125 protein-coding genes, 2 tRNA genes and 4 pseudogenes (2 of these 131 only partly in view) are annotated in these 112,979 nt (G+C 51.4%); 39 read left to right on the top strand and 92 right to left on the bottom strand.

Translation table 11 applies throughout. From position 1 onward, the window contains the following. A protein-coding gene (kdgR, locus tag KGP26_RS13000) for a DNA-binding transcriptional regulator KdgR (RefSeq protein WP_021178210.1) crosses the window boundary here: on the bottom strand, positions 1-717 show its 5' portion. It extends 75 nt beyond the left edge of the window; 717 of the gene's 792 nt are visible here — the first part of the coding sequence; the start codon lies at positions 715-717; the stop codon falls past the left edge of the window. Positions 718-945: 228 nt separating this feature from the next. On the opposite strand from kdgR, the gene KGP26_RS12995 reads away from it, so the two are divergent. Then, complete coding sequence (locus tag KGP26_RS12995) at positions 946-2,337, top strand: MFS transporter (protein WP_223665551.1); 1,392 nt, start codon at positions 946-948, stop codon at positions 2,335-2,337. 87 nt (positions 2,338-2,424) lie between these two features. Here KGP26_RS12995 and htpX read toward each other — a convergent pair whose 3' ends face one another. From htpX to KGP26_RS12975, 4 genes are all read right to left on the bottom strand, one after another. Then, a complete protein-coding gene (gene htpX / locus KGP26_RS12990; RefSeq protein ID WP_021178212.1) occupies positions 2,425-3,303 on the bottom strand; it encodes a protease HtpX in 879 nt (292 codons plus the stop codon). Between the two features lie 267 nt (positions 3,304-3,570). Next, positions 3,571-5,619, bottom strand: coding sequence for a carboxy terminal-processing peptidase (gene prc / locus KGP26_RS12985; protein ID WP_094981816.1), 2,049 nt, complete (start codon positions 5,617-5,619; stop codon positions 3,571-3,573). A gap of 19 nt (positions 5,620-5,638) precedes the next feature. Beyond that, positions 5,639-6,352 carry an RNA chaperone ProQ gene (gene proQ / locus KGP26_RS12980; RefSeq protein ID WP_021804621.1) on the bottom strand — a complete coding sequence of 238 codons (714 nt, stop codon included), beginning with the start codon at positions 6,350-6,352 and terminating at the stop codon, positions 5,639-5,641. A gap of 95 nt (positions 6,353-6,447) precedes the next feature. Beyond that, positions 6,448-6,945 carry a GAF domain-containing protein gene (locus KGP26_RS12975; protein ID WP_021178215.1) on the bottom strand — a complete coding sequence of 166 codons (498 nt, stop codon included), beginning with the start codon at positions 6,943-6,945 and terminating at the stop codon, positions 6,448-6,450. A 241-nt stretch (positions 6,946-7,186) separates the two neighbouring features. On the opposite strand from KGP26_RS12975, the gene yebS reads away from it, so the two are divergent. The 3 genes from yebS (at position 7,187) to rsmF (ending at position 12,641) form a co-directional block, all read left to right on the top strand. Then, positions 7,187-8,434: a membrane integrity lipid transport subunit YebS gene (gene yebS / locus KGP26_RS12970; RefSeq protein WP_037374824.1), complete on the top strand. Its 1,248-nt coding sequence runs from the start codon at positions 7,187-7,189 to the stop codon at positions 8,432-8,434. After that, on the top strand, positions 8,403-11,036 hold the full coding sequence (locus KGP26_RS12965) for a PqiB family protein (protein ID WP_021804623.1): 2,634 nt from the start codon (positions 8,403-8,405) through the stop codon (positions 11,034-11,036). The genes yebS and KGP26_RS12965 overlap by 32 nt, the downstream gene beginning before the upstream one ends. Before the next feature lie 168 nt (positions 11,037-11,204). Continuing rightward, entirely contained in the window at positions 11,205-12,641 is a 1,437-nt protein-coding gene (rsmF, locus tag KGP26_RS12960; protein ID WP_223665550.1) for a 16S rRNA (cytosine(1407)-C(5))-methyltransferase RsmF, read from the top strand. A 3-nt stretch (positions 12,642-12,644) separates the two neighbouring features. Here rsmF and KGP26_RS12955 read toward each other — a convergent pair whose 3' ends face one another. The 6 genes from KGP26_RS12955 to KGP26_RS12930 form a co-directional block, all read right to left on the bottom strand. Then, entirely contained in the window at positions 12,645-13,616 is a 972-nt protein-coding gene (locus KGP26_RS12955) for a spore coat protein U domain-containing protein (protein ID WP_059200600.1), read from the bottom strand. Further along, the gene (locus tag KGP26_RS12950; RefSeq protein ID WP_223665549.1) at positions 13,613-16,135 is read right to left on the bottom strand and encodes a fimbria/pilus outer membrane usher protein; all 2,523 of its coding nucleotides are present in this window, start codon (positions 16,133-16,135) and stop codon (positions 13,613-13,615) included. The genes KGP26_RS12955 and KGP26_RS12950 overlap by 4 nt, the downstream gene beginning before the upstream one ends. 18 nt (positions 16,136-16,153) lie before the next feature. Next, on the bottom strand, positions 16,154-16,951 hold the full coding sequence (locus KGP26_RS12945) for a molecular chaperone (protein WP_021804627.1): 798 nt from the start codon (positions 16,949-16,951) through the stop codon (positions 16,154-16,156). Between the two features lie 18 nt (positions 16,952-16,969). Next, positions 16,970-17,494: a spore coat U domain-containing protein gene (locus KGP26_RS12940; protein ID WP_021804628.1), complete on the bottom strand. Its 525-nt coding sequence runs from the start codon at positions 17,492-17,494 to the stop codon at positions 16,970-16,972. A gap of 11 nt (positions 17,495-17,505) precedes the next feature. After that, positions 17,506-18,024: a spore coat U domain-containing protein gene (locus KGP26_RS12935; RefSeq protein ID WP_021804629.1), complete on the bottom strand. Its 519-nt coding sequence runs from the start codon at positions 18,022-18,024 to the stop codon at positions 17,506-17,508. Positions 18,025-18,087: 63 nt separating this feature from the next. Continuing rightward, a complete protein-coding gene (locus KGP26_RS12930) occupies positions 18,088-18,633 on the bottom strand; it encodes a spore coat U domain-containing protein (protein WP_021804630.1) in 546 nt (181 codons plus the stop codon). 507 nt (positions 18,634-19,140) lie between these two features. On the opposite strand from KGP26_RS12930, the gene KGP26_RS12925 reads away from it, so the two are divergent. Further along, on the top strand, positions 19,141-19,389 hold the full coding sequence (locus KGP26_RS12925; protein ID WP_223665548.1) for a DUF1480 family protein: 249 nt from the start codon (positions 19,141-19,143) through the stop codon (positions 19,387-19,389). 53 nt (positions 19,390-19,442) lie between these two features. Here the strand turns inward: KGP26_RS12925 and KGP26_RS12920 are convergent, their stop codons facing one another. Next, positions 19,443-20,048, bottom strand: coding sequence for a hypothetical protein (locus tag KGP26_RS12920; RefSeq protein ID WP_223665547.1), 606 nt, complete (start codon positions 20,046-20,048; stop codon positions 19,443-19,445). A gap of 3 nt (positions 20,049-20,051) precedes the next feature. Continuing rightward, positions 20,052-20,438 (bottom strand): ASCH domain-containing protein, encoded by a 387-nt coding sequence (locus tag KGP26_RS12915; protein WP_021804633.1) that lies wholly within the window; start codon positions 20,436-20,438, stop codon positions 20,052-20,054. A 338-nt stretch (positions 20,439-20,776) separates the two neighbouring features. Between KGP26_RS12915 and yniD the strand changes: the two genes are divergently transcribed. Continuing rightward, complete coding sequence (yniD, locus tag KGP26_RS12910; protein ID WP_223499378.1) at positions 20,777-20,884, top strand: small membrane protein YniD; 108 nt, start codon at positions 20,777-20,779, stop codon at positions 20,882-20,884. Here the strand turns inward: yniD and KGP26_RS12905 are convergent. Then, complete coding sequence (locus KGP26_RS12905; protein WP_059200596.1) at positions 20,881-21,069, bottom strand: hypothetical protein; 189 nt, start codon at positions 21,067-21,069, stop codon at positions 20,881-20,883. The two genes, yniD and KGP26_RS12905, sit on opposite strands and share 4 nt — an antisense overlap. A gap of 172 nt (positions 21,070-21,241) precedes the next feature. On the opposite strand from KGP26_RS12905, the gene KGP26_RS12900 reads away from it, so the two are divergent. Next, complete coding sequence (locus KGP26_RS12900; protein ID WP_223665546.1) at positions 21,242-21,451, top strand: hypothetical protein; 210 nt, start codon at positions 21,242-21,244, stop codon at positions 21,449-21,451. Positions 21,452-21,602: 151 nt separating this feature from the next. Here KGP26_RS12900 and KGP26_RS12895 read toward each other — a convergent pair whose 3' ends face one another. Both KGP26_RS12895 and KGP26_RS12890 read right to left on the bottom strand, forming a co-directional pair. Further along, entirely contained in the window at positions 21,603-22,175 is a 573-nt protein-coding gene (locus tag KGP26_RS12895; RefSeq protein WP_223665545.1) for a HutD family protein, read from the bottom strand. Further along, positions 22,175-23,545 (bottom strand): formimidoylglutamate deiminase, encoded by a 1,371-nt coding sequence (locus tag KGP26_RS12890; protein WP_223665544.1) that lies wholly within the window; start codon positions 23,543-23,545, stop codon positions 22,175-22,177. Before KGP26_RS12890 ends, KGP26_RS12895 begins: the two co-directional genes overlap by 1 nt. 183 nt (positions 23,546-23,728) lie before the next feature. On the opposite strand from KGP26_RS12890, the gene hutC reads away from it, so the two are divergent. The 5 genes from hutC to KGP26_RS12865 all read left to right on the top strand — a co-directional run bounded on the left by hutC (position 23,729) and on the right by KGP26_RS12865 (position 29,196). Beyond that, a complete protein-coding gene (hutC, locus tag KGP26_RS12885) occupies positions 23,729-24,484 on the top strand; it encodes a histidine utilization repressor (protein WP_021804639.1) in 756 nt (251 codons plus the stop codon). A 198-nt stretch (positions 24,485-24,682) separates the two neighbouring features. Beyond that, on the top strand, positions 24,683-25,900 hold the full coding sequence (gene hutI / locus KGP26_RS12880; RefSeq protein WP_223665543.1) for an imidazolonepropionase: 1,218 nt from the start codon (positions 24,683-24,685) through the stop codon (positions 25,898-25,900). Next, positions 25,900-26,697 (top strand): N-formylglutamate deformylase, encoded by a 798-nt coding sequence (hutG, locus tag KGP26_RS12875; protein ID WP_021804641.1) that lies wholly within the window; start codon positions 25,900-25,902, stop codon positions 26,695-26,697. The genes hutI and hutG overlap by 1 nt, the downstream gene beginning before the upstream one ends. A gap of 347 nt (positions 26,698-27,044) precedes the next feature. Continuing rightward, entirely contained in the window at positions 27,045-28,577 is a 1,533-nt protein-coding gene (locus KGP26_RS12870; RefSeq protein WP_223665542.1) for a serine hydrolase, read from the top strand. 445 nt (positions 28,578-29,022) lie between these two features. Then, positions 29,023-29,196: a hypothetical protein gene (locus KGP26_RS12865; RefSeq protein WP_021178238.1), complete on the top strand. Its 174-nt coding sequence runs from the start codon at positions 29,023-29,025 to the stop codon at positions 29,194-29,196. A gap of 61 nt (positions 29,197-29,257) precedes the next feature. On the opposite strand, the gene KGP26_RS12860 is transcribed toward KGP26_RS12865, so the two are convergent. From KGP26_RS12860 to KGP26_RS12840, 5 genes are all read right to left on the bottom strand, one after another. Further along, on the bottom strand, positions 29,258-30,136 hold the full coding sequence (locus KGP26_RS12860) for a nucleoside-specific channel-forming protein Tsx (RefSeq protein WP_223665541.1): 879 nt from the start codon (positions 30,134-30,136) through the stop codon (positions 29,258-29,260). A 393-nt stretch (positions 30,137-30,529) separates the two neighbouring features. After that, a complete protein-coding gene (locus KGP26_RS12855; protein ID WP_021804644.1) occupies positions 30,530-30,802 on the bottom strand; it encodes a hypothetical protein in 273 nt (90 codons plus the stop codon). A gap of 85 nt (positions 30,803-30,887) precedes the next feature. Continuing rightward, positions 30,888-31,781, bottom strand: coding sequence for an aromatic amino acid DMT transporter YddG (gene yddG, locus KGP26_RS12850; RefSeq protein ID WP_223665540.1), 894 nt, complete (start codon positions 31,779-31,781; stop codon positions 30,888-30,890). 92 nt (positions 31,782-31,873) lie between these two features. Continuing rightward, positions 31,874-33,244, bottom strand: coding sequence for an APC family permease (locus tag KGP26_RS12845; RefSeq protein WP_021804646.1), 1,371 nt, complete (start codon positions 33,242-33,244; stop codon positions 31,874-31,876). A 127-nt stretch (positions 33,245-33,371) separates the two neighbouring features. Then, on the bottom strand, positions 33,372-34,790 hold the full coding sequence (locus KGP26_RS12840) for a glutamine synthetase family protein (RefSeq protein ID WP_223665539.1): 1,419 nt from the start codon (positions 34,788-34,790) through the stop codon (positions 33,372-33,374). 236 nt (positions 34,791-35,026) lie between these two features. On the opposite strand from KGP26_RS12840, the gene puuD reads away from it, so the two are divergent. The 5 genes from puuD to KGP26_RS12815 all read left to right on the top strand — a co-directional run bounded on the left by puuD (position 35,027) and on the right by KGP26_RS12815 (position 40,132). Then, a complete protein-coding gene (puuD, locus tag KGP26_RS12835) occupies positions 35,027-35,788 on the top strand; it encodes a gamma-glutamyl-gamma-aminobutyrate hydrolase (RefSeq protein ID WP_021178244.1) in 762 nt (253 codons plus the stop codon). Beyond that, the gene (puuR, locus tag KGP26_RS12830; RefSeq protein ID WP_021804648.1) at positions 35,785-36,342 is read left to right on the top strand and encodes an HTH-type transcriptional regulator PuuR; all 558 of its coding nucleotides are present in this window, start codon (positions 35,785-35,787) and stop codon (positions 36,340-36,342) included. Before puuD ends, puuR begins: the two co-directional genes overlap by 4 nt. A gap of 15 nt (positions 36,343-36,357) precedes the next feature. Continuing rightward, positions 36,358-37,854, top strand: coding sequence for an aldehyde dehydrogenase PuuC (puuC, locus tag KGP26_RS12825; RefSeq protein WP_179251456.1), 1,497 nt, complete (start codon positions 36,358-36,360; stop codon positions 37,852-37,854). A gap of 10 nt (positions 37,855-37,864) precedes the next feature. Beyond that, complete coding sequence (locus KGP26_RS12820; RefSeq protein ID WP_223665652.1) at positions 37,865-39,145, top strand: FAD-binding oxidoreductase; 1,281 nt, start codon at positions 37,865-37,867, stop codon at positions 39,143-39,145. A 339-nt stretch (positions 39,146-39,484) separates the two neighbouring features. Then, entirely contained in the window at positions 39,485-40,132 is a 648-nt protein-coding gene (locus KGP26_RS12815) for a winged helix-turn-helix domain-containing protein (RefSeq protein WP_223665538.1), read from the top strand. A 57-nt stretch (positions 40,133-40,189) separates the two neighbouring features. Here the strand turns inward: KGP26_RS12815 and KGP26_RS12810 are convergent, their stop codons facing one another. Then, on the bottom strand, positions 40,190-40,819 hold the full coding sequence (locus KGP26_RS12810; protein WP_024487014.1) for a LysE family translocator: 630 nt from the start codon (positions 40,817-40,819) through the stop codon (positions 40,190-40,192). A gap of 537 nt (positions 40,820-41,356) precedes the next feature. Between KGP26_RS12810 and KGP26_RS12805 the strand changes: the two genes are divergently transcribed. Beyond that, entirely contained in the window at positions 41,357-41,518 is a 162-nt protein-coding gene (locus KGP26_RS12805; protein ID WP_223665537.1) for a YnfU family zinc-binding protein, read from the top strand. Between the two features lie 286 nt (positions 41,519-41,804). On the opposite strand, the gene KGP26_RS12800 is transcribed toward KGP26_RS12805, so the two are convergent. From KGP26_RS12800 to KGP26_RS12780, 5 genes are all read right to left on the bottom strand, one after another. Further along, complete coding sequence (locus KGP26_RS12800) at positions 41,805-42,392, bottom strand: AAA family ATPase (protein WP_223665536.1); 588 nt, start codon at positions 42,390-42,392, stop codon at positions 41,805-41,807. Positions 42,393-42,406: 14 nt separating this feature from the next. Next, on the bottom strand, positions 42,407-44,986 hold the full coding sequence (locus KGP26_RS12795; protein WP_223665535.1) for a fimbria/pilus outer membrane usher protein: 2,580 nt from the start codon (positions 44,984-44,986) through the stop codon (positions 42,407-42,409). 75 nt (positions 44,987-45,061) lie between these two features. Further along, positions 45,062-45,766 (bottom strand): fimbria/pilus periplasmic chaperone, encoded by a 705-nt coding sequence (locus KGP26_RS12790; RefSeq protein ID WP_223665534.1) that lies wholly within the window; start codon positions 45,764-45,766, stop codon positions 45,062-45,064. Positions 45,767-45,824: 58 nt separating this feature from the next. Then, complete coding sequence (locus KGP26_RS12785) at positions 45,825-46,370, bottom strand: fimbrial protein (protein ID WP_166734809.1); 546 nt, start codon at positions 46,368-46,370, stop codon at positions 45,825-45,827. A 637-nt stretch (positions 46,371-47,007) separates the two neighbouring features. Beyond that, positions 47,008-47,298, bottom strand: a complete 291-nt coding sequence (locus tag KGP26_RS12780; protein WP_223665533.1) for a fimbrial protein — start codon at positions 47,296-47,298, stop codon at positions 47,008-47,010. Between the two features lie 548 nt (positions 47,299-47,846). Here KGP26_RS12780 and KGP26_RS12775 point away from each other — a divergent pair. Together KGP26_RS12775 and KGP26_RS12770 are read left to right on the top strand one after the other, a co-directional pair. After that, a protein-coding gene (locus tag KGP26_RS12775; protein ID WP_223665532.1) for an IS3 family transposase occupies positions 47,847-48,967 on the top strand; the annotation gives its coding sequence in 2 pieces (ribosomal slippage) (positions 47,847-48,105 and positions 48,105-48,967; 1,122 coding nt in all). Positions 48,968-49,002: 35 nt separating this feature from the next. Then, positions 49,003-49,746, top strand: a pseudogene (locus tag KGP26_RS12770) (tyrosine-type recombinase/integrase); the annotation flags it as partial. A gap of 120 nt (positions 49,747-49,866) precedes the next feature. On the opposite strand, the gene KGP26_RS12765 reads toward KGP26_RS12770, so the two are convergent. The 4 genes and pseudogenes from KGP26_RS12765 to KGP26_RS12750 form a co-directional block, all read right to left on the bottom strand. Then, the gene (locus KGP26_RS12765; RefSeq protein ID WP_223665531.1) at positions 49,867-50,394 is read right to left on the bottom strand and encodes a hypothetical protein; all 528 of its coding nucleotides are present in this window, start codon (positions 50,392-50,394) and stop codon (positions 49,867-49,869) included. A 163-nt stretch (positions 50,395-50,557) separates the two neighbouring features. Beyond that, positions 50,558-51,115, bottom strand: a complete 558-nt coding sequence (locus KGP26_RS12760; protein WP_223665530.1) for a DUF4145 domain-containing protein — start codon at positions 51,113-51,115, stop codon at positions 50,558-50,560. A 17-nt stretch (positions 51,116-51,132) separates the two neighbouring features. Next, on the bottom strand, positions 51,133-52,032 hold the full coding sequence (locus KGP26_RS12755; protein ID WP_223665529.1) for an HNH endonuclease: 900 nt from the start codon (positions 52,030-52,032) through the stop codon (positions 51,133-51,135). A gap of 222 nt (positions 52,033-52,254) precedes the next feature. Continuing rightward, positions 52,255-52,434 (bottom strand): annotated as a pseudogene (locus KGP26_RS12750) (isocitrate/isopropylmalate family dehydrogenase); the annotation flags it as partial. A gap of 580 nt (positions 52,435-53,014) precedes the next feature. Between KGP26_RS12750 and KGP26_RS12740 the strand changes: the two are divergent. Then, positions 53,015-53,251 (top strand): DinI-like family protein, encoded by a 237-nt coding sequence (locus tag KGP26_RS12740; protein ID WP_223499638.1) that lies wholly within the window; start codon positions 53,015-53,017, stop codon positions 53,249-53,251. 298 nt (positions 53,252-53,549) lie between these two features. Here KGP26_RS12740 and KGP26_RS12735 read toward each other — a convergent pair whose 3' ends face one another. The 11 genes from KGP26_RS12735 to KGP26_RS12685 all read right to left on the bottom strand — a co-directional run bounded on the left by KGP26_RS12735 (position 53,550) and on the right by KGP26_RS12685 (position 66,701). After that, positions 53,550-53,813, bottom strand: a complete 264-nt coding sequence (locus tag KGP26_RS12735; protein ID WP_223499363.1) for a hypothetical protein — start codon at positions 53,811-53,813, stop codon at positions 53,550-53,552. 230 nt (positions 53,814-54,043) lie between these two features. Beyond that, positions 54,044-55,366: a phage tail protein gene (locus tag KGP26_RS12730; protein ID WP_223499361.1), complete on the bottom strand. Its 1,323-nt coding sequence runs from the start codon at positions 55,364-55,366 to the stop codon at positions 54,044-54,046. 14 nt (positions 55,367-55,380) lie between these two features. Next, positions 55,381-56,406 carry a DUF6453 family protein gene (locus KGP26_RS12725; protein WP_223499359.1) on the bottom strand — a complete coding sequence of 342 codons (1,026 nt, stop codon included), beginning with the start codon at positions 56,404-56,406 and terminating at the stop codon, positions 55,381-55,383. Further along, positions 56,403-59,606 carry a host specificity protein J gene (locus tag KGP26_RS12720; protein WP_223499358.1) on the bottom strand — a complete coding sequence of 1,068 codons (3,204 nt, stop codon included), beginning with the start codon at positions 59,604-59,606 and terminating at the stop codon, positions 56,403-56,405. The genes KGP26_RS12725 and KGP26_RS12720 overlap by 4 nt, the downstream gene beginning before the upstream one ends. A gap of 55 nt (positions 59,607-59,661) precedes the next feature. After that, positions 59,662-60,246: a tail assembly protein gene (locus tag KGP26_RS12715; protein ID WP_223499356.1), complete on the bottom strand. Its 585-nt coding sequence runs from the start codon at positions 60,244-60,246 to the stop codon at positions 59,662-59,664. Further along, complete coding sequence (locus KGP26_RS12710; RefSeq protein WP_223499354.1) at positions 60,243-60,956, bottom strand: C40 family peptidase; 714 nt, start codon at positions 60,954-60,956, stop codon at positions 60,243-60,245. The genes KGP26_RS12715 and KGP26_RS12710 overlap by 4 nt, the downstream gene beginning before the upstream one ends. A gap of 2 nt (positions 60,957-60,958) precedes the next feature. Beyond that, on the bottom strand, positions 60,959-61,714 hold the full coding sequence (locus KGP26_RS12705) for a phage minor tail protein L (protein WP_223499353.1): 756 nt from the start codon (positions 61,712-61,714) through the stop codon (positions 60,959-60,961). 9 nt (positions 61,715-61,723) lie between these two features. Beyond that, complete coding sequence (locus KGP26_RS12700) at positions 61,724-62,065, bottom strand: phage tail protein (protein ID WP_223499351.1); 342 nt, start codon at positions 62,063-62,065, stop codon at positions 61,724-61,726. 139 nt (positions 62,066-62,204) lie between these two features. After that, entirely contained in the window at positions 62,205-62,546 is a 342-nt protein-coding gene (locus KGP26_RS12695) for a hypothetical protein (protein ID WP_223499349.1), read from the bottom strand. A 46-nt stretch (positions 62,547-62,592) separates the two neighbouring features. Then, the gene (locus KGP26_RS12690) at positions 62,593-63,162 is read right to left on the bottom strand and encodes a zinc ribbon domain-containing protein (RefSeq protein ID WP_223499348.1); all 570 of its coding nucleotides are present in this window, start codon (positions 63,160-63,162) and stop codon (positions 62,593-62,595) included. A gap of 53 nt (positions 63,163-63,215) precedes the next feature. After that, positions 63,216-66,701, bottom strand: coding sequence for a phage tail tape measure protein (locus KGP26_RS12685; protein WP_223499347.1), 3,486 nt, complete (start codon positions 66,699-66,701; stop codon positions 63,216-63,218). A gap of 163 nt (positions 66,702-66,864) precedes the next feature. On the opposite strand from KGP26_RS12685, the gene KGP26_RS12680 reads away from it, so the two are divergent. Further along, on the top strand, positions 66,865-67,023 hold the full coding sequence (locus KGP26_RS12680) for a hypothetical protein (protein ID WP_223499346.1): 159 nt from the start codon (positions 66,865-66,867) through the stop codon (positions 67,021-67,023). Between the two features lie 76 nt (positions 67,024-67,099). On the opposite strand, the gene KGP26_RS12675 is transcribed toward KGP26_RS12680, so the two are convergent. The 17 genes and pseudogenes from KGP26_RS12675 to KGP26_RS12595 all read right to left on the bottom strand — a co-directional run. Continuing rightward, a complete protein-coding gene (locus KGP26_RS12675; protein ID WP_223499345.1) occupies positions 67,100-67,366 on the bottom strand; it encodes a hypothetical protein in 267 nt (88 codons plus the stop codon). Positions 67,367-67,388: 22 nt separating this feature from the next. Beyond that, a complete protein-coding gene (locus tag KGP26_RS12670) occupies positions 67,389-67,598 on the bottom strand; it encodes a DUF1799 domain-containing protein (RefSeq protein ID WP_371822694.1) in 210 nt (69 codons plus the stop codon). 92 nt (positions 67,599-67,690) lie between these two features. Then, positions 67,691-68,038 (bottom strand): phage tail assembly chaperone, encoded by a 348-nt coding sequence (locus tag KGP26_RS12665; RefSeq protein ID WP_223499344.1) that lies wholly within the window; start codon positions 68,036-68,038, stop codon positions 67,691-67,693. A gap of 44 nt (positions 68,039-68,082) precedes the next feature. After that, positions 68,083-68,739 carry a phage tail protein gene (locus KGP26_RS12660; protein ID WP_223497858.1) on the bottom strand — a complete coding sequence of 219 codons (657 nt, stop codon included), beginning with the start codon at positions 68,737-68,739 and terminating at the stop codon, positions 68,083-68,085. Between the two features lie 41 nt (positions 68,740-68,780). After that, positions 68,781-69,194 carry a DUF4128 domain-containing protein gene (locus tag KGP26_RS12655; RefSeq protein ID WP_223499343.1) on the bottom strand — a complete coding sequence of 138 codons (414 nt, stop codon included), beginning with the start codon at positions 69,192-69,194 and terminating at the stop codon, positions 68,781-68,783. Next, complete coding sequence (locus KGP26_RS12650) at positions 69,191-69,775, bottom strand: hypothetical protein (protein WP_223499342.1); 585 nt, start codon at positions 69,773-69,775, stop codon at positions 69,191-69,193. The genes KGP26_RS12655 and KGP26_RS12650 overlap by 4 nt, the downstream gene beginning before the upstream one ends. A 1-nt stretch (position 69,776) precedes the next feature. Then, entirely contained in the window at positions 69,777-70,127 is a 351-nt protein-coding gene (locus tag KGP26_RS12645) for a hypothetical protein (protein ID WP_223499341.1), read from the bottom strand. A 13-nt stretch (positions 70,128-70,140) separates the two neighbouring features. Further along, on the bottom strand, positions 70,141-70,623 hold the full coding sequence (locus KGP26_RS12640; RefSeq protein ID WP_223499340.1) for a DnaT-like ssDNA-binding protein: 483 nt from the start codon (positions 70,621-70,623) through the stop codon (positions 70,141-70,143). A 37-nt stretch (positions 70,624-70,660) separates the two neighbouring features. Then, complete coding sequence (locus tag KGP26_RS12635; protein ID WP_223499339.1) at positions 70,661-71,629, bottom strand: major capsid protein; 969 nt, start codon at positions 71,627-71,629, stop codon at positions 70,661-70,663. A gap of 12 nt (positions 71,630-71,641) precedes the next feature. Next, entirely contained in the window at positions 71,642-72,418 is a 777-nt protein-coding gene (locus KGP26_RS12630; protein ID WP_223499338.1) for a hypothetical protein, read from the bottom strand. Between the two features lie 79 nt (positions 72,419-72,497). Then, positions 72,498-73,610 carry a hypothetical protein gene (locus tag KGP26_RS12625; protein ID WP_223499337.1) on the bottom strand — a complete coding sequence of 371 codons (1,113 nt, stop codon included), beginning with the start codon at positions 73,608-73,610 and terminating at the stop codon, positions 72,498-72,500. Next, a complete protein-coding gene (locus KGP26_RS12620) occupies positions 73,585-75,012 on the bottom strand; it encodes a DUF4055 domain-containing protein (protein WP_223499336.1) in 1,428 nt (475 codons plus the stop codon). The genes KGP26_RS12625 and KGP26_RS12620 overlap by 26 nt, the downstream gene beginning before the upstream one ends. Beyond that, a complete protein-coding gene (locus tag KGP26_RS12615; RefSeq protein WP_223499335.1) occupies positions 75,009-76,334 on the bottom strand; it encodes a terminase large subunit domain-containing protein in 1,326 nt (441 codons plus the stop codon). The genes KGP26_RS12620 and KGP26_RS12615 overlap by 4 nt, the downstream gene beginning before the upstream one ends. Continuing rightward, complete coding sequence (locus tag KGP26_RS12610; RefSeq protein WP_223499334.1) at positions 76,303-77,355, bottom strand: terminase small subunit; 1,053 nt, start codon at positions 77,353-77,355, stop codon at positions 76,303-76,305. Before KGP26_RS12610 ends, KGP26_RS12615 begins: the two co-directional genes overlap by 32 nt. A 9-nt stretch (positions 77,356-77,364) precedes the next feature. After that, positions 77,365-77,619 carry a hypothetical protein gene (locus tag KGP26_RS12605; protein WP_179250216.1) on the bottom strand — a complete coding sequence of 85 codons (255 nt, stop codon included), beginning with the start codon at positions 77,617-77,619 and terminating at the stop codon, positions 77,365-77,367. A 2-nt stretch (positions 77,620-77,621) separates the two neighbouring features. Next, positions 77,622-78,236: a protein Mom gene (locus KGP26_RS12600; RefSeq protein ID WP_223499333.1), complete on the bottom strand. Its 615-nt coding sequence runs from the start codon at positions 78,234-78,236 to the stop codon at positions 77,622-77,624. Positions 78,237-78,289: 53 nt separating this feature from the next. Then, positions 78,290-78,742 (bottom strand): annotated as a pseudogene (locus tag KGP26_RS12595) (ParB/Srx family N-terminal domain-containing protein); the annotation flags it as partial. Between the two features lie 546 nt (positions 78,743-79,288). Between KGP26_RS12595 and KGP26_RS30405 the strand changes: the two are divergent. Further along, positions 79,289-79,579, top strand: coding sequence for a DUF1883 domain-containing protein (locus tag KGP26_RS30405; RefSeq protein WP_223499331.1), 291 nt, complete (start codon positions 79,289-79,291; stop codon positions 79,577-79,579). A gap of 154 nt (positions 79,580-79,733) precedes the next feature. Here the strand turns inward: KGP26_RS30405 and KGP26_RS12585 are convergent, their stop codons facing one another. From KGP26_RS12585 to KGP26_RS12570, 4 genes are all read right to left on the bottom strand, one after another. After that, the gene (locus KGP26_RS12585; RefSeq protein ID WP_223499330.1) at positions 79,734-80,030 is read right to left on the bottom strand and encodes a hypothetical protein; all 297 of its coding nucleotides are present in this window, start codon (positions 80,028-80,030) and stop codon (positions 79,734-79,736) included. A gap of 267 nt (positions 80,031-80,297) precedes the next feature. Continuing rightward, positions 80,298-80,648, bottom strand: a complete 351-nt coding sequence (locus KGP26_RS12580; protein WP_223499329.1) for a DUF2570 family protein — start codon at positions 80,646-80,648, stop codon at positions 80,298-80,300. After that, positions 80,645-81,010 carry a D-Ala-D-Ala carboxypeptidase family metallohydrolase gene (locus tag KGP26_RS12575; protein ID WP_223499328.1) on the bottom strand — a complete coding sequence of 122 codons (366 nt, stop codon included), beginning with the start codon at positions 81,008-81,010 and terminating at the stop codon, positions 80,645-80,647. The genes KGP26_RS12580 and KGP26_RS12575 overlap by 4 nt, the downstream gene beginning before the upstream one ends. Next, a complete protein-coding gene (locus KGP26_RS12570; protein WP_223499327.1) occupies positions 81,000-81,353 on the bottom strand; it encodes a phage holin family protein in 354 nt (117 codons plus the stop codon). The genes KGP26_RS12575 and KGP26_RS12570 overlap by 11 nt, the downstream gene beginning before the upstream one ends. Positions 81,354-81,478: 125 nt before the next feature. Here KGP26_RS12570 and KGP26_RS12565 point away from each other — a divergent pair, with 125 nt between their 5' ends. After that, positions 81,479-81,919: a hypothetical protein gene (locus KGP26_RS12565; RefSeq protein WP_223499326.1), complete on the top strand. Its 441-nt coding sequence runs from the start codon at positions 81,479-81,481 to the stop codon at positions 81,917-81,919. Between the two features lie 13 nt (positions 81,920-81,932). Here KGP26_RS12565 and KGP26_RS12560 read toward each other — a convergent pair whose 3' ends face one another. From KGP26_RS12560 to KGP26_RS12525, 8 genes are all read right to left on the bottom strand, one after another. Beyond that, positions 81,933-82,088 (bottom strand): hypothetical protein, encoded by a 156-nt coding sequence (locus KGP26_RS12560; protein WP_223499325.1) that lies wholly within the window; start codon positions 82,086-82,088, stop codon positions 81,933-81,935. Positions 82,089-82,804: 716 nt separating this feature from the next. After that, positions 82,805-82,879: transfer RNA gene (locus tag KGP26_RS12555), tRNA-Gly, on the bottom strand. Positions 82,880-82,881: 2 nt separating this feature from the next. Beyond that, a tRNA-Ile gene (locus KGP26_RS12550) sits at positions 82,882-82,958 on the bottom strand. 55 nt (positions 82,959-83,013) lie between these two features. Then, the gene (locus KGP26_RS12545; RefSeq protein ID WP_223499324.1) at positions 83,014-83,217 is read right to left on the bottom strand and encodes a hypothetical protein; all 204 of its coding nucleotides are present in this window, start codon (positions 83,215-83,217) and stop codon (positions 83,014-83,016) included. 201 nt (positions 83,218-83,418) lie between these two features. Continuing rightward, positions 83,419-84,255, bottom strand: coding sequence for an antitermination protein (locus KGP26_RS12540; RefSeq protein ID WP_223499323.1), 837 nt, complete (start codon positions 84,253-84,255; stop codon positions 83,419-83,421). Further along, positions 84,252-84,539 carry a DUF1364 domain-containing protein gene (locus tag KGP26_RS12535; RefSeq protein WP_223499322.1) on the bottom strand — a complete coding sequence of 96 codons (288 nt, stop codon included), beginning with the start codon at positions 84,537-84,539 and terminating at the stop codon, positions 84,252-84,254. The genes KGP26_RS12540 and KGP26_RS12535 overlap by 4 nt, the downstream gene beginning before the upstream one ends. Continuing rightward, entirely contained in the window at positions 84,539-85,135 is a 597-nt protein-coding gene (locus KGP26_RS12530; protein WP_223499321.1) for a DUF1367 family protein, read from the bottom strand. The genes KGP26_RS12535 and KGP26_RS12530 overlap by 1 nt, the downstream gene beginning before the upstream one ends. Before the next feature lie 60 nt (positions 85,136-85,195). Then, on the bottom strand, positions 85,196-85,378 hold the full coding sequence (locus KGP26_RS12525) for a hypothetical protein (protein WP_223499320.1): 183 nt from the start codon (positions 85,376-85,378) through the stop codon (positions 85,196-85,198). Between the two features lie 319 nt (positions 85,379-85,697). Here KGP26_RS12525 and KGP26_RS12520 point away from each other — a divergent pair, with 319 nt between their 5' ends. Then, positions 85,698-85,955 carry a hypothetical protein gene (locus KGP26_RS12520; RefSeq protein ID WP_074032435.1) on the top strand — a complete coding sequence of 86 codons (258 nt, stop codon included), beginning with the start codon at positions 85,698-85,700 and terminating at the stop codon, positions 85,953-85,955. A gap of 93 nt (positions 85,956-86,048) precedes the next feature. Here the strand turns inward: KGP26_RS12520 and KGP26_RS12515 are convergent. The 16 genes and pseudogenes from KGP26_RS12515 to KGP26_RS12440 all read right to left on the bottom strand — a co-directional run. Then, positions 86,049-86,321 (bottom strand): annotated as a pseudogene (locus KGP26_RS12515) (dATP/dGTP pyrophosphohydrolase domain-containing protein); the annotation flags it as partial. Positions 86,322-86,545: 224 nt separating this feature from the next. After that, positions 86,546-86,848, bottom strand: coding sequence for a hypothetical protein (locus tag KGP26_RS12510; protein ID WP_223499319.1), 303 nt, complete (start codon positions 86,846-86,848; stop codon positions 86,546-86,548). Next, positions 86,848-87,357, bottom strand: coding sequence for a hypothetical protein (locus KGP26_RS12505; RefSeq protein ID WP_223499318.1), 510 nt, complete (start codon positions 87,355-87,357; stop codon positions 86,848-86,850). The genes KGP26_RS12510 and KGP26_RS12505 overlap by 1 nt, the downstream gene beginning before the upstream one ends. Continuing rightward, positions 87,354-87,782 (bottom strand): hypothetical protein, encoded by a 429-nt coding sequence (locus tag KGP26_RS12500; protein WP_223499317.1) that lies wholly within the window; start codon positions 87,780-87,782, stop codon positions 87,354-87,356. The genes KGP26_RS12505 and KGP26_RS12500 overlap by 4 nt, the downstream gene beginning before the upstream one ends. After that, on the bottom strand, positions 87,779-89,956 hold the full coding sequence (locus tag KGP26_RS12495; protein ID WP_223499316.1) for a DNA cytosine methyltransferase: 2,178 nt from the start codon (positions 89,954-89,956) through the stop codon (positions 87,779-87,781). The genes KGP26_RS12500 and KGP26_RS12495 overlap by 4 nt, the downstream gene beginning before the upstream one ends. Next, positions 89,953-90,297 (bottom strand): hypothetical protein, encoded by a 345-nt coding sequence (locus KGP26_RS12490; RefSeq protein WP_371822139.1) that lies wholly within the window; start codon positions 90,295-90,297, stop codon positions 89,953-89,955. Before KGP26_RS12490 ends, KGP26_RS12495 begins: the two co-directional genes overlap by 4 nt. 9 nt (positions 90,298-90,306) lie before the next feature. After that, complete coding sequence (locus tag KGP26_RS12485) at positions 90,307-90,489, bottom strand: hypothetical protein (RefSeq protein ID WP_223499315.1); 183 nt, start codon at positions 90,487-90,489, stop codon at positions 90,307-90,309. Further along, positions 90,489-90,902, bottom strand: coding sequence for a hypothetical protein (locus KGP26_RS12480; protein WP_223499314.1), 414 nt, complete (start codon positions 90,900-90,902; stop codon positions 90,489-90,491). The genes KGP26_RS12485 and KGP26_RS12480 overlap by 1 nt, the downstream gene beginning before the upstream one ends. Further along, positions 90,899-91,588: a hypothetical protein gene (locus tag KGP26_RS12475; RefSeq protein ID WP_223499313.1), complete on the bottom strand. Its 690-nt coding sequence runs from the start codon at positions 91,586-91,588 to the stop codon at positions 90,899-90,901. The genes KGP26_RS12480 and KGP26_RS12475 overlap by 4 nt, the downstream gene beginning before the upstream one ends. Continuing rightward, on the bottom strand, positions 91,581-91,724 hold the full coding sequence (locus KGP26_RS12470; protein WP_223499312.1) for a hypothetical protein: 144 nt from the start codon (positions 91,722-91,724) through the stop codon (positions 91,581-91,583). Before KGP26_RS12470 ends, KGP26_RS12475 begins: the two co-directional genes overlap by 8 nt. Continuing rightward, a complete protein-coding gene (locus KGP26_RS12465; RefSeq protein ID WP_223499311.1) occupies positions 91,717-92,388 on the bottom strand; it encodes a DUF1627 domain-containing protein in 672 nt (223 codons plus the stop codon). Before KGP26_RS12465 ends, KGP26_RS12470 begins: the two co-directional genes overlap by 8 nt. Continuing rightward, a complete protein-coding gene (locus KGP26_RS12460; protein ID WP_223499310.1) occupies positions 92,385-92,771 on the bottom strand; it encodes a hypothetical protein in 387 nt (128 codons plus the stop codon). Before KGP26_RS12460 ends, KGP26_RS12465 begins: the two co-directional genes overlap by 4 nt. A gap of 16 nt (positions 92,772-92,787) precedes the next feature. Continuing rightward, entirely contained in the window at positions 92,788-93,291 is a 504-nt protein-coding gene (locus KGP26_RS12455; protein ID WP_223499309.1) for a replication protein P, read from the bottom strand. Beyond that, positions 93,269-94,168 (bottom strand): DnaT-like ssDNA-binding domain-containing protein, encoded by a 900-nt coding sequence (locus KGP26_RS12450; protein ID WP_223499308.1) that lies wholly within the window; start codon positions 94,166-94,168, stop codon positions 93,269-93,271. The genes KGP26_RS12455 and KGP26_RS12450 overlap by 23 nt, the downstream gene beginning before the upstream one ends. A gap of 301 nt (positions 94,169-94,469) precedes the next feature. Continuing rightward, on the bottom strand, positions 94,470-95,033 hold the full coding sequence (locus tag KGP26_RS12445; RefSeq protein ID WP_209527538.1) for a toxin YdaT family protein: 564 nt from the start codon (positions 95,031-95,033) through the stop codon (positions 94,470-94,472). 2 nt (positions 95,034-95,035) lie between these two features. Then, on the bottom strand, positions 95,036-95,278 hold the full coding sequence (locus KGP26_RS12440; protein ID WP_074032479.1) for a YdaS family helix-turn-helix protein: 243 nt from the start codon (positions 95,276-95,278) through the stop codon (positions 95,036-95,038). A gap of 103 nt (positions 95,279-95,381) precedes the next feature. Here KGP26_RS12440 and KGP26_RS12435 point away from each other — a divergent pair, with 103 nt between their 5' ends. The 9 genes from KGP26_RS12435 (at position 95,382) to KGP26_RS12395 (ending at position 103,432) form a co-directional block, all read left to right on the top strand. Next, entirely contained in the window at positions 95,382-95,762 is a 381-nt protein-coding gene (locus KGP26_RS12435; RefSeq protein WP_074032478.1) for a helix-turn-helix domain-containing protein, read from the top strand. A gap of 325 nt (positions 95,763-96,087) precedes the next feature. Further along, entirely contained in the window at positions 96,088-96,285 is a 198-nt protein-coding gene (locus KGP26_RS12430; RefSeq protein WP_081375925.1) for a hypothetical protein, read from the top strand. Between the two features lie 147 nt (positions 96,286-96,432). After that, positions 96,433-96,726 carry a hypothetical protein gene (locus KGP26_RS12425; protein ID WP_209527544.1) on the top strand — a complete coding sequence of 98 codons (294 nt, stop codon included), beginning with the start codon at positions 96,433-96,435 and terminating at the stop codon, positions 96,724-96,726. A 140-nt stretch (positions 96,727-96,866) separates the two neighbouring features. Beyond that, positions 96,867-97,100 (top strand): hypothetical protein, encoded by a 234-nt coding sequence (locus KGP26_RS12420; RefSeq protein WP_223499307.1) that lies wholly within the window; start codon positions 96,867-96,869, stop codon positions 97,098-97,100. A 371-nt stretch (positions 97,101-97,471) separates the two neighbouring features. Next, positions 97,472-100,699 (top strand): PD-(D/E)XK nuclease-like domain-containing protein, encoded by a 3,228-nt coding sequence (locus KGP26_RS12415; protein ID WP_223499306.1) that lies wholly within the window; start codon positions 97,472-97,474, stop codon positions 100,697-100,699. A gap of 11 nt (positions 100,700-100,710) precedes the next feature. Then, on the top strand, positions 100,711-101,829 hold the full coding sequence (locus KGP26_RS12410; protein WP_223499305.1) for a recombinase RecT: 1,119 nt from the start codon (positions 100,711-100,713) through the stop codon (positions 101,827-101,829). Then, positions 101,823-102,008, top strand: coding sequence for a hypothetical protein (locus tag KGP26_RS12405; protein ID WP_223499304.1), 186 nt, complete (start codon positions 101,823-101,825; stop codon positions 102,006-102,008). The genes KGP26_RS12410 and KGP26_RS12405 overlap by 7 nt, the downstream gene beginning before the upstream one ends. Positions 102,009-102,078: 70 nt before the next feature. Further along, positions 102,079-102,324 (top strand): excisionase, encoded by a 246-nt coding sequence (locus tag KGP26_RS12400; RefSeq protein WP_223499303.1) that lies wholly within the window; start codon positions 102,079-102,081, stop codon positions 102,322-102,324. Further along, entirely contained in the window at positions 102,305-103,432 is a 1,128-nt protein-coding gene (locus KGP26_RS12395) for a phage integrase Arm DNA-binding domain-containing protein (RefSeq protein ID WP_223499636.1), read from the top strand. Before KGP26_RS12400 ends, KGP26_RS12395 begins: the two co-directional genes overlap by 20 nt. A gap of 15 nt (positions 103,433-103,447) precedes the next feature. Here the strand turns inward: KGP26_RS12395 and KGP26_RS12390 are convergent, their stop codons facing one another. The 3 genes from KGP26_RS12390 to icd form a co-directional block, all read right to left on the bottom strand. Then, positions 103,448-104,911 carry a hypothetical protein gene (locus KGP26_RS12390; RefSeq protein WP_223499302.1) on the bottom strand — a complete coding sequence of 488 codons (1,464 nt, stop codon included), beginning with the start codon at positions 104,909-104,911 and terminating at the stop codon, positions 103,448-103,450. Position 104,912: 1 nt separating this feature from the next. Continuing rightward, a complete protein-coding gene (locus KGP26_RS12385; protein ID WP_223499301.1) occupies positions 104,913-105,983 on the bottom strand; it encodes a nucleoid-associated protein in 1,071 nt (356 codons plus the stop codon). Positions 105,984-106,206: 223 nt separating this feature from the next. Further along, positions 106,207-107,460: an NADP-dependent isocitrate dehydrogenase gene (gene icd, locus KGP26_RS12380; RefSeq protein WP_021804667.1), complete on the bottom strand. Its 1,254-nt coding sequence runs from the start codon at positions 107,458-107,460 to the stop codon at positions 106,207-106,209. Positions 107,461-107,600: 140 nt separating this feature from the next. On the opposite strand from icd, the gene rluE reads away from it, so the two are divergent. The 5 genes from rluE (at position 107,601) to purB (ending at position 111,903) form a co-directional block, all read left to right on the top strand. Further along, on the top strand, positions 107,601-108,227 hold the full coding sequence (gene rluE, locus KGP26_RS12375; protein ID WP_037374930.1) for a 23S rRNA pseudouridine(2457) synthase RluE: 627 nt from the start codon (positions 107,601-107,603) through the stop codon (positions 108,225-108,227). A 9-nt stretch (positions 108,228-108,236) separates the two neighbouring features. Beyond that, entirely contained in the window at positions 108,237-108,683 is a 447-nt protein-coding gene (locus KGP26_RS12370) for an NUDIX hydrolase (protein ID WP_115158390.1), read from the top strand. Between the two features lie 95 nt (positions 108,684-108,778). Beyond that, entirely contained in the window at positions 108,779-109,882 is a 1,104-nt protein-coding gene (gene mnmA / locus KGP26_RS12365; RefSeq protein ID WP_021178255.1) for a tRNA 2-thiouridine(34) synthase MnmA, read from the top strand. Between the two features lie 2 nt (positions 109,883-109,884). Next, positions 109,885-110,511, top strand: coding sequence for a high frequency lysogenization protein HflD (hflD, locus tag KGP26_RS12360; protein ID WP_071680474.1), 627 nt, complete (start codon positions 109,885-109,887; stop codon positions 110,509-110,511). A 21-nt stretch (positions 110,512-110,532) separates the two neighbouring features. Continuing rightward, on the top strand, positions 110,533-111,903 hold the full coding sequence (gene purB / locus KGP26_RS12355) for an adenylosuccinate lyase (RefSeq protein WP_021804671.1): 1,371 nt from the start codon (positions 110,533-110,535) through the stop codon (positions 111,901-111,903). Between the two features lie 105 nt (positions 111,904-112,008). Here purB and KGP26_RS12350 read toward each other — a convergent pair whose 3' ends face one another. Further along, positions 112,009-112,617: a maltose acetyltransferase domain-containing protein gene (locus tag KGP26_RS12350; RefSeq protein WP_223665651.1), complete on the bottom strand. Its 609-nt coding sequence runs from the start codon at positions 112,615-112,617 to the stop codon at positions 112,009-112,011. Positions 112,618-112,640: 23 nt separating this feature from the next. Beyond that, a protein-coding gene (locus KGP26_RS12345) for an MFS transporter (protein WP_223665528.1) crosses the window boundary here: on the bottom strand, positions 112,641-112,979 show its final stretch. 924 nt of this gene lie beyond the right edge of the window; 339 of the gene's 1,263 nt are visible here — the last part of the coding sequence; its start codon lies off the right edge, out of view; its stop codon occupies positions 112,641-112,643.

The raw sequence follows: 112,979 nt of genomic DNA, 5'->3' as shown, positions 1-112,979 counted from the left end.
CTCTTTGCCTTCTTCAGAGAAGCGGATGGTCGGGAAGGAGATGCTCAAGCCCGCGATCACCACGCCAAAACGGTCAAACACGGGCACCGCGATGCAGCGCAAGCCTTCTTCCTGTTCTTCGATATCTTCGCCAAACCCCTGCTCACGTACCTTATCCAATAGCGGCAGTAACTCAGCAGCGCTGGCGATGGTGTGCGGAGTGCTGCGGGTAAACTCGACATGGGACAGGATTTCTTCCACTTCGCCGCGATCGCGCCAGGCTAGCAAGACTTTACCAATCGCGGTGCTGTGCAGCGGGTTACGGCGACCGATGCGTGAATACATACGCAGGTTATACATGGAGTCGATTTTGTGGATATAGACGATGCTGTCTTCATCCAGCGCCCCCAGGTGGATGGTCTCACGCGTCTGGTTAGACAGTTCACGCATCTGGATGTCTGCACTGCGGATCAAATCGACGTTTTGCAGCGATTTGGCACCCAGTTCAAACAGCTTGAGGGTCAGCGAATATTTCTCCGACTCCCCTTCCTGTGAGACATAGCCCAGCGACTTCATGGTTTGCAGGAAACGGTAAACGGTACTTTTGGACATCATTACCCGCTGTGAAAGCTCGGTAATGCCGATCTCGCGCTCATCACCCAGTGCCTGCAGGATGCCAAACACTTTCAGCACTGATGAAACGGAATCCGGTTGTTTGTCTAGATCTGCGTTAGCCATGGTTAATACCTTAACTTAACTATTTTTGTTTTAGGAAATTTGAACAAGAGTTTCAGTATAATCGGAACATTTCACCCCATGCAATGGAAGTTGCGCAATATTCGCCATTATTGATGGGATTAGCGGCAGACATCCCACTACTTTTACATTTAGCACAGAAACGGCGGGTGCATTCGGCGGGAAATATGATTAGCATTGTAATATTCCCCCTGTTTAATAACTACCTCCATGACAACGCTTGCAAATTCCGACGGCTTACCTGTCCCGCAACGCTACGGAGCAATCCTGGCCATTGCGCTAGGCATTACCGTTTCAGTGCTTGACGGAGCGATCGCCAACGTGGCCTTGCCGACCATCGCCCGCGATCTTAACGCCAGCCCGGCCAGCTCGATCTGGGTGGTCAATGCCTATCAGTTGGCGATCACCATCTCGCTGCTATCGCTGGCTTCCTTGGGCGATCTGATTGGCTATCGCCGCATCTATCAGGCTGGTCTGCTGGTATTCAGCATTACCTCGTTATTCTGCGCCCTGTCCGATTCGCTATTCACCTTGACGATTGCCCGCGTGCTGCAGGGGTTTGGTGCCGCGGCGATTATGAGCGTCAATACCGCCCTGATCCGCATTATTTATCCGCAACGCTTTCTTGGCCGAGGCATCGGCATAAACTCGTTGATCGTAGCCTTCTCCTCCGCCGCCGGGCCTACGGTCGCCGCCGCCATTTTATCGGTGGCCTCCTGGCAGTGGCTCTTTGCCATCAACCTGCCGATCGGCATCGTCGCACTGATGCTAGGGATGAAATTTTTGCCGGCCAACAGCCAGAAAAGCAGCAATCAGCGCTTTGACCCTACCAGCGCGGTGATGAATGCCCTGACGTTTGGCCTGCTGATCACCGCCATCAGCGGTTTTGCCCAAGGCCAAAGCCTGCTGCTGATTGCCGCTGAAATCGCGGCGTTGCTGGTGATTGGTTACTTCTTTGTGCGCCGTCAGTTGCGGCAGACATCCCCTTTACTGCCGGTGGATCTGCTGCGCATCCCTATTTTTGCACTGTCGATGGGCACCTCGATTTGCTCTTTTGCCGCCCAGATGCTGGCCATGGTGTCGTTACCCTTCTTCCTGCAGGCCTCTCTGGGCCGTGACGAGGTGGCGACGGGTTTGCTGTTAACTCCCTGGCCGTTGGCCATTATCGTGATGGCGCCGATTGCAGGCCGCCTGGTGGAGCGTGTTCATGTGGGGTTACTGGGAGGGATTGGTTTGGCGACCTTCGCGCTCGGCTTGTTCCTGCTGGCACTGTTGCCACATAACCCGACGGATCTGGATATCATCTGGCGCATGGTGCTGTGCGGTGCGGGCTTTGGGTTATTCCAATCGCCCAACAACCACACCATTATTTCTGCCGCCCCACGCCACCGCAGCGGCGGAGCCAGTGGCATGCTGGGCACAGCGCGATTATTGGGGCAAACCTCTGGCGCGGCGCTGGTGGCTCTGATGTTCAACCTGTTCCCCACCAGCGGCACACACGCTTCGTTGGTGTTGGCGGGGATCTTCGCCAGCGTCGCTGCCGTAGTGAGTTGCCTGCGTATCACTCAACCCCGTGCGAATCTCGCTGAACCTGGCAAATAGCTTATCGGACGCAGCATGCGTGTTATCTGCGGCGCCCGCTTGAATAGCAAAAACCCCGGCGAGCCGGGGTTTTCGTTTGATACAACGTTATTTCAGATACTGGCCGGAACGCAGCGCTTCAATACGCTTGTCCAACGGCGGGTGTGACATAAACAGCTCGCTGAACGACTTGGATTTGCCGTTGATGCAGAAAGCCATCAGGGTGCCCGCTTCCTGCGGTTCATAGCTGGTTTTCAAACGTTGCAGCGCAGCGATCATCTTCTCGCGGCCGACCAGTTTGGCTGAACCCGCATCGGCGTGGAATTCACGATGACGTGAGAACCACATGGTGATAATGCTGGCCAGAATACCAAATACCAGCTCCAACACCATCGAAACACCGAAGTAAATCATCGGGTTGCCGTTACCTTCGCCTTCCCCATCACGGTTGCCTAGGAAACCGGCGGCCACCTGGGCAATCAGGCGCGACACGAAGATCACGAAGGTGTTCACCACCCCTTGGATCAGCGTCATGGTCACCATGTCGCCATTGGCAACGTGGCTGATTTCGTGGGCGATCACCGCTTCCGCCTCATCACGGCTCATGCTTTGCAACAGGCCGGTACTGACCGCCACCAGCGATGCATCGCGGCGAGCGCCGGTCGCAAAGGCGTTGATGTCCGGTGCCTGGTAGATGGCCACCTGCGGCATGGCGATACCCGCCTGCTGCGATTGGCGGCGCACCGTGTCCAACAGCCAGCGTTCGGTTTCGTTACGCGGCTGCTCAATCACTTCCCCACCGACGGAGCGTAGCGCCATCCATTTGGACATCAGCAGTGAAACAAACGCACCGCCAAAACCGAACAGACCGGCCATGATCATCAGGCCCTGAACGCTACTGGATTGGATCCCTGTCAGGCTAAGCACCAGCCCGAAAACCAACATCACCGCCAGGTTGGTGAGCAGGAACAAAGCTATACGCATCATAGAATGTTTACTTCCTCGTTATTTGTTAACAAAACGCGACCTCAGATACCCAGATCTTATGGGCATTGGTCACAATTTCAAGATTGGCAGGCCATTAAGCCACTAAAAATACGTAACTTTACAAAGTCACGAAGAAACAAGGGTTTTACAAAGTGTAAACGATTTCTGAGCCCAGAGTGGAGACCTCAACAGAAATTTTAGTGCGGGTATGGCAAAAAAAAAAGCGCACCCGAAGGTGCGCTCGATAGCGTTAAACCCGCAAATAACTTACTTGGCGGCGGCCGTCTGTTGCGATGGCTGCTGCTTTTCGTTATTGGCCAGATCCAGTGCGATCTTGACCGTTTCATCCAGATACGGATCCGGTTCCTTGTAGTCCTTTGGCAGGTCTTCCAGGGACTTCAGCGGTTTCTTACCCTCACGCTCCAGACGCTCATTAATACGCTTCAGGCGCGTAGCATCATCGTCATGGTTCTCTTTCTCACGGGTAGCCAGATTGAGAGAAACGATGTTGCGCTTGTCTTTCAACGCCTTGTAATGGGCAATATCCTGCGCGATGTATTGGAACTCGGGATCCTTGGCGATACGCTGCGCATGGTCTTTCAGCAGTTGCGGTTCAAACGGCTTCAAATCACCGGTTTTGGTGTAGGCAGCTGCATTAATGCTATCCCACGGCATGGCGTTATCTTCGAAGCTCTCGCCGGTTTCTGCCGGATCGATCCCCGTTGGCATCAGAATATCTGGCGTAACGCCTTTACGCTGGGTACTGCCACCGTCAACGCGATAGAACTTCTGGATGGTGTACTGGACAGAACCCAGTGCAGGCCATTCAGGACGCAGCATCTGATCGTAAATCCGGTTCAGTGAACGGTACTGCTGCACCGTGCCTTTACCAAAGGTAGGCTCGCCCACGATCAGCGCACGACCATAGTCTTGCATTGCCGCAGCAAAAATCTCGGAAGCGGAGGCGCTGAAGCGGTCAACCAGCACCACCAGCGGGCCTTTGTAGTAGACTACGCCGTCGTTATCCGCATCTTCGCGGATCTTGCCGTTGTTATCACGTACCTGAACAACCGGGCCACTTGGGATAAACAGACCAGAAAGCGATACCGCCTCGGTCAATGCCCCACCGCCGTTGCCACGCAGATCGATAATCAGACTGTCGACGTTCTGCTTGGCCATCTTTTGCAGCTGGACTTTGACGTCATCGGTCAGGCCGACGTAGAAGCCAGGGATGTCCATCACTGCGACCTTCTGCTTGCCGACGGTCTTGATAGTCATTTTAACTGCGCGATCTTCCAGGCGTATACGCTCACGAGTCAGCGTAACTATCCGGGTTTTGGTGCCTTTACCTGCCGGCAGGATCTCCAGGCGAACCTTGCTGCCCTTCGGCCCTTTGATCTGCGAGACGACGTCGTCAAGACGCCAGCCGATCACGTCCACCATCGGTTTGCCTGCCTGGCCAACGCCGACAATACGGTCGCCCACGGCGATCGCCTTGCTCTTGGCTGCCGGGCCGCCTGCCACCATGGAGTTGATCACGGTGTAATCATCATCCATCTGCAACACGGCACCAATCCCTTCAAGCGAGAGACTCATCTCGGTATTGAACTGTTCGGTATTGCGTGGAGACAGGTAGTTGGTGTGCGGATCGATTTCGTGGGCAAACGCGGTCATGATCAGCGAGAACACGTCTTCGCTGTTGCTTTGCGTCAGGCGTTTGATCGCAAACTGATAACGCTTGGTCAGTGTGTCACGGATCTCTTTATCCGTTTTGCCGGTCAGCTTCAGGTTCAACTGATCGTATTTGACCTTGGCATCCCACAGGCGGTCCAATTCTGCCTTGTCTTTCGGCCACGGCGCTTTGCTGCGATCGACGTCAATGGTGTCGTTGCCGGTGAAGTTCATCGGCTTGTCGAGCAACGATAGCGCATACTGATAGCGCTCAAAGCGGCGTTTTTGCGCCAGATTGAACAGCGCATAAGGCGTAACCAGTTTGCCGGATTTCAGCTCTTCACCCAGCGTGCTGCGTTTGTCGGCAAATTGCGCGACGTCAGAGGCCAGCAGCACATTGTGGCTGTAGTCCAGCATATTCAGGTAGCGATCGAAGATCTTGCCTGAAAAATCCGCATCCAGAGCAAACTGGCGATAATGAGAGCGAGTGAAGCGCGAGGTTACGCGCTCACTCACGGTTGCATGTTCAGCTTCCTGCTCAAGCTTGGGCAGTTGATCGATGCGGATGTTGGCTGTATCCGCTCCGTAACTGACACCCGCCCACAGCAAAGCCACAACTGCGGTTAATCTGACAAATTTGTTCATGCCTTGGTTGGCCTCCGTATCAGAACTGCAAGTGTTCTGCGCGCACAATCATCGCCAGACCGGAGGAGAGCTGTACACGAACGCCATCTTTGGCGATTTCGAGTACGGTTGCGTCCATCGCGCTCTGACCTGCTCTGACTTTGATTTCCTGGCCAATTTGCAGTTTTGAGATGTCTGTGACTGGCACATGACGCGGCTGGCTGGCCTCTTTGGCTACACGAGGTTCACGAGCTTGCTGTGGGCGTGCTTGTTGTGGGCGCGGCTTGCGATTCTCTGCTGCGGCTCCGCCTTCACGACGTACGGCTGGCTTTTTGCCGGCAGGACGCGGACGACGAGGCTCGGCAGTGGCAGACTCACCAGCAGCTTCACGTTTTTTGGCATTCTGTTCGGCACGCTGTGCCTGAACACGCGCTTTGGCTTCTTCAAGCTGCTGGCGAGCATGATCGACATGCTGCTGTTCCAGCTCTCCGCACGGGTTACCGTCCAGGTCTACACGCTGGGCGCCAACTTTGACACCGTACAGGTAACGCCAGCTTGAGGTATACAGGCGCAAAGCTGAACGCAGCTGCGTTTTGCTGAGGTTCTCTTCCCCTTGTACACGTTCTACCAGATCCTGAAAAATACCGATTTTCAGCGGGCGTGCTTCGCCTTCGGCGCTAAAGCAGAGCGGGAAACGCTCGGCAAGAAAAGCAATGACTTCTTTAACTGTGTTCAACTTGTGTTGATTTTCCATGAAATTTCCTGATTACAACGGGTTGCCAACAAGCCGCAGGCATGAACAGGCGTCATTATAATGACGCCATCGCTAAATGCCACGTTAACCGTAGATCAACTTGCCGCTACAGTGACATATTTCGCAAAATTGCTCTGTGCCAGCCGTGCGCAAAGCCCCGCCACCACTGCTTTCAGGCCGATTTCGTCCTGTTCATCGAAGCGTTGATAAACTGTGCTGTCGATATCCAGAACACCGATGACCTGACCACTGACGTCTAACGGCAACACAATTTCCGCGTTGCTGGCGGCATCGCAGGCGATATGTCCAGGAAATGCATGAACATCGCCAACGCGCTGCACCTGGTTCTGCGCCGCTGCCGTACCGCACACGCCCTTACCCAACGGGATCCGCACGCAGGCAATCTTGCCTTGGAACGGACCTAGCACCAGTTGATGGCCTTCCATCAGGTAAAAACCGACCCAGTTCACGTCATCAAGACGCTCATTGAGTAGCGCACTGGCGTTAGACAAGGCGGCAATAAAATTATCTTCCCCATCCAGCAATGCGCTCAAATCGCGTTTTAATTCCGCGTAGAATGATTCTTTAGTCATGATTAACCGTTCAAATACTCAAAATAGCTTCGACTTAACCCGTATAAAATAAGCATTAAATGCGTATAGCCACAAGGTTAATCATCTGTTGCTTCACAAAACACGGTACAACAGGGTATGTTTGCCGTCTAAAAATCATTTGTAACCTGCGATGCTAATCCCTTTTTACCGGTTGATAGCATTGACGGGTTGGTTTTCAAGCTACGCTAAGTAGACCTCAGGTCGCCAAACAGCATTCATGATGAAGATACTCGCCATTACCGGCCCGCTCTCCAAGGCTCGCCACCAACGCTGTTGTGAATGCGATTTGCTGTTCACGTTGCCGCCGTTAACCCGCAATCAGGCCGCCTACTGCCCACGTTGCAACGCCAAAGTGGTGAATGGCCGCGACTGGTCAATGACCCGCCTGACCGCGGTAGCCGTCACCATGCTGTTACTGATGCCCTTTGCCTTTAGCGAGCCGTTGATCAGCATCCGCCTGCTCGGCACGAAGATTAACGCTAGCCTGTTGGAAGGCATCTGGCAAATGAGCAGCCAGGGGGATCCGTTTACCGCCAGCATGGTCGCCTTCTGCACCATCGGCGCGCCGTTGACGCTATCTCTGTCATTGCTGTACCTGTGGTTTGGCCATGCGCTCGGCATGAACCTGCGGCCAGTGCTGCTGATGCTGGAACGCCTGAAAGAGTGGATCATGCTCGATATTTACCTGATCGGTATGGTGGTCGCGGCGATCAAGGTCAAGGAATATGCAGATATTGAACCCGGCAGCGCCCTGATTGCCTATCTGGCATTGACCCTGCTCAGCCTGCTGACGCTGATCCACATGAACCTGGAGCAGATGTGGGAACGCTACTATCCGCAGGAACAGCCAGAGGGCAAACCAGAGGCATTACACGTCTGCCTCGCCTGCCATTTTACCGGTTTTCAGGATGAGCGTGGCCGCTGCCCCCGCTGTCATGTGCCGATGTGTCATCGCCAACCTTACAGCCTGCAAAAAACCTGGGCCGCGCTGATTGCCGCCATCGTGCTGCTGATCCCCGCCAACCTGCTGCCGATCTCGGTGGTCTACGCCAACGGCGCGCGTATGGAAGATACCATTTTCAGCGGCGTCGTTTCGCTGGCCAACTCGGGCAACATGCCAATCGCCGCCATCGTATTTATCGCCAGCGTCCTGGTTCCCTTTACCAAGGTGATCGTACTGCTGGTGCTGCTGTTCAGCATTCATTTCAAAACGTCGCACAGCCTCAAAACCCGTATTCGGCTGCTCCGGCTGGTCACCTGGGTTGGCCGCTGGTCGATGCTCGATCTGTTCGTGATCTCGTTGATGATGTCGCTGATCAATCGCGACCAACTATTTTCTTTTACTATGGGGCCAGCAGCTTTTTACTTTGGGTCTGCGGTTATTTTAACTATCCTTGCCGTACAGTGGCTGGACAGCCGATTGATTTGGGATGCACATGCAACAGGAAACGCCGAATACGCCGACTGAGGCGCGGGTCAAAAACAAGCGCCGAATCTCGCCATTCTGGTTACTGCCGTTTATCGCCCTGCTGATTGCCGGGTGGCTGGTCTATACCAATTACCAGGAGAGCGGCAATAGTGTCACCATAGACTTCCAGTCTGCGGCGGGTATTGTCGCTGGCCGTACGCCGGTACGTTACCAGGGTGTGGACGTGGGCACCGTGCAAAGCATTTCGCTGAGCAAGGATCTGCGGAGTATCGTGGTTGAAGCCAGCATCAAGAGCGATCTGGAAGACTCACTGCGGGAAGGCACACAATTCTGGCTGGTCACGCCCAAAGCCTCGTTGGCTGGGGTGTCCGGCCTGGATGCACTGGTCGGTGGTAACTACATCGGCATGATGCCGGGCCGTGGCAAACCGCAAACCCACTTCACCGCGCTGGATACGCAGCCGAAATACCGCCTGAATACCGGCGAGCTGATGATCCACCTGCAAGCAGACGACCTCGGTTCCCTGAACACTGGCTCGCTGGTCTATTATCGCAAGATCCCGGTCGGTAAAGTGTATGACTACACTATTTCGCCGGGTAACAAGGGCGTGATCATCGACGTGCTGATCGACCGCCGCTTTGCCAATCTGGTGAAGGACAACACCCGTTTCTGGAACGTTTCCGGTTTTAAAGGCGATTTCAGCCTGTCCGGCGCCAGCGTGCAGATGGAGAGCCTGGCCGCGCTGGTAAACGGTGCGATAGCCTTTGACTCCCCGCTAGACGGCAAGCAGGCCAAGGCCGATCAAAACTATACGCTGTATCCGGATCTGGCCCGTAGCCAGCGTGGGGTTAACATCTCACTGGACCTGCCCGACGGCAATAGCCTGAGCGAGGGCCGTACGCCGCTGATGTATCAAGGATTGCAGGTTGGCACGCTGACTCGCCTGGCCCTGCAACAGGATAGCAAGGTCACCGGCGAACTCACCATCGATCCTTCGGTAGTCGATCTGATGCGCAGCGGCACGCGCATTGAGATGCGTAGCCCAAAAGTCAGCCTTAACGACGCCAAGCTGAGTCAGTTGTTAACCGGCAACACCCTGGAATTGGTGCCGGGTGAAGGCGAACCCCAGCAGCACTTTACCGTGTTGGACAGCAGTAAAACGCTGCTGCAACAGCCTGGCGTGGTGACGGTCACCTTGAATGCACCGCAAAGCTACGGCATCGACGTTGGGCAGCCATTAATCGTGCACGGTATCAAGGTCGGGCAAATCCTGACCCGTACCCTGACCGACGGCGGTGTGACCTTTACGGCAGCGATCGAAGCTCAGCACCGCAGCTTGCTGCATAAAGACAGTAAATTCGTGGTCAACAGCCGGGTGGATGTCAAATTCGGGCTGGACGGCGTGCAAGTGTTAGGTGCCAGCGCTCAGGAGTGGCTAGACGGTGGCGTACGCCTGATCCCCGGAGGTAAAGGCGAGCCGGACGCTCAGTATCCGCTGTACAGCAACGTGGAAAAAGCCGCCGAGGGCATCGTCGGCAACAGCCCACTGCCCACCTTGACGCTTACCGCCACCAGCCTGCCAGATGTGCAAGCCGGCTCGGTGGTGTTATACCGCAAGTTCCAGGTGGGGGAGATTGTCAACGTACGGCCCAAGGCCAACGAGTTTGACGTTGAGGTTTATATCAGCCCGGAATACCGCAAGCTGTTAACCAGCGAAAGCATTTTCTGGGCGGAAGGCGGTGCCAAGGTGCAATTGAACGGCAGCGGCCTGACAGTGCAGGCTTCCCCGCTCAACCGCGCGCTGAAAGGCGCTATCAGCTTTGATAACCTGCAGGGCGTAACGCTGGATAAAGGGGCCAAACGCGTGCTGTACGCCTCAGAAACCGCCGCTCGCGCCGTGGGTAGCCAGATCACGTTACGCACCTATGATGCCAGCAAACTATCCCCTGGCATGCCAATACGCTATCTGGGCATTGATATCGGCCAGCTTGAATCACTGAAACTGGCACCGGAGCGTAACGAGGTGTTGGCAAAAGCAGTATTGTACCCAGAGTATGTGAAAACCTTTGCCCGTCTCGGCAGCCGTTTCGCCATCGTTTCTCCGGAGATTTCTGCCGCTGGAGTCAATAATCTTGACTCCCTGTTGCAGCCCTATATCAACGTGGAACCCGGCCACGGCGGATCAATGCGCACTTTTGAACTGCAGGAAGCCAGCATTACCGACTCCCGCTACCTGGATGGCCTGAGCGTGATCCTGGACGCCGCCGAGACAGGTTCGCTGCAAATCGGCACGCCGATCCTGTTCCGTGGCATTGAAGTGGGTACCGTGACCGGTTTCTATCTGGGGGCGATGTCAGATCGCGTGCACGTCTCGCTGCGAGTCAGCAAGAAATACCAGCATCTGGTGCGTAACAACAGCGTCTTCTGGCTGGCCTCTGGCTATAACCTGCAGTTTGGCCTGACGGGCGGCGTGATCAAGAGCGGTACTTTCCAGCAGTTTATTCGCGGCGGTATTGCCTTTGCCACCCCACCTAGCATTCCGCTGGCCCCTAAAGCCACGCCGAACAAACACTTCCTGCTGAATGCAGAAGAGCCGAAAGATTGGCGCGAATGGGGCACCGCTATCCCTAGGGACAACTGATAGTTCTCGGCAGGGTTCAATGTTCTGAGCCCTGCCGCTCCCCCCAAGATAATCCATACCATTACTGCTTTGCCATCCATCCCATTGATCGAAACTTGTCGGTATTCTCAGGCAGGCAGTTTATGGTAAACTAGCCCCTTCGATTTTTTTCCGCCCTGAGAGCTCCCTGTGGCTAAACCTGCCCCTGCTTTTTTGCCTCCTGCTTTTCTCGACGCAACTCGCGCCATCATGCCTGACCATTTATCCATGGATGACTTCATCGCTATTTGCCAGCAACCCTTGCGGCGTAGCCTGCGGGTCAACACGCTGAAAATCAGCGTTGCGGACTTTCTGGTGCTGGTCAAAGACTACGACTGGCGGCTGGAACCCATCCCCTGGTGCCCCGAAGGCTTTTGGATCGAGCGCGATGACGATGCATTACGGCTGGGCAGCGCTGCGGAGCATCTAAGCGGCCTGTTCTACATTCAGGAAGCCAGTTCCATGCTGCCGGTGAGCGCCCTGTTTGCCGAGCGTGAAACCACGCGCCGAGTGCTGGATGTCGCCGCAGCGCCGGGTTCCAAAACCACCCAGATCGCCGCGTTGATGGGCAATCAGGGCGGCATTGTCGCCAATGAATATTCGGCCAGCCGAGTCAAGGTGTTGCATGCCAACATCAGCCGCTGCGGCGTCAAAAATACGGCGCTGACCCATTTTGACGGCCGGGTGTTTGGCGCAGCCTTACCGGAAAGCTTTGATGCCATCCTGCTGGATGCGCCCTGCTCTGGTGAGGGCGTGGTGCGTAAAGATCCGGATGCCATGAGCAACTGGTCGCCAGAAAGCGTAGCCAGCATCGCGCAAACCCAGTGGGAACTGATCGACAGCGCCTTCCACGCCCTGGCCCCCGGCGGCGTGATGGTTTACTCCACCTGCACGCTGAATGCCCAGGAAAATCAACAGGTGATACATCAACTGTTGGCAACCTATGGCGACGCCGTCAGCATTGAGCCGCTGGGTGACCTGTTCCCACAAGCGCAACTGGCCCTCACTCCAGAAGGCTTCCTGCACGTATTCCCACAGATTTATGACAGTGAAGGCTTCTTCGTCGCCCGGCTACGCAAAAATCACAGCGTTCCGGCATTGGCCAAACCGAGCTATAAGCTGGGCAAGTTCCCTTTCGCCCCACTTTCGGCCCAGGAGTCCGCACTGGTGGCGCAGGCTGCCGCAGCCTCGGGTTTGGTCTGGGATGAAACCAGTAAATTATGGGCGCGGGATAAAGAAATCTGGCTGTTTCCAGCCGCGCTGGAGCCTTTGGTCAGCAAAGTGCGTTTTTCCCGCATTGGCGTAAAGTTGGCGGAACGCTTCCCAAAAGGGTTCCGCTGGCAGCATGAGGCGGTGATCGCCTTGGCGGCCAGTGACAACCCACAGACTTTTGAGCTCGATGCAGCACTGGCACAGGAATGGTTCCATGGCCGCGATCTCTATCCCGCGCAACCCCCACAGAGCAATGAGTGTATCGTTACTTATCAGCATCAGCCGCTAGGGCTGGCCAAACTGATCGGCAGCCGGATTAAAAACAGCCTGCCCCGCGAACTGGTGCGCGACGGAGTACTGGATTTCCATCAATAACGTCTAATAGGCGACGGTAACCGTGACGGTGTCACTATAGCTCCCCGCTGGCTGGTTGTTTTGCGACAGGTTAACCGAGGCGGTATAGGGAAAGGATTGCGAGGTGCCCGTGCCCGTCGCGTTGCTATTGGTGGCGGCGGTCCAAACGGTGCTATCCCCCTTGAACAGCTGATACTGAATATAGCTGGTGGTGCCGTTTACCGTAGACGCCATTTGCCGATATTGCCCCGAACTGGCGACGCTGCTGGTCAGGTTGACCGAGTAGCTGGCGTTGAGGGTGCAACGTACGCTGATGGTATTGGACACGACCGTAGTGAGGCCAGACGGCAACGCCGCGCTACCGAACCCGACATTTGGCGCGCTGTCGATATAGCAAAAATTGGTGACAACCAGCGACAGGCTGATATTGGCGCCGGACGTTATACTCCCGGTGTCCGCGACACAAATGGGGCCAAGCGCAATCGAGCAGATGCTCCAGTCCCAAGCGATCGGAATGGTATCCGTATAAGTGCCAGCAGCCAGATTAGAGTTCATTTGTGGCCGGATAAAAATCGGCAGCGTGCTGTTTGGCCCGGTAAACAGGCCTAGTAAATCCAGTGCAGTAGTACTGGTCCAGGTAATGACGCTGCCCTGATTATACAGGGTGCTACAGCCACCATCCTTGCACAGACTGTATGGCAGATACTGGCCGGTTGCCGCACTGTATAAACGCGGCTGGTTGCCAACTGGATGTAAAGTCGCACCGATGGTGGCCTTAATGGTGTTAGTACCGCCAATATTAAGCAGCGAGCCGGTACATTTCAGCCCGCTACTGACAGAGGTGGTTAACGGAGTCGTGCTGACGTCAAAGGAATTTTGTGTGCCCAGGCTGCCCGCGGTTGCAGGGGCGGTGCAGCCCGCCCAACCGAATGGCATAACCCCCACTAACAGCAGCAATGCCAATCCGGCTCGCATCCATCGTAATAACATAATCATGATTTTTTCTCTTCGGCACTGCCTTGGCAGACCAGCGGCCCGACCTGTTCAATGCTGTGATAATTGGGGTTCAGGTCGAAATCCACACGGCACATTGAGCGGTCGTCCTGCTGAATACTTAACTGGCCGTGGGATTGTAAATGTGAGAAGTACACCAGCCCGTCATAGCCGACAACGGTGGTTTGTTGCGTGGTTTGTTCCGTGACCAACGTGCCCAATTTCAGCGGTTGCCCGGCGGTGTCATGCAACGTGATATTGGCGGAGAGGACTTTTTGTACCGGGAATTTCACCACCATCCCGCTGCCTTGCTTAACGGCAATGCGATTGTTGACCTGGTTAGCCACCACGTCCGCCGGTAACGGCAGCGTGTCGATCTCGACCTTGGCCGGATAGTACGAACTGATCGACGGGATCAACAGGTGCCCATTGCTGTCGGTGGTGCCCATCTTCTGATTCTCATACAGCACCGAAACCCCGGCATAATTATCGGTATCCACCACGATAAACGCGTCGTTGATCTTGTCCGACAGGAACCAGGAGTTAGCCATGAACACCACTGAGCCGCTCAGGTCTGCCCAGTGGGTATATTCTCCTTGTGGGCCGAGGATGCCGCCTTGCAGCGTGGCATAGCGGGTTTTCCAGGTGGCATCGGCCTGTTGATAGGCATCGCCACCACCGCTGTAAGCCAGGTTCCAGCCCATGCCGCCATCCGTGGGAGCCGCCTTGCTGGCCCCTACCTGATGCTGATAATGCCCATTATTGTTACGTGCTAACCCTGCATTGAGGCTGACATCACTACCCAGTGGAATAATGAATTGCAGCTGCGCACTGTAACCGTTATCCCCCAACGTTTTATTGAGTGAGACAAACATGCTGCTCTGGCCCCACAGGGCACGGCTGTAAGAGAAGTTCACCAGGCGGGTATGCGAGTTGTCATAGGCCTGCACGTCGTAATAGCCCAAGCCCAAGGTGCCATTACTCGAGCCAAACGGCGAAGCGCTGAAGGTGGCCTGATCGGATTGGCGGCTCAGGCGGGTATTGCTGGTGTAAGACGTGAGATCCTGATAACCCACGGTGCGCGAAGCACGTTGTGCCGAAAAGCTAAATAGCGTCGAATTATAGGAGTAGCCCAGTGTGTACTGGCTACCGTCTTTTTTGTCCGTCACGTTAGTGCCCAGCGGATTGTCTATATTCTGATTGGGGTCGGGCATACCTGGCGTATTCGGCCGGACAATCTGGTCGTTCACCACGTCACCGGTCGCCACCGGCGGATGATTAGCCTTGCTCTGGCTGGCAGACAGGCTGAGCGTACCCCATGTTCCCACCGCGATATCGGCCCCCAACCCGCCGAGTGCCAGCCCTTGCGTGGCCTCGCTGTGCCCGGAAAGCGTCAGATAATTACTCAGCCCGTAGCGGTAAATCCCGCTGAAAGCCGCGTCGGAATAATCGCCGTTGGAGATGCCATAATCCTGGCGCACCGCGCCGAGTGACACATCAAAGTCGCTCAGGTTTTTACGCAACAGGGTGTTGGAAACATAAAACGGCACCGTGGTCGATACCTGGCGCCCGACCGCATCGGTGGTGACGATCGTCGCTTCACCAGCCCCGTTGATGTAAGGCACATTGGTGAGGGTAAACGGCCCGGAGTTCAGATTATTGCTGCTGGCCTTAAAGCCGTTGAGAAATAAATCCACGGTGCTGGGGACAGCTGCGGTACCGCTGTATTGCAGCAGCGGATAGGTCACCAGATCCGGGCGCAGGGCAAAATTGCGGCTGATGCGTAATCCCCCCATGCGGGCCGAATTACTCCAGGTTAGCGAGTTGCTGACAAAATCCCCCAGCTGGTAGCTGATCAGATCTTGTTCATCGCTATAACGCCAGAACGTATCGTAGCGCAGATAGCGGTCTTGTACGGCACTGCCGCCCTCGCCCGATGCGGTGTCGATATTGTAGCGATAGGTCCCAGTGTTACTGATAAACCCCAGGTTGCTAAACAAACGCTGCTCCATCCAGGTGGCAACCGATCTGGAGCCTTCGTGGGGGTCGGTATAATAGGAGTCGTAGTTTAGCAACAGACCGGTGCTGCTTTGGGCCATCGTGTAATTCATCAGCTCGCCGCCGCCGACGTCCTGTTTTGGCAGCCAGGCATCCGGTACCTGAAAAATCAGCTGCTGGGCGGCAGAATCATATTTCACCTTCACCCCAGGCAACTCCTCGACCTTAATCAACCCTTGCTGACCCTTGGTCTGCACGTGGTTCTTTGCCAGCACGCCGGCCTCCACGTAATACGCATTGTCCCGATAGGTCACAGGAACCACCTGCCCGTCGCTCTGGCCATTGACGACCAGGGTCAGGTAGAACATCGCATTGGTGATCACCGGTGTCGCACGCGGGGCATCGGGCAATGATGAGTATTCCTGCGCCTGAACGCAGAAGGTACTCAGGCAAAGCAGGCACAGACCGCCCCGGCGATTCAGCGGATACTGATGACCGGAACGAGTAATGGCTCGGATCGGCATTAGTCGCGCTTCCTGCCGCTATTCGCCGCGTGGAATGACGATGGGTTTGGTGTTATCGGCAATTTGCGCATTGAGTTGCGCACCAGGGCTAACCCCGGCAGGAACCGGCCAGCGCATCGACTGCCCAGGCAAGACGTAGCCCATAAAACCCGCGATCATGGTTTTCACGCCCTGCTGTTGGTTGCCTTTCTCTGACCAGAACACATTACTCAGCCGCGCATGCACAATGCCGCTATTACGCACCTGCAAATAGGTTTTCCCGCCGTCATTGACCGTGTGCCATTGCAATACTGGGCGCGTCGCCGTGGCGGCATCACGTTTGATATCGCTACGTTCGTTGGTCCATAAGCCGCCACCATCCATAAACAGCGGCAGCAGATAGCGCATCTGTAACTGCAGCCCGACCACCGCCTTACTTTGCCCCCCGGCAGCGCCGTTGATCGGCGACGGGATTTCATCAACGATGATGCGGTAGGCCTGCTCAGTATTGGCCGGTACCGGCGTATTGCGGATCAGCCTGATCAGTTGGCGTTGCCCCGGTGGTACGGTGGCAAAAGGTGGGCTGGCGACCACGTTATTCTGATCGGCATAGCGCTCGTTAAAATTTTCCTGTTTCCACGCCAGCACCCGCACCTGTAGAGAAACGGGTTCTGCCCCGCGATTTTCCAGCCATAAGGCGGAACCGTTCTGATCGGACTCAATGATTTGATACACCGGCCAGACCAGCACCGAGCTGGCGGCTTGTGCCGTGATTGAAGCACACAGGGTGTAACTCAATACTACAGCGCTGATAATACGGGTAAACAAGGTAGACATGGCTCATATCCTGATGATTCAATAAGTTAATGTTACGGTGACCGTATCGGTATAAGTGCCTGCCGAAGGCAGTGTGGTCACGGCGTATAACCGGGCATAAACCGGGTAAGTTTGTGTGGTGCTGGGAAAACTGGGGATAGACATCACCAATGCGCCATTGCCCCAGACCTGACTACGGTTGGCATCGCGAAACAGCTGATAACCCAGCGTGTCGCTATTGGCGCTGTTTTGCATAAAACGCCGGGTAGCGCTGCCCCCGTGGATGCCGTAATCCATGGCTATGCTGACGGTCGCTCCCGGCGTACAGGTCACTACCACCGAACCGGCACCGGCGGTGCTCACGGTATCAACATTACTGGCAAGGGTCGTCATGGTGCCAAAATTGATGGTGCCGAGGTTGGATGTGGGGCTGGAAAACGAGCTGCCAAAAGCACAGCCGTTGGTCAGGGTTGCCGTCACGGTAAAGGTGGTGGTAGTTGGCGTGGCAGCACGTAGCGCACCGCACATCATCAACGGCAGCATGAGCAAGGAGACATTGCGCATCAATGCCCCCGCTACCAGGACACGGTGACATTCACCGTATCCAGATAAATACCGGCTGCCGGTGTGGTTTGCGCGGGAACACGGCCATAGACGGTGTGCCATTGATCGGCTCCGTTGCCAGTGTCACTCAACCCGGTGGTGTTATCCCAAATCGTTCCACCAGGTTGGTTGGTGTAAAGGTTGTACAACACGCTAGCCGAGCTATTGGTGGTATTTACCATTTTGCGATTCGTAACCACGCCGCTGCTGCCCCCATCCAGCAAGATTTTATAACTCAGACCACTGACGCATTTGACACGGATTGAGCCGGCCAACTGGGCGCTGGTCGCGTTGATCACAGTGTTCACAGCGGCAAAATTGCCGAAATTCATCGTGCCAAAGCTGGTATTGCCAGACGTCGTTGTTCCCGCTTCACAGGCGGGCAGCAACGTAGCCGCAATACCGATCGTCGCCGCCTGGCCTAAGGAAATGTTGAGCAGCAAAGACTGCGACAAGATCGCTGGCAACAGCAGCAATACCCTGATCCCCATGCTCATTCCTTCCCGTATAGAAAACCAGCCAGGGGCTGATTCGCCCCCGACGGAATAACAGCCTTACCAGGAAAGCGTGGCGACTACGGTATCGTTGTAAGTCCCTGCGGTTGGTGTGGTACTGAGTTGGTCGCCAGGTAATACGCGGCCATAAATCGGGATGTTTTGCGCCGTGGTGCCCGTCGTTAAAGCAATCGGTGTATTAATGGCGATTTCCGTGGTACGTGCACTATCAGAATAGAGGCGATAAGGAATGGTGTCGCCGCCGGAACTCATGGCGCGCAGCCCGCCCGTTGCCGCCAGACCGCCATTGAGCGACAGCGTCGGGCTAAGGCCGTTGCTGCAGGTGATGGTGACCGCGCTGGAGCCATTGGCACCAAACACCGTACCGTTGATTACGCTGGTCAGATCGGAGTAACTGCCAAAGTTCAAGGTCCCCCATTGGTTGGTGCCGCCAGTCGCGCCGCCATTACCCACGGTACAGCCGCTACCGATCGTCAACTGAATACCGACTTGCCCTGTCAAGGTCCCCGCCGCCTGCACACCAGAAGCCAACGTCAAGGTTGCAGCAGCCAACAAGGCCAGTAATAAACGTTTTTTTTCGCCCATGATAACTCCCAATAACAACTTACACCGATGTGTATTCATGCAACCAGGTTGCGTATGGAAATTCTCTGGTGGACTCACGCACTGCCAAAAACTGCCAAAGGACGACGCTCAAGCCGGGTTCTGTTTTTTTGCAAGGGAACCCTGACGGTAACAACCTGATGAAACAGGCTATCGTGGTTAAATATAGATTAATAAATTTAGCTTAAGCGGAATTTATCTGCTTTGAATGAAATAAGAATAAAAAACCATTTTCCATGTTATTAACAAACTTTATTCCAACAAGGCGCGCTATACCTCGACTTTAAAATGGTTAAGGAGTGCGATAGTGAGTAACGTTAATATTTATCGTGACTATTAAGTAAGCATTGATGGTTGGGTCTAGTGCCACGGCAGCGTCCCGCGGACCAATGGCTACTTTTTTTGTGACTTTTTCGCCTGTTTGTCTATGCTTATTGGGTGGTCACAACTGGTCACACCTCATACCACTAGTTTCAGCAAGGAGTTCCAATGGACAAAACCGTCGTGAAAATAGGCAGCTTCGAGGTTGATGACGCGCATTTAACGCCAGCATCTGAACACGCCGAAGGGAAAAGCACCCTGGCGATCCCCTGCAAATCGGACCCCGACCTGTGCATGCAGCTAGACGGTTGGGACGAGCACACCAGTATTCCGGCTATGCTGGATGGCCAACAGTCGCTGCTGTACAAACAGCATTACGATCGACATGCGGATGCCTGGGTGATGCGGCTGGAGTAGAGAGGTTCAGGAGAAAGGACACGCCGTGTTCCCATTGGGCACGGCACGTTGTTTTATACGATGGCGATACCGCGCCCGGCAAAGAAGCGGCCAAAATCTGCCAGTGACATTGTCACCTTCTGGCGACTGGCAAGGCTATCACCGGAAGGATTATGAAAGGTAACGCTATGCCGATCTGCAGCGAACACCAACACTAGATGCCCACCCCGCGCTGGCGGCTGTGCCGCTGGCTGCCGGATACTCGGATGCACCGAGGCGATAAAATAGCGGTGTTGCTCCAGCAACTGCGGCAACTGACGTTCATCGAGATTGACTCGCACCTCTGCCGTTAGCGCAAACTGTTCACGCACAAACACCACAAAGGGCGCATAAATCAGCCCCTTGATCCGTTCGCCGTCGCGCACATAGGCCCCGTAAGGCATGCTGCGGCGTGCCAGCTCCAGCAAGGGCGGCGCCGTGCCATCCCGGTGCGTCAGCACCATTTTCAGACAGGCCATGCCGCACACGTGGTTGGCCCACTCGACATATTCCGCCTGGCTGGCCGCCCCGCTCAGCACCCAGTTGGCATCATCCGCCAACGTGGCACGCCCGGCAATCAGATCGGCAGCCAGCTCTGGCGTCGCCCATTGGCACTCGTAGGGCACTTCAGGCTGAGACATCACTCAGAATTTTTCGATAACCTTGAAATGCATCAACACCAGCGTCATATCCGGTGAGAACAGTTCATACTCTTCGAAGAAGCGTTTGTGCTCTTTGCGCCAGTAATCCAGCGAGCGATCGCCTTCCCCCTCAGCCAGAGCATGAGCAGCATCCACTTGCTCATAGGTGCTCATATCCACCTTCGTCAGCTCAATGGCGCACACCGGCTCATTCTTGCCGTCCACCACCACAAAGACATCGCCAGGCTGCGGAATACCTTCGCCATCCAGATTGGAACAGGTGGCGGTTTTGACGCCATCCAGCACCAGCTTCACCAACTCATCCGCCTGCTGTTCGGTATCACCAAACGCCCAACGTTCTACATTTTCATACTTTTCAGGAATGGCCATTGCTTTACCTTTATTGATTGAGTCACAGGTGCTCAGGCAATATTACACCGTATTCCCTCACGTCTGCATCCATCACGTTGCCGCACCGGCTCGCAGCCCCTGCTTTTTACCTGACTTTACGGTAAAGTTCTGTGCGTATCGCAGTGCAGCATTCATACTGTGGATCAACATGTCCTCAATGGCAGCCAACCTGCCAGGGCAATAAAATGAACCAGGCAGAGCAAGATCCCGATGACACCTTCAGTGATTTACTGAAAATCATCACAGTTATAGCCATCATCCTCATCGCTCTGGGTAGTTGGTATCTCTGCGTCTAAAGAAAAATAAGGAACCCCGAATTGCCAACCAAGCGTATGCGTACCAAACACTGGAAAATGTTTGTGATCCTGGTGCTGATCTGTCTGGCCCTGCTGCTATTGCGCTGGGCAGCTATCGTCTTCGGCTAATCCTGCATTTTGTTAACCGCCTCTCCCGCTCGGGTAGGAGGCGCTTTGGCCACTGGCTCCAACAGCTCACGCAAATAGGCGATGCGGGCCTCCCCCTGTGGTAGCCACCAACGGCACCAGCGGTTTTTCACTTCGGCATCTCGGCTAAGTTGATAATAAGCCGCTAATTGTTCGACCAGTTTCATGGTTGCGCCCCTCTCGTTGATTTGACCAATCCAGTATTGAATATAAAAACCAGAAGAAACACTGATGGGATGATCTTTATACTTCCGGTTTTATTTTCTCTATGGCCTGACGGCTGGCGTAGCCGGTTGGCAACTGCTACATTGAGCAAAAATCACCCAGCCGAGGTTAGCGATGAAGTTCTCGGAACAGGAGATCAAACCAGTATGGGATGAGGTTGCCCGATTGATTGGCGACAGCGTGATTCAGTTGCGTCATCGAGGCGAGGAATTGTCGGTGGAGAGCCTGTCCAGGCAGTTGGCGCAGCATCTGGCGGAAAGCCACGATATCGAGCAGCGCATCCTGATCGGTGCAGCGATCAACATGCTGAAAGAGGGAAAGTGAATCGCCAACCGAAATGGTTGGCGATCCTGTAAGAGCCCAAGGTATGCAAGCCCGGCCTCTCTTGGTGTTATATTCTCACGTCAGCCCTGGCAGAGTAATCGGAATAGTCCAGATTGGTGACAAAGAATGCGCAGGCTCGGCCTACAGCTCCCTATAACAGCGTGGCAGGCACGATATCGGCCCATAAGGCCCGCGCATCATTGCCCTGAGCCACCAGCCTTAGCGGGCCATCCCCTGGTAGCCACCAGCAACCCTGTCGTGCGGCCAGCAACTTGCCGTCTGGCAACTGCCATTGCCCTCGCAGCACATACAACACACCGGCATGCTGTAGCGATAGCCCGATGGTTTCAGCAATGCGTTGCACCTGCGCCTGGTAGTGACCACGCCGCGTCATGATGTTGAAGTCCTGGCTGCTGCCGCCCAATAATCTGGCCTCTAGCGACACATCCCCAGAGAAAGCAAACGGCTCACCGATGCGCTGCAACCGGTGATCGATCAGGCCTTCGCTGAACAAATGTACGCCATCGCCTTCCAGCAAAGTGATGGACCGGTCAATGCCGTTAAAGGCCGAGAAAGGCCCATTCTGCGCGATGGTAGCAATGCTGGCACGCCAGCCGAATTCGGTGTTGCCCGGCGGTTGGCAGGTAATTTCGCGAGTTTCTCCGCCGCCATTAACCCAAGGGCTCACCGGCAGCTCGGCAAAATCGAAACGGTTCAGTTTCATCACGCCTCCTGTTGGAACGTTTTCAGCACCTGTAGGAACTCAGCGCTGCTTTGTTGTTGCAACGCGTGACGCCCCTGCTCAATCACCTGCCGGCCTGCAACAAATACGTCGCGGATCTGCTCTTTGCCCCCGGCAAACAACCAGCGGTTGAGGATAGAGGCATCAGGCGCAGATGCCAGATACGGGTCCTCACCATCCAGCACCAACCAGTCCGCACGATAGCCTACCGCCAGCTTGCCAATTGCCGTACCACAGGCCTGAGCACCGCCCCGTAATGCCTGTTGATAAAGCACGTCTGCCACAGCGGGTTGCTCTGGCGTGGTCAGGCGGTTACGGCGCTGATCGCGCAGCCGCTGCCCATACTCAAACCAGCGTAACTCTTCTACCACGTTTAGGGAAACATGGCTGTCCGAACCGATCCCCCAGCGCCCCTGGTGGTGCAAATAAATGTCGCCTGGGAAAATGCCGTCTCCTAGATTCGCCTCGGTGGTCGGACATAATCCGGCCACAGCTTTGCTGTGAGCCAGTTGCTCAAGCTCCACACGATCCAGATGAGTGGCATGCACCAGACACCAGCGGCTATCCACCGGCAAATGTTCATACAGCCAGGCCACCGGGCGTTGACCGCTCCAGGCCAGGCAGTCGTTGACCTCTTTTTGCTGCTCGGCGATATGAATATGTACCGGCAAGGCCTGGTCAGAGGCCGCCAGGATCTGCTGCATCTGCCCCAGTTCAACCGCCCTCAGCGAATGGAAACATAACCCCTGATTCTGCAATGGCTGGCCTGCCAGTTGGCGGGCTATCACCTGTTGCTGTTCGAGGTAGCTCTCCGCACTCTGAATAAAGCGCCGTTGCCCCGCTTGCGCAGGCTGAGCACCAAACCCGGCGTAGCTGTAAAGCACCGGCAATAGTGTCATGCCAATGCCTGCCTGAAGCGCTGCCTCACTGAGGCGACCTGTCATCTCGCCCCGGTCGGCGTAGGCTTTTCCTTCCGGTGTGTGATGCAGATAATGGAACTCGGCAACCTGGGTGTAGCCGCCCTTGAGCATTTCGATATACAGTTGACGGGCGATAACCCCAACCTGCTCCGGGGTTAAGCGCTGAACCAGGCGATACATCAGATCGCGCCAGGTCCAGAAGCTGTCTTGTGGGTTGCCCGCGACTTCCGCCAGCCCCGCCATCGCGCGCTGGAAGGCATGAGAGTGCAGGTTCGGCATGCCCGGCACCACGTCGCCGTGCAGACGCAGGCAGCCGTCTGAGTCAGTATTGGGGGTCACTTGGGCCAATTGGCCGTGAGCATCGACTTCAAGCCGTACGTTATGGGCCCAACCGGTCGGAAGCAGTGCGCGAGAGGCAAAATAAGCAGGCATAGCAGTATTCCAAAGTAGGTGTAACGGCTAAGAACGCACGACTGTCACGCCGCGCAGGTAAAAAATTTGTAAACCAGTTTCATTCATCTGGTGAACGGACGCTTACTTGTATATACATATACATATCTTCAACATCAACAGTAAACTGGTGTTATTATTTTTTTATTTGACGAGGTTAACGTCGTGGTAGATCAACAGACCGTGTTGCAGCTGGCTGCAGCAATGAGCGAAACCCCCGCCCCGATCTATCAACGGGTCAAACAGGCCATCGTAAGCCAAATCCGTGCGGGCCACTGGCAGCCGCACCAACGCGTTCCCTCGGAAAGTGAACTGGTCAGCGAGCTGGGCGTCAGCCGCATGACCATCAACCGGGCCTTGCGTGAATTGACCAGCGAGGGCTTTTTGATCCGCATGCAGGGCGTTGGCACCTTCGTGGCCGAGGCCAAGGCACACACCGCGTTGCTGGAAGTACATAATATCGCCGATGAGATCGCCGCCCGAGGGCACCGCCACAGCAGTAAAATTTTGCAGCTGACCGCCCGCCCGGCCAGCGCAGAGGAGGCGACGGCATTGGGGATCCCGCCGGGCCAGCAGCTGTTCTACTCGCAGATTGTGCATTATGAAAATGACGTGCCGGTGCAGGTGGAAGATCGCTGCGTCAACCCGCTGGCAGCCCCAGATTATATGAAGCAGGATTTTGATCGGGTCACGCCCTATATTTACCTGACCCAGTCCGCTCCGCTGACCGCAGGTGAACATATTGTCGAAGCCGTGGTGCCAACCAAGCAAGAGCGCGAACTGCTGCAATTGGAAGACCACGAGCCGGGCCTGCTGATCCATCGTCGCACCTGGTCTGGCAAAATGGTGGTGACCTCTGCCCGCCTGCTCTATCCAGGCAGCCGCTATCAGCTGTTTGGCCGTTTTATCAATCAGGTTTAAGTTGGACAGAGCGTGCTACCCAGGGGGCGCAGTTTATGTGCAGCGCCCCTAGTGCCGTTTCCGGTACCGCTAGACCCTGCCTTTTTCGCGTTTCATCACATCTCGGTAACAAATATTTATCCCCTCTCTTGTCGCAGCCCGGCGAATGCGCTAGGTTGTTTTTAATTGTATATACAACCATGTGGGAGCGGGAACACCATGACGTCTGAGATCCACTGCGACAGCCTGTGGCACGGGGCCGATATCGTCACCATGCGTGACGGCAAGTATCACATCATCAGCAACGGGGCGATCGCCGTACGCGCAGGCAAGATTGTCTGGATGGGTGAACAGGCCGCCATGCCAGCCTTGGCCGCGACCAAAACGGTGAAGCTTGACGGTGGCATCATCACCCCCGGCCTGGTGGATTGCCACACGCACCTGGTGTTTGGCGGCAACCGCAGTGGTGAGTTTGAACAACGTTTGAACGGGGTGAGCTACGCAGAGATTGCCGCTCAGGGCGGTGGGATTATCTCCACGGTCAAGGCCACGCGCGATGCACAAGAAGAGTTGTTGCTGGAACAAGCCTTGTTCCGCCTGCGGCCATTGCTGGCAGAGGGTGTCACCTGCGTAGAAATCAAATCCGGCTACGGCTTAACGCTGGCAAGCGAGTTGAAAATGCTACGTGTCGCACGTCGTCTGGCAGAAATATTACCTGTCGAAGTGAAAACCACCTGCCTGGCCGCTCATGCCCTGCCACCGGAATATGCCGGACGCAGCGACGACTATATCGATCTGGTGTGCAATACCATCATCCCTGAAGCCGCAGCAGCAGGTCTGGCAGATGCAGTAGACGCGTTTTGCGAACATCTGGCCTTCTCCCCTGAGCAGGTTGAGAGGGTTTTCGCAGCCGCAGAACAAGCTGGCCTGCCGGTGAAACTGCACGCGGAGCAGCTTTCGGCTCTGGGTGGCAGCACATTGGCGGCACGGCATCATGCCCTTTCCGCCGATCACCTGGAATATGCCACCGAACAAGATGCAATGGCGATGGCAGCGGCCGGAACCGTGGCGGTACTGTTACCGGGGGCCTACTACTTGTTACGAGAAACGCAGTGCCCACCGGTTGAGCTGTTCCGCAAACACGGCGTCAAGATGGCCATTGCCAGTGATGCCAACCCTGGCACCTCACCCGCACTATCGCTGCGTCTGATGATTAATATGGCCTGCACCCTGTTCCGCCTAACGCCGGAAGAAGCGCTGGCAGGCGTCACGCTGCATGCCGCCAAGGCTTTGGGCCTGCAGGAAACCCACGGCTCGCTGGAAGTGGGCAAAGTGGCCGATTTTGTTCACTGGCCGCTGGCACGCCCGGCAGAGCTGGCTTACTGGTTGGGCGGCCAACTGCCCTGCACGGTGATTTTCCGAGGAGAAGTCCGTTAATGATTTGCGATCCTTTCGAGTTCCAGAGCGGCCAACTGCCGCTGTTGATCAGTATTCCCCATGCTGGCACCCGCTTGACGCCAGCGGTTGAGAAAGGGCTCACCGATGAGGCCCGCCCCCTGCAAGACACCGACTGGCATATTCCACGGCTGTACGATTTTGCCCGTGCCATGGGTGCCAGCATCCTGGTGGGTAACTATTCGCGCCTGGTGATTGACCTCAACCGGCCGGCAGATGACAAACCGCTCTACACCACCGCCACCACCGGTCTGTTTCCGGATGTGTTGTTCGATGGCCGCCCCAGTTTTCTGCCGGACGCAGCCCCTTCGGACGAAGAACGGGCCGGATACCTGCAGAACATCTGGCAGCCCTACCATCAGCAACTACAGAATGAGCTGACACGGCTAAAAGCCCAACACGGTTACGCCTTACTGTTTGACGCCCACTCGATCGCCTCCGTGATACCGCGCCTGTTCGACGGCAAGCTACCCGATCTCAACCTGGGCACCAACGGGGGTGAAAGCTGCCCTTCCTCACTGAGTGACAGGCTGGTCACCTGTTGTCAGCAACAACAACAGTTCAGCCACGTGCTCAACGGGCGCTTTAAAGGGGGCTACATTACCCGTGCCTATGGTCAACCGCAGGAAAACCAGCACGCGGTGCAGCTGGAGCTGGCGCAGGTGAACTATATGTCCGAGCAGACATTTGAGTTTGATGCCGCCCGTGCCGCACCTTTACAACGCCTGTTGCAGCAGATGATAGAAAGCATGCTGGCCTGGGGCGAGCAACAACGCTAATCCGCCACAACTCCGGTGCCGCTATCGCGCCGGGGTCAACCTTGCCCTCACCGATATCCCCTCCTGTCTTTCATACCCTTCCATGACGATTTGAGCACTGCATCCCAATTTTGATGGAAAGGTGACCCACTGGTCTGAACAGCGCACAAAACAGCGGCCCGTGACTTTTGCCTTGCGCCACAATTGGGCCTCTTTCATCCCATGCCCACCCGTTGCAGGCCAGAGATCAGGGATTGAAAGACCACCCTTGCCTTACCCGCCATCCACGTCTCTATCGTGGCTGTGGTAGACACTCGTGTGTAGTCGGCCACGGTGATGTGTGGCGTTCGTTATCTCAGGAGGAAACTATGTCTGACACCCCGCACTGGCGCGCCGCACAGGCAACCGCCGCTCAACTGTTGGCAGGCTGGCAAACCGCAGGCCAACCCGGTGGGGCTATCACCCTGTTTGACACTGATAACACCCAGGCAGTGGTGTGTGCTGGGCTGGCCGATCTGGCACGCCGCGATCCTTTCACTGCTGATACCGTGGTGCGCTATGCCTCCATCACCAAACATATTTTTGCCGCGCTGGCGCTTAATGCCACCGATAACGCTCTGCAGCTTGACGATCGCCTTGGCAGTCTACTGCCCGAATTGCAGGGACAATTGGCGGAGGTGACGGTAGGCCAGGCTTTGGACATGACCAGCGGGCTACCCGATATTCGGCAAACGCTGGGGCTGCTTGGCGTCTCGGTCAACACCGTCAGTGAGGCCCAGCCAGTAATGGAGTTTATCCATGGTTTAACCCGGCTCAACTATCCGCTAGGCAGTGAGATCACCTACACCAATACCGGCTACCGCCTGGTAGAAGCGGCGCTGAAGACTAAAGGGTACGCTTTTGATGATCTGGTTCAGCAGCATCTGGCCCGCCCTCTGGACGTACAGCTACAAGCACCCGAAAGCTGGTTTGATGTGGTGTCTGGGCTAGCTCCCGGCTATTGGCATACGGCCAATGGTTGGCAACAGACCAGCGCCGGCTTGCATCTCTCCGCCTCTGGCAGCCTGACAGGGAGCGCCAACGCCCTCACCCGCTGGTTGCAATGCCTGCTGGCCAATAACGGCCCTGGCAAAGGGGTCCTGACGCAGCTAAGTGCCCCGCGTCGGCTCAGCCAGGGCCAAGTCAGCCGTTACGGACTAGGGCTGGCGCAAACGCCGCTTGGCAGCCAGATATTGCTCGGCCATGGCGGTTCTCATGCCGGTTATAAGACCTATTTTCTGCTAGCGCCTGACCGGCAAGCAGGTGCCCTGCTGGTCGCCAACCGTGAAGATTGTGACAGCTTTGCCATCATTTTACAGGTGATGGCGGCGCTGTTGAACGAACCGCTGCCCCAACGTAGCACGGCGATCCCAGATGGCATCTACGCCACCCGGGCGGAACCCTATTGGTTGGAAGTTAAAGGGGGCAACGTGGCCTATCTGGGCTCCAACGAACCGCTGTATCAAAGTGAAGACGGTTATGCAGTATCGCTCTCGGCCCATCAGCCAATGCACCTTAAGTGGACAGGTGAAGCCATAGAAGGTGAAGTTGGCCACGTTGCACGCCGCTTTCTGCCGGTCGCTAGCGAAACGGTTTGTCTCAAGCAGGTTCAAGGGCACTGGTATCATCCACAATACCGCACCGCGTTTGAAATTTGCGGCAACCAGATCCACATCGGGGTCGGCCCGGCGGTGCAAACCGGCACCCTAAGTTCGCTGGGGGATGGGAGGATATTGGTTGAAAGCAACGATGGGCCCAACCTGAATCGGTTTTGTCTGTATTTCCGCGGTTACCAGGTCGATCTGATCGCCAGCCGCAGCCGTGTACTCACGTTCAAAAAGAACATTTGCGCCCGAGCGTAAAGGTTCGCCGTGCCATGACGGGGCGCTGCATGCTGCGCCCGCCTATCAGCCCGACATATCATTCACACCAATTATTAAAAAACAGATCGTGGCTATCAGGCAAAAAATTGTTCACGCGCAAAACTACTCATGATATCCGAGCAAATGCCGTAGATTTTTCTTGCGACAAAATAAGCCATCCAGTAATTTTAGTCGGCCACAGAAATGAGTAAACCTGCTCTTTTTCGTTGCACCTCAAAACCCATCTTATGTCATCGATAAATGATACTACTCAATTTCCCGCCGTCCCGTGCGGGATTTCTTTTACTACTTTTCACTACTATAACGCCACTTTTTAGTCTTTTTTGTTGCTGTTTTGTTGCGAATAATTTACCTTTAGGTCTTGAAAAGCTCAACCACTCAGCGTGGCGAAACCGCTATTTCTGGGCGTTTAGGAGTTATAACCATGCACATGACGTTGATGGAGTACATCCAGCTGCACTTCAATGGTGATATTTATCGCTATGCGCAATTTGAAGGTGTCAGCCGTGAGCAAATCCTCAAGTGGATCGACAATGAGTGCTACGTTATCAAGGGTAAATTGGTTATGCCGGTTAAACATTTACCCGCGGAAAGTTAGCCATAATGATGAAAAAAAACCCCGCCAACGCGGGGTTTCCTGTTTCTGATACCACGCAAAATCAGAAGTTATAACCGGCAACCAGGTAGTAACCCCAGCCGGTAGACTTGATTGGCCCCTGCGGCGTACCGATGTCTACCCCATCATTCCATTGACCACCGTTATGGAAGTAACGTGCCACGAAGGAGTAATGCCAGTGATCGTAGTTTAGCGCCAAAATGTGGCTGGAGGCGATAGAGTTGCTGGTACGTGCCTGACGGCCATCCACCACGAAGTTGTCGCTGCCCAGATCGGAATCAAAGTCAAAGTTGGTGAAACCGATATAGCTCAGGTTACCGCCCCACATTTCGGTCAACGGCACAAAATATTTCACCTTGAAGCGATAGCCGTCCCAGCTGTTCTCGTTGGATGCACCATAGTTCTGCCATTGGTATTTGGCATAAATGTTCATCGACAGGCTCATCGGCAGACCGGTATCGATATCGGTGCCTAGCCCCATATACCAGGTGCTTTGACGGGAGGCGTTGTTACGCCCCATGTCGTAAATGTAGTTGTTGGCAAAATACCACTCTTTGAACGGCCCAAAGCCCAGGTTGGTGCCGGTCAGTTTGTCGATGGAGAAGCGCGGCTCGATCTCCATAAACAGCGGTGAGCCTTTATCCCAGATACCACGGTTTGGCGTGTTACCGGTGCCGAAGAACTTTGGCACGTCCACGTAGCCATAGAAATCCAGCCAGTCTTTCTTGGCAAAGGCTTCATACTCCAGATACACGTCATTGTTCAGCTGCGGCCCGAAGCGGGTATGGTAGCTGCCTACTACGTTGACACTCTGATGCCACCAGTCTGAAAGATACTGGCTGTCTTTGCTTTCTGCCGCCATGGAAACGGGGCTGAAAGACGCGGAAAGAAGCACACCTGCTGCGAGAGCTATTTTCTTCATTTTATTACCACATGCTGAGTGGGCCATTCCCTGCCCGTTGGAATGATATGTGTCTGGCGACGCCTGCTGTAAACGAACGGTTACCTATTGCCGTTAGCCGTGCGCATTATAGAAAGCTCTCACTGTAATAATCTGTGATCCAGTCAGGCATTTTACCATCGCGTAATCGATTGCGTTCTCATTTTTTAAAATAAATTGCAGTACAAAACATTTTTGATGTGATTTTCATCATGTCGATAAGTTTCAAATGACGATTTTTGGTGTCTTGCTGTACAACACCAAATTTTAACCTGGGGGTTAAAAAGCGCGTAAAAAAGCCGACGCTTATGTCGGCTTAGTGGCAGGCGGGCGCAGGATACGGCCCCCCTTTATAGGGCGAACAGGTTGGTTTTTTCAACGGGCTCCGGGTACGGCCTTGGCAATGTTCTCTTGCCGGAATACCACCTCATCCCCCGTGGCAATTTCCCATTGGCTGACCGGGATATCGACTTTCGGCGAGGCCACGACTACCGAGCCGTGGATCAGCTTATCGTCACGGCGCAGGATCATCACATCCAACTGGTATTCATGCGGTAGGTTAGCAGTGGTCAGGCGAACGATATCACCAGTGCTGAAACTGTGACCATTAAGCGCTGGCTGCTGAATAAATTGAATATCTTTTCTCATTTTCCCGTTCCTTCTGGCAGAACACTTACCTTGAGATTAGCTCGAAATTCATTATTCTGCCGCCTGCGCAGGTAAAAAATAGGCCTCAGTCGGCGCGGGTGGCCCGCCAGCAAATCAGCGATCCTAGCGTGACCATCATCACCCCTTGCCAGAAGTTGAGGGTCAGCGCGGTGCTGAGTACCACGGCGGCAAACACCGATGACAATACCGGGGTAAAGTAAGATACGGTCGCCAGCAGCGTCATATTGCCATGCAGGATCCCGACGTTCCAAGCAGCATAGCCAGCCCCCATCGCCGTCCCCACGCACAGCAACGCCACCACAACCGGCAGGCTAAAGTGCATGCCGTTTTCATTACTGAAAGGATAAATCAGCCACAGCGCCAGCGCGGTCAGCGAGATAAACAGCACTACCGCGTTTTTGCCCTGGGCAATCCTCTTGGTCACGTTGCAATAGATGGCCCAAATCACCGCACCGCTGAATGCCAGCCCGTAACTCAACGGATTACTGCGCACGTTGGCCAGCATTTGTGCCGGTGACCAACCGCCGCTGCCACTCATGATCCAGCCAATCCCGAACAGGGAAAGCAACAAACCAGGCACCACCCACCATTTGGCCTTTTGCCCATTGAACAGAATGGCCATCAACACGGTAAAACAGGGCCAAAGGTAGTTGATCATCCCCAGCTCAATGGCCTGCATACGGTTGTTGGCATAGCCCAGCGACAGCGAGAGGCAAATCTCATACAGCACAAACAGCAGACTGCCGAGGATCAGATAGGAACGGCGGAACTCGCGCAGCTTGGGAATGCCCATCACTCCCAGCAGAAACAGCGTGCCCACGCTATAGATCATCGCCGCCCCGCCGACCGCCCCCAACCCTTCGCTGACGCTGCGGATCAGGCCAACCACGCTGCTCCATAACACAATGGCCAGCAGGCCGAGCAAGGTAGCTTTATGGGAAGCAGACAACGGAGGCATTAGCGTAGGATCCAATTGGTTATTTTTATACGATTTTTTACTCTACTGCCCTACCAGGGAAAAAGAAAGGGCGCAACGCTGCGCCCATGCCTTTACTGCTGAGGTTGGCGCTCCAACTGCGGCGGCGGCTGGCGGAAACGACGGGTAAGATAGGCTAGATAGCCAAACCCGAGCGCCGCCCACAGCAGCCCCATGGTCAGGGAGCTTTTTTCCAGGTTCAGCCACAAGATCCCTACCGTCAACGCACCCACCAGCGGCAGGATCAGGTAATGGAAGCGGTCTTTCCAGCTCTTGTTGCGCCCTTGTCGAATATAGAAGTGGCTGATCACCGAAAGGTTGACGAAGGTAAAGGCCACCAGCGCGCCAAAGTTGATCAGGGCGGTCGCCGTCACCAAGTCGAAGGATAATGCCGATAATGCCACCAGACCAACCAGCAGCACGTTAAGCGCTGGCGTGCGCCATTTAGGATGCACGTAACCGAAGAATTTTTCCGGGAACACATTGTCGCGCCCCATCACATACAGCAGCCTGGACACGCTGGCATGGGAAGCCAGGCCAGAAGCCAGGGTGTTGATAAAGGTGATGCACAGGAAGATCGACTGGAACAGCTTGCCGCCCACATACAGCGCGATTTCCGGCAGTGCCGCATCAGGCTGTTTGAAACGCTCCAGCGTCGGGAAGAACAGCTGAATAAAGAACGACACGGTGATGAAGATCACCCCACCATAGAGTGCAGTAAGGAAGATAGCGCGCGGGATCACACGGGCGGCATCGGGCGTTTCTTCACACAGCGTAGTGACGGCGTCAAAACCCAGAAACGAAAAGCACAGGATGGTGGCGCCGGTAATAATCGGCAATAAATGGGCGTTTTCACTGATAAAGGGTTGCAGACTCCACACCTGGCCAACCCCTTCGCCATTGTGCAAACCTCGTACCACCAGGAAGATAAACACCACGATAATCGCCACCTGCGCCACCACAAACAGGGTGTTGAAGTTTGCCACCAGGCTGACGCTTTTCAGATTGATGGCGGTGATCAGGATCACAAACCCCACCACCCAGACCCATGGCGGAACCTCTGGGAACAGGGCCGTAAGATAAATTTTGGCCAATAGCGTATTGATCATCGGCAAAAACAGGTAATCCAGCAGCGATGACCAGCCAACTAGGAACCCCACGTGCGGGTTGATAGCCTTTTGCGCGTAGGTGTAAGCCGAGCCCGAAGTCGGGAACTGGCGCACCAGCTTGCCATAGCTGATGGCGGTAAACAGCACCCCGGCCAATGCCAACAGGTAGGACGCCGGAACGTGCCCGTCTGTCACGCCAGAAACGATACCGAAGGTGTCAAACACCGTCATTGGCGTCAGATAGGCCAGGCCCATCATCACCACTTGCCACAGTTTCAATGTCTTGCGCAGTTGCGGTTTGCCCGCGCCATTATCGTCGATGGCACTTATCGTCATTGGGTTATTCCTCACCGGCGTCCTGTACGCCAAGTTGGAAGAAGTCATCACCGTCGCGCACGGCTTCGCCAGGCCACAGGTAGCCCGCGGGAATGCGCCGGCGCGCGGTAGGATCGGGCTGAGGACGTCAGGCGTTTTTCAGCATCCACTCGATTTCGGTTTCGGTGATCAGCCGCTCAAACTGCTGCAGCTCATCGGTCTTACAGGCCAGATAGACGTGGCTGAAACGTTCGCCCAGCAGCGCATTGAGCACCGGCTGGTGTTCGAACTCATACAGCGCATCGCTCTGGCGGATCGGGAAAGGTAGCCCCTCTTGCTCCAGCCCGTTGCCGGTGACTGGCTCAAGCAGCGGTAACTGAGTGTCGAGGCCGTAGACAATCCCGGCCAGAATGGTTGCCATCACCAGATAAGGGTTGGCATCGGCACCCGCCACGCGATACTCCACACGGTGGCTGTCGCGATCGCCACAGGGAATACGTAGCGCTACGGTGCGGTTGTTATGGCCCCAGGATGCCTGGGTAGGAACGTACATCCCCGCCTGGAAGCGGCGGTAAGCATTAACGTTAGGAGCCAGCAGCGCCATAGAGGCAGGCATCAAGGCGATCATGCCAGCCAGCGCCTGCTTCAACAACGCGGAGTCTTCACCATCCGCATCGGCAAAAACGTTGTTACCTTGCTTGTCCAGCATGCTGATATGCACATGCATACCGCTGCCCGCATGTTCCTCGTAAGGCTTGGCCATAAAGGTTGCATGCATATGGTGCTTCTCTGCCACCATGCGTATCAGCCGCTTTAATGCCAGGGCATGGTCACAGGCCTGTAACACATCATTGGTGTGATGCAGGTTAACCTCAAACTGGCCCGGTGACGCTTCCGCTACCGCGCCGTCGGCCGGGAGCCCTTGCAGGCGGGCAAGTTCGTCGATCTCGCTCAGCACGTCGGCAAAGTGGTTGAGGTTGTCCACCGAATAAACCTGGCTCTGGGTGTTACGCTCCTGGGTGCCTGGGGCGCAAGGGGGTTGCAAATAACCTTCCGGATCGCGCTGGCGATCGATGAGATAGAACTCCAACTCTACCGCTACTACGGGGAATAACCCGCGCTGACGCAAACGCTGCCACACTCGGTTCAGCACATTGCGCGGTTCAACGTCAAAGGGAGTACCATCTTCATCCAGCATGGTGAGCAGTACCTGGCCCAGATATTGCGGATCGGCCGCCGATGGCGTCAGGGTTCCGGCTACCGGCACACAAATATGGTCCGGCTCACCCAATTCCTGCCCCAACCCCGCTTCTTCCACCACGTTGCCAAGAATATCCATCGCGAACACCGAGGCCGGGAAGTAACAGCCCTTCTCCAGTTTACCCAGCCCGCTTACCGGGATGCGCTTGCCACGGAAGCTGCCGTTGAGATCGGTCAGCAGCACGTCGATATGCTGGGTTAACGGATAACGTTCCAGATACTTCTTCACTTCGCGCTGGAACGTGCTACTTCGCCTTTCTTCATTGTGTTGCACAAAGTTTTCGACTTCTACGATGTTGGTTTGCATGTTTCACCCGCCGTTGTGTTTGGTCTGTGGTTCTCACACTTACTGGCTTCGATGTTTTGACCATCTTGCTCAATATAATGTCCACCAATGAAACATAGATGCAACAAAAATGTTTTGCAAGTGTTAATTTTGGTTTGAATATTGGCCATTCGACTGCTAGATTTAGTGAATATTGAACAAAAAAGGCGATTAAACGGCTTATCGGTCATAATTTCGAACAACCTGTAGGGGATAGCATGGGCAATATATTTAACAGACCAATCGTCGGCGTCGTGATGTGCAGGTATAGGTTAAACCAGCACCTCACCCAGACCTTGCAAGAAAAGTACCTAAATGCAGTGTTAGCTGCCGGAGGATTACCGATCGCCCTGCCGCACGCGCTGGCAGAGCCGGAAATGCTGGCAGAGTTGCTGCCCCACCTCGACGGCATCCTGCTGCCGGGTAGCCCCAGTAATGTGCAGCCGCACCTTTATGGTGAAAACGGCGATGAGCCTGACGCCGATCCTGGGCGCGATGAATTGAGCCTGGCGCTGATCGGCCAGGCACTGAGCAGGCGCATCCCCCTTTTCGCCATTTGCCGCGGTATGCAAGAGCTGGTGGTCGCGACGCAAGGTACGCTACACCGTCGTTTATATGAACAACCCGAGCTACTCGAGCACCGTGAAGATCACGATCTGCCGCTGGAGCAGCAATATGCCCCGGCTCATGAAGTTACCGTGCAAGACGGAGGATTGCTGGCGCAGCTGCTGCCGGATTGCCACCGATTCTGGGTGAATTCCCTGCACGGCCAAGGAGCCAAAACCCTCGGCCCAAGCGTGCGTGTTGAAGCCTATGCCGCCGACGGCCTGGTGGAAGCCCTCAGCATTCGCGATCAGCCCTTTGCCTTAGGGGTGCAGTGGCATCCTGAATGGAACAGCGATGAATACGCCCTGTCCCGTCTGCTGTTCGAAGGATTTATTAACGCCTGTCAGCACTATCAGAAGGAAAAACGCCTATGAGCGACGTCAGCTTGGCTCCGGGGAAACGCTTGTCGCAGATCCGCCAGCAGTTAGGGCTATCACAGCGCCGGGTAGCCGAACTGTCTGGCTTGACGCACAGCGCCATCAGCACCATTGAACAGGACAAGGTCAGCCCGGCCATCAGTACGCTGCAAAAGCTGCTGACTGTATATGGGCTGTCGCTATCAGCTTTCTTTACCGAACCGGAACAGCCGAATGAGCCGCAGATCGTGATCGACCATGACCATCTGATCGAAATCGGCAGCCAGGGGGTTTCGATGAAGCTGATCCACAACGGCGATCCCAACCGCACCCTGGCAATGATGATCGAAACCTACGATCCGGGCACCACCACCGGTGAACGGCTCAAACATCAGGGGGAAGAGATTGGCACCCTGCTGGAAGGCGAAGTGATGCTGCAGGTCAACGGGCAAAGCTTTCACCTACGGGCAGGCCAGAGCTACGCCATCAACACCGCGATCCCCCATAGTTTCAGCAACACCTCGGCGCGCATTTGCCGAATTATCAGCGCACATACGCCGACGACATTCTGATTAACGGAGCAAGGTATGGACTTCCACCACCTGGAATATTGGCAACAACGGGCACAGGCCCTGAAGATTGAAAACCGGCTGTTTATCAATGGCCGCTACCTCCCGGCGGCAGAAGGGGAAACCTTTAGCATTCAGGATCCTGCCGGGGCTCGTGAACTGGTACAGATGGCCCGTGGCAGCCACATTGATATCGATTTGGCCGTCAAGGCGGCTCGCGAGGTGTTTGAACGCGGCGACTGGTCGCAAGCCTCCCCTGCCAAACGCAAGGCAACGTTGTTCAAACTCGCCAGCTTGATGGAGCAACACAGCGAAGAACTGGCACTGCTGGAAACGCTGGATACCGGCAAGCCCATCCGCCACAGCCTGCGCGACGATATCCCAGGGGCGATCCGCTGTATCCGCTGGTATGCCGAAGCCATCGACAAGGTGTATGGCGAAATTGCCCCAACCGGCCATGATGCGCTCGCCCTCATCCAGCGGGAGCCCATCGGCGTGGTGGGTGCCATCGTGCCGTGGAACTTTCCGCTGCTGTTAGCCTGCTGGAAGTTAGGCCCGGCGCTGGCGGCTGGTAACAGCGTAGTGCTTAAACCCTCGGAAAAATCACCGCTCACCGCGGTTTATCTAGGCGCTTTGGCACAGCAGGCAGGATTACCCGATGGCGTCCTGAACATTATTCCTGGTTTCGGCCACGATGCGGGCAAGGCGTTGGCACTGCATAACGACGTTGACGCTCTCACCTTTACCGGCTCCACCCAGGTGGCCAAGCAGTTGATGAAGTACGCCGGTGAATCCAACATGAAGCGCGTGTGGCTGGAGGCCGGTGGCAAGAGCGCCAACATTATCTTCGCCGACTGCCCGGACCTGGATAAGGCGGCGCAAGGCGCGGCGGCCGGGATCTTTTATAACCAGGGCCAGGTGTGCATTGCCGGTACGCGCCTGCTGGTAGAGGAAAGTATTCAGCAGGCCTTTTTACAGGCATTGCAGCGGCATGCCGCGGCCTTCGCACCGGGCAATCCGCTCGATCCGCAAACGCTGATGGGTACGCTGATCGACCAACAGCACTGTGAAAAAGTCACCGGCTATATCGAACAGGGTTTGAGCCAGGGAGCCTCGCTGTTCCTTGATGGGCGAGCTCATCCGCAAGGCGATCATCACGGCTATCTCGGCCCTACTATTCTCACTCAAGTGGATAACGCGATGCACGTCGCGCGGGACGAGATTTTTGGCCCTGTCTTGGCCGTCACGACCTTCAACGGTGAGCAACAGGCACTCGCATTAGCCAACGATAGCGAATATGGGTTGGGTGCGGCCGTCTGGACCCGCGATCTGTCACGGGCACACCGCATGGCCCGCCAGTTGAAAGCGGGCACCGTGTTCGTCAACAACTACAACGACGGCGATATGACCGTACCGTTCGGCGGCTACAAGCAAAGCGGTAACGGCCGCGATAAATCGCTGCATGCGCTGGATAAATTTACCGAACTGAAAACCACCTGGATTTCACTGGAATAAGGAATTGATGATGACTGAACACGTAAAAAGCTACTATGCGGCAACGGCCAATGACCATCAGCCTTATCCGCAGTTGAATGAATCGATCGACTGTGACGTCTGTATCGTGGGGGGGGGCTACACTGGCCTGTCATCGGCGCTGTTTCTGGTCGAAGCCGGTTATAACGTGGTAGTGCTGGAGTCTGCCCGTATCGGCTTTGGTGCTAGCGGCCGCAACGGTGGCCAACTGGTCAACTCCTACAGCCGCGACATCGACGTGATCGAAAGCCGTTACGGTGCAGAAAGCGCCAAGCTGCTGGGTAGCATGATGTTTGAAGGTGCAGAGATTATCCGCAGCCGTATCAAGCGCTATGCCATTGACTGTGACTATCGCCCCGGCGGGATCTTCGCCGCGCTTAACAATAAGCAGTACCACGCGCTGATCGAACAAAAGCAGCACTGGGAGCGTTACGGCAATACGCAACTTGAACTGCTGGATGCCGACCGTATCCGCCGGGAGGTCAGCAGCGATCGCTATGTTGGCGCGTTACTCGATCACAGCGGCGGCCATATTCATCCACTCAACCTGGCATTGGGCGAGGCCGAGGCCATTCGCCTGCAAGGAGGACGGATATTCGAACAATCCGCAGTCACCAATATCCGTCACGGAGAGCCAGCAGTGGTCAGCACCGCCAACGGCCAAGTCACCGCTCGTTACGTGATCGTGGCCGGGAACGCCTATCTAGGCGATAAACTGGAGCCAAGGCTGGCCAAACGTAGTATGCCGTGCGGGACTCAAGTGGTCACCACCGAGCCCTTGGCTCCAGAAGTGGCAGCCTCACTGATCCCACAAAACTATTGCGTGGAAGATTGCAATTACCTACTGGATTATTACCGTTTAACCGGTGATAACCGGCTGCTGTACGGCGGTGGTGTGGTCTATGGCGCCCGGGATCCGGATGATATCGACAACCTGATCCGCCCCAAGCTGCTGAAAACTTTCCCGCAACTGAAAGGCGTACGCATTGATTACCGCTGGACCGGCAATTTCTTGCTGACGCTATCACGCATGCCGCAGTTTGGTCGGTTGGAAAACAATGTCTACTACATGCAAGGCTACAGCGGGCACGGCGTGACCTGCACCCATCTGGCGGGCAAGCTGATAGCAGAGCTGATGCGTGGCGATGCCGAACGTTTTGACGCCTTTGCCAAACTGCCGCACCTGCCGTTCTTTGGCGGCCGTAACCTGCAAATCCCTTTCACCGCCATTGGTGCTGCCTACTACACTCTGCGCGATCGAATTGGGGTTTAATTCATCGCTGCCTCCGCACAAATCTGTTACTTAAATTGATACATTTTTCTAACTAGGCTGATTCTTAGAGGTCGGACTAGTTAGAACCTTTGTTTAGCAAAATTATCAGTAAGTTAGCGATCTTAATTTTTATTAAATACCGGTTAATATTTTACAGGCCATTTACTTAATATTAATAACTGCTGTTACGAAATAGAGCGGATTTTAAACTGAAATTTGCTGGTTACACTATATTTTATATTGCTTCTTTGTTGCTCTACCGACAAAAAAACAATATTATAAGACTTAGGATTAACGTTAATTAAGTTAATTACACTGTCTGACATGGAGTGAATCAGCATGACAAAGCCTCAATATCTCATCGAAGGAGATGTCCTTTTCTGCCCGAATAGCGTCGGTTTTTATCATCAGGAACTTCAGGAAGAAATCGTCACTATTTCCTCGTCTGCAGCTCGACTTTTCTCCTTTCTTATTAAAAATAAAGGAGAAATTGTTGAGAGAGAAGTGCTTCTGCAAAAAGTGTGGGATGATTACGGTCTACAGGCCAGCAATAATAATCTCAACCAATGCCTTAGCACGCTACGGCGGATCATCAAGAGCATGGGTATTGATAAAAACATCATAGAAACCATACCAAAAGTAGGGTTAAGAATAGCCAGTGATGTCGCCATTGAAGAGATCGCAATTAATCAGGGCGAGCCTGAATTACCTCGTAAAGAGAAAAAGAATTTTCTGAGCAAAATTAAAATCACTTACGTTTTAATTGCGCTGGTGATTATATTAACGGTGACTACCGTGGTGCATATATTTCATATCTACCAGCACTACTACCAATCAGATGCGAACTATACCGCTATGACGTGGAGCAATCCGGGCTGCGAGTTAACTGCAGATCCGTCAGTAGGTCATATGCCTAAGCTGTCCTCTTTTGCTAACACAGGCAGTCACCTATTAAAAAGGGAGCTGGTAAGCTCCCTGAAACTCTAGACATTCTCGCCAAGTAGCGGCGCAGTATGCTGCGCCCGCTGATTTAACCGATAGGCTCTAGCTCACATCGCTACGCCGATAAAGCGCAACACCTACGGCCAATACGCCAAGCATGCCAGCACAGCTACGGTTTACCCAGCGCATCACGTTCGCCGAGAATTTACGCATCGCATGGCGGCCACCGTAGGCATAGATCGTCATCATCACGCAGTCGATCATCGCGCTGACCAATGCCAGGATCAGGTATTGCATGGCGATCGGCTTTTCTGGCTGAATAAACTGCGGCAGAAAGGCCGAGAAAAACAGCAGGCCCTTAGGGTTGGACAAACCGACCATCAGGGAACGCAGGAATGCCGTTTTCCCGGTCGCCGCGGCGGCGCTAGCGCTTACCGCCAAAGCTTTTACCGGCGCTCGCCACAGCACCCAGGCCAAGTAGACCAGATATAACGCACCACCCCATTTCACTACGGCAAACAACTGCTCAGAGGCCTGCAACAACGCCCCTAGTCCGCAACCGACAGCGCCGATCAGCAACAGATCGGCCAATACCGCCCCCAGAAAACCGTAACTGGCAATACGCATACCGTGGATTGCACCATTGTTTAGCGCCAACAGCATGGAAGGGCCAGGGGTTACCATCACCGCACTGACGGCAATCACGTAAAGCAAAAGCGTAGTTAACTCCATCAACAACTCCGGATAAATGTAAAACTCTCTGCGCCGCTGCATCGCAATACGACAACATCGCTATGGGTGGGGAATATAGGGGATCAGCCCAATGTGATTCAAGTCACATTCTGTTTGAGAGGGAGTAATGGAGCAAGAAATCACCCCAAAAGGCATCAATTCAACAAAAAATAACCAGCATGCGGACTTATTGCTCACAAATAACGAACAAATTCACAAAACGTATGAATAAAGCCAAATGCATACAAATTAATTAACTATAATGTTGCAATAATGCAGCAATTTATTGATGAACTCTCGTCTCAAAAAACATATAGTAATAGCAGATTAATCATCAATGATTTCCCTGGTGTTGTTGTGTTTGCCCCTCATTTTTTGCGGGGCTTTTTTCTTCCCCCTGACCCGTCATCCCACTTGTTACTCCCTTTTTAGCGTGCGGCTAGCTTCGTCTCTACCAGTGGTTTACCAATCTATGTGGAGCTATCACCGAGCGATAAAGGTACACTGAACTCCTCCTACCTCTACCCGGTGAAAAAGATGTCTTTCTTTGATGCTTTTAAGCTATTCGGTGACGCCCCCGTTGATGTCACCTGCCCTGAATGCGCAAAAAGTTCGCCGCAAAATCGCAGCAAGGTGAAAAAAAACGTCACGCTGATCTGCCCCCACTGTGGACATTATTTCCGTAAACGCGAAAATTGAGAGTGCCAGGAACGAACTGCGTCGGCTGAGATAGGCGGGAGTGGCTGCAAAAAAACCGCTATCAATGGGCTCGATAGCGGCAAAGACCACATGGGACTTCGGAACGTTGTTTGAATGGATATGGCAAACACGGCCATTATATCCATGTATAGTGAGTGGGTAATGCCCACCCTCTTCATTTAGGAATTTATCCCGAGATTTCCAGTGTGGCTTACACCGTGAGTATGAACTCCCAGCCTCTGACGCTCAACTCGGTTGGAATAAAAGCACTGCTTCTAAACTACCATCAGTTTCCCATCCGCATATGAGCCATAATGTCATTCACCGCATCGTCAACTGTTCTGTGGTTGATGACCATAACAATGGGGCAGTTTACTTTTTCCAGCCATTGCTGATGCCGGACAGCATTTCTACTGACGTCAATTGATGTCTCATACGCTGCAGCCCATTCAACAAACTCCCTGTAGCGCTCATATTGATCACCGCCGGGTAAAATGGCATCCCCGAATCTCATTGACTCTCTGTGGCGGATACGTTCAAGACGAGTTTCATTTTCTACGTATACGTAGACCACAAGCTCAAAGAATGGGATAAACATGTCGCCCCAGCCACATAGCGAGCCACTCAGTATCCACTGTCTGTGGGATGCCAATGCAGTTGACAGGCGCCGTTGTCTTTCTTGAGTTTCATACACCACGGTATAGGGCGACGATGTGTTGCGCCAATAGAAATCATCGGAATCAAAATGTTGGCAATCAATTCGTTCATCCAATCGTCTTGCGATCGATGTCGTCCCCACTCCAGAGGCACCCAAAATGTGTATTCTGTTTATTTTCGGCGTCACCGGGGGCTGATTTTTAAGTATTCTGGCCATTAAACTATTTAGCCCTATTGGCAAACTGAATCGAAGACCTGGATCGCCGAAACGGGACTGTTTTTTGCCTGCGGCATCAGCATATACCCCACAGTACATTGCATTTCACTACCGGCGCCCCATTTCACAATCAGCTCTCCTTTGTCTTCCGCTACACGAGCATACATTTGCCCACCTTGCCCCACTGAACCCACATTGTTGCCTTTACTATCAAAGATATCGGCGCCGAACGGTACCGGTTCCCCCTGATAGGTCGCATTCACCAGAATCGCCGTCCCTTGTTTAGTGTTGTATTTCAATTTCACCACCGCCCCGGAATACGGTGCAACTTTCTGGCTGGTGTTATCCAACTCAACATCCGCTGCGGTGCCTTTCGGATCAATACTGATTTCGTTCATCTGGTAGGGATTCAGGTAAGGCACCATCGCATAGCCGCGGGAGTTAACGTTCACCCCAGGATACGACGACACGCTGGCCCCTTCTGCTCCCTTGGCCTCTACCAGGGCAAAGGTGTCTGAGGTGTAGGGAGTAAAGGTGATCCCTCCTGCGTGGGCGATCACCGTCCCTGTCATACCGGCAGAGCCGCTCTGGTAGCCTTTCCCGGTGCTGTAGGTTCCACTCAGTGCGCTGACGCGGCTGCGGTAGTTGCCATTCACCGAACCGCTGGTCCCCATCCCCTGGTTGGCGTTCATCGCGGTTATGCCATAACTGAACTGATTCTCCACGCCGGAGGTACCAGATACCGTGGCCTGCTGGCCATAACGCCCACTGCTGTCATGAGACAAGTCCATTCTCAGCTGTGGCGTGTGGAGTTCGTCATTCCGGCCCAGTGGCAAGCTAAAGCTTAGCAGGTAGTTGGTTTGCATCTGCCCGATGCTTGAGTGACTGCGGTTGGCACTGATGCCGTATGACAGGCTCTTATAGCGGTTGTTATACCCCACCTGATACTGTATATCGCTGCCATCCTGATTCCAGTAATCCTGCACTGAGCCACTGACATACAGTTGCCCCCAGTTATCCGGCAAGCCTTGCCCGGCGGTTAGCGTCAGGCGGTTTTTGACTCGTGATATGGAGTCCAGAAAATTCCCCTGCTCTGCCGCATCACGGGTTTGCGCGGCGGTCAGAAAATCCAGGTAGTTTTGGGAAGAAGAGCGATGGAAGACCGCCGAAAGGTTGCTGTTGGTTTCGCTGATAAGCTTGCTGTAGCTCAGTTGGTAACGCTGCCCGCTTAGGGTGCCGCCTGGCTGGCTCCGCCCGTTCGCATCGGTGCTATCACCCAGTTTCGTGCCGGCCTGAGTGATGTCAAAGGCCAGAGCCCCTATCGGGATCCCCAATGCCGCCCCTACCTGCACCGCATAGTAATCCTGGCTGATTTGCAAGCCACCATAGCCGGTAATGGCATTGGTCAGGCCATATTGATAAGTACTCTGGAATAGAGTCGGTTCATCACGCAGGTTTTCGCTACGCAATTGACCCGCAGTGACGGAATAGCGCGATGACCCCGGGCGCAGCAGTTGTGCCACCGAAGCATAAGGCACACTGAAAGTCTGTTCGGTGCCATCGGACTCACGCACGGTAACCACAAGATCGCCACCGTAACCGGTCGGGTAAAGGTCATTAATCAGGAACTCCCCCGGCGTCACTGTGGTTTCATATAAAACCTGGCCCCCCTGAGTCACGGTCACCCGAGCATTGGTGCGGGCGATCCCCCGGATTTCCGGCGCATAGCCACGCAGGGATTCCGGTAACATCCGCTCGTCGCTGGCCAGTTGAGCCCCGGTAAAAGGCAAGGTATCAAACAATTGCCCGGTAGTATTCGATTCCCCCAGCAACATTCGCCCTTTCAGTAGCGGAATGTCGCGCTGTAAATAGGTATTAATACTGCTGTATTGGCTGGGCCCGTCACTCATCTGGCTATAAGAGCCGTTGTGACGCAAATACCAAGCCCCCACGTTCAGCCCGGCGTTCACCCCGGCGAACAGCGAGTTAAAGGTGTTGCCGTGCGATTCGCTGGTGTAACCATTAACGTTGTAACCAAGCAGGAACGCCGGGATACCGCTGTCCCATAATTCCGGGCTCACTGTGCCCCGGGCAATATTGAGCATATAAATATGAGGGATAATGATATCCAGGCGTTGTTCATTACTGTCGAAATTCACCTGGGCTTCAGGAAGCTTATTTTGCAGATCCATACATAGGGCGCCGCTAGACTGCTGTTTTAAAAAGTCGGCGGGCAGTTTTTCGTAGTTGAACGCAATATTTCTAATAATGTCGCTAGTCAGGCAGGGATAGACCGACTTATCGGCCCGAGACTTGAATTCAATATCGGTATTACTGATCAGTTGATCGTTAACATACAGCGCGGTTTTGTAAATTCCGGGCAACCCTGAGGCGCCTTCAGCGAAACGGCTGAGATCGACCGACTGTACGTCATCAACGTTCAAAAAAGACGAGTCGAACTCCAGGCTCTTGGCACTGGTTTGCGGTGCGTTTTCAGTTGCTGCGTTGACACTTCCCGCCACAAAAATCGATAACGCCGCTACCGCCAAAGAGGCGAACGGCTCACGAATAGCGTAGCGCAAAAATTTTGACATCCCGCCCCCTCAAGAGCTTGATACCGGGTCTATCATTAAGACTTAAATATAAAAATAGTGATAGATATTATTATGTTACTTTATTACAGCATCGAAGGGGTTGACCGCACCATAGTCATTAACAACACTCCCACTGATTTTGTTGCCCCCATTGCCAGCCAGATTCAACACCATGCTTGAGCGCGGTGCCACCATGGCGTTATCGAGTTTTTTGCCGTTGACTGACAGGTTCACAAAGTTGACATAAAACGGCGTGGGATTGGTTGCCTGTACTTTGCCGCCTTGCGTGTTCCAAGTTACCGCTTTAGAAGCATCATTGGCATTGCCTTGCAGGCCCGCCGGACGATAGAACAGCTTGATCCGGGTACGGAAAGCCATTTGCAGACGGTTTTCGTTCGTTTTGGCTTCGCTCTTGGCCGGAACTTCCAGCACATTCAGCCAGAACACCGATTCCTTATCCATTGGCAAGCTTCCGCCAGCATAGCTGATACGTAGTGTCTGGCCCTTACCCTGCTCAACCCGGTTCATCGGCGGAGTCAGTACAAAGGGAACTTTGATAGCCGCAGGTTTGGCATTGGCATCGCCATTATCTATCCAGCTCTGCAGCAGTACCGGCGAGGGACCGACATTATTGATTTTGACGCTGACTTCTTTAGCATCCGACGGATAAATCACACGTGTGCCGCTGAGTACCACACTGGCCAGGCTGCTGCTACTGAAAAGAGCAATCGCTGCAAAAGTGCCAACCTGACGCGCAGTATTTAGAGGAAAAAGTTTCATAAAAAACTCCTAACCCAACGGGAAATAAAGGGGGATGACTCCCCCCTTCTAAAACTGATTATTGATACTGAATAGAATAGACTACATTGCTGATCACCGTGCCAGCAGTAGTGGCTCCTTCAGCATAATAACGCACTGCATAAGGCAGAGTAGCGCTACCGCTGGCAACATCTTGATAAGTGGTGTTGGTCACCTGATTCGCGTTACCAGCCTCGATCACTGCCCGAGACGTGCTGGATGCGTCCAACAGTTGCAGACTGACGTTGGAAGCCGTGCCAGTCAGGTTTTTCAGGCGCCCGGTCACGGAATCTACCGAAGCCCCCGCTTCAAAGAAGGCTGAGGCAGTCTGCAGTGTGCCTGAACAGTTATTCAGTGCCATCACGAAACCCGTTTCACCGGCGGTTTGGGTCGCGCCGTTCAACTGGCTGGTGCCAACGGTTGGCAGTACGACGGTGGCGTCTGCCGTCTGACCATCGACTACGACATCACAGGTGTTGGCGGTCAGTTCACCGTTGAAGGTGATGGTACCGGTAGAAGCGGCCTGAGCCAGCCCCACAGAACCCAATACTGCAACCAGGGAAGCTACGATTGTTAAGTTTTTCATGTTTATTCCTAGTGACCTTACGTCATTAAACTAATAGGTTACCCACAAAATGTGGGTATATTTATGCAATACATAACTCTATAAATATGACGAGTACATATCGGCAATAACACAGCATTGAAAATGCAGGACAATAACTGGTGCAATAAAATCAAATGGAAATACATTCACAAGATATCAATGAATGGTAGTTCCGTGTTGAAAGCCTTTTCAGCGAACCTTTATCCCTTACCCCATCACGAATCATTCGTTCGGTGTTGCATACTGCCTTGCTGTTGGGATAAATATTATCGCCAAGAACAGAATATTCTTAGTGAAGTAGTATAAAATGCAGGGCAAAACATTTATTACCATTAAAATCAATAGATTAAACAACGTTCTTATATGAAAGACCGGATTTCTTTATTGTTCTAACAGCACTGCAATCCCATATAAGAAAACCATGCAACAAATTGATATATAACAAAAAACCAATAAAATGGATTTTGGAAGCGATACACGGATAGCTTCGCTTACCCGTAAGTTACTTACTGCTCTGCCGCAAAGTTAAACTTCATCGGCGTTTGGCTGCTGATCTGTTTTTGAGGGAAAACAAAAGGGAGCCATAGGCTCCCGATACTCAATAGTGAATTTTTAGTTATTGGAATTTCAGCATGAAACCAGCCATAGCCTGATAATCACCCGCTTGAATATTTTCCGGCACACCATCTCCCTGAAGGTAAACGGTAAAAGGAAGGGTGTTATTACCATTCTGGAGCGAAAAGTTTTTGCTGGGTTTTCCCAGCTCAAGCACATTTCCTGAACCATCGGTCAATGCAACACTGGCACCGCTAGCAGTACCTGTAATGCCAAGACGACCATCCTTTCCTTCCATTCCAACAAAAGTAACGGTTACGCTATTACCTGCAGAAGCTTCACAATTTTCCAATTTAATATTGAATCATTGTACAGTCGACTTACCAGAGCCATTGTTTTCAAGCAGTGCAGCATCGGCCACCTGCCCTAATGCGATTGTCTGGTCAAGAGACTCGGGAGCTAAAGAGCAGGATGTTTATGTCTTAATAATACTACCTGACACTGTCATTCTTCCATTACCTTTGGCCATCGTTGCCGAGCTAAAAGCAATAGTTGTTAAGAATAGTACAGCTAACAAGTTTTTAATTTCTATAATAGAACCCATTGTTGAAAATAATAGCACCAAATGTGCATGGCTATAATCGCATTTTACGTAATAATTGAAATTCGTTTGCGTTGTGCCAGTGACAGGCAAAATTATTTAATCTATTCATACCTCGTGTACTTCTTGGGGCGTATTTCACCGACTACGCTCGCAATAGTTAACATTTTTCAAGGGTGGATATAGCCGCTAGCGATCTGCAACCATTCATTATTGAAATAAGATTTATGACCTGCTCCCAGTTGATTAATACACGGCAATGTTAGTAATGTCTTCATAAACCACATGAGGACATGCCCATGAAGAAGCGTTTTTCCGACGAACAGATCATCAGTATCCTCCGCGAGGCTGAAGCCGGGGTTTCTGCCCGTGAGCTCTGCCGTAAGCACGCCATTTCCGACGCCACCTTTTACACCTGGCGTAAGAAGTATGGCGGTATGGAGGTGCCCGAGGTTAAGCGCCTGAAGTCGCTTGAGGAAGAGAACGCCAGGCTCAAGAAGCTGCTTGCCGAAGCCATGCTGGATAAGGAGGCGCTTCAGGTGGCTCTGGGGCGAAAGTACTGACGACAGACCAGAAGCGGGAAGCCGTGGTGTTGATGTGTGATGCGACCGGTCTGTCGCAACGTCGTACCTGCAGGCTTACAGGTTTGTCCTTGTCGACCTGCCGTTATGATGCTCAGCGTCCGGCTGCTGATGCACATTTATCAGGGCGTATTACTGAGCTGGCGCTTGAACGCAGACGTTTTGGTTATCGGCGCATCTGGCAGTTGCTGCGTAGGGAGGGCCTTCACGTCAATCACAAGCGGGTATACCGTATTTACCACCTTAATGGACTGAGCGTAAAACGCAGACGACGCCGTAAAGGGCTGGCGACCGAACGGTTTCCGCTTCTGCGCCCGGATGCGCCGAACCTTACATGGTCGATGGATTTCGTTATGGACGCACTGGCCAACGGTCGCAGGATAAAGTGCCTGACCTGTGTGGATGATTTCACGAAGGAGTGTCTGACGATCACCGCTGCTTTCGGTATTTCAGGCGTTCAGGTCACGCATATTCTGGACAGCATCGCGTTGTTTCGGGGCTATCCGACGACAATAAGAACCGATCAGGGCCCGGAATTTACCTGTCGCGCGCTCGATCAATGGGCCTTTGAGCATGGTGTGGAACTACGGCTTATCCAGCCAGGTAAGCCAACGCAGAACGGATTTATTGAGAGTTTTAACGGACGCTTTCGCGATGAGTGTCTGAATGAACACTGGTTCAGGGATATTATTCATGCCCGGAAAACGATTAATGACTGGCGGCAGGATTATAACGAGAGCCGTCCCCATTCATCGCTGGATTACCAGACACCAGCTGAATTCGCAACGGACTGGCGAAACAGGAAATATGAAGAAAAACCAACCGACATTACTAACTGAAGGTTGTATCTAATCCTGGGGGCAGGTCACCCCTACCTGCTGTTGATGCCCGGGATATTGCGGCGATCCTTGATGAGTACAAAGCTATTGGGCAGGCCCGTATGGCTCAGGTTGTTCGCTCTGTTTTGATCGACGTGTTCAAAGAAGCTCAACATGCAGGTGAGGTCCCACCAGGTTATAACCCTGCAGAAGCCACTAAGCAGCCACGGAGGAAAATTACACGCCAGCGCTTGAACTTAGAAGAGTGGCAGAAAATTTTCGATATTGCAGATCAGCAGCATCGATACATGGGCAATGCGATGCTATTGGCCATAGTCACAGGACAGCGCCTGGGTGATATCTCAGAAATGAAATTCAGTGATATTTGGGATGATCACTTGCATGTTTCGCAAGAGAAAACAGGCTCCAAGTTAGCAATACCGCTTTCTCTTCGATGCGATGCTTTGAACATATCCTTGCGTGAGGTTATCTCGCGCTGCCGAGATTATGCTGTAAGTCCATATCTAGTACATTACTTCCGTTCGACATCAATGGCCAAGCGTGGCGCCAAAGTTTCCGGTAATACGATGACAACCAACTTTAGCAAGGCCAGAGATAAAACTGATATTGACTGGGGTAACGGTACACCAGCTACATTTCATGAACAGCGTTCGCTCGCCGAAAGGCTGTATAAGTCCCAGGGCGTAAACACACAGATACTCCTGGGACACAAAACACAATCTCAGACGGACCGCTATCATGATGATAGGGGCAAGGATTGGATCAAAGTCAGCTGCTAGCTTTAGGTGTATTAACTCAGACCTGAACTGACAGTTTCCGTGGATAGAACGCTTATCTTATCTGACAGTCGGGTTTGAGCTGTGAGTTCAACGGGTCGAAGCAACACTATCCAATCACTATTAAACTGTGAAGTCAGGCCGGTGTGTTCCAATACACTCAGAGACTTTTTCAATTAGCTCTAGACAATTCTCAATAAAAGTATCATCGACCCTTACAAGCCCAAGAATACCGGATACATCACCTTCCTCAAAGGTCGGTGTGGTTGGAGTGTCCACCACGAAGGTAAGTGTACTAATTTTACTGACAAGACTCTTGTAACTCACTCCGTCCCCATGTTTTAGAGCATTGATTGCAAAGTAATAATTATGAAAATCTTCTTTTAACTCATGCTGACCTGCCTGTTCTAGTATCCGCTCAGCCTCTTTGAAACCATTTTGACAACCAAGCCCTCGTTGCAAGTGCGCTTCAAAAATTGAAAACATTCCTACTGCATGAATCATCCTTTGTAGATTTAGCGCCTGGAGATTTTTGACGGGGGGCGTTGAGCCAGTTTCCGACAGATCAATCATTGTTTTTTCATAAGCCTCGTTTATCATCCTTAACGAAAAATGAGTACATCTATATGCAAGCTCATGGAATTGGTGCATCTTTTTGAGTTCCTTTAAATGTGGCCAATGTCAGCATCCGGCGCCTCCCGGCCCTGCAGGACGCGCTAACAAGGTTGCTATGAGCGAAAATAGACTTAACAGATTTACCACTTAGGCAACTACCATTCGGATAGTTTCCATTACCACTTTTTAACACGACAGATCATTCTGGCTCGATAAAAAGTAGAGAGATTTGAACGGCTATTTTTAGATATCGTTCAGCTTCATCTTTTGTGAGTTCAAAATCTCCCAAGTGAGCCGCTTCATTTCGTAGCTTCCGCATCTTATCCACCAAAATAGCTGTGGACTTCTCAAGTTTTCCTTCTCTCACTAACCAGTCAATAAACAATCCAGGATTTATTAGCGGAACAGATGCGCCCTGGATAAATCCAGCCTTACCTGCCGCTTCTTCAATTAGTAACCATGACTCCATAATCGCAGCTCTGGGCGACACATCAGCAATTCGTTCCAATTGTGCCATCCGTTTAGAAAACTCAATATCTTCCTCTGTTAAAATTGTTGATGCTTCAACCAAGGGAGACTCATTCGCTAAGTCCTCAGCGGCTTTTAATCCCAAAGTAAATTCAGCTTCAGCATTTCCAAGTTTTACCTTAGATAATCTGAGAATTAACTCCTTAACATCATTACCATATTTATGTACAAACCATACAAAAACCAGTGGCCAAGCTAAAACTGATACTAACTCCACAATATTAGACATTTTTATCCCTCAAGCTTTTACTCTTTCTCAAACCCAAAAGTCACGCGATGCCGTTTTAAGTATTTTTTATTCTCCTCAAACAGCCCATCAATTTTTGAGTTCAACGGAATTTTTAAATCACGAAGCAGACCTGCAAATTCTTTCTTGTGCAATAAGTGCCCATTATCATCAAAGCTGATCATGCCCCGATCGAACAATCTGTCCAGGTTAGGAATAAGGGGGAATCCGTTGTAAGGGTCAACTTTCTCTTTGTCATTTGAGATAGACCACGAAACAATATGGGACGCGGTTAGCATTGACTCAAGCGCAATGCCTGTGACCGCGCATTTTCCGCCCCACTTCTTAAATAATTTATCTCGGTAGGGACCGTGACCAACACGAGCCTGAATGATGGTTTCTTTGGTGCTTCCGGTTGCTTCTTTTACCTTAGCTGTCTCTTTATTGAAGTCTATTGAGACATTTTCACTAATGAAGCTTGCTATCATTTTTGCTGCGACTTCGGGGATCTCGCACATATACGTTTGTGTGCACGAACCATTCTCGGCAAAGACTGATGGACGACTCGACTCATTATATGAACTCATAAATATCTCGCTAAACTGCGAAACATCGATCGAGTGCTCCAAAACGATCAACTCTACGTCTACTCGAGTGCCCTCACGTTCCCATTTATCAAAGGAACGACTAAGGGGGCGCGGTGCAGGTTTTGCATCGGCCGTGGCGGTGGCCACATAGACTATCTCTCTATCCTTATTACAGAAAATGACGTCTCCGGCTTTTACGCCCTTTACTGCTTCCCACGAAGCATTGCTGAACTTTTGCCCATTCTTGTTCATGCCATATTGCGGAGCCCAGAGGAAATTTTGATCTTTAACTTCTTTATAGCTACTACCAATGTTCACCCAGAAAAAGCTCATTAATACCCCTTGTAGGATTCTTTTCTCATGACGAAAAGTGCATTTGTAAGTAGTTTATCGTCAGTTTCGCAGGGAATTTTAGACTCAGCTCAACCTTTAAATATTAATTCTCGAAAGCACCAAAATGGCCGAGTTTTGATAACTTTTTGATAACCGTTGCATATTGAATAATAAAAAACGGGAACCATTAGGCTCCCGTTATCATCAAACGCTAAAACACGCTTACATGTGTTTAACGATAGCGTCGCCAAACTCTGAACATTTCAGCAGTTTAGCGCCTTCCATCAGGCGTTCGAAGTCGTAAGTCACGGTCTTGGCAGCAATTGCGCCTTCCATGCCCTTCACGATCAGGTCGGCAGCTTCGAACCAGCCCATATGACGCAGCAGCATATAGCTGGGTAATCATAACCCATTGATTATTATATCGTACATTCCAATTCACGTCGGTAAAAATCGGCCTTAGTGAGCCTTGATTGGTGCTGGTTTGAGTTGAGTTTTGCAGAAAGAAATTTATGCATTGATCGCATTTTATTATGACCGGTCACCGTTATTTCTAACAAGTGCCGCAGCATCTCGGCATACCCCTTTATGAAGTCTGTTCCCTACAGCCCTACGTTTCGATTCCAAAGCATTAACGATAGCCATTCTGTCGACAAGCTGTCCAGCATGGACCAGTTCAACAACCACCGCCCCGATTTCTGCGACTATCATCCCGCATCTTTCCTCATCCAGTTCCATAGATACCTCCGGTTATTTTTCACCCAGATTAGCATGGTGATATCTGGCTGGATAGTTTGCCGGAATTTTTCCCGGCGTTGTAAATCACTCCTTGATTTTTTCGATAGGTACAGGCGTTTCACCTGGAACCTATTCTTTAAAACCTTCCTACTCGAAAAATTTTCCGCTTTGCAAAAATCCATATTGAACAAAGAATAATTTAGCTGTACAAATAAACAGTTAAATCGTGGAGGGCTAAATCATGCTGCATATTGAAGTGACTATCGATAAGAAAAAGAAACTGCCAGCATGTGCTGCGTCTGCTCTGGCCATTGAACTGAACAAGCGCCTACAGCGTAAGTTTCCTGATGCTGTGGCCACCGTTCGGATGGCTGGCATGGATGGGCTATCAGTTGGCAGGGCGACACCGGCAGATAGAGAGGCGATCGAGGAAATACTGCAGGAGACGTGGGAAAGTGCTGATGACTGGTTTCAGTCGTGAAAATTGCAAATTAATGTGTAGCAGCTATATTTGCTAAATTAATCCTATCAAAGAGCTTTAGCGTGAAAAAAGGACTCGACAAAGATGCGTTATTCACAATTATCCTGCTCGTTTCAGCGGTATCCTTTTTTGTCTTAACGTTCCTAGTATGGCGTTGACAATTCATATTATGGCCGAACTACACATAACCGCTTGCGGAACTGACAGATAGCTATCGAGTACAGAATACTGCCCCAGTATCGTTATTGAAAATTCAGCACGCATTGCCAAAATGATACAGGGGCAGCACTATTAAAATTTACTTCTTGGCACTTTCTGCATCAGCAGCCATGGTTTTTTCATGAGCAACTTTAGAGCGTTCCATTGCTGAAGCTGATTCTTTCTTGGCTTCTTCGTGCTTTCCTTCTTTATGATGCTTAGCAGCCTTCTTGTGGTGCTTCGCGGCGGTTTTATGCTTAACCGCTGCGTCTTCATGTTCCATAGTTGTAGCATCGGCAGCAATCGAAGCGAAAGAAGGTAGACCCAGAGCAAACATGGAAATAATTAAGCCTTTATTAGTCATAACAATTCCTTTGATTTAAATCATAACCAGACTGCGCCAGTAAACCTAGTCGATAACTCAGAAATTGCAAACCGGTATTTACCCTAGCCTAGTTTTCACTTCCTGGGTTCTTAGATAGGGACTGGCGTTTCACCCTGTGAAAACTCCGAATACAGCTCATCTACGGCGGCATCTCGACACGCAGATCAATCCAGCGACAGCCTGGGATATCCATTGACTAGCCTGACTTTTTAGTCAGTTAGTGCTGACTCTGGTATGGGGATTGAATCATCCGGAACATATTCGGCGAATTGACTGTTTGGAACGTTTAGGCGAACCATTAAAAACTTACCTTCAGGGATGTCGATGCTGTCACCATTGGCGTAACCGTCAATGTTATTCTGCAACGCAGAAATGGGACAATCATTTGTCCTGTGGTACGTCTTGAATATAATTGAGCCGTCCTTTTTCACTTCATAGTCCACCCACAATAATGCACTGCCGTTTTCGTCCTTGGGTACTTCGAATTTCCAACCATTATCGTTATAAAAACCCAAACACCCATCAACGTGATAAATGCCTACATCAAGCCGCTTGCAGGTAACCCCTTCCGACTCCATATTGTTTTTGCAGGTGCCATCCCGATAAATACTCGTTATTGGCGAGGCTTTCTTAATAAATCCATTACCATCAACAACTGTATTAAAACTATGCCAAATGACTTTGTGCATTACCCAGCCTTCGCGAAGGTTGCCACATGATACTGATAGATGGTTTGCTGTTGATGCCATGTTAAACGCAGCATAAACGTCTTCTGTTCGGCACCATATCGACGGTCCCCAAGCAGGAGTATACCATCCGTCACCGTTGTCATTTATTGGCGCATTGTTTCTAAAGGCTGTAAGGCCACGCTCGCCAAGTTCATTAAGTAGGTAATTAACATTATTGCTATTAATGGTTTTAAATCCTTTATAGCTCCCCCCCAGCCCCCATGCGCCATTTAACATGATTTGATTACTATTGGCACCTACGTTAGCCGTTGCTGCTGTTCCCAGGCCAAGGCTAGTACGAGCGGCGACTTTATCGCTTAAGTCAGATAGATTTTTATCTTTTGCTAACTTACCTGCGGTTGTCTCCGCTACTGTATTAATATCATTTCTTAGAATAGATAATTGTCCTGCGTAACCTCGCCATGCTGGCCCGGTGAACGTGCTGCCATCGGGCAACTTGACCGTTACATTACCCGTGCCGCTGAATACCTGCTGCCAATTGTCCTTGTCATAGTTTAGCCCGCGTATCGCTCTTGATGCTTCAGCGACGAGCTGTGCGGTGATTGAGTTCTGTGTTTCACGCGGCACGGCTGACCATGCTGCTCCGGCTTGCGTAGGGCCATCGTAGACGCGGATTAGCGTCACCTGTATCGCGTTATCGACGGTTTTCACCGGCAGCGTATACGTAACACCACCGACAACCGCTACAACAAAATCGCCGGGCTTCAGTTCTGTTATGAACGCCGTACCCGCGCCTTTAACGATCGCCGAGTTGGTCGTGAGCGTGATAGTTCCTGCTGGCATAGCCTGCCCCTTATTTAAAGACTAAAATAATCTGCGGCGTCCAGTACGGGCAGATTGATTGTTGTCAGCCGATACTGAATATTGATTTTGCTATGGTCGTAACTGTTGATGTATCTCGTGCGCCAGGCAGTAACGCCACCGCCAGCCATTCGCATTCCAGCATGGCGATAATCAAGATAGTTATTCGATAGATTCATACCATCATGAATACCAAGGCGGCAGAGTGGGACCAGCGGCTTTGCTGTCGCCATGAGGGGGTATGCATAGTTACCCGGTATGCGCTGCGTGTTTAATGAATTACCGCGATAGAGCATGGGAGCATTATCAGAGGAGAATGTGCATTGCCCTGCGGCATTCCAGATTGCCAACCCGTAACGCGGAGGAACCGGATAAGAGCCGTTCGAAAAGATGCATATCCACATCTGGCAATCTGCACTGCCGTCGCTGATGATATCTCTACCTGCCTCTCTATAGACATTCACAGTCATGCTTTCACGGTCAAAATCCACAGCGCGATCACCACGATCCCAGTAAGCAAAAACAATCGCATTGGCACGATCAGGAATATCGGGGATTGCCCAGGCACCGCGCACGGTAACAACACCACGCCAGACGCATTTCCCCGCAACAGCCAGATCGTTAAATTCACTGTAGTCTGTCGCGTCGATAAGCTGGAGTCCATAGCGAGGTACACCTCCAGCGCCTGATACCTGAAAGGCATCAAACTCGATGGGTCGCCTGCCTTTGTCCTGCCTGGAATTAAATCCATCAAACCAGGCATGCACTGTACCTCCCGATATTTGTACACCACTGCATGATATTACTCTGGGAGCCGCGCCTGTTTGAATAATGGCAACCGTTCTTCTTGGGACAATAAATAATGAGGCTCCAGGCGAGAGGTCGGGGTATGACCATGTTTCTCCGTTTTGGTCAAACTCTGGGTTAAAAAAGCCACGATAGGCGCAGGCTTTAGAACCGTTGCTGATATCAACACCCGCACCACCGTCTTTGGGATAAACTACAAGTCCGTATCGGCTCAATATATCCTCCCGAGCTTTGTTCTTATTTGCCCTGCACCGTCGTAAACTGCCACACCATCGTTATTGACAACAGTCCTTCCAAGACCAGGCACTGAACCATTGATTTCAACATATCCATCCCTGAACCCCAGTTTCATACCAACGCCCCCCGGAGAGTAATTATCTGACTGGAGATAATCCGTAATTTGAGCGCCACCGATTGAGGCGTTTTTTATTTTTGCTGAGGTAATAGAACCATTCTGAATAAAGGCATCACTGATAAATACCTGCCCATTAACCACAGCAAAAGGCGAATATTGTTTATCCCCGCTACCGCTCATCAGTACGAACTGATTGGCGTTAAATCCGATGCGAGTTACTACTGGCTGGCCAGCTTGCGCCAATACCGCAATAGACATCCCGGCGCTGTAATACACGCCATTAATACGCACACCGGCTTTCAACGTATGCACCGCTGTTGCGCCAGTAGCATCAACAGTAGCTGTTAGCTTGTCTTCCAAAGCCGCGGTAACGTCACCGATCTGCGCCTGCACTTGCGTGGACATTTCAGCAAACGCTTTATCAACCTCGGCTATCGTGGTTTTTACAACCAGAATATCGGCTCGTACTTCGCCGTATTGCGCCCACTGATGGTCAACCGTCGCGTTATTGGCCAGGGCGTTCTGCAGGATGGCGTCGATGTTGGTATCGATCTGGCCAGAAAGCCGATCACCATCAGCAGACGACATAAAACCATCGCCAATCACATGAAGATAGTCATCAGCATCGCCGTTAGACTGCCCGCGCACCCAATCAATCCAGTCACCCTGATTGCCAGTGCGATCGACGAGCCGCGCACGATACCAGAACTCTTGCCCCGCCTGTAATCCGCTCTGCGTATAGCTACGTTGCGGGTAAGGCACATCTGAAAGCAACATGGCGTTATTGCCTGCGGCATTATCAGCATATTGAATTTCGGTTTTCAGTGTGTCCCCGGCTCCGGCAGGAAAATTCCATGAAAGCCCTATTCCCCACAATAAGGGCGTTGCTGCGAACCCTACTGGCTTAGGTGGTTTCCCTTCCTTGCCATTTAGCCGAGTTTCCTTTGATGTTCCCCAGATAGAGGAAACATCACTGGCATTTATGGCCCGGACCCGCACCAGATATCGCCCGGCAAAAATATTCTGCACTTCGAATCCCAGGGCCGATGTGCGCGCCATAGAAACCCAGTTGCTATCGTCTCGCCGCCATTCGGCTTCATACGCCACAGCATTATCAACAGCATCCCAGTTGGCTCGCATCGTAGTGATTGCAATCCCTTGGTTAATCTGCGTAAAACTGCTGACCTGTATATTGGTTGGAGGCGCTTGCACACCAGGCGGGATCACTGATATCGGCCGCTCATCCAGTCGGGCACCAGTATCGATCGCATCGTATTTGCCCGGACTATGCCAAACAGCAGAAATGGTAAACGTGCCGTCATCATTATCAGTAACGTTTGAAACCCGATACTGTTGGACTGCCAGATCGCCAGCATCGACAGACCACACGGCCTCCGGTTCTGGATTTGGGTTATAAGCAGTGCTGACCGTGACGTTGGTACCACTGACGACGGAAACAGTGCGTGCCTGGGAGCTGCCGTTCGGTAAATTGATAATCAGCCGATCACCCGGCGATACATCGGCAACCCGATCCAATTTAATCACCCGGCCATTAACTGCCGATATGCGGCCGCCTAATACACGCCCAGCCAACATCTGATCTGCAACGCCAATGATGCGCCCAGGCAATGGAATGTAACCATCCAGCCCAGTTGAGAACGATATTGTGCGGTCGTTGCTATTCGTGAGTAGCGCCCAGCGCCCGCGCCTGTTTGCCTCCGTTTGCCGCGTGCAACCTATGGCGGAAATTTCCGTCTGATTGATGCCGTAACGCTCAACCAGTGCATTTTCCATAACCGCTTCGACTTCATCTTGATAATGATTGTCAGGGTTTGACCAACTCACCATCGCGCTTGAATAGCGGTTTCGATAACTGCCGCCTTGGTAGTGAAATTTTCCATCAATGACGTTTGCTCGAGTGTATGTAAAATCCATATCCCTCGGCATATCAGCCAACACGCAAACTTGGTTATTGGCCCAATACGTCATGCCACGAAAAATCGAAGCCAGATCGCGCAGTACGGTAAAAGCTTCATTCTGAGCCTGAATATAAACGTCACACACAAATCGTGGTTCTGTACCGGAGCCGCCACGCCCATCGGGTACACGTTGATCACAGTATTGTGCTATACGATACAGTTCTACCTCATCAACTTGGGTTGCATCCAAGCGATCACCAAGGCCAAACCGCTTATTCAGCAAAATATCGTAGAATACCCATGCTGGATTGTTGGAGTAGGCCCATTTAAAACTGCCGTCCCATGTGCCGCTGTATGTCCGGCTTTCCGGGTCATATGTTGTCGGAACGCGAATAACCCGCCCTTTCGGCTTACAACTGATCTGCGGAATGTTTGGGAACTGTTTCGCATCGAACGAAACGAATAACAACGCCGTGTTGGGATAACGAAGCTTGGCATCGATCACTTCAGTGATCGCCATCACACGCGTAAGATCCACGACATTGCTGGATGTTGAGTCAGGGGTAATCCTGCGCAGGCGGATTTGCCAGCCTGTTGTTGCTGCCGGCAGATTCACACGGTGACTACGCTCAAAAAGTGACGTAGTTTTGTCGTTTATCACACTGTTTAAAACGGTCTGATATGCGCCGCCATCAGTAGAGAGATCGATCGCATAATCAACCCGAGTACCCACGCGATCCCCGTTATCCTCTTGCCTTACCAGCGTCTGCCAGCCAAGGCGAACTCTGACAGCAGATAACTGAGTATTATTTATCGCTCTCACCCAAGGCTGCGTAGCTTTCAGATCGACACCAACACTAGCTTCGTATTCAGCACCTGGCATTCCCTGAATATAATTCTGCATCTGGGTGCCCGGACGGAAATCCCACTCAAAGCCGGGATAGTTCAGGGTTCCATCTGGCGAAAAAACCGGGGTGCCATCGAGGAAAATATTTTGCCCATCCAACCCGCCAGCAAATTCCCCCTCACCCAGCGCCAGTAAAATCTTCGCCCTCGCTATCGACTGGATGCTGTCCGGGGACTCTGTCGGGGTATGGCTACTGCCACCGCCACCTTTGCGACCTTGGATCACGTCTGTCATAGTTTCGCCCATAAAAAAAGCTCGCCTGAGCGAGCCTGATTGAACACTGATATTTTTACTGCTGATCTTCTGCGTAGATCCCCGCCGATATCACTGCACCGCCGATTTCTCGACTGCCGTATAGGACACCAACTGGATTGCCCTGGGTCGTCGAGTTAACCGGGCCACCAAACGCGTATGAAGGTTTGTTCTCAGCGTTCTGACCGACCGACAAGCCACCTGGCTGCGGTGATAACATTTGCACTACTCCACCAAACATCATCGATGCACCGGCCATCCGAAGATAGGGAGATATCGGAGCCAAAAACGGGATAAAAGAAGCTGCGATAAGGGCGGCACCAAGGACAGTTTGAAAAACACCACCACGCTTACTACCAATAATGACCGGGATAATCCGTATATCGCCATTGCCCTTAGTCATGTCGATCTCTTCTTCACTGACATTCTTACGGCCGACAAAAACAGCAAAAGTCAGCCCCTGGATTTGAGCCTCGTTCATAAAACGTTCGAAACCGGGAAACTGCCCCTTAAGCGCCCTGATCGCGTGAGGTATATCTCTGGCACGATAAGTAAATTCCTTGACGAATTTCTTTCCGAGAATGCCGCCAAGCCTGATTGTTCTGATTGGAATGTCACTCATTTGAAAAAGTCCTTAAAGCGCAGGATTTTTATCATTCTTTCCTGAAAATAACCGCCGTATGGGATCCGCTGGCTCAGTTGCCCATAAGGATGGTGCAGTAGCATGTTGCCTTCCAACAGGATCCCCGCGTGATTGGGTACCGAAGCCGAGATCTGCATAATGACCATATCGCCCGGTTGTGGTGACCCGTAGAACTCCCGAAAGCCGCATTCATACCAGTTGTCCATATACAGGTTTTCACCTTCATCCCACCAGTGGCGCTCCACACTGTAATTAGGCAGAGTAATGCCGTGCTGTTGCCGGTAATAATCCATAATCAACGACCAGCAATCGGCATGCCCAAATACGAACTGACGACCTTCCAACGGGCGATCACCGCGTGGGTTAATCGTCCTGATATCACCCTCAGGCCACGAAGCGATCACCCACGGCAATTCCGTAACGTCACACTGCAGCATGTCCAGTTCGCTGGGCTGCGTCGTGGCCCCATCGCCAGTGTGGCTATGTACGATAGCTGCTACGGTTCCCCACTCTTCGGCTTCCGCATAGTCCAACGGGGCCAACTCAAAATGTTCTGTAGGCTTGGGGGAAAGATTGGCACAGGGAAAATAACGCTCTACGCGCCCTTTCTGGGCGATGACGCCGCAGCATTCAGCCGGGTGGCAACTCTCAGCATGAGCCAAGATTGCATCGATAGTTTTTTGTCGCATGGTTACCTCCGAACCAACGCAGAGCCTGGGAAGCCACCGAAATCAAGTTCGTTATTTTCGCCAAAGCGTTTTTTGCAATCCGTCAGCAGCCCCCCACACTCATCTTGCGAAGGATCTGCAGTAGGATTCCCTTTCTTATCAAACCAGCCGTTTTGCCCCGCATAGGCGCATCCGTCACCGGTTTTATAAAGCCCACGCATACACCAAGTGCAAAGTGCCGTAATTTGCCGCGTTGGGATCTGCCGCCCTTGCAATGACATTGGATCGGACAGCGTAAACTCAATAACCTCGTTGTCTTCCGCGCTTTTGCTGTCGATGTAGAAAACCTGCTTAAATTCTTGGGCTGGGTCTGCTTTGGGGTTTCCACCGGCAAAGTTTTTGGCATCGAGGTAATGTGCGAAAGTATCGTGGATGGTTACCTTGGCCTGAAGCATATCGTCAAAACGCAAACACAGCGCGGTGATCAGGCTGTCGATATTTGACACCGCCAATTTCGGTGTTGCACTGGCCCCATCGCTGGATGATTCTAGCCCCTTTAACTCATACGGAAATGCGCCGTATTCTTTCCCCTGCCACCAAACGCTTTTTGGCTTTAACTTGGCTTCATCGCCACCAGACGCGGCGATCTCCGTTGGAGTATGAGGTATGGTTTCGTTGTGAAAGCGCAGGATATCGGCACCGAACTTTGTACCGTCGACTTCGATTAACCGGATCCGGTTACCGGGTTCCAGTTTTTGCACGTCATTTGTGATTGCCACATGGTCTCCTTATGGCGCGAACGCTTGTTCAAATGTCGCAGATACCGTCATAACAGGGCCGCCAACCGGAGTCGCCTTGATGGAGTCAGCAACCACGCGATATAGGCCCTTTACCCCGTAGGGTGGTGTCCAGAAGAATGATTTAGTGGTGTGGGACCGGACGAACTCTAACAGCGGGAGCATCTGAGCTTTTTGGCCGGTGAATGACAGCGGCCAGGTCTGGGTTTCAATGTTGAGGCCATTACCGGCTACCTGCTTATAGCCATCACCGAACTGTGCCGTTCTCACCCGCTGGGCATAGCTGCCCTCTGGCTGCCCCTGAATGCGCCAGGTGAATGTGTCGATTGCCATGTTTTCTCCGTGCATAAAATCCGGTGCAATGCCCACAGAAATGTCGGGCATTAAAAACCCGCAGTTAAACGGGTTAGCTGACGTCCACAAATTAAAAAGCCACCCGAAATAGGTGGCTGAATAAAATCAATCCAGTTATCTATTTACAGTCAATGACAGCCCTTTCAATTTTATTGCTGGTCATAGATGGCATACGCTCAAATAAGACGTAATTAGTTTTTCCTGCATGCTCTCTTACATCAAGAACAGCATCAGCACCTGCACCACTGCTGCTCAGTATTTGGATGGAAAAACCATCAGCTAATGGAACTGATGTTGCATTATAATAAGTCTGGTTCCATTTCTCCGCAACGCACGCAGACATGACCTGTGCCGTTTTTTGTGACTGCCCAGTTGATACAGGTTCCCCTTCCAGTAATTCTTGTACAGTAGCACAACCTGCCAACGCAACCATTATCACGAAAAACCCCAGTGCTTTCATTTGATTATTCCTTTTAAAAAAAGTAGCAATATCCAATTATCACGCTTCATTGTTTTTTAAGGATTCGGAGCATTCCCTCAAGTTCTGCTTCAAAGTTTTTCCTGAGGTTTTCCGGGAGACTATCTCTAAGTCGGCGAATCACTGGCTCGTGTGTCACCATTACCGAAAGAGCTGAGTTTTTCGGCATTTCATTATGTAGTTGGTTCGCAAAAGCTTTAATGCCATCATAATTAAGAACAACATCACCGTCCTGGTCTTCAGTAACAAAATCACTGGCAACAAGCACTTTCGCACTTCCAACAACCCTGCCTGCGCTAAGAGCACTAACGTCACTCCCACAATGTTTACATTTGATTGCTTCAGCTCTAATTAACTCAGCACAAAGTGGACACCGTACCATCCCTTGGTTTAGTTGTATATTTTCAATATCCTGCTTGCTGCCACTAAGGCAAAGAGAGTGGATTAAAGCGACAATGAACAGCAAGAAACCATACAACCACCACGCCCCGAATGACCTACCCTTGCTTTGTGCAATAAAAGCAGGTATTAGACCAAGAAAGGCCGCAATTATCAGAATCTCCACACCGACTTCTCCGTAAATTACAAGTGGCAACATCCTATCACCACTTACAGTCATCAGGCATATCAAGACATCACATTTTCTGATGATTACCTTGAATTCTGTGCATACCAAATCTGTCCTCCCGGCCTCAACTCCCTCGCGATCCCCTCCCTAACGGATACGTCGATCACCTGCTGATAGGCCTTAGCCACGGCATCACCATTCCCTGATTGGCTTTGCTGCTGCCCTTGCTGATTGATGGTTACAGGAGCATTGATTGTTAGCTGAGAACCTTCGGAACTGCGTAGCCCATGCATCGGCGCAGAACCAGAAACCGTATTTCCGACCAACCCGCCGTTGGCATAACCGCGCATCATGGCATACAAATTATCAACACCAATGCGATCCGTGGCTTCTTTGGTCATGACAAACTCACCACGATGCACGACACCGGCTGGCTCGTACTTCCCACCATCACCGGTATAACCGCCCGTATCAAAGCTGAAAATTTTCCCTAAAGCTGAAGTAATCGAACCACCACCCTCGCTTTCTCCTAACATGCTCTTGACCGCGTATGCCACCAATAGCTTGTTGATGATATCAATGATCATCTTGAGGATTGACGTCGTGAAGTCGCGAAATGATGCTTTGCCGGTGGTGACCAAGTCAGTCATCATATTGGAGATGCCACTCAACGCACTCATAGCCACGTTTGACACCGAGCTATAAACATCAGTGGCTTTCTCCAGATACTCATTCAGCCCATTGAGCGCACCAGCTTTCCAGTCTTGTTCTAACCTATCCCGCTCCGCATAAGTTTCATCAAGGGATGACAATACCTGCTTTTGTGCACCCGGGTTATCCGCATATTCAGTGGTGAGCCGGTCCCTTTCGGATTGTCTTTGGGAATCCCTGGCTGTAGCCCCCGTTGCAAGAAAGGCGATCTCAGCACGTTTTGCCTGCTGCTGCCGATCAAACTTTTGAGCAGCATCCAGCAATTTGTTGAGCCGTTCCTGCTGTACGACTTCATCACCGAGAACCGCCAGTCTTTCCTTATGTGCCAGAATGCTGTCTTTACTATTGAGAAGTGATTTTTCTTGAACCTTTAATTTGCGATCTTTTGCCGCCTGCTCCAAAACAGTAAAATCGGCTTGGGCCTTCCAAAGATCCTTTCGCTGTTGGCTGATTTTATCGTTTAAGCCGGTATGCTGACGCAATACATCCAACTGGGATTGAAGCGCCAAGAGATCGGCTTGCGCTGACTCATCGGCACTATCTCCTGCTGGCGGTTGATACTTTGGTCCTTTAGGAATCACAGGGTCTTTGTGCTTCCTTAATATTTCTGCCCGATATTCTTTATATTGGGCATCCGTTAAAGCCCATCGATCTGCATCAAGTTTGGCTAATTCCTCTTTTCTTTGTGTAGCCTTACTAGCGTATTGCTGATTGTATTTTTCGCCAATTTTTATCCTGTTTTTGAGCCGCTCTTGCTCGTCTCGCTCCTGCTTTGCCCGCCCGGCAGCAAGCCCCTCATCAGTCAGCGACTTTTGAAGTTTCTCGTATTCTTTGGTCAGGTTGCCAACCAGAGTCCTTTGATTTACCAGCGCCTGGCTCTGTTCTCTAGACGAAAACGAATCATTTTGCCGACCGTAGCCATAGCCAGTAGTGTTTACAGCCGGTGTAGCCTCCAGGCGCTCAAGATTCTTACGTGCAACCTCAAGTTGTTTTCTTACCCCCTCAACCTTGCTGCTAAGACTCCTTTCTCTCCCAACATCAAGCATGGCATCCCATGCACCAGAGGCTGCATCCTTCACATACTCCCATGCTGTTTCCAGTGTGCCGAGATTATTTTTAACCCCGATAGACCGACTGCTCATTGAAGATGCGTAAGATTCCATCGCGATTTTTGCTAAATCGGCGGTGCGTCCCTGTTTTTCGAGGGAAATCATTTGCTCAAGTTGGGTGGCAGTAAGAAAATGGAGGGTTCGATCCAACTCCATTACGGCCTTTACTGGCTCGTCCTGTAGGCGCTTGAAATGCTGGATCGTTGTATCAATTGATTGCCCGGTAGCGTCTTCAATTTCTGCGGCAACCCGCGAGACCATGCTGATCGCACCAGAAGAGAATTCCCCGCTACCGACCACTTTCGCAATCGAACTCGCGAATGCACGTTGTGTCAGTCCATTTTGTGACAGTGAGCGAGCCAAATCCTGCAACTGAGAGGCTGTTTTTCCAGCATATCCGCCTGTCAGTATAAGCTGCTTGTTATACTCCACGGCTTCTTGCGAGCCTTTGTGCCATGCGGTGACAAGTAGGCCAGCCACACCAACCAGCCCTGTAATGGCAAGACTTGTTGGCGATAGTATTCCGGCAAGCCCCTTCGCATGTTCAGCATTTTCGGCCAACGCATTGGCATTTTCTGAAAGCGACCCTGATGATTCGTCAGTTGCCTCTTTCAAGCCAAGGATCTCCTCCTTTATGTAGCGTAAGATCCCACCCAGCCCACCGAACGAGTCACTGATCTGGCCGCCCTGTTGAAACAGAACCAGCCACAGCGGCATTCCACCTGCAATAGATGTGAAAATATCGGTGAATTGAGCAGGCAACATCCTCAACGCTTGTCTGTACCGAGTGGCGGAGATCGTGCCAATCTTCCACTGATTATCTTGCTCACGCAGTTTGGCAATAAGCGGTGCTGACTCAGCCGACACCCCCAGCTTTGCCGCTTTCAGCTCCAGCAACTGGGTACGCGTTTTACCAATAGCGTTTACCTGGTCCTGCAGCGAATCGATGAATGATTTACGTGTGGACTCAGCACGCTTGGTTTCCGCTGCGGCTGACCGCTCTGCGGCCTCCTGCTCTTTCAGGGCTTCCTTCAAGCCCCTGGAAGCGATCGCTGCGGCCCGTTTCTGATCGGCCTCGCGTCTTACCGCCTCCTCTTGCTGGCGCATTGCAGCAATCAGCGGTGCGGCCTCCTGGCTTATACCTAACTGCGCTGCTCTGTATGCAGCGGCATCAGAGGCCGATGCCTTATAAAGTGCGCTCTGTGCTTGGAGTTTTGATAAAAATGCCTCTTTGGCTGCGGTGGCGGCTCGTTCCTGTTGCGCAGCTGCGGCAGCGGCTTTTCCTTCCTCCGTTCGGGCTGTGGCCGCACGTTCCAATTGAATGCGGGTCTGCTGGATGGTACGGGAAGCCTCGGCAAATGACTCAGGATCAATAATCCCTTTTGCGTTGAATTTCGATAACTGGCTTTCCATGTTATCGAGTCGTTCGAACGCCGCTGTAACCGGGTTAATTTGCGTCAGTAAATCGCGCAATTCTTGCCGTTGCTGCGCTGTCGCCTGCGAATGGTTTTTTGCTTCCGTCTGCGACTTATTCAACGCTGCAGCATATTCAGCAACACGGCGATGGGTATCTTCAATCTCTTGCGCGATCTCCTTCGATACCTTCGCCGTATTCTTCCCGGAAGCATTGAAACCATCGGCGGCACCGGCCGCTCCGGTAGCTTTCTGCTGGAATTTATCCAGCTCTTGGTTACCCCGCTGCAAATCGCCGGTATCGACGCGCAGGGAAAGTGATGCAATGTCTGACATGCTGTATCTCCATGCAAAAAAGCCAGCACAAGGCCAGCATGATCAAATATCAGGGTGTTGTTGGCGAAAACTAAAGGTTATCTTGAGTGTTCAGCTCGCCCATGTAGGAGCATGGGCGTCTAAATCAGAGGGATAGCTGATTAACTCTGGATGAGGTAAAAATATGCAACGTATGGGACCTGGAATTCCTAGAGAATTACAGCCGCTTGATGATAAGGCTCAAGGTGGAGTGGATGCTGTAACTGCAATTATCGCATTCCTTATTGAAGAATCGGCAAATGCTGAGGAAACAAAGGAAAAATTAAACCGTTTTACTCAGTAAATATGGTTCATCATCAACGCTAGTGCACCTTGGGAAGCGCGTAGCCAATCTACTTAAGTAACAAACTGCGGCGTGCTTATTGTACGCCGCATTGCAATTGTTTAATGATTTTTTTCGAGTGTGCTATCGCCCGCTGCTCATACTCAGCAAACGTTGATGATTCGTCATAATCTTCAACGTAATTGATTGTTAAAATTACCTTACCCTCAACTAAAGCATATATATCACCTCCAATCTGAGATACAGCCTTGGCGCTGAGCTTCCTAATTGCAGATCCATTTTCATGCGCCACATCGCTAAATCTAAGCCCTTTAGCCTGAGGAAAATTTACATTGAATTCCATTTTTAACTCCTGCCTTTCGGCCTCATTTTTTGTGAATGATGGTCAGCGCAGACGCTTCCATCACCCTGATATCAGTTAATGCGGTTGCCTCATCCTCTACGCCGTGCAGCTTCATGACCCAGGGCAAGCAGTTGTAATCCAAACCAGTGACGCCACTCATGCCCGTGCGCCACTGTGTGGCCATAGCGCGGAACACTTCAAAAGACGGCCACACATCGGGCAGGATTTCCACTGGGTCAGAATCTATATCGTCCAGAGTCAACCCGAACGCGGCCAGTTCTTCCGGTGAGGGTTCAGGCGTATAGAATGCCGAGGCAACCGCTGTTAGTTTTTTTCACGCAACGCCATCAGTTCGCGGGTATATGCCAACGCGATCGAGTCAAAGGCCCGCGGGTAGTTTTCCAGCAGTACCATAACGTTTTCTTTCGTGAATTTTTCCGGCAACGCCCAGCCAATGGCAATTTCGCAGACAAAATCTACCATCGGTGCATTGGTGTGCTTGCCCGTTTCGCCAAGCTTCTCGGACTCTTCACGCAAGTTTTTTTCCAACGCTTCCAGATCGGCACGAGTTTTATGCTTGAACGTGAATGTCAGAACGCCATCCTCGGCCCCGGCACGGGGAATGGTCACATCAATTTTAAAAGTAGGGTTAGGGATAAGAGTAAATTTCATGTCGACACCTTTGATTAGTAGGGCGCAGCTGCCGCCCCAGTGAATTATTTGTCTTTGTAGAACGTCATGGTGCGGGATTGCACAGCGATAGATACCTGGACGGTTTCTACCTGGTTTACCGCTGTGGCCGGTTGCGGATCGAACGATGCCACACCAGACCAATAACGTTTCTCTTTGGCTTTAGGCACATACATGTAAAATGGCAACGTATCGCCGGAGCGATCACCAGCAAGTAGAACGTTATAAATCGCCAGCGATGAATCATGCGCAAAGGTAAATGTCTGGTTTTTTGCGGCACGGAACGTGGCAAGGTTACGCTGGCGATCATCCTCCAGAAATTGCACCTGAACATATTGCTGATCACCACCGGAGGCACCCACTTCAGTAATTTGCGGGATCTGCATCCAATCAGTGATTTTCATTAATGACCCTACGCCCGCACCAGCAGGGAAAAAGTTTGTATCTGACGTGTCGAGGGAACCAATCGTAATTGCCGTTGCGGTCGCAATGGTCACCTTAGCAACCAGATTATCAACCAATCCCCAGCCGGATTTGATTAAAACAATGTCGTCAACAGCCAGTGTGCTGCCAGTAACAGTAAACACAGCCCCCTTTGCGTTGCTGACTGCTGTTGCAGGCAACGCGGCGGCCATTTTGGACCCCACAAATACCGTGGCGCCGTTAGGCAATGCAAATCCCATAGGATTCTCCAATTCAGGACATAAAAAAACCGCCGAAGCGGTCAGTGAGTGATGATGTCAGCTCGGTAATTCATGCTGACGGGGATTGTGTAGCGCGTATCCGTTGTTATGCCGCGGTAAACCGTGGGCGGCGTGCTGATGTAGCAGGTTAAGCCACCTTCAGTCAGCATCATCCCCAAAGGGAACAATGCGGAGATCTGGTCGGCCAAGTCCCTTGCAGGGCCGATGCCATCACCAGCAGGCACAACAACGTTGATTTGCCAAACACCCGGCAAAACATGCAGCTTTTCCGCAAGGTCGATTGCTGTTGTGGTTGCGGGCATGGCGTAGGCTTGCAGATACAGGCCATCGGGCGGATCCATTGGGGTGTTTTCCCAGGCAACAGGAATATCATGCGCGTCAGCCCATTCGCCCAGACAGGACTCAAGCAACGCAGCTATGCGGGTGTGGCTCACGGTTCAATCTCCGATACGGCGGCGCTGAAATGCCGCTGGAAGTCTGCGGCAGTGATACGGACCATGCCGCCTGGCGCTTGGGTGGAATGTCCAAATTCCAGTGGATAGGCATAAGGGACGTTATTCACGAAATAAATGGCCTGCATGCCAATGCGGAATTGCTCTATCACCAGGTTTCCCGCAGCCAGCGTCGCACCGCCTGATTTATCGATCCGACCTGTTTCACCATCAGCCGGCGAATCAAAAGACACCTGCCAATTGCCGCGAAACCGGCCCCCGCTATAACCTGGTGGCGCCCGGATCCCCATACTGTCAGAAACCCGAGCGCGCTTTTTCAATTTCCCGGTGGGGGTGAGGTTGGCAGAGTCTTGTCGCAGGGCCTCATTGTGATCAAAAACAGCCTGGTTGTAAGCTACCGCCGTGTTATTCACTTCCCATAACTCAGGATTGCCAACAGGCGACATCTGCACAAGTTGCGCCAGTATCCGGATACTGGTCGCACGCACCACCTGCGCTTGATTGGCCTTTGCCTTATCGACAAACGCCGTTATCGTCTGCATAAAGGCATCATTTTCGGACATATTACGCCCTCAGTTGTGCCCGGTAACAAATCAGGATGGAACCAGGCTTTATCGGATGAGGATGCACTACCCGATATTTTTTACCGTCAACCTCGATCTGGTCATCTATACGGATTTCCGTTTCATGTGTGGCCACTAGTTGCACATCACCGCCCTGAATCAAAGTGCCGTCGATCTCGTTCGGTTTGTACTCGGTTTTTACACCGATTACCGTGCCGTTAACCTCCGGCTCCCTCACTTCCTTACCAGCTATGCGGCTGACTGTACCGCCGCGGGTATGCGGGTATTCAGATCCGTTCTCGGTCAATGTGTGAGTTGCCCTTTTCTGGGCGCCCAGATAATCGATAGCCATCCTTTCCCCCGAATCAAGATCTCGTTGCGATCGCGTTAATGGCAAACCCACCACCGACAACAAAGCCGTTTAATACCGCCATTACCGCCGGATAGGTCTGCTTGAAAGTTTCACCATCAGCAATAGCAAAAACAGTGGTGATCGCTCCTTCGACACGCTCAGACTTTATTGAAGCCGATCTGCCGGCAGCCAACAGATCCCCCTCTTGAGCCTCAATTGCCAGCATGCATTGCGCTGTAACGACCTGTGGAGGGATCACGTCATTCGGATAACTAAAGCCATCGAATATCACACCAGAACGCGGCCATGCCAACGGCTGAACGGCTTTAGCCCTTCGCCCCTGCCAATTTATGCCACTCAGAAAATCCATTGCCTTGATCAGCAACGGCTCGGGGCTTTCTGGGGGCGTAATGCCCCGACCAACAACAAATGCTTCAAGATCTGCCACCGATGCGTAGCTGTTGAATTCCGGCGCTTTCGGATTGGTAGACAACATAGTGCCTCCAAAAAATTAGGGGCCTAAGCCCCTTGGATTACTTAGCCTTGGCCGCCGGAGCGGAGTCGGTAAGCTTGATCATCACACCGGCCGTTACCTTGTTGCTGGTAGCGTGTTTTTTCCAGTTTGTCGGTGTCCCAATCTTGGTTAGATCCGGATTTGCGCCGCCCTTTGACTCATCCCAGCTATAGCCGAGCATATCAATATTTACCGTACCTTCAGCGCGGTAACCAATTGCAAGGTTTTCTTTATTGTTCACATCGAAAGAACGGAACCCCGGCGCTTGCGATTCAGTGATCGCAATAGCATTTGGCAGAAGCCCCAGAATAACGTCGATTGGCGCTGTATCCGTAACCAGCACAGGCTTACCCAATGTGCCAGGCAATCCGCCATACACCACCACGCCCGCTTCTTCATAAATTTTGTTGGCGATAGCTTCATCGACAATGTCGAAATAGCTGGCAGAGTGCATAACGAACAGGCTGATACGGCCAAACTTATCGCCATATTTGCGCATTCCTTTGGTGAGCGTCTTTTTGCCATCGGTCGCAATATTGGCACTGACAACCATTTCGTCATTGGCACCAATAGCCGCTGTGAGCGCCTTAATTGCATATTTTACAAAACCTTCCAAGGTGGCATCAGCAACATCAATACCCACGATTTCCGAAAACTCAGAAACGTCGCGGCCACGGCGTTTAAATGCTTCCTCAGTGGTTTCGTAAGGGCCATATTTCCATGGTGCCTTAACACCCACGGACTCTCCGGCACCAATTTTTTTGCTATCTACCGGGTCGTTAGAATTCACGTCACGATGTTCGATGCTGCCCGACAGGTTATAAAAAGCACGCTTCTTGAAGTCACCTTCGATCAGCGCGTTATCCAGAACGATCGCCCCATTTGATGAAGCATTGAATACATCCAAATTATCCTGACGGCGCTCCAGGTATGCAGTTTGAGCCAGATCGTTATAAATGATCAGGTCGGTGTTAACAGTTGCTGCCATGTTCGGTGATCCTTATTCTTTTGGAAGTCTTAAAAATGCCTGCTGGCCATGAGCGCGGATGTAATCCGATTTTTGCTTGGAAGACATCTGAGAGCGCTTCAGTGATCCGCCACCAGGCTTATGCCCACCCGCGCCCGAACCTTCGGCTGCTGGCCAAAGATGAGGGGCTGTGTCTTTGAGGGATTCGGCCCACTCGGCAGGTGATAGCGGCGTTTTACCGTCCTTCCCCATAACCGGGTTGCCGTCCTTGTCGATTGCAACGGCCTCGCCGTCTTCGTTAAGTGTGAAAACTCCCTGGGAGCGTAAAATGATGTCGTCCGCCGCAGTGGCCAGAACACCAGTTTTTAATGCCGCCGAACGGATCACATCACCCAGCACTCGCTTAGTGAATTTGTTCGCTAGCGCCTCGGCTTTTTCAGCGCGATCTACGGCAGCTTTGATTTTCTTATCCGAATCACCACGCATTCGTTCGGTACGCTTCTCCAGCACCTCATCAATTTTCCCTGCGGCGATCAGTTCTGCCTCTTCGCCATCGGAAAAACGCTTGAGAATGCCACGCACAGCGTCGGGATCGATGCCATCAAAACGCTTCAAGTTGTCGCCTTGCTCTTTGAGCTTGCCGAGCAACTCGCTGTTTTTGGTTTTCAGGCCCGAAACAGACTCGTTAATGCGGGAATCAATAATGGCTTGGATTTCCGGGGTGATCTCGACCCCAGCACTGCCGCCGCCACCTTCCCCGCCTTCACCTGCTGCCGCATAATATTTACGTGCAATATTTCGGAATAACATGCTTTCCCCTTGGGATTTATTGCCGGGCTTTGCCCAATAAAAAACCCGCGCTATGGCGGGCTCGTTGAAAATCTAATTTTTACATTCCGGCCTGGCTAAATGCCTGCCCGTCAATCTCTCGCAGTTGCGCGAGTGTGAGCCACTCCCCTTTATCGGTGAAGAATTCAGAAGTCTTCATGCCACCATCTCGCATCAGCCGTGCGCGGGCCTCGCCCAATACCTGCACTTGCCGCTGATAGGATTGTCTCTGGAGCCAATCGCGATAATTCGTGTCTGCCGGCACTTGCCCATCCATACTGGCCCGAGTGCCTTCCAGCATGTCATTGGCATCGATCCCTAGGTCTTGCCATGACTTGACCACCAACGTTTCGGTAGAACGGCAGCAAAAATGAATGCGGCCAGGTCCTGCCCCATAAGGCACCTTATGCCCGATAGGTTTGTTTTCCATCGTGTACCGCAGGCGATCACGAATAATGCAGGCAGGCGTGGTTTTGTTGTCCAACGTGCTTAGCCACTGCTTGCAATCAACTATGTCGGCGTTTGCCTGAGCAAATTCAGTGCGGGCTACTGCTGACATGTGATTGACCGCAGTCTTTATGACGCTTGTTGCGTTGGCTCGGCCTGTTTGCAAAACGCCATCCTGATAATTCCGCGCCTTCGTGCCACGTATGCGCCGGTATATCTGGTCTGTCGTTTCTCCCTGCAAATAGCCCTGGCTAACCGCATTGCTGATACGCTGCATACGGTCGCCTTCAAGCTTTCCGGCCCATTCACTCAACAACCGGCCCTGAAATGGCAGTGCGGTAGCTGCTGCATAGGCTTGCTGGGGTGTGATCGTCATGAGTGGCCAGCGCTGCTTAACCGCCCCAGGCAGCAGCGAATCGAATAGGCTCAACTGGTAGCCAACCTCATGCCCTATAAAATCGCTCAACTCGTCACTGAGTGAATGATAGAGCTGCTGATGAGCCTGCTGGTTGATATCGCGCACGCCGCCAAGCAGCGTTTCCAAGCGGCGAACGGTGAAACTGGTAGGATCCAAATCCTCCAGGGCAACAATCAACCGGGCGGATAAGTCAGCGTCAGCCTGGTTTAATACCGTCACCATTCTTTTTGCTGTGCCGGTCGAGTACCGGCTTACAAAAATTGTGTGCGCCACCGCCTCATCACTAAGCCGCTGATTGACCGTCGCCATTGGCTCCACCCACAAAGTTAGGCCCGGAAGTGCTCAGGACATCCAAAATAGTCGCCGGGTCTGCCGCTGGATCGATGATGTCCATTTTTTGCAGTGAGCGGATCATGTCGAGCGTCGGAACAGCTCCGCTTTGCCACGCTGCCACAATGGCATTAAGGACATTGGCGTCTGCCCCTTTCGGCAGGAACTCCTTGGTTACCGCATAACTGATAGCATCAAACTCGTTGATACCCAGATAACGTGCGCACCACATCACCGCCACGGTATATGCCTCGGAAACGTTACTGCAGCAGATGCCCAGAATGGAGGTGCCGGACGCCTGCTCGCCGCTTGCCTGCGTTGCCGTCTTGATTGCACCATTTTGCTCAATAAGCCGAGCGCCGAGTGCAATCATGTAGGCTTTTTTGTCGTCCATCGCCTCTTTGGCAATCATGTTTGGCTGGCCTTGCGCCATCCCCATCGCCCCATCAGCCGGTAACAGCATAGGGTTTCGGGATCCAAACTTAACGCCGTTTTTTTCCAGCCAGTCGCGCCAGTCTTCGGATAAACCACTAATCCACGGCTGGATCTGGCCACAAAAATGCACGCTATCCTCATAGTCTGCACTGTTGCGGTAATGGCCCAGGTTAATGGAGATCAGCGCCTCTAGCGGGGATTTGTCTATATCCGGGTTGTTATCCTGTGCGCCGAGGAAAATGAATGGTATTTCGTCCCAATGATCAGCTCCGAATGGCTTCGGATAATAAGGTTCACCCGCAACATATTTTTGCGACTTACCATCACCCGAAGGCCGCCATACACGCACCATGAACTTGTCCCCCTCCATCGCCAGTTCACGATATTGGATCACATCCTTGAAGCCGTAACCGTCCTCTTCTTCAACGCATTCACGCAATACCACGAGGATTAACTTGTTGCGTCCATTGATACGCTTTGTTCGCCAGTTGATTATATTTTCGGTCAGGTAACGCAAGATAATGGCTTGCTTCCCTTCCTCTGCGTAATCGACATAAAGCCCGTCACGGGCCACCTCAAGGACTGATTCAAGGCTTTGCTGCGACTGCTGGTAAATGCTGGTCCCGGCTCCGTCAGCATTCGTTTTCAGGTATTCCAATTTGTTACTTTCGGGAAGGGAAAGCGTCGGATCCCGGCGAAATGCCATCCCCTGTAATCCCTGCTTAGTATTTGCAGCGATTGCATAGAAAACCGCACGTGCCAGATAGCTGGCGTTGCGCTGCTCATTGGCTTCGGATATATCCAGCGGGTTTAACTTTGGCAGATGCTCATGGCCTGCGGCTTTAACTGCATCCGGGCCGCTACACACGTCCCGGTTTCGCTTCCACGTAGGTAAAGCCTCGTCGTACTCTGGCCGAGTAAACGTTATGTCATTATTTTTACTCATCCTAAAGTGGATCCCATGTTAGTGCTGAATGCTTCTTTAATTTTCAGGGCGAAGAGATAGAAGATCGGATAGCCACCAGCGTCGTTACCGTGGTCAAACCCACCTTTTTTATCTGGTTCACCGCTATCCGCATAAACCTGACGCTCTAGGCACTGAGTAAACTTAGGGCATTTTTTCGTATTCACTTTCATCCGACGATCGCCATATGTGTTGCACAGCATGGCATTCACGGAGTTAACACGATCTTTAACTGCCGGGTTTGAGTCCTTGGCCTTAACCGTGAATCCAGCGTCTTTTAGCAGCGATATATCGGACTCACTGGCATTACTTGAACCACGATTTTTGCCGGAGGCATCTGGATAAATGAGGATTTTGTGGCCGAGAAAATGTTTCGTTATTTCCTCAATCATTGCCCTCGTATCAAATTTATTCATTAACTCATCAACGGCGTGCGGCAAGCCCTCACGCATTACGTAAACCACTGCCGCCATTTTTCCGACGTTGAAGTCCATCCCTATATGCAACTCATCACCAGGCTGGATGGTGTCGTCAGTGTGGTTCTCCTTCCGGTCAAAGCAGTAATAAACAACGCCTTGGTAATTCTCGAACGATGCCAAATACTCTTGGCGAAATGTCCGGGGATCCATCGTGCGTCTAGCTGTCTCGATTTCTTCTGGCGGTACGTTGCCACCGTCAACCGACGTATAAAGCCAACTGCGATGATCCGGCTCTCTACCATCCTGCCCTGCGCAATACGTGTCGTAACAATGGTTAAACCCTTTCGGCGTTCCAATACGCAATGCATGCCCACCCACGTACTCCACACCATCAACCGTGTATTTGCATGTCGAGAGCATCGGGCGAATAACTTCTTCCCACGCTTCATACGGACAGTCGGCCCATTCGTCTATCAGCACGAAAAAAAGGCCGGAACCACGCAGGTCATCGTAATTATTCAATCCCACGCAGCGGATAATGTGACCGCTGTTGAGAGTGATCGATAATTCCGTTTCGTTTGGCTTTGATGCTCGCCAATGCGGCGGTATAGCCTGCTTTAATCTGCGCCAGAAAACGCGCTTGGCTTGCTTTAATGTCGGTGCGCAATACCAGATTTCATCCTCAACGCTGACGTTCCAACGATCGGCCAATCGGGCTGCTCGGCGCATTTCTGCCTTGCCAAGAAAGGTTTTACCAAATCGACGACCACAAACTGCATCACGAAAACGAGCCTTTGGTTGCCAGCCCCAAACATAAATATTTGCCTGCTTTGGCGTTAACTGTACGGGACCGTCAAAGGATTGGATTGTCCGGCGTAGGTTCATCAGGAGTTAATGCCTGTAGTTGATAATCGCCCTCAAGGCCTTCGCGTTTGCCGGCCTGATTCAGTTCCTTACGCAGTTGATCAATCTCCAACTGCCGTCTTTCAATTTCCAGTTGATGAAGTTTCTCTGTGCGTCGGAATGTCAGGAGTTGCAGCAGTTGCGCACGTGCCGCTTTTTTATCTTCTGTAAGGATCTCAATGCCGAATTTGCTTTCCTTTACCCCAGCAAAATACTGAAGCGCATGGCCTTGAAGATCCCGCACATCAGCAAAGAAAGTTTCCCCAACGCCCTCGCCGTTGCAGCGTGGGCAATCAGGGTTAGGATCCGCGTTCTCAACAAACCCCACACCGCCATATTGAGGTTTAGGTTTGTTTTCTGCCGTTGCCTTAGCATCAGCAGTGTCGTACTCATTAATATCGATCCATTGGTAAAAAAAGTTCTCTCCCCAACAGTGACGACAGTTAACTCGGCGGAAATGAGATAGCTCTCTTGGGTCGGCATTGATGATGGAAACCAGTTGATCAACCAGTTCATCGAGATCAGCCTGATACCGTTTCGAAGCTTTTGCCTCAAGGTCGCGAATTGCTTTGGCAACCTTAATATTTCTGTATACCTGCGATGCACCAAAGTAAGCGTTCTTTCCTTCGCATCGATACCCAGCACGTCTGTATGCTTCGACTCTGCTTTTGGTGATAACGAACCAGTGGGCAAACCATGCCTGTTGCAGCGTTATTCCATAATCATCAGGGTCTATCGATAAATCCGTGTCGCTATTTTCTTGATCCGACCTCATCCGCTTTTCCGACCGTGAAGCCTTTGGTTCGACCGTCCGACCATTTTTGTTTTGGTCGGTTTTTTTGGTCGGAGTTTTGGACGGTTTTTTTTTACGTTCCCATCCGTACTTCTTCGCCATGTCGATTAACGTGGTTTTCGCTATACCGTGCTTTTTTGCCACATCTTGAATTGAGAGCAGACCAGCACAATAATCACGTTTCAGTTCGCCCCCATCCAATTTGCTCATGCGGCTTACTCACTTCGGTTTTAAATGCTCCAACAAGAAAATCATGGCTCGCGTGTCGCCTTTCTTGGCCTTGATGTAAAGTGCGTTCGACAAGTCTGCAATCCCCTTGGCCTTCCCCCTGCGTATTGCCTGCCGGTAAGTGGCGATCGCCTTCATGTCTGTCCGCGTCTTTTCAATGTCGATATCCAATGCGTCGGCTATTTGCTGCTCCGACAATCCACGCCCGGCCAATGCCTCGATTTTGTCGAGCGTCGGCTTATCCATAGCTACACCCTCTTGGGATATGGCTTATGGCGAACGATGAGGATTTTTTTCATTTTCTTGTCGAGGGGCATCAGGTATTTGTGTTTCCCTGACGTCTTAAATTCTTGCGCGTTGTGATCCAGGTGCTGACGAACGGCATCAATACTCTGTTTCACGCCCTTTGCCGCCACGCTGCGCGGATGGACTTTTTTACCTTTGACGATGAATGCACCCAGCGTTCCTGCACCGACCAGACCTTCATAAATCCAGTTGGTCGCCTGGTAGATGCCACCGTGGTGATTTTGGTCTTTGTCCGCGTAGGAGACGATCAGCCGCAGGCCCGGACAAACCGCAGCCAGGAATTTAATCGCCTTTGCCAAAATCTGGCTTACTGGCGATTGGTGTTCCCTCAGGGCTACGCGTGTCAATTCGCATACTTGGTCTTGCTTCAGGCTGTAGGGTTGGCCGATGTGATTGTTGGCGCCGCGGCTAAATATCACCACACCAATAAACTGGCCATCTTCCCATGCGCCGACCTTTACCAACTTTCCGACCGGTACAGCTTTTGCGTAATGCCAATTCAGGCAAGCATGTGCAGCTGCTTTGTGGGTTGCCCAATCCACGATGAGAGCAGTCATAAGACACCCCCGCAGTGTGGACACAGCTTTTCTTCCAGTTGGTCGAGCTTTCCTTGGTCGCTTTCATCACCCGGTGAGAAATCGACGTTCAGCATGTTGTCGATCTCTTCTGCGCTGAATCCGGTCAGGGTAAGGTCGAATCCTTCCGTCAGCAGATCACTCAATTCCATAGTCAGCAGGTCGATATCCCAACCGGCATCAAGAGGTAATTTGTTATCCGCCAGGCGGTAAGCTTTTTTCTCTGCATCCGTCAGGCCAAATAGCGTGATCGTGGGTACCTGGTCAAAACCGATTTTTTCCGCAGCCAGTAATCTACCGTGGCCGGCGATCACCTCCCCATACTCATCGATCAAGATCGGATTAGTCCATCCGTACTTTTTAATGCTCCCGATTATTTTTTCTACCTGCTCCGTCGAGTGAGTTCTCGCGTTTCTCGCATAAGCCATCATCGAATTGAGTGATTTATAAACGATTGCAAGTTTTTGCTGATTTTTTACTGTGGTCATTTCAGAGGATCCAATAAGATGACCCTGCTCTCGAGAGCAAGTGGGTCTTGGTTCGTACTCATCATGACGATCTTGTGGGTATGAATGGCCGCCGGTAGCTCTAACTACCGGTGGCCGCCCACCTTCCTTTAGAATTTTCTGCTGACTTCTGGATTACCCACTCGGGAAATCCGCCAACAACCATCTACGAATACAGATCGTTTGTGCTAATTTTCTTTGTGGCCAACGCAAAAATTCAGAACAAAATAAAAACCACCAGCAGATAACGGTCAGGGTGACCAGGCAGGAGCTACCGGAGATTTTTCGTGCCTTAATCAGTGCCCGAGCAGACGCTTTTTAATACAAATAATCAATTTAAATTCACCATTATTGTTCATTTTTACACAAATATTTTTATTTACATGCAAAGCTAAATCCATATACTCAATCCGAGTTATAAGTTTGCGCTGTTTTCCCACTAGTACTTCATATCCCTATGTAACACTTGCCCCTTATCAGGAGGGGCTTTTTTTACTTCCAAAACGTAAAATATCGAGTTAACTTAAGATGCTATTAAATAATTCATCCCGTCATGATCGTTCATACCTTGCAGCGGGTAGTGTTGTAGTCGTACATTGTTCACACCCTTCAATCATTATGTTGATGTCTGATGACCAATATGGAAAATATCTCATGGGCACGGCAGTTTTCTTTTATGGGGGATATTATTCAGAATTTCCAGCTAACATAGCCGTACCGGACTCGTGTTACTGGAATGTCATTATCAAACCCGTACAAAATTGTAATGAGCACATAGAGCACTCTATTTTATTTACAGATCAGAAAAAAACGCCCTAGAATTTATAAGCAAATATATTATTTAAATTAACCGCGATGTTCAGTTGCTGCATAACATGCTCAACCTACAATTAGCTCATTAACAACCTGAAAATAAAAACCCCGGACTATGCCGAGGCTATTGGTTACATGAAAATAGCTAATGGCAACCTTATTAATCCAATTTATTTCTATGATCTTGGCATTTGATACGCAAATAACCATCAAATGTTGGTGGCATATTTACTTTTACAGACCTCATATCCCCAACTCCATACTCATGCATATATGTACTTCTATTTAATTCAAACTCATCGACCTGGATAATAACCTTAGGCTCAGCTATTCCTTTTTGCTGTTCATCAAACACTTTAACTAAGTATGCATCATCATGTTTTTTAATGACATCATAACGAACAAATCGCCCGTCTTTGTGATCTGATATGTAATGACTGTCAAAGTCGTAAATCATGTCGAATGCCTCTCTTTAGTATCGAATTCTTAATCTCCTCCAAATAGAAGAAAGATACAACTCATTTAAAGAGTCATAAAAAACTATCCACTACTGCCTACACTACTCCGGTGCCACTTAATCAATCCCCTAATCCTTGATGAGCACACATCAAGCTGAGTTTGGCTCACTTGCAACGCTATGACAGCATCACCAAACGTCGAGCCGGTGAACGGTGTCTGTTCGCATTGTTGTAATAGCACTTCTGGCGGGTACACGTAGATCAGCTTAGGGGCTGGTGCGGGTGGCATCCTTACCCCGCAAGATGTCGATAACATCATCAGGCAAAGGCTGATTGCCAAAGTCGCTATGTTCCAGAGCCTCGCGTAACGTTCTGTTTTCAGCATCGGCCTTGGCCCTCTTCTGCCGCTCAGTCTTAAGTTGTTCCTCGTTAGCGCGCCGGTCAGCGTCAGCGGCACCTTTTAGCGCCCTGATCGTTTCATCGCGACCTTCCACCATGGCTACCAGCGCTTTGTTGTCCTTTTCAGCTGCTTCCAAATCGTCTGATAACAAGGATGCATACCAGCCCAGACAGATAGCCAACAGCAACACACCTATCGTTCCGAACTTATCCATCATTGCTTCCAACGTGACGGGCTGGTGCGAACGTCAATATGGGTAAACGTGGCATAGCGCCCCACACCGTAGCGGCCCGGATACTTACCTTCAAAATACGCGGCCACTGCGGCTGGCTGAATGCCTTTTACCTGAATGTCGGCGGCGGTACCCAACAGATGCTGGCTGGACTTTGCCCCGCCAACTTTTGCATTATGTGCCGGGCAACGACGACCACTGACGATGGTGATGGGCACAGCAAAGTGTGTGCGGGCGTCTTCCAGAACCTTGATCAGTTCTGCCGATACCTGGTTCGCACCGCAGCCGCAACGGCATGCAAATTCGTTACTGCTGAAATGCTCTGACAATTTAGAGTTACTGGTCATTTTTCCTGTCCTTTTCATCCAGCGGTGTATTGGTCTTCATGCTGGCAAATATGCGGAGGATAGAGATGCATCTCTCTACCCCCATGCCACCAATGACCACACCGACGATCAGTGCGTTATCCTGACTCATACCAAACAGCTCGAGGGAATTGATAACGCCTAGCGTTATTAACAAACAGATAAGGCCAGCATAAAGCGCGTCAAGCCACGATTTACCATCGCGCAGCGTTAATAGCGTCGCCATGCCGAACGCGGCAAAAGAGCCGTATACCGCAGGGGCGTTAAGTTTTATCCACATAAGAAACGCCTCGATAAAGCCCGGCGGCAGGTTGTGATTGTCCATTACCAGTGCTCCGGCGTAAGAAATAAAAAAAGCCCACCTGAGTGAGCCTTGCGAGCCTGGTTATTTTTTATCTCAGGCAGTGGTGGTATCTTGGTAGTGCTTAAATCAACTAAAAGGGAAACTTAATGAGCTCGATTCACAATTTATGGCATGCCATCAAATCAAGGGTTTGTCATAACCATGGCGTTAGCCTTTTAGATTTTAACAATGGTAACCTTGAGGGCAATCGAGCCAGAAACCGAACTGCGCAACTGTTCGTATTAGAGATGATCCTCTACAAACACCGCCTGCAGTACGCAACGATATTTCAACCTCTAGATGGCAAGGATGCTCTACATCACCTTATTCTCACAAAAACAAAATGGAAACTCGCTGATATAAGATCACTTTCCCTTGAAGACTGCTTGTTTGTGATCCAGGATGAGTTGAGGCTCAGTAGAGTGCCAGAAGAAGCAAAGCATTTACTCAATGCAGCTAACCTTCCAGAAGCAGCCTTTATTTTTGAAGAGCTTCCAGAAGAGGATTGGGCTCCCAAGGAAAACTCAACTTTTCTGGCTTCAATGTAGGTGCGTATTGCCCTCAATCGTTGTCCACTTCCGTGAGTCGCTTGATCAAGGCGGCTCTTTCTGAAATCAAACGATTGTAATGGCTCAGGTGCAATTTTTGCTGACCGAGCCAATCTTCAAGCTGTTCCGGCGTCACGCCAAGATTGTAGAAATACGGTTCGTTCTGCATGTGCATTTCCTCAAGCAGTGATCCGGTCAAAGAAAAGGCCACGCATTAGCGCAGCCCTATGTTTTGTTGATTTTTACCTATTTAACCATGCGTAATATATTGCTTTTATTTATGAAATCATTAATTATACTTACCACTGCCATGATGAAACAGATACTCCATCTGACGTGGTGCCGATTCCCTAGTGTTGGTCATATTGACGCCCACCACCCTAGACGGAGGGTGGTGTTTTTTTGCATTCAAATCGGCAGCAGTGTAATTATAGATGCCCATCCTGAAGTTGGTGGCATGCCAACCAACAATAACAACATGCCTTTCTGAACGCCTAGCCCTGAACAACCCTAGTTGCTTAGGGCATTTTTTTATCTTTAACAATGTGATAGATAGCACTAGGAAAAATCATGCGTGAATGGCTCCCATTACTACTTTTAGTTTCCACTCTGGCGATTTTGTCAGCATTTTTGTTTTTCAATATGGTTTGGTTCAATTAGCAAAAAGCCCCAGCGGTTAGGCCAGGGCTTGAATGGGTGCCAGTCTTTCCCGGCTGTCACTTCACATCGAGGGGCACATTCACAAACCCGACAAAGGGATCGACTGTGCGTGTCAAAACATAAATGCGCCCCTCTGTTGCGCCAGAATAAGCGGTTGAGCACTCACCGCTAAGATGACCCGACATCATTCCTTTTACAAGCCAGCAAGTGCTCATTCGATTGTTCTGGAGCGGTCAGCGGGAGTCGAACCCGCGTCATCAGCTTGGAAGGCTGAGGTAATAGCCATTATACGATGACCGCTTTGGTGGCCCTTGCTGGACTTGAACCAGCGACCAATCAGTTATGAGCCGACTGCTCTAACCAACTGAGCTAAAGGGCCGAGGCCAGGATACTAATGCAGTCAGGATAATCACACAAGACCCATCAAAAAATCTTTACAATCTTCGGTGTTTCTCCGCTTCGAATTTCTCGCTCAACACAATGCTGTCTGGTAGTAAGGCCAAGGCGACGTAGAAATCATGCGGGACCATTTCATCCATCATGAAAGTGTAAATACCGACGTGATAAACCTCAGCGTCTTCCTCCCAAGCCCGAATATGCCCCTCATGCCAGCCATCACAGGGGTTGAGAATTAACACGTTCTCCCCGTCAAGGTCCTCGGTTGGTCTTTCGCTGGCGGGTCTAAATGTGAGTTGTTCGATATTGGCTGTCTCCATAAATGCAAAAACCCACACAGGGCGGGTTTCTCAACGTCAGGCAGAAAAAACCCATCGTTAGAGAGAAATTACCACACTTTCGGGAAATGTAAATAGCCCGCAATAAAATCACTCACTATTTTGTCAACCTGTCGTTGCCCTTAACGCCATATTGGCTCTCTCCTCTTCAATATCCAACTGGGTGATCATCTCGTCATAAAATGGCTTCACCGATTTTTTCCATGTATCTAACGAAATACTTTCAGTGATACAAGCGATCGCCCTATAAGCCTGAGTCGAAGGGATTCTTTCATAGCCGCGCCCTGAGCAGCGTTTGCAGGGTTTCTTCACCGGTACGCCTTGGCGCTCTGACTCATCTTTGTCGATGGCTACACCACGACCGCGGCAGTCATTGCAGCCGGATTTTATCACTGTTCTGCCGTTGCATTTTGGGCACACCTTGCGCGTGGTTTCATAGAAAGTATGCTTCACCCGCATTTCCCGACCTTCCAACTGCGTAATCGACGCTGGCAAATCTCCTCGCGCAAAGCTGTCGACAGTGTCGTGGGCCTTCGCCAGCTTGTTCATGACAAATTTCCGCTCTTCGATAAAGCCACTATCACATGCGTCGCATGGTACCTCGCTGGCAGCGCTCCGGGAGAAATCCAAGAATGCGAATGCCGCCAGGGTAAGGATCACTCGGGCTTTGGTTTCGCCCGGGAGTTTGCGAATTGCTGCAACGCTGTCAGAGCGCGCCATACTGTGCTTGGCAAGCAACACTACCGCCTTAACCTTGTCAGCATCACTAATGCCCACCTTACCCAAGAACGCCGACAAGCCCAATTCCGCCTGAGCCTGACACATTCCCAAAGCCCCCATTACGTCACTGATCGTCAAAGAATCCGAAGCCGTCGCAGGAACCGAGTACCCCAGCATTGGAGATTTCGGTGAGAAATATTTTACTACCGACTCGAGATTCATAATTTTCCTTCCTTTCTCAGAATTGCTTGCGTGCGAAATACGCCCTCGGCGTGGTACAGGCGCAGGGTTTCACGGTCATATTCGGTTTTAATGCGGCCATCGATCGCATCGTGACAGTTGCTACAGGCCCAGGCACCCTGCGCATCATCGGGTTTTATGCCGGTGCCGCAGCTTCCGGCCATGCGGTAATGTGCAAGCACGGTGGTGTAAGGATTAAAATTACAGACGCCAGGAATGCGGATCTGGCAGTCACGTCCTTTGGCCTCCTTTTTAAGATTGGCCATTATTCGAACTCCAGCAACTGCAAAGCCACGTTCTCAGCTTCTTGCCTACTGCGGAAACTCCGTGACAGGATGAAATTCCATAGAACGTTGAAAACGGACTTATACAGGCCTTGGAATGTGTCTTCATCCATTTTGGAAAACGAGATCGATTTAGGTACCCGTTGGCGTAGTCCATTGGGCAGGATCACCTCATCGTAATAGCCAGCTTCAACCGTGGCCCATGCTCGGTAGGGCTCAAAGGACTTGATCACCGCAATTTCTTTGGCGCGCAACTTTCCTACATTAAACAGGTAGTCATCAGCAACTGAGCTGATGATTGCTCCATGCTGGCCGGACATATCAATGAGATATTCGACAAACCCATCAATGAGTTGCCGTTCGGGCAGCGTCAATGTGCCGCCGGTTGGTGTCCAGTAATCAAATCCAAACTGCAGGAGTTTGAAAAAACGCTTGTGAAATTGATAGTTACGGACACGACGGAACTCGGCCTGGATCCATTCTCCAAGCTTTACACGTTGCAAAAAATCGCTGGCCTCGATCGTTGCCGGGGTCAGGATAGTTGGTGCGGATTTTACTAACTGTAGTAACTGCGCCATTGGTTGCTCTCCAGTAGCGCAGCAGGTGATCAGCTGTTCAGGCTGATGGGCTATTATACATTACTTTCGTTTGACGATGTAACCAGCCATCCTCAGTATCATTACCATCATATCCATATCAACGACAACCTGATCAGGTTGAAGTGGCATTACTGCCTTTATCTTCCCCTCTTCCGTATAAATAATTGATCGCCCTAAAAATGGTAGCTCAACTGGAAGTTCATATAAAAAATGACCATTCACGGGTTACATCTCCCTAAATTATGGGAGATTAGAAAAAATGCAACTTCCAATTTTTTTAACATACAAATCACCCAGAAATATTAATGGAGTATTGACTGTGCATTCCTATGCGGCGGCAATACATTAAAATCCCTGGTGAAAAAAATTTTAATCTTAACCGCTTTATTTTGTGTGGATATGTTGCGGCTTTAGATTAATTTGCACCAGTCAACTATTATTATCAATACCACTAAAAGTGGTGGGTCATTGAGTGACCCTGCGGGAAAGTAGCCGCAAATAACATGGATAATGCAGACCATTGATAATTAATGGTTATATTATGCAAGAGATTGAGCTGGAACTTAAGAACACCATCAGGAAATTACTTATAAAACAGAAGTATAGTAGAAAATGGTTGGCCGGAGCTACAGGTATAGATTATGAGCGTGTAAAGCGGTTACTCAATGACCGAAGCAATCAGAGGTTATCTGTGGCTGACGCTGATTTAATGCTAACTGCGCTCGGGAGTGACCTGCGCCGGGCACTAATAAGCCCACTATTGAAAAAACTTCGCGCTGAAATTGATGAGTATGAGTAATGAAAAGGGGGTTGCCCCCCTTTTTTTTATCTTGACTTTCGACTGATGCAGTCCTTGAACATTACTTCTCCCATAGCATCACTAACTCTCGATCTTGATATGAAATCGAGGTTCGCAGTCTTTCGGCTCCGGCCACTTCCGTGCTTTAAGGATTGGCAGCTTTCTCTCCATCGCTTCAATCATCTGCTCATCTGTGATACCGGCACGGCGTTGGGCATCCCACAGCAAGAATTGCATATCAGCCCAATCTAAGAGATCGTCAGGCGCAGCAGCTGCTTCGCATGCCTCTTTCGCAAGGTGCTTTAACGGACCGACAGGCCCAACATTCCCGAACGTGGCATTCGACCATTCAGCGTGTTGCTGACGTATGCCTTTCACCCCATCAACACGGGCTTCTATCGCTTTCCAAAGAGGCTCATATTCCGGCCAATCTGACTCAACAACTACGCATTCCAACGGCGCTTTTCCCTTAATTGATCGGCCGCGCTCTATGCTGTCAGCAATCGTATGCAGGAGCTTGTAGTTAAGAGGGCCAAGGATATTTTTTGCGTCAGCCTCTTTAATGACGATATAGCGGTTTTCTCTTTGCATTATTCCCCCTTGACCTTAGCTCCTGGCGATAACTTGCGTACTTTGATTAAGTGCGGATTCTTCATCTTGCAAAGCTGCGTCGTCGCCTCATCTATTGTGCTGAACGTATGAGCATTTTTGATATCTTTCGTCCAGTATTTAGCTTTGTATTCGCCAAGGTCGCACTCAAAATACAGACGTCCAACGCCAACCCATTTCGGTTTTCCGTTCATCATCACGATACCGCGTTCATCATAAAGAATATCATCACCCTCGAACGTCATTAAAACGAATGGGCCATCTGGTTTTATTGCGCTAATCATTACTCCCCCTTATGGTGACAATAATGTGCGCCGTCTGGTCTACTCGTTAAATCAAGCAGCCGATTGCAACGTGGGCATGGGGAACGCACTTCTACCCTTGCATCGACAAGAACCTTGACCACGTCATCAAGTGATAACCACTCCCCGCAGGGGTCACAAACCACGCCGCAATCGACGGAATAACGATCCGGCAACGTGATAGGTTTCTGTTGTCGCTGTTCTGCTGCATCGGCACGTTTGCTTTCAGATTCGGCCAAGCCGTGGAAATCCCACATGTGCCGCTCGTAGTATGCTGATTGCTCTTGCTCCAGCTTTAGCGCTGCCAACAGCTTCTTAATGAGTACCGCCGTTTCAGCGGCCACGTTGGTAATCACATACTCTTCCGTGACCTCCTGGCCGTTTTCGCTATTACTGACAACAGCGAAATAGTCAGAGTCAATATCGTTATCAGCTAGGCTTTCAAGTCGCCCGATTGCCTCTATTGCGCAATCCGTCAATTTATCACTCATGCTTTTTGCTCCCTGGCTAAAGGAACTGCCAGATCGACAGTCCATGAAATGATTGATGCCTCACTGTCTGTTTTGGGCTCACCGAAAACGTAATATTTGCTCCCCGGCCTGCCCATTACAGGATCGAGAAAAACGGGTTTATCCCCTTCAACCAAGATGGCGATAACCTGATGTAAGCCGCCAACAATATTCAGGGATGCGACAGAGAGAAAATAAACGAATCCATTGCGAAGTGTTCCTTGCTTAGGATGCCCGTAAAAATAAGGTATGCCGTAGTGATCCAATGCATCGTCAAGCCAGTCTGTTTTTGCATGGAATTTTTCATGCCAAAGCTCGACAACTTCATCCACCGGCCGTGACGCGACCATTGCAATGCAAGCTGACATGCATGTGTTGAAGGTTGGTTGCTGTTGATGTTCGATCATGCTGCCTGCTCCTCTATGGCAATACACATTTCCGGTAAGTTGGCCCGAACCAGCGCTTCGGCGAAAGGCGGCGGCACCGCGTTGCCGCACCTGGCCACTTGCGCCTCTTTCGAGTATTTTTTCCCACGATAATCGCGTTCGATGATGTACCAGTCAGGGAACCCCTGCGCTCGATACAATTCTCTCGGCGCCAGCATCCGCATGCAGATATCAACGATGATGTAATCGCCGACGCGTATGTAGTTGGGGCGTTCTGCGGGAAATAAGTGGCTTTCGTCTGGCTCGTCGCTGAATTTCTCCAGTAACCGGGCGCACCACCACGCCCCATAACGCTGTTCATCCGTCAGTGGTTCCTGGCCGCAGTGCGCTTCATTGATCGCCATACGGTCTTTTGTGGTGACCGAATGCACTGGTGCCGCAACGTCGACAGCTGTCGCTGTGCCATAGTATTTGGTCAGGAAAGCTTGGACGTGCCCGTTATGCTGGCCACTGGCGGTTATCGTCGGTACCGGATCTGTAATTTGCCTGCCGTCTTTGCACGTGCCGCGCAGGTGTACCAAATGCGATGTACAAAGCCCGTGGTGGTCAACTTGGGTAATCGTATGCAATGGTTCATCCACACCCAGGCCTGCGCCGGTATAGTTGCCGCCGTAGTGCTTCACTATGTTGGTAGCGACTAAAGCATGGTGCCCACCAGTGGTTACTGTACGCAGTGGTTCGTCAGCTTTTCCGCCCGGATGCCCTGTGGTGTTAACCATTAAATGAACAGATGCCAGCGCGGTATGTGCAGTTGCTGGGATGGTGATCGTCGGTACGTCAACAGCTCTCGGTTTGCCCGAGTATTTCGGTCCGCCAGCACCAACGAGAACAGCACTGACCATGTTCATGCGCGAAACTCTGGTGATCGTCTGGTATGGTTTTCTAACTGGCTTAGGCTGCATTTGCCCTTCGTTGCCACCGGTACCGACAAGAACAGCCGCAGCTATTTGGGTTTTCCCGCCACCACCAGGCATGACCGTTCCCACCGGAGTATCAACCGGTTGGCCGGTACTGTTTCCGAACTGGCGTACTACCACCGGGGCGGCAACCCCAAAGCCGTGGGTTTGCGTTATCGTCTGCAGCGGAAGCCTGCCAGATTGCCCCCGGAAGCAATGGTATTTGGTTTTGTTCGATGTGTGATTGCTTTTCACGACATACGGCTCGATCAAAAGGTGTTCTGCTTTGCTTGTGATCGTGGTCAGCGGTTGCCCTGCTGCGTACTGCCGCCCATCACCACCAAAACCGGTTTGCCCAATTTGAACAATGTAGGGATCTGGATTATTTATAACGAACCGTTGCAAGCCTTTAACGATGCGGCGCAGAGTGTTATCTGCCAGATCCTTCTTTCTGCCAAAAATGCTTTTGGTTGGAAGTGACCAATCGATAATTTCGGCAGCCGTACGCCAGGGTTTGAGTTTTCCGCTCTTAACCTCTTTAGATTTCGGATCCCCGTGGGTGGGTTCGGGCCAAACTATTGGATTACCATCACAGCGGGCCATCATGAAAAAGCGCTTACGGATAGTTGGAGCGCCATAGTCACAAGCTCTCAACTCACGGTACTCAACCGCATAGCCCAGTCCAGCTATCAGACGACGGTGATCGTCGCTGCCCTCAGCTATACCCAAAATTTCGCAGCACTCAGCTAACGCAGGGTGTTCTGCATCAATGCCGGTGGTTAGCATTGCTATAAACCCGAGAAAAGTTTCCCCAACACGATCTGGGCATGGGTAGTCATTGCCGTTCTGGTCTGTCACGAGCGGCCCCCACGTTTTAAATTCCTCCACGTTCTCCATTGCGGTAACCCGCGGGCGAACCTTCAAGATCCATCTGATTTTGATCCAGGCCAGCCCCCTGATTTCTTTTTTAACCGGTGCTCCGCCCTTCGCTTTCGAAAAATGCCTGCAGTCGGGGCTAAACCACGCCAAGCACACAGGCTTGCCAGCTGTGGCAACCACCGGATCGATATCGAACACGGATTCACAGTAATGCAACGTGTCCGGATGATTGGTTTCATGCATAGCGATCGCATGCGGGTCGTGATTAATCGCAATATCAACGCTGCGGCCGGTGGCCAACTCGATACCCGTTGACGCACCACCACCACCGGCAAAGTTATCAACAATAATTTCTCTCATTGGTATTGCCCCAAGGTATCGGCCAGCACTTTGGCAACGGAAGTAACAGTGGGCATAGGGATCCCTTCTAACCACATGCGATTGATATGGTGCCGTAGCCGTTTTTGATGGCACTCCGGCAAGTTTTCCGCGCTGTCGATTTGGGTGATCACCATCTCGACCTCTTTAGGCCAAACTGTATTTTCAACCGGGATCAGCAGCATGGTTTCAAGTTCGATGATCCGATTAATGGCGTTTTTCAGAATTATTTCGTCCATAGCACCGCCACCATTGTGATCAGCAATATCCAAAACGTGCCGCTGGCGATGCATATCATTTTCCAGGGATTTCGTAACATCCATTTTTTGATCTCACTCTTCATGATAGGCCTCGCTGAATACCGCGTGCGATGGCGACCAATCGCAATACGTGTCCGTTTCGACGTGGCCGAAAATCGCTTTGCAACGGCGTATGTGCGCACAGTCCCCACAAGTTTTGCCCACAGGAAGCTTCATTTTGTCCGGGTCGGATGGGTCAAAATTGAGTTCGCTCATCACCTGTACTCCCAAGACACGCCAGCTTTTACCAACTGTCGACAATGCCGAATGATGACAGAGCGGGTTATTTCCCCGCCCAGCCGCCACGGTGAGTAGAATGGAGATTCATCAACTTTCTCTCTTTCATCGCCCACCCAACCCGCCGCATCAAGTGCATTCCCCATCCCTGCCCAATCTGTGGTTTGGTCTATCAGTGAACGATGCAGCAAGTAAAACGCATCGTAGCTATCAGCCTCACCCCAATAATCCACGGTGGTCACTGTCCATTCGTCATTGCTATAGCCCCACTCCAATTCGAAAGCGTCAGCGGGGTATTGGCGAGGCATGAGAGCTATCAGCAGACGCATTGCCTCTGTGCTGAATTTCTTTTCAATGCGGGCTTTGCGATTGTCATAACGGCGCTTGCTCATATCCGGCCCTCCCTCAGCTCGACCAGATACCCGCGAACATATTTTGAAAACGCCTCTCTCCGCTCTATTTGGCCGTAGAAGAATGGCCCTTCCATGATTTTTGCTGTTTCGGCGTCCCAGGCATCGGCGAGCTTCTCAACGCCTATAGCCTCGATGCGGGTCAGTGCGGCATAGGTGGCGGGAAAGCTCAATTCCTCAGCACACGGGATTACCTCGCCGTAGATACGTTCCATTGCCTGCTCCCAGCCGTATTGCATGGCATCGTAGCGATCAGTGATACCGCGGTCTTCTAAGCCACACCCCATACTTTCAGGGTGATACTGGGGCTCGTTATCCAAGTTAGTAACGGAGTCGATGATGGCTTTCGTCGCCGCATTCTCTGCAGTTAGTGCCAGGTTATCGTCCATGAGGCTCTTTACCGTCGCCTCTACAGGATCGGTGTAACCTGATAGTGCATCGCTGGCCCATTGCTGCATACGTTCGCCTTCGGTCGCCGGGTCCATTTTTCTGATGCCTGCCAGCGTTTGAACGTGATTTGCGTTTATTGCAACAACAGCATCAAGTTGCCGCTTGAGCTGCTCGTAATCTTCAAACTTTATGTAGCTACCAGCCGTATTTACGTACATTTCTGGCGAGCCAGTAACGAAGCCGACATCAGGTTCAAAACGTGTTGGTGAATTAGTCATGACCTTGATCCTTTGTCTGGATATCGTCGCCTTCAAAGCAATCAAAAATGATGCATAAGACCCATGCGATAACGATGGCTGTGATAGCCCAAATAGCGCCGCCAGGTTCTTTTATCAGTTCCCAAAACTCAGCCATTGGTTACCTCCAACAAACGATGAACCCGGTTCAGGTGTTTGAGTAATTGCTCATCACGCCGTGCACCGGCTTTCTGTTGCTTAATGCGTTCGCGCAGATGGGTGATCGTTGGAATAACCAGCGTCTCGGTATTTGATTCAACTGCTGGCGTTCGGGGTGCAACTGGCGCTGCGCGGAAAACAGCTTTCAGCGTTGGAACATCCACCGTTTTAACCGCGGGCGCCGGTGCTGCAATTTTTTCAGGTTCAGCCCTTGCAGGCGTCACTTCAGCGCCGGGCATCATGTAACGGAATTTACCGCTGGCTGACTTGCGCACAACCTTCCCGCGACTGGTGGCCATTGCCAGGGAAGATGCAACGCGACGTGCCGTAACACCCGCAACGGCAGCGAGCTCCTCGGCCGTCATTGGTCCCTTTTCTGCGATGATATTGATCAGGTCCTCAGCTTTGATGCTTACTGGCTTAGTTTCGGTTTTCCCCACATGTCCTGAGGCATTTCCGGTCACCAGCTCCCAACAATTGCCATCTTTCTTTACCACCTCGGCCTCTTTGAGTTCCCAGAGCTGATCAATAACTTCCTGTCGTTCCATACCCAACCGCGCAGCGATTTCGATGGACGAGGCTTTACCCATCGCTTTCAGTGCATCAATGATCGTTTCCATCATGCGTTACCCCGCACAGCGGCCAGCGCCTGATCGAACATTTTGTGCAAATGGCAGAACCGCAGTTCAACTGGGTTGAAGTGCCAGAGCCTTTTATCACTGGTGGTGTTTTGAGAATTAGAACGATAATTTACCTCCCCTCGCGTAATAAAACTTTCGCTGGCACTGATCAGTGTGTAACGCGCCTTATTCCCCTGGCTTTTGACAACAATTTCAGCGTGGGGAGATCGAACCATATTCCTCAGTCGAGTGAGGATTGACATGCGAGTGAGGTCACCATCGGGATAAGCATGGTGTGCCAGCTCGTATATTTCGCTGGTACTCAGTTCCTTGCCCAAGATCAGATCGACGAATTGCCTAGTTGTAATTCTGGTTTTTTTGGTCATTGGTTTATGCTCCGGCTTATTTCTTGTCTTTGACGCTTGAACGTATCCTGGCCAACATTTCATCCCCGCGCTGACGGTATCGGCCATCGGGATCGGCCTGTTGGGAATAACCTGGGGGCGGTGGCCCTTTTATTTCAGCCCGGCGAACGGGGGGAATTGAATACCCCTGCTCAACTTTCTTGGCCCATTTTTCCAACTGGCGAACAGCCAAGTTTTTCAGCTCGACCTCAGAAAGTTTTCGGCCTACACCCTGGCGACGCATTTCAATGCAAATGTGGTACAACACGTCGCTTTTCCAATTGAAATCCTCGGAACTGTTGTACCGCCAAGCCCCGTTGCGCCATCGCCAGTATTCATCCACAACGTCAGCAGCACTGAAGCCCAAAATGCTTGGCGTTGTCTCACCGACGATTGCCACGAACTCGGCAAGGTCAGGCGGCCAATGGTGACCTGCGTTGCAACGCTCGATACAGCGCGCTGTTGCTGCACTTAGTTGGCTATTCGAGAGCTTTGAAATCATTTGGACCCAGGCCGTCGAGGGTGTGGTGCCGTTCTTCCGGAGCCACCGTTGGGAATAAATCTTCGCCATTGTCTCCCAAAGGCTCCAAGCCACATCTGGCACGTTCGGCATTCCGGGCGGCCCGGACTTGTTGTAATGGGTCGGTGGTTTGTACATTTGCATTTGAACCTCGTGATTGCTTGATGGTGTTTTGCTGCAAGAACTGAGCGAGAGAACGCTCAAATTTTTGCTCCCATTGCGATTGCTGCAGTTCGCTACGTTCGGCTTGCCAGAACACGACAAAGTCAGCCAAAGCAGCGGCGAAAATATCCGGTGGCACTTCCGGCCATTGGGTTATTGCCGGTCGCCAGTTTTGAAACATGGGGAACGGTCGATCATCAGGTAAAATCTCTCCCTCACACGCATGCGCGTTGTGTGGGGTTTTATCTTTTAGATCTTTATCTTTATCTTTATCTTTATCTGGTGTGACATTGCGTGACGCGTTGTGACGGGCTTCTTTCTCCTTGGCTAGTCGCTGCCGTTCACGCTGAGCATTTTTACGTTCTGCGGCAGACTTGGCGCCGGTTTCAGGGTTGCCAGAGTCTTCACGTTTAACCTGCCGTTTCTTCCAACCAGTGAGATCTTTCCCGTCCAAAACTCTGCCTTGCATAGCTTCTAAAATCTGCCCAATGTCACGCTCGGTCACGTCGAGCGCACTTGCTAAATCTTCGTGCGTGACATCTGCGTGACCTCGCGTGACACTCTGTGATGCGCTGACTAACAGGTGCAAATATGTCGCCTGTACTAGTGCCACAGGCTGCCCCGACAATCTGGCTATAGTTCGCCATTTGGGGTCATTCGGCATGTCGTGCCAGAGCCGCAACCATGAATTAGCCATCTGAACTACCTTTGTTTTTGCTGATGCTGCTGCACTGCTTTCACCGACGCCCCATGCGACGCCCTGGTACATGCGGACGGTCTGGCTTGCCCTTCACCCGCTTTAGCGGCTTTGCGTACGTCTTTGCGACCGCAAGGCTGCTAGCGATGGTCGCATTTGGGTATGCCAGGTAATGATTGGCGCCGTGGACTGCGGCAGAACGCGCGACTTCAACAGAAAATCCATTACTTACCAGTTGATCGCGGATCTGCGCTTCAACTTGTTCTCTTGAAAAATTAGCCATTGGTTTATGCTCCGATCGTTAAAAACAGCCGCTGAATACTGCGGCAGCGCTGGCCATAACTGCAGCCCACCGATCCGGCGGTGCCAGCCTTACCAGCGATTCAATGCCCTCGCGGATTTCTTTCTCCAGCTCACGCAACGGTGCGCCGAGTAATGCCGCTTGTTTGGCATCCGCGCATTCTTTGATGGCGTCGGCCACCAGTTCAAGCTTGGTTTTCCCCTGCTTCAATCCGTATTTTCTGGCTATCTCTATCGGCATCACGTCGGCAATTACCGGCGCCAGCTGCAGGACGTAACCGGCGTACTTCTCAGTACGGTGCGGGTTGTCCAACCAGCGGAAAATGTTCTGTCTGTTGTTACGGTCAGAATTCCCCAATTGGAGGCATTTACCGTCACGTCGAAACCATTCATCGGTGATCAACTTTGCGATAGTTTCCTGTGCCCGGCCCGGCAGCGTGCTCTGCCAATCCTCGACGGCCAGCCGCACCGCCTCGGGTTTGACGCTGGCACGGCGGCGCATGGAAGATTGATTTTCTGAACTCAGGCGCTGGCCACTCGCCCTGATAGCATTTGCAAATGACATGGTTAACCCTCAACAATCGGCCAGTCTTCCTGTGGTTGGACAGGTATTCCATCGGTTGGGTTTGGATAAAGATCCGGACGCAACTCATGGGGAGTTACGCCTGTTACTTGGAAAATGGAAAGCACCCTGTCGGAAGGCACACCATTTTTTTTCCACAGGCAAACAGCCATTCGGCTTACGCCTAATGCCTTGCCTAACGTATTTGCGTTTCCGTGTTTGCGGATTGCGTTGTTGATACCAGTCATTACGACCTCCGTATTAGTTACGGTGGAAGTAAAGCATTTATTTACCAAATGATCAAGCAAGTCAATCATTGCAGATGTAAAGCAATGATTTACAATAGAGCCTATGACTACGAACACAGAACAACCTGACCTGATAAGCAGACTCACTGAGATAAACCAAAAAGGCATATCCAAAGCTGATATGGCGCGCATTGCCGGGGTTAGTAAGCAAGCAGTAAGCGGTTGGTTTAGGACAGGTACAATTAGCAAAAAATCTGCTCTTGCTATTGCTGAAGCGGCAGGCGTTTCTGTTGCATGGTTATATGGTGAGAGTGTCGAAAAAAAGAGCGGACTCGGTGCTGATGAGATGGAGTTGCTTAGGCTCTATCGCCAGCTCCCAGAACCTGAACAAAGAAATATGATCGCCGTTTTTGGCGCTCGACTGAAAGAATTGGATGAGTATGTAGAAAAGTACGCTCGCAAAAGGATCAAGGGTGTTGAGTAGTATCGAGGCAGGCAAGAAAAGCCCCACAAATCCCCGATAAAATAATCTGAGACGTACCGAAGGCCAGAGGGCTGACATAAACCCTCTGGCCTTTAACATTTTCGGCCACACTCCAACCGCCCTCCCGAGGCGGTTTTTTTACAACCAAAAAACCTCACATAAAAATTTACTTGATCAAATAGTAAAGATATTGTTTACTTGTTCCATCAGGCAGCCGCTGCGGCGACTGTAGAAGTGAAATCAGCAGCAGGTGAAAACGTTCTGACAGCCAGGAAAGACTGGCGAGCATAAACCAATGTTCAACCAATCAGCAGAGGGGTAGCCAATGATCAGCACTACCGTTCCACACAGTGGTAAAGCAACCAACTACCGCAACAAGCGCACCGGCGCTGCATGGGTGGCACATTACGATATCCATTGCCAAGTGTATCGGTTCGAGCCTACCGGCAACCTTCGGGCGATCAAGTCGCCGTTTGAATCTCGCAGTATTCCGCCATATTTCGAACCGGCTGGCACCCACTGAAAGTGCAACACCAGGGAACGGTCGTATATTCCCGCGCGCAGATGTAGGTAATACGACGCCGGAAACGTAACCGGCAACCTAATTATTTTTAATTCAGCTTATTAATTAAGCCATGGATCCCCATTACCTAAAACCGGAGTATGACCAATGAGCAAGACTGTTATTTTTAAATTAGAGCAGGTCAGCAATAACATCGCCAAAGTAGTTTCAAACAGCGAAACTGCTGGTTACATCGCACTACCTGATAACGAACATCAAAACCAGCAACCTTTCGCCATCACCCACAATGGCAAAGATATTGGCTATGAGCATTGTGAGGTATGTGCGATCGAAGCCGTTATCCGCCGCTTTGAACGCATTCCCCTTTCGGTAGAAATCAACCTCATTACGCCTAAAGAGGTCGCCCGTTCTGTAAGCATCAACGTGGTATCCATTCACTGATTGCTGTGTGTGGTCTTCCCCCGCCGTCGTTGGCGGGGCTTTTTGAAGCTATTGAAATACGTCCTGCGTTTCCTATCTGGGGGCGTAAATTCGCAGGGCGTATTTCAATATCAACCTGATGATCAATGGAGAGTAGATATATGGCTATCGACATTACCATAAAAGTAGAAAGCATTGGCTCAATTGAAAAAACCGGATTTCGCTCAAATTTAGAAGTAGAACTTAACTCCGCTGAATTAACAGAGGCTGTTGATGCGAAAGCCATTGTCGGTGAATACGACAAAGACGAATTGCTTGAAGCAATTGGTGAAGAGTATATCCAGGAATGGTTAGAGGAACAGGGATTCACAGTTACCAATGGTGACCAATTATGATGTTTTCACCATCTGCTGCAATCGATGCACAAAAGAAGTATTGCGCTGAAAATCGCCTACCTTTATTTGCACCTCGTGACGGCATTTGCAATCGCTGCACAAATAATATTTACCGGCAAAAAGTTTCACATGGGTACAAAACGGGCATCTCAGTTGAAGCCGCTGGCACTACGCATGTTCTCGACTGCCCGCATTGCAGCCTCAGTTACTGCAATTAGAAGTAAAAGGCCCGCCAAGGCGGGCCAGTGCCGGTTTAACGTCCCGGCGACGGGTTACCGGGGAACCACCCCCAGCAACCGGAGCATAAACCAATGACCACTATCGCAGTCAATGATCGACTGCATTCTACCTAAATTCAGGAGAACTGCATAATGCAAAATGTTGCCGCCTATCTATACCGGGCAAAACAAAAGTCAGGTAAGCCTCATCTCTATGTTCATTTCGAAGCAAAGTCAGACGACCATGCCGAAACGAAGCGTGATTATCTTTTTATGGAAGCTGGGTATTCCAAAGCCGATTATTTTACCCCACTACGCATTAACTTCCCTGTTGTTGACGGTCTGCCAGTAGATGGCGCATTCAGTGAGTCATTCTGGTTATCTTGGGCACTTGAAGGAGATTCTGGGCGTACTTGTTTTCCGCGCGACAAAGTTGATCCTTCTGTCGCGATCCCTAAGCTTTACCCCTACATGCTCAAGGCCGACACGGATACACCGGCAAAAACACCTGAGCCGCCAGCCAAGGAAGAAACCACATTTTCCGCAATAGACCTCGACAAGCATACTGTGATTGCCGCCGCATGGCTGTTTGGCCGTGACTGCATGAAAATGACAGGGGAGCAGTTGAAAGCAGCAACCAGGCTTATGATGGATGACTCGCAGCGTTACCCGCAAAACGTCATCATGGCCCTCTCCAATCTTAAGGGGTTCGATTACGTTTACCCGGACATGCCGATAGTGGCCATTGCAGCCATAAAGACTATCTGGCCACCATTCGATAAAGCGCCAGAACTGGGTAAACTTAGTCAGTTCGCAACCGAATACCTGAATGCGAAAGTAGATGATCGCCAGTCTGTCATTTCCAAGTGGCAGACGTCGCCCAGCGCCGCAAATAACTCACAAGTAGAATTGCCGCGCACGTCGTCCGGCGCACTGGCCGGCACAGGCAAGAATCCAGTCTACGGCACGCCAATAGCGTCCTTTAGCGAACTTGAAACAGTCACCTACCTTGCGCACTACCCATCCGATTTTGATATCAGCAGGCCGCCAATCGGCATTGTTAATGCAGTAAAAGAGATGAAAACGCGCAAAGAAAAGTCCCCATTAGCATGGTATGGACAGTTGTCCGAAACCCCCGGCATTCTGGACTTTTCCCGTGAGGCCGTTGGTACGCTTATCCGCAATGCGCCGGAAACCCTCCACCTAACACCTGGCCCACTACGCGACTATATCAATGCGAACCTGATCGAGATTGACGCCAAAACAGCGAAGGTAAAAAACCATGCTCAAACCCAATCGCTGCCGCAGGGCGAGGCAGACTCACTGGTTGATGAACAGCTTGCGAATGAAACGCTGGCAGGCGCAGCAACAAGTGCTGGCAGCGCGTCGCTGGCGGGCGAACTGACAGCAAGTAATGCCTCAAATGATGGCGAAAAAGAAGAGGTGGACGCCGCTAAGGATCTTGACCCAACAACTCGCAGCGCGTGGCTGCGGCGTGAAATCATGACAGCCCTTGACGGCAAAACGTCAGTGATGAGCGTGGATGATGTCAAAGAGTTGATGGTAAACGTGGGCGATCTTAACCACGTATACCTTGCCAGGCTGTTAACAAAAGAAATAGAGCCCTGCGATCCTTTCAAGCAGTTGGCCAAGGACGATATTTATCACCTCACCTGCGATGTGCTTGAGGGTTGGGCCGACGATAAAGAAGAACGCTGCCAACTTATCGATGAACGCGTTGAGTTCTGTCTGAAAGAAGCGCGCCAAACGTTGGAACAGGCAGACGTCGCTGGTCAGCATAAAAACGCTGAACTGGCGCGCCATGATGCCTCAAATGGGGGAGAAAAAACGGAAGTCGCCCAGCAGCAGCCTGCTGGCGAATTGCACGCCATGGGCAGCGGCAAGTTTGATGTATCTGAATTGTTCGCGACATCACCACTGGCCAACGTTGATAACGCAGCATCAACCGATTTGCGGGAAAATGAGGATCTGACAACCAAGGATGTTCGGGAATTCCTGGATTCGTCAACCAAACCAGCAGATTTGTCAGGCGAATGCGCGCCAGCCGCACAGGAAGTACCTGTCGCCACGGCACCAGCATATTTCGAACCTGGCCGGTACCACGATATCCCGAACGACGTTTACCACGCTGCTAACGGTATCAGCAGCACTATGCTGAAAGATGCCCGCGTTTCATTGATGTATTTCAACGCTCGTCACGTCGCAAAAACCATCAAGAAAGTGCACTCAAAAGTTCTCGACTTGGGCAACCTGGTGCACACCATGGCGCTGGAGCCTGAAAAGCTGGAACAAGAATTCAGCATCGAACCAATTATCCCCAAAGGTGCGTTTACCACCACCGCATCGATGCGCGAATTTATCGATAAGCACAATGCCAGTCTGCCAAAAATGACAGATTCTGACACGCTGCGCTCGATCATTGATGCACATAACGCCACGCTGCAGACACCTTATGCCTTGGGCGGAAATGCTGACGAAATCGGGCAGTTCTATACCCTGCTACCGGCCGAGTTTCAGCGGATTGGGGAGGATCAAAAGCCAACTGCAACAGCGATGAAAGCTTGCATCAAGGAATACAACGCCACGCTGCGGACTCCACTGAAAACAAGCGGCGGCCGCGAAGCATTGCTTGAACAATTGGCAATCATCGATCCTGAATTCGTAAAACTTGAACTGGCCATTCCTTCCCCGCTAGCGGTCAGCGGCAGCAAAGAGGATATGGCCGCCCGCATTAAGACAATTTTACCGAACGCTGTTTTTGCCGACGAACTAATCGAGCAGTGGCGCAACACTGACGACGATCGCGTACTCGTGACCCAGCAGCAAATGCAGGAGGCCAAGGCCATTCAACACGCCTTATTCAACCATCCATCATCCGGGCCAATGCTGCAACACTCTCAGCGCACCGTTGAAGCCAGCTATTTCGGGTATGACGAGGATACCGGTATGGAGATCCGCGTGCGCCCTGACCTTGAAATTGACCTTGATGGCGTCCGCATTGGGTTTGACCTTAAGACTATCAGCATGTGGAGTGTCAAGCAGGGAGCCGTTAGAGCGAGGCTGCACAGAGAAATCATTGAACGCGACTACCACCTTAGCGCAGCGATGTATTCCGATGTCGCGGCTTTCGATCAGTTCTTTTGGATTTTCGTGAACAAGGACGAGGGCTACAACTGGGTGGCGATCGTTGAAGCATCACCCGACCTGCTAGAACTTGGCCGCCTTGAGTACAAAGAGGTGTTGCGCGACATCAAACAAGCGTACGACACCAACATATGGCCAGCGCCGATCACTGAAGAAATTGTGGACGACCTGAACGATTTTGACCGCCGCCGCCTTGAAGCGCTGCGCGTAGCTTAAGGAGCATGCCAATGACCAACCAACTCGCATTGATTCAGAAAGATTTAGCAGCAGAGCTAGCACCGGCCAAGGAAATTTTGCCGAGCCATGTCAGCTTTGAAAAATTCACCACCGCCGCGGCGGTGGCACTAGCCAACAATAGCGATTTATTGGGTGCCGACCGCCAAAGCGTTATTAATGCCCTTTCATCTTGTGCAAAAGACGGCTTGATCCCTGATAACCGTGAAGCCGCGCTAATCGTGTACAAGACGAAAAACGCTAACGGCCAATGGATACCTAAAGCGCAGTACCTGCCGATGATCGACGGCGTGATGAAACGGGCTCGCCAGTCCGGCGAAGTCTCAGTGATCGCCACACGAGCCTGGTACAAGAACGATCAATTCCGCGTCTGGATGGACGAAAACGGTGAGCACATTTTTTACGAGCCGAACCTACTGGATCGCGGCGAACTTGTCGGCGCGTTCGCCTATGCCAAGATGAAATCCGGCGAGCTGCAATTTGAAGTGATGAATTTGGATGATATTGAAAAGGTCCGCGCAGCCAGCAAAAACAGCGACAAAGGGCCATGGGTCGACTGGTATGAGTCAATGGCGCGAAAATCGGTGATGCACCGCCTCTGCCGCCGCCTGCCGAACAACTCCGAGATGATGGAAATGCTCGAACGCGGGCAAGAAATGGTTTGGCAGAAAGAAAAAGACGTCACTCCGGATACACGCGTAACCGCCGGACAGTTGATTGGGGCGGCAGATAAGGCACCAGAGCCTATTACTGAAAATTCAGCACCTGAAAAGATTGCTAATGACATTCGCGGCAGCATCGACAAGATAACTACCCCGGCACAGGCAACTGACCTTCGCGCATCGGTTGAAGAATTGAAAGCACAGTTGGGGATCACTCTCTACACCGAGCTGAAAAACAAAATCGTGAGGCAGCACCACCGTCTGAACGCGATTGCAGCCCTGGGTGCGTCGATCGATACGGCTGGCAAGAACGGCGGCACAACGAACCAGGAGCGCGCCGAACTGGGAGCACTGTTGCATCGCTCCGAGCGCTTTCTTAGCGCTGATGAGGTTCAGCGCTATCAACAGGCGATCGATGACCTGTCGCCGTCGCAGGAGGCGGCATGCTGACGCTCATTGGCTTTGTCCTGCTGGTCAGCCCATGCGGCCAGGATGCATGCGACGCGCTGCCAGTATCCGAGCGGGTGTACTCGATCAAAGCTGAATGCGAGCAGGTGAAAGAAGCAATCCAGTTTCGTCGGCCACACGCCGTATTGTTTTGCAGCGAAGTATATAGATCTGAAAATTGATTTTTGAAAATCAAAACACAACCCTGACCACGATTAATATCGTGGTCGGTTGTGTGTAGGAGCATAACCAATGGCACGCACTCAAATATTAATGGAGTGGGCAATAGATGAGTTTGGGAAAGAAAATTGCCCTAGTTATTCAACGCTTCTTTTGTATGCAAAAAATAAAATGATATACCCGCCTCCTCAAAAAGCTGGGCGCTATTGGCGCGTAGAGAAAGGGGCAAGATTTACCGGGTTAGTCTGCCAGCCAGAGATAAAAAAAAGCGACGACCCCCGCCTATTGAGGATTTTATCTGATGGCAAGACCACGTAAATACAACGTCGATGTTCCTGGTCTTTCCTGCTATACGGACGCCAGAACAAAAAAAGTGTACTGGCGTTACAAACACCCTATTACTAAAAAATTTCATGGGTTAGGTGATAACGAAGAAGAGGCAGCAGCAATAGCAAAAGACGCCAACACCAGGTTATCCGAGCAGTTGCTGCGTAACACACTCGCCGTTCGTGACAAGTTGAGCCGCGCCGTTGGCGGCAGTATAAGCGTTTCAACGTGGCTCGATCGTTACCTTAAAATCCAAGAAGAGAGGATGCAGGCAAACGAAATCACAAAAAATACCGTTAAGCAGAAGCTTGCCCCAGTCAAAGCAATGCGGGCAGCATTGGCAACAAAACCGATCCGGGAAGTTGATACACGAGATATTGCTGACATTCTGGACGATTACAAAAATCGGGGCCATTCAAGAATGGCTCAGGTAGTACGCACGACACTGATCGATGTATTCAAGGAGGCTCAGCACGCTGGCGAAGTCCCGCCAGGCTACAACCCTGCAGAAGCCACAAAGAACCCATATAACAGGATAGATCGGGAACGGATGATCCTAGAGGAGTTCAACGCAATGCTAGCAGTGATCGCGCCACCATTTGAGTACATGAAAAACGCAATGCTGCTGGCCCTCGTTACTGGGCAGCGTGAGGGTGACATCAGCAAGATGCAGTTTTCCGACATCTGGGATGATCATTTGCACGTTGAGCAGATAAAAACCGGCGCGAAGGTGGCGATCCCGCTATCTCTCCACTGCACCGCCATTGGCATGACGCTGGGGCAGGTGATCGCGCAATGCCGCGATAATATCGTCAGCCCGCATCTGGTTCACTACACACACAATACGGCGATGGCTCGCCGTGGTGGAATGGTCACGGCCAATACAATAAGTAGCAGCTTCAAAAAAATACGGGATCTGTCTGGCTTGGTTTGGGATAAGGGCACCCCACCCAGTTTTCACGAAATCCGCTCGCTTGCGGAACGTCTGTACAGGGAACAAAAAGTGAATACCAAGGATTTGTTGGGGCATAAATCCCAACGTCAAACCGACCGTTACAATGATGATCGAGGGAAGGAATGGAGGGTTGTGAATATTTAAGCTGTAGTCTAAAAATCAAAACAATAAAAATTTTGCCAGGGATGGCAGATTCCAAGTTGCAAAAAACAAAGCTGCATAAACTAATACCATGATACCAAATGAAATATAAAGAGTGGTTTTTCTGGTATTTATAGGTTTGAGAAAGTTAGCGCCATTCTCTTCCCTAGATGTGTAACGCTGAAGAACCTTAAGCCAACGCTCGCTCTCTCTTGAGCTTAAAACAGAATCCCTCCAATGCGCGGATATTTGAAGAACACAAGACAAGAGCAAATATCCCGCTAGAAACTTCACTAGAATGGCGAGTTCATGGCTATCAAGTAACTCCAGTAAATTTTTTTTATCAAACTTACTCAAAAATGAAAAACCAACAAAGGCAAGGATGCCTAGAATATCCCTCGTTATATTAGATATTAAATCTCTAACTTTTGAAGCATACATGTCAGCCTGAGAGCGCATATCTTTTAATAACTCTCTCATTTCTTTATGATATGCATCTTTTCTATCAAGGATTACAAATGCATAGCTATCCTGCGCTTGTTGCAATGCTTCATCAATGTTGACAAAAACCCCTTTAAAGACGGATTGCTCTATCTCAATATTTAATGAAAGCACATCCATAATTAATTGCAAGCGAGTTTCCGCTCGTTCTTTATAAGTCCAAACTACAGTCTTAACAAGTCTCTTTTGAAGCTCAACGCAGTCCACATCAATTAACTTATCTAAAACTTTAGTAACTAATTTTGTACCTTTGAATGAAACAGCATAGTAATCATCAAATTTCTTTAATTCGAATGCCATACATGCAATAAGGTTTCTTACACTCAATGCAATAAAAGCTTTTGCCAACGTGCTTTGTATGTCTCCCCAAGTCATCAGGTAGGTATTTGGTCTTATTTTCAAAAGAACATCAGAAGAAACCTTCACCAATTCAGAAACCTGAGTTGAGTTGGGTAGTGTAGGAGTATCCTCTTGGCCTTCTTCTTTTTTATAGTCTTTAACTGGAATTACACTTATACAATTCCCACCAAAAGGCTGATCAAGCCCAAATACCCAAATAAAAGTTTTTTCGTTGAAACGTGGTTCTAGATCACTAATTGGAGCTGCGAAGGGGTCTATTTCCTTAACCCATTCTAAAGCTCGTTGCTCAGACATAAATAAAATATTCTTTGAATCAAGCTCACCCTCAATTTTCAACTTTTCGGCAAGTAGGTTTTTACTAATCAATATTGACCAAGAACTATCCAATACACCGACGAAATCCAAAACTTCATCTGGATCTACAGATGAACCATTGACCGTCATAGTGGGACAGGACATTCCAAGCTCAGTACTAAGCCGCCCAAGCTCCTCACATAACTGAGCGATTTTGTCTGTAACGCTCTCCCCCTTCAAAGTTAAGCGATAGCTTTCTTCTGTTACAACATTGGAATGTTGAACTAGTTCGTTGATTTGTTTGATCATACCTACAATGCTATTCATGCTATTTCACCTTCGTTTCCACCCTATTAGTTTCAATGGTAATTATTTCCTTCCCATTGTCCAACTTCCGGCGCTGTATGCCGGCAGCTGCCGCATCACCTTCAAATGTAATTATTACACCTTCTGATGTCTCGTAGATTTGTTTTTTCTCTCTTCTACTTATTGACTCAGGTTTTGATGCGAACCGTTGGCCAGCAACGCCCGCGCTAGCCAACTTTTCATACAGCTCATTTGATAGAGTTTCATTAATTTTAGCATCATCATGTCTTACAACAGCAGCGATAAATGCTTCAGTATCAAAATGTTCATGCGCAGTGAAGAAACTAAAGGAGCGGCCAATCATAGTGTTGGCATCTTCACCTTCAGGGAGCAACTCAGCAGGCACTTGCCGAGCCCAAGCCCTAACTGCTCTATGGGCTTCCTTCGTAAGCACTGAAGCTGTTTGCCTCTCAGTAACGCCGAGGAAAGATCTAAAATAATCAGTTAACGTGGGGCTAACCCGATCATAGGCTAGCACATTCCATTTATGGGTACCTGACAGATCAATCAAGGCGCTTTTTTGCACTGACTGCTTACTCTCACTAAGAGCATTGGGAACCTCATTGATCACAGCAATTCTCTTTCCATCCTCCTCAACATACGAGTACGTTAGCGTCGCACTTTTATCGAGTTTAACGAGAAATAGAAGTTTTTTATAATCATTGGGGCTACTGAGATACGACACTACAGATACAACAAAGAGGCCATCTGAAGACGATCCCACATGTAACTTAGCAAAACTACGTGTTATATCACGTGAAATTTCTACAAACTTGGTAGCATCTTTCGTTAAATTATCACATTTGCTTGCCAAGCTATCAACATCATCAACAAATAAAAATTGGCTACCTTTTGCGCACTCTTTAAGTCTGCTTAGAAAAAATTCCTCTTGAGCTTTAGCAAGTTTTACTGAATCCAAAAAAATAGTTTTTTCATCATCTCCATCAGTCTGGATGATATGGAAGATAAAATCGTTAATTTTTAATGACTCAATTTGCGCTTTACTGAGCACTGATTCAATTGCTTTCGCCATCTTTATATTCCCTGTTCTAATGATTCCGTAAAACTATCACACTACTTATGTGTTTAGTATTAATGCAATCACGTTTTTACTAGAAATAATTGATAGCGAAAAGAGCTCACATTTCGTACAGTTTTGCAGAAGAGTTTTGCAGGGGTTTTGCAGAAGAATTTTTGGAGGGGGAAAAACAGACGGGAGCCATAAGCTCCCGTTATCATTTAACGCTAAATCACAATTACATGTGTTTAACGATGGCGTCGCCAAACTCTGAACATTTCAGCAGCTTAGCGCCTTCCATCAGACGTTCGAAATCGTAAGTCACGGTCTTGGCAGCGATAGCGCCTTCCATGCCCTTAACGATCAGGTCAGCAGCTTCGAACCAGCCCATATGACGCAGCATCATCTCAGCGGACAGGATGATGGAACCTGGGTTCACTTTGTCCTGGCCAGCATACTTAGGCGCAGTACCGTGGGTGGCTTCAAACAGCGCACAATCGGAACCGATGTTGGCACCAGGGGCGATACCGATACCACCAACCTGAGCGGCCAGGGCGTCGGAGATGTAGTCACCGTTCAGGTTCATACAGGCGATCACGTCGTATTCTGCCGGGCGCAGCAGGATTTGCTGCAGGAAGGCGTCGGCGATCACGTCTTTAACCACGATCTCTTTACCGGTGTTCGGGTTCTTGATTTTCAGCCATGGGCCGCCGTCGATCAATTCACCACCGAACTCTTCACGTGCCAGTTCGTAGCCCCAATCCTTGAAGGCACCTTCGGTGAACTTCATGATGTTGCCTTTGTGAACCAGCGTCACTGAATCACGATCGTTGGTGATAGCATATTCGATAGCCGCACGAACCAGGCGCTTGGTGCCTTCTTCGGAACAAGGCTTAACGCCAATACCGCACTGCTCTGGGAAACGGATCTTCTTCACGCCCATTTCATCGCGCAGGAATTTGATCACTTTGTCCGCTTCTGCAGAACCCGCTTTCCATTCAATACCGGCGTAGATGTCTTCGGCGTTTTCACGGAAGATCACCATATCGGTCAGCTCTGGCTGCTTAACCGGGCTTGGTGTGCCCTGGTAATAACGCACCGGGCGCAGACACACGTACAGATCGAGCTGCTGGCGTAGTGCCACGTTCAGAGAACGAATACCGCCACCCACTGGCGTAGTCAGTGGGCCTTTGATCGCTACGCGGTAGTCACGAATAAGTTCCAGTGTTTCTTCCGGCAGCCACACGTCTTTCCCGTAAACGTGGGTGGATTTTTCACCGGTATAGATTTCCATCCAGGAGATTTTACGTTCGCCGTGGTAGGCCTTTTTAACCGCTGCATCCACCACGTGGATCATGGCAGGAGTCACGTCAACGCCAATACCGTCACCTTCGATGAACGGGATGATAGGGTTATGCGGAACAACCAGTTTACCCTGGGCATCAACCGTAATCTTTTTACCTTCTGCCGGAACAACTACTTTGCTTTCCATCAACCTCTCCTTTCTGTCTTCAAGCGCAATTTTTGTTAATGCTTTGTAAGATGCGTGTCAATACTACTTGAATATTCAGCTCGCGCCAATCCGAAACGGATTAGGCTATAATGCGCTTATCATTCGAAATCTCAAAGACCATGACTAAATTCTCTGTTAAAAATCACCAAGTTAAACGATTCAGCCGCAGTAAACCAGCAGCACGCCAGAAATCCCAGGCGCCGCGGCGAGTGGTCATCTTCAACAAACCCTTTGATGTGTTACCACAGTTTACCGACGAAGCAGGCCGCGTCACTCTGAAAAAATTCATTCCTTTCAGCGATGTTTATGCCGCAGGAAGGCTCGATCGCGACAGCGAAGGCTTACTGGTGCTGACCAACGACGGCAAGCTACAGGCACAGCTAACCCAGCCCGGCAAACGCACCGGTAAGATTTATTATGTGCAGGTGGAAGGCGAACCCCAGGAGAGCGATCTGGCCGCATTGCGCCTTGGCGTGACGCTGAACGATGGGCCAACCCTGCCCGCCGGAGCGGAACGGGTTGAAGAGCCAGAATGGCTATGGCCGCGCAATCCACCGATCCGCGAACGCAAGACCATCCCCACCAGTTGGCTGAAAATCACGCTCTACGAGGGCCGAAACCGCCAGGTGCGTCGCATGACGGCACATATCGGCTTCCCTACCCTGCGCCTGATTCGTTACAGTATGGGCAATCTTTCTCTGGGGGGCTTGCAACCTGGGGAATGGCAGACCGTCGATTCACTATAAGGAACCGCCATGTTTAAGCCGCACGTCACCGTTGCCTGCGTGGTTCATGCCGCCGGTAAGTTTTTGGTGGTCGAAGAAACCATCAACGGTAAAGCCCTGTGGAATCAACCGGCAGGCCATCTCGAAGCGGATGAAACGCTGGTCCAGGCCGCCGAGCGCGAACTATGGGAAGAAACCGGCATCCGTGCCAAGCCGCAGTCTTTTCTGCGGATGCATCAGTGGATCGCGCCAGACCGCACGCCGTTTCTGCGCTTCTGCTTTGTGATTGAGCTGGAGCAGCCGCTGCCCACCGAGCCGCAAGACGATGATATAGACTGCTGCCTGTGGCTGACCGCCGAGCAGATCCTGGAGGCTGAAAACCTGCGTTCACCGCTGGTGGCTGAGACGATCCGTTGTTATCAGCAGCCGGAACGCTACCCGTTGTCGCTGGTTGCCAGCTTTAACTGGCCGCTTTAACGGCAAATAAGGGCCGTGCGCGCAGGCGGCCAACGTGGTAAAATCCTGCGCTTGTTTTTTATCGCACAGTACGTGTTCAAGTTCGTGAGATCCCCATGTCAGACAACAGCCAGAAAAAAGTGATCGTCGGAATGTCCGGCGGCGTCGACTCTTCCGTTACCGCCTATCTGTTACAACAACAGGGCTATCAGGTCGCTGGGTTGTTCATGAAGAACTGGGAAGAAGACGACGACGAGGAATACTGCTCGGCCGCCACCGATTTGGCCGATGCACAAGCCGTCTGCGACAAGCTGGGCATCGAGCTGCATACGGTGAACTTCGCGGCGGAGTACTGGGACAACGTGTTCGAGCTGTTCCTTGAAGAGTACAAGGCGGGCCGTACCCCTAACCCGGATATCCTGTGCAATAAAGAAATCAAATTCAAAGCGTTCCTGGAGTTTGCGGCTGAAGATCTGGGGGCGGATTTTATCGCTACCGGTCACTATGTCCGCCGCCAGGACGTGGACGGCAAAAGCCGCCTGCTGCGCGGCGTCGACGGTAACAAAGACCAGAGCTATTTCCTGTATACCCTGAGCCACGAGCAGGTCGCGCAAAGCCTGTTCCCGGTCGGTGAGTTGGAAAAGCCAGAGGTCCGCCGCATTGCGGAGCAACTGGAACTGGTTACCGCCAAGAAAAAAGACTCTACCGGCATCTGCTTTATCGGCGAACGTAAATTCCGCGACTTCCTGGGCCGCTATCTGCCAGCACAACCTGGCCCGATTGTTAGCGTCGACGGCCAAACCATCGGCGAGCACCAGGGCTTGATGTACCACACCCTCGGCCAACGCAAAGGCTTGGGCATAGGCGGTATGAAAGACAGCAGCGAAGATCCGTGGTACGTAGTGGATAAAGACGTCGCCAACAATATTCTGGTGGTCGCCCAAGGCCACGAACATCCGCGCCTGATGTCTATCGGCCTGATCGCCCAGCAGTTGCATTGGGTCGATCGCCTGCCGTTGACACAACCTCTGCGCTGTACGGTTAAAACCCGTTATCGCCAGCAGGATATTCCCTGCACCGTGACGCCGCTAGACGCCGAGCGCATCGAAGTTCGCTTCGACGAGCCGGTCGCAGCCGTCACCCCAGGCCAGTCCGCCGTGTTTTATCAGGGCGATATCTGCCTGGGCGGCGGCATTATTGAACAGCGTATACAGGAGTAACCGTGGCGAAGAATTATTACGACATCACGCTGGCCATGGCCGGGATTAGCCAAGCGGCCCGTCTGGTACAGCAGTTGGCGCACGAAGGGCAAATGGATAGCGAAGCCTTCCATACCTCGCTCAACAGCCTGTTGCAGATGGATCCCCCTTCTACACTGGCGGTGTTCGGCGGCGAAGAGCGTAACCTGAAGATGGGGCTGGAAACCTTGATTGGCGTACTCAACGCCAATAACAAAGGCCCGGCCGCCGAGCTGACCCGCTACACCATCAGCCTGATGGTGCTGGAGCGCAAGCTGAACGCCAACAAAACGGCGATGAATACGCTCGGCGAGCGGTTGAGCCAGTTGGAGCGTCAGTTGGCGCATTATGAACTGGGTTCAGATACCATCATCAGCGCCCTGGCCGGTATCTATGTCGATGTTGTGGCACCATTGGGGCCGCGCATCCAGGTAACAGGTTCACCCGCCATCCTGCAAAATCCGCAGGTGCAGGCCAAGGTTCGTGCCACCCTGCTCGCCGGTATCCGTGCCGCCGTGCTGTGGCAGCAGGTTGGCGGTAGCCGCCTGCAGTTAATGTTTTCCCGTAATCGTCTGCTCAAGCAGGCGCAAAATATCGTTGCTCATTGTTAAACTTCCCAGGAGTTGCTACCGATGGAATTATCCTCACTGACCGCCGTTTCCCCCATTGATGGACGCTACGGTGATAAAGTCAGCGCACTGCGCACCATTTTCAGCGAGTATGGCTTGCTGAAATTCCGCGTGCAGGTTGAAGTACGTTGGCTGCAAAAACTGGCCGCTTGCGCAGAGATCAAAGAAGTTCCCGCTTTTGACGCCGACGCAAACGCTTACCTTGATAAGATCGTCGCAGAATTCAGTGAAGAAGACGCCCAGCGCATCAAGACCATCGAGCGCACCACCAACCACGACGTTAAAGCGGTGGAATACTTCCTGAAAGAAAAAGTGGAATCAGTACCTGCTCTGCACGCCGTGTCTGAGTTTATCCACTTCGCCTGTACTTCTGAAGACATCAACAACCTGTCCCATGCGTTGATGCTACACACTGCGCGTCAGGATGTGGTGTTGCCACACTGGCGCAAAATCATCGAATCCATCAAAGGGCTGGCGCTGGAATATCGTGATATTCCGCTGCTGTCACGTACCCATGGCCAACCCGCTACCCCGTCTACCGTAGGTAAAGAGTTTGCCAACGTGGCCTACCGGATGGAGCGTCAATATCGCCAGTTAGAGCGCGTTGAGATCCTCGGTAAAATCAACGGCGCAGTAGGTAACTACAATGCCCACATCGTCGCCTATCCGGAAGTGGACTGGCACCGTTTCAGCGAAGAGTTTGTCACCTCACTGGGAGTGACCTGGAACCCGTACACCACGCAGATCGAGCCGCATGACTATATCGCCGAGTTGTTCGACTGCGTGGCACGTTTCAACACCATCCTGATCGACTTCGACCGTGATATCTGGGGTTACATCGCCCTGAATCACTTCAAGCAAAAAACCATTGCCGGTGAGATCGGTTCTTCCACCATGCCGCACAAGGTTAACCCGATCGACTTCGAGAACTCCGAAGGCAACCTGGGCCTGGCTAACGCGGTACTGGGCCATCTGGCTAGCAAACTGCCGGTTTCCCGCTGGCAGCGTGACCTGACGGACTCCACCGTGCTGCGTAACCTGGGCGTGGGCCTGGGCTATGCGCTGATTGCCTATCAGGCCACCATGAAAGGCATCAGCAAGCTGGAAGTGAACCGCGCACACCTGCTGGACGAACTGGATCACAACTGGGAAGTGCTGGCCGAGCCGATCCAGACCGTGATGCGCCGTTACGGTATCGAAAAGCCGTACGAGAAGCTGAAAGAGCTGACCCGTGGCAAGCGCGTAGATGCAGCCGGTATGCAAACCTTTATCGATAGCCTGGAACTGCCGGAAGACGAGAAAACCCGCCTGAAAGCCATGACGCCAGCTAACTACATTGGCCGCGCCACCACCATGGTTGACGAGCTGAAGTAAGCGCCTTCCCTGGCAGCTTTAGAGGCTCTTTAGTTACCCGCCCAAGGGCGGGTTAACTTTAACCGAGCTGAATCTGCCCCCCTATGAAATAACAAGCCCTGCCGTTTATAGTGAGCTATCTGTGAAACGCCGCCCTTTATGGAAGAAAACTCGATCGTGCTCACCGATGGGTCTTAGTACACGGCAGGGAACGCCCGCAGCGACCACGTCTGCAGGCATATCCTTGGTCACCACGCTCCCTGCACCAATAACGCTGTTACGACCGATGGTAATACCAGGGTTAATGATGACCCCACTACCAATCCAGACATTATCTTCAATGGTGACGGGCAAAGAAAACTGCTGGCCGGTAATACGCACCGCAGGATCCACCGGGTGCCCCGTGGTAGATATCGTGACATTCGGCGCAATCATCACGTTGTCGCCAATCAGCACCTTACCGTCATCCACCACAACCAGATTAAAGTTGGCGTAAAAGTTTTCACCAATAGCGATCTGGCTACCATAAGCAACATGCAGTGGCGGCTCAATCCAAACGTTCTTGCCGACGCTCCCCATCAGTTGACGGATCAGCGCTTCACGTTTTTTTTGCTCTGAAGGCCGCGTATGATTAAAGTCATAAACCAATTCTTTTCCGCGCAGGCGCTCTTCTGCCATACCTTCATCCATATCAGTGTATAAACACCCACTGGCTAACTTTTCCCGTTGCGTCATCATCGTATTATCCTTGTCGTTGACTATGCCATATTCCTTACGGCTTCTGGTTCAGGTTTAAACGCTGACAGCGGCCCACGTCCCGACAAAGTGAAGACTGATATCAGAGTAAACGATAGCGCAATAAGCCCCAGAATAAGGTAGGTTCCGTGGAAGCCGACTTTTTCATACATATTCCCGGCAAAGACCGACATGAACATAATCGCTAATTGTTTAAAGAAACAGAAACAAACCAGATAAATAGTGGCAGAGAAGCGCACCTCAAATACCGAAGTGATATATTTAAAACAGCCAACGATCAGGAACGGAATTTCAAACATATGCAAGGTTTTCAGAATAACCACTTCTACCGGTGTAGACGC

This window comes from Serratia sp. JSRIV002, assembly GCF_019968725.1.
Lineage (GTDB): Bacteria > Pseudomonadota > Gammaproteobacteria > Enterobacterales > Enterobacteriaceae > Chania > Chania fonticola_B.
Note: the sequence above shows the minus strand (reverse complement) of the source record. Positions and strands in the feature narration are given on the sequence as shown.

Coding starts and splice junctions, on each gene's coding strand:
- KGP26_RS12915 (WP_021804633.1), bottom strand. CDS start 20,438: ATGGCCATTCCTGAAAAGTATGAAAATGTAGAACGTTGGGCGTTTGGT.
- KGP26_RS12760 (WP_223665530.1), bottom strand. CDS start 51,115: ATGTCTAATATTGTGGAGTTAGTATCAGTTTTAGCTTGGCCACTGGTT.
- KGP26_RS12470 (WP_223499312.1), bottom strand. CDS start 91,724: ATGGCTGAGTTTTGGGAACTGATAAAAGAACCTGGCGGCGCTATTTGG.
- KGP26_RS12935 (WP_021804629.1), bottom strand. CDS start 18,024: ATGGGGATCAGGGTATTGCTGCTGTTGCCAGCGATCTTGTCGCAGTCT.
- KGP26_RS12715 (WP_223499356.1), bottom strand. CDS start 60,246: ATGAGTGACATTCCAATCAGAACAATCAGGCTTGGCGGCATTCTCGGA.
- KGP26_RS12405 (WP_223499304.1), top strand. CDS start 101,823: ATGCTGACGCTCATTGGCTTTGTCCTGCTGGTCAGCCCATGCGGCCAG.
- yebS (WP_037374824.1), top strand. CDS start 7,187: ATGAAGATACTCGCCATTACCGGCCCGCTCTCCAAGGCTCGCCACCAA.
- KGP26_RS12350 (WP_223665651.1), bottom strand. CDS start 112,617: ATGACGCAACGGGAAAAGTTAGCCAGTGGGTGTTTATACACTGATATG.
- KGP26_RS12735 (WP_223499363.1), bottom strand. CDS start 53,813: ATGACTAATAAAGGCTTAATTATTTCCATGTTTGCTCTGGGTCTACCT.
- KGP26_RS12955 (WP_059200600.1), bottom strand. CDS start 13,616: ATGATTATGTTATTACGATGGATGCGAGCCGGATTGGCATTGCTGCTG.
- KGP26_RS12620 (WP_223499336.1), bottom strand. CDS start 75,012: ATGAGTAAAAATAATGACATAACGTTTACTCGGCCAGAGTACGACGAG.
- KGP26_RS12420 (WP_223499307.1), top strand. CDS start 96,867: ATGGCTATCGACATTACCATAAAAGTAGAAAGCATTGGCTCAATTGAA.
- KGP26_RS12450 (WP_223499308.1), bottom strand. CDS start 94,168: ATGGCTAATTCATGGTTGCGGCTCTGGCACGACATGCCGAATGACCCC.
- KGP26_RS12755 (WP_223665529.1), bottom strand. CDS start 52,032: ATGAGCTTTTTCTGGGTGAACATTGGTAGTAGCTATAAAGAAGTTAAA.
- KGP26_RS12490 (WP_371822139.1), bottom strand. CDS start 90,297: ATGGATGTTACGAAATCCCTGGAAAATGATATGCATCGCCAGCGGCAC.
- KGP26_RS12940 (WP_021804628.1), bottom strand. CDS start 17,494: ATGCGCAATGTCTCCTTGCTCATGCTGCCGTTGATGATGTGCGGTGCG.
- KGP26_RS12535 (WP_223499322.1), bottom strand. CDS start 84,539: ATGGCCAATCTTAAAAAGGAGGCCAAAGGACGTGACTGCCAGATCCGC.
- KGP26_RS12565 (WP_223499326.1), top strand. CDS start 81,479: ATGAGCTCGATTCACAATTTATGGCATGCCATCAAATCAAGGGTTTGT.
- KGP26_RS12805 (WP_223665537.1), top strand. CDS start 41,357: ATGTCTTTCTTTGATGCTTTTAAGCTATTCGGTGACGCCCCCGTTGAT.
- KGP26_RS12865 (WP_021178238.1), top strand. CDS start 29,023: ATGCACATGACGTTGATGGAGTACATCCAGCTGCACTTCAATGGTGAT.
- puuD (WP_021178244.1), top strand. CDS start 35,027: ATGGGCAATATATTTAACAGACCAATCGTCGGCGTCGTGATGTGCAGG.
- KGP26_RS12945 (WP_021804627.1), bottom strand. CDS start 16,951: ATGTCTACCTTGTTTACCCGTATTATCAGCGCTGTAGTATTGAGTTAC.
- KGP26_RS12640 (WP_223499340.1), bottom strand. CDS start 70,623: ATGTTGTCTACCAATCCGAAAGCGCCGGAATTCAACAGCTACGCATCG.
- hutI (WP_223665543.1), top strand. CDS start 24,683: ATGACGTCTGAGATCCACTGCGACAGCCTGTGGCACGGGGCCGATATC.
- KGP26_RS12465 (WP_223499311.1), bottom strand. CDS start 92,388: ATGATGGAAACGATCATTGATGCACTGAAAGCGATGGGTAAAGCCTCG.
- KGP26_RS12530 (WP_223499321.1), bottom strand. CDS start 85,135: ATGGCGCAGTTACTACAGTTAGTAAAATCCGCACCAACTATCCTGACC.
- mnmA (WP_021178255.1), top strand. CDS start 108,779: ATGTCAGACAACAGCCAGAAAAAAGTGATCGTCGGAATGTCCGGCGGC.
- KGP26_RS12680 (WP_223499346.1), top strand. CDS start 66,865: ATGCAACGTATGGGACCTGGAATTCCTAGAGAATTACAGCCGCTTGAT.
- KGP26_RS12765 (WP_223665531.1), bottom strand. CDS start 50,394: ATGCACCAATTCCATGAGCTTGCATATAGATGTACTCATTTTTCGTTA.
- KGP26_RS12895 (WP_223665545.1), bottom strand. CDS start 22,175: ATGAAACTGAACCGTTTCGATTTTGCCGAGCTGCCGGTGAGCCCTTGG.
- proQ (WP_021804621.1), bottom strand. CDS start 6,352: ATGGAAAATCAACACAAGTTGAACACAGTTAAAGAAGTCATTGCTTTT.
- KGP26_RS12860 (WP_223665541.1), bottom strand. CDS start 30,136: ATGAAGAAAATAGCTCTCGCAGCAGGTGTGCTTCTTTCCGCGTCTTTC.
- KGP26_RS12665 (WP_223499344.1), bottom strand. CDS start 68,038: ATGAAATTTACTCTTATCCCTAACCCTACTTTTAAAATTGATGTGACC.
- KGP26_RS12785 (WP_166734809.1), bottom strand. CDS start 46,370: ATGAAAAACTTAACAATCGTAGCTTCCCTGGTTGCAGTATTGGGTTCT.
- KGP26_RS12440 (WP_074032479.1), bottom strand. CDS start 95,278: ATGACTGGTATCAACAACGCAATCCGCAAACACGGAAACGCAAATACG.
- hutG (WP_021804641.1), top strand. CDS start 25,900: ATGATTTGCGATCCTTTCGAGTTCCAGAGCGGCCAACTGCCGCTGTTG.
- KGP26_RS12675 (WP_223499345.1), bottom strand. CDS start 67,366: ATGGAATTCAATGTAAATTTTCCTCAGGCTAAAGGGCTTAGATTTAGC.
- KGP26_RS12385 (WP_223499301.1), bottom strand. CDS start 105,983: ATGGCGAAAGCAATTGAATCAGTGCTCAGTAAAGCGCAAATTGAGTCA.
- KGP26_RS12585 (WP_223499330.1), bottom strand. CDS start 80,030: ATGATTTACGACTTTGACAGTCATTACATATCAGATCACAAAGACGGG.
- KGP26_RS12920 (WP_223665547.1), bottom strand. CDS start 20,048: ATGTCTCAGCCTGAAGTGCCCTACGAGTGCCAATGGGCGACGCCAGAG.
- KGP26_RS12685 (WP_223499347.1), bottom strand. CDS start 66,701: ATGTCAGACATTGCATCACTTTCCCTGCGCGTCGATACCGGCGATTTG.
- KGP26_RS12600 (WP_223499333.1), bottom strand. CDS start 78,236: ATGACTGCTCTCATCGTGGATTGGGCAACCCACAAAGCAGCTGCACAT.
- KGP26_RS12710 (WP_223499354.1), bottom strand. CDS start 60,956: ATGCGACAAAAAACTATCGATGCAATCTTGGCTCATGCTGAGAGTTGC.
- KGP26_RS12650 (WP_223499342.1), bottom strand. CDS start 69,775: ATGTCCGAAAATGATGCCTTTATGCAGACGATAACGGCGTTTGTCGAT.
- KGP26_RS12890 (WP_223665544.1), bottom strand. CDS start 23,545: ATGCCTGCTTATTTTGCCTCTCGCGCACTGCTTCCGACCGGTTGGGCC.
- KGP26_RS12415 (WP_223499306.1), top strand. CDS start 97,472: ATGCAAAATGTTGCCGCCTATCTATACCGGGCAAAACAAAAGTCAGGT.
- icd (WP_021804667.1), bottom strand. CDS start 107,460: ATGGAAAGCAAAGTAGTTGTTCCGGCAGAAGGTAAAAAGATTACGGTT.
- KGP26_RS12615 (WP_223499335.1), bottom strand. CDS start 76,334: ATGAACCTACGCCGGACAATCCAATCCTTTGACGGTCCCGTACAGTTA.
- KGP26_RS12965 (WP_021804623.1), top strand. CDS start 8,403: ATGCAACAGGAAACGCCGAATACGCCGACTGAGGCGCGGGTCAAAAAC.
- KGP26_RS12625 (WP_223499337.1), bottom strand. CDS start 73,610: ATGGCGACGGTCAATCAGCGGCTTAGTGATGAGGCGGTGGCGCACACA.
- KGP26_RS12520 (WP_074032435.1), top strand. CDS start 85,698: ATGCAAGAGATTGAGCTGGAACTTAAGAACACCATCAGGAAATTACTT.
- KGP26_RS12390 (WP_223499302.1), bottom strand. CDS start 104,911: ATGAATAGCATTGTAGGTATGATCAAACAAATCAACGAACTAGTTCAA.
- KGP26_RS12690 (WP_223499348.1), bottom strand. CDS start 63,162: ATGTTGCCACTTGTAATTTACGGAGAAGTCGGTGTGGAGATTCTGATA.
- KGP26_RS12570 (WP_223499327.1), bottom strand. CDS start 81,353: ATGGACAATCACAACCTGCCGCCGGGCTTTATCGAGGCGTTTCTTATG.
- KGP26_RS12510 (WP_223499319.1), bottom strand. CDS start 86,848: ATGATTAGCGCAATAAAACCAGATGGCCCATTCGTTTTAATGACGTTC.
- KGP26_RS12475 (WP_223499313.1), bottom strand. CDS start 91,588: ATGACTAATTCACCAACACGTTTTGAACCTGATGTCGGCTTCGTTACT.
- KGP26_RS12645 (WP_223499341.1), bottom strand. CDS start 70,127: ATGGCTATCGATTATCTGGGCGCCCAGAAAAGGGCAACTCACACATTG.
- KGP26_RS12870 (WP_223665542.1), top strand. CDS start 27,045: ATGTCTGACACCCCGCACTGGCGCGCCGCACAGGCAACCGCCGCTCAA.
- KGP26_RS12840 (WP_223665539.1), bottom strand. CDS start 34,790: ATGCAAACCAACATCGTAGAAGTCGAAAACTTTGTGCAACACAATGAA.
- KGP26_RS12635 (WP_223499339.1), bottom strand. CDS start 71,629: ATGGCAGCAACTGTTAACACCGACCTGATCATTTATAACGATCTGGCT.
- htpX (WP_021178212.1), bottom strand. CDS start 3,303: ATGATGCGTATAGCTTTGTTCCTGCTCACCAACCTGGCGGTGATGTTG.
- KGP26_RS12630 (WP_223499338.1), bottom strand. CDS start 72,418: ATGTTATTCCGAAATATTGCACGTAAATATTATGCGGCAGCAGGTGAA.
- KGP26_RS12445 (WP_209527538.1), bottom strand. CDS start 95,033: ATGTCATTTGCAAATGCTATCAGGGCGAGTGGCCAGCGCCTGAGTTCA.
- KGP26_RS12855 (WP_021804644.1), bottom strand. CDS start 30,802: ATGAGAAAAGATATTCAATTTATTCAGCAGCCAGCGCTTAATGGTCAC.
- KGP26_RS12605 (WP_179250216.1), bottom strand. CDS start 77,619: ATGGATAAGCCGACGCTCGACAAAATCGAGGCATTGGCCGGGCGTGGA.
- KGP26_RS12480 (WP_223499314.1), bottom strand. CDS start 90,902: ATGAGCAAGCGCCGTTATGACAATCGCAAAGCCCGCATTGAAAAGAAA.
- KGP26_RS12790 (WP_223665534.1), bottom strand. CDS start 45,766: ATGAAACTTTTTCCTCTAAATACTGCGCGTCAGGTTGGCACTTTTGCA.
- KGP26_RS12845 (WP_021804646.1), bottom strand. CDS start 33,244: ATGACGATAAGTGCCATCGACGATAATGGCGCGGGCAAACCGCAACTG.
- KGP26_RS12410 (WP_223499305.1), top strand. CDS start 100,711: ATGACCAACCAACTCGCATTGATTCAGAAAGATTTAGCAGCAGAGCTA.
- KGP26_RS12800 (WP_223665536.1), bottom strand. CDS start 42,392: ATGGCCAGAATACTTAAAAATCAGCCCCCGGTGACGCCGAAAATAAAC.
- KGP26_RS12900 (WP_223665546.1), top strand. CDS start 21,242: ATGAAGTTCTCGGAACAGGAGATCAAACCAGTATGGGATGAGGTTGCC.
- KGP26_RS12495 (WP_223499316.1), bottom strand. CDS start 89,956: ATGAGAGAAATTATTGTTGATAACTTTGCCGGTGGTGGTGGTGCGTCA.
- KGP26_RS12950 (WP_223665549.1), bottom strand. CDS start 16,135: ATGCCGATCCGAGCCATTACTCGTTCCGGTCATCAGTATCCGCTGAAT.
- KGP26_RS12815 (WP_223665538.1), top strand. CDS start 39,485: ATGACAAAGCCTCAATATCTCATCGAAGGAGATGTCCTTTTCTGCCCG.
- KGP26_RS12560 (WP_223499325.1), bottom strand. CDS start 82,088: ATGCAGAACGAACCGTATTTCTACAATCTTGGCGTGACGCCGGAACAG.
- prc (WP_094981816.1), bottom strand. CDS start 5,619: ATGAACAAATTTGTCAGATTAACCGCAGTTGTGGCTTTGCTGTGGGCG.
- KGP26_RS12660 (WP_223497858.1), bottom strand. CDS start 68,739: ATGGGATTTGCATTGCCTAACGGCGCCACGGTATTTGTGGGGTCCAAA.
- KGP26_RS12795 (WP_223665535.1), bottom strand. CDS start 44,986: ATGTCAAAATTTTTGCGCTACGCTATTCGTGAGCCGTTCGCCTCTTTG.
- KGP26_RS12975 (WP_021178215.1), bottom strand. CDS start 6,945: ATGACTAAAGAATCATTCTACGCGGAATTAAAACGCGATTTGAGCGCA.
- KGP26_RS12455 (WP_223499309.1), bottom strand. CDS start 93,291: ATGATTTCAAAGCTCTCGAATAGCCAACTAAGTGCAGCAACAGCGCGC.
- KGP26_RS12925 (WP_223665548.1), top strand. CDS start 19,141: ATGGACAAAACCGTCGTGAAAATAGGCAGCTTCGAGGTTGATGACGCG.
- KGP26_RS12540 (WP_223499323.1), bottom strand. CDS start 84,255: ATGAATCTCGAGTCGGTAGTAAAATATTTCTCACCGAAATCTCCAATG.
- KGP26_RS12905 (WP_059200596.1), bottom strand. CDS start 21,069: ATGAAACTGGTCGAACAATTAGCGGCTTATTATCAACTTAGCCGAGAT.
- KGP26_RS12700 (WP_223499351.1), bottom strand. CDS start 62,065: ATGGCAATCGACACATTCACCTGGCGCATTCAGGGGCAGCCAGAGGGC.
- KGP26_RS12730 (WP_223499361.1), bottom strand. CDS start 55,366: ATGCCAGCAGGAACTATCACGCTCACGACCAACTCGGCGATCGTTAAA.
- KGP26_RS12995 (WP_223665551.1), top strand. CDS start 946: ATGACAACGCTTGCAAATTCCGACGGCTTACCTGTCCCGCAACGCTAC.
- yddG (WP_223665540.1), bottom strand. CDS start 31,781: ATGCCTCCGTTGTCTGCTTCCCATAAAGCTACCTTGCTCGGCCTGCTG.
- KGP26_RS12505 (WP_223499318.1), bottom strand. CDS start 87,357: ATGAGTGATAAATTGACGGATTGCGCAATAGAGGCAATCGGGCGACTT.
- KGP26_RS12720 (WP_223499358.1), bottom strand. CDS start 59,606: ATGACAGACGTGATCCAAGGTCGCAAAGGTGGCGGTGGCAGTAGCCAT.
- KGP26_RS12575 (WP_223499328.1), bottom strand. CDS start 81,010: ATGACCAGTAACTCTAAATTGTCAGAGCATTTCAGCAGTAACGAATTT.
- KGP26_RS12435 (WP_074032478.1), top strand. CDS start 95,382: ATGACTACGAACACAGAACAACCTGACCTGATAAGCAGACTCACTGAG.
- KGP26_RS12610 (WP_223499334.1), bottom strand. CDS start 77,355: ATGAGCAAATTGGATGGGGGCGAACTGAAACGTGATTATTGTGCTGGT.
- KGP26_RS12580 (WP_223499329.1), bottom strand. CDS start 80,648: ATGATGGATAAGTTCGGAACGATAGGTGTGTTGCTGTTGGCTATCTGT.
- KGP26_RS12810 (WP_024487014.1), bottom strand. CDS start 40,819: ATGGAGTTAACTACGCTTTTGCTTTACGTGATTGCCGTCAGTGCGGTG.
- KGP26_RS12425 (WP_209527544.1), top strand. CDS start 96,433: ATGAGCAAGACTGTTATTTTTAAATTAGAGCAGGTCAGCAATAACATC.
- KGP26_RS12370 (WP_115158390.1), top strand. CDS start 108,237: ATGTTTAAGCCGCACGTCACCGTTGCCTGCGTGGTTCATGCCGCCGGT.
- rluE (WP_037374930.1), top strand. CDS start 107,601: ATGACTAAATTCTCTGTTAAAAATCACCAAGTTAAACGATTCAGCCGC.
- puuR (WP_021804648.1), top strand. CDS start 35,785: ATGAGCGACGTCAGCTTGGCTCCGGGGAAACGCTTGTCGCAGATCCGC.
- puuC (WP_179251456.1), top strand. CDS start 36,358: ATGGACTTCCACCACCTGGAATATTGGCAACAACGGGCACAGGCCCTG.
- KGP26_RS12500 (WP_223499317.1), bottom strand. CDS start 87,782: ATGATCGAACATCAACAGCAACCAACCTTCAACACATGCATGTCAGCT.
- KGP26_RS12930 (WP_021804630.1), bottom strand. CDS start 18,633: ATGGGCGAAAAAAAACGTTTATTACTGGCCTTGTTGGCTGCTGCAACC.
- KGP26_RS30405 (WP_223499331.1), top strand. CDS start 79,289: ATGCTATTAAATAATTCATCCCGTCATGATCGTTCATACCTTGCAGCG.
- purB (WP_021804671.1), top strand. CDS start 110,533: ATGGAATTATCCTCACTGACCGCCGTTTCCCCCATTGATGGACGCTAC.
- KGP26_RS12460 (WP_223499310.1), bottom strand. CDS start 92,771: ATGACCAAAAAAACCAGAATTACAACTAGGCAATTCGTCGATCTGATC.
- KGP26_RS12430 (WP_081375925.1), top strand. CDS start 96,088: ATGATCAGCACTACCGTTCCACACAGTGGTAAAGCAACCAACTACCGC.
- KGP26_RS12400 (WP_223499303.1), top strand. CDS start 102,079: ATGGCACGCACTCAAATATTAATGGAGTGGGCAATAGATGAGTTTGGG.
- KGP26_RS12695 (WP_223499349.1), bottom strand. CDS start 62,546: ATGAAAGCACTGGGGTTTTTCGTGATAATGGTTGCGTTGGCAGGTTGT.
- KGP26_RS12820 (WP_223665652.1), top strand. CDS start 37,865: ATGACTGAACACGTAAAAAGCTACTATGCGGCAACGGCCAATGACCAT.
- KGP26_RS12485 (WP_223499315.1), bottom strand. CDS start 90,489: ATGAGCGAACTCAATTTTGACCCATCCGACCCGGACAAAATGAAGCTT.